The organism is Bowdeniella nasicola (genome assembly GCF_001907295.1).
Lineage (GTDB): Bacteria > Actinomycetota > Actinomycetes > Actinomycetales > Actinomycetaceae > Bowdeniella > Bowdeniella nasicola.
On sequence record NZ_MQVR01000001.1, the window covers coordinates 1 to 86,256 of the forward strand.

83 protein-coding genes are annotated in these 86,256 nt (G+C 66.8%); 55 read left to right on the forward strand and 28 right to left on the reverse strand.

The window, feature by feature from the left end:
* Positions 1-400 precede the first annotated feature (400 nt).
* The 4 genes from BSZ39_RS00010 to BSZ39_RS00030 all read left to right on the forward strand — a co-directional run bounded on the left by BSZ39_RS00010 (position 401) and on the right by BSZ39_RS00030 (position 4,369).
* Complete coding sequence (locus tag BSZ39_RS00010; RefSeq protein ID WP_073715353.1) at positions 401-1,213, forward strand: restriction endonuclease; 813 nt, start codon at positions 401-403, stop codon at positions 1,211-1,213.
* Between the two features lie 353 nt (positions 1,214-1,566).
* Positions 1,567-2,214, forward strand: coding sequence for an ATP-binding protein (locus tag BSZ39_RS00020; protein WP_083602799.1), 648 nt, complete (start codon positions 1,567-1,569; stop codon positions 2,212-2,214).
* Positions 2,198-3,418 carry a DNA-processing protein DprA gene (dprA, locus tag BSZ39_RS00025; protein WP_073715355.1) on the forward strand — a complete coding sequence of 407 codons (1,221 nt, stop codon included), beginning with the start codon at positions 2,198-2,200 and terminating at the stop codon, positions 3,416-3,418. The genes BSZ39_RS00020 and dprA overlap by 17 nt, the downstream gene beginning before the upstream one ends.
* A 24-nt stretch (positions 3,419-3,442) precedes the next feature.
* Positions 3,443-4,369: a tyrosine recombinase XerC gene (locus tag BSZ39_RS00030; protein WP_073715356.1), complete on the forward strand. Its 927-nt coding sequence runs from the start codon at positions 3,443-3,445 to the stop codon at positions 4,367-4,369.
* A gap of 6 nt (positions 4,370-4,375) precedes the next feature.
* Here BSZ39_RS00030 and BSZ39_RS14420 read toward each other — a convergent pair whose 3' ends face one another.
* Positions 4,376-5,023 carry a M23 family metallopeptidase gene (locus tag BSZ39_RS14420; protein WP_245792379.1) on the reverse strand — a complete coding sequence of 216 codons (648 nt, stop codon included), beginning with the start codon at positions 5,021-5,023 and terminating at the stop codon, positions 4,376-4,378.
* Between the two features lie 348 nt (positions 5,024-5,371).
* Here BSZ39_RS14420 and rpsB point away from each other — a divergent pair, with 348 nt between their 5' ends.
* The 11 genes from rpsB to BSZ39_RS00090 all read left to right on the forward strand — a co-directional run bounded on the left by rpsB (position 5,372) and on the right by BSZ39_RS00090 (position 15,914).
* Positions 5,372-6,316, forward strand: a complete 945-nt coding sequence (gene rpsB, locus BSZ39_RS00040) for a 30S ribosomal protein S2 (protein ID WP_073715357.1) — start codon at positions 5,372-5,374, stop codon at positions 6,314-6,316.
* Positions 6,317-6,328: 12 nt separating this feature from the next.
* Positions 6,329-7,153, forward strand: coding sequence for a translation elongation factor Ts (tsf, locus tag BSZ39_RS00045; protein WP_073715358.1), 825 nt, complete (start codon positions 6,329-6,331; stop codon positions 7,151-7,153).
* 86 nt (positions 7,154-7,239) lie between these two features.
* Positions 7,240-7,968, forward strand: a complete 729-nt coding sequence (gene pyrH, locus BSZ39_RS00050) for a UMP kinase (RefSeq protein WP_073715359.1) — start codon at positions 7,240-7,242, stop codon at positions 7,966-7,968.
* Positions 7,969-7,994: 26 nt separating this feature from the next.
* Positions 7,995-8,552 carry a ribosome recycling factor gene (frr, locus tag BSZ39_RS00055; protein WP_073715360.1) on the forward strand — a complete coding sequence of 186 codons (558 nt, stop codon included), beginning with the start codon at positions 7,995-7,997 and terminating at the stop codon, positions 8,550-8,552.
* Positions 8,553-9,482, forward strand: coding sequence for a phosphatidate cytidylyltransferase (locus BSZ39_RS00060; protein ID WP_245792380.1), 930 nt, complete (start codon positions 8,553-8,555; stop codon positions 9,480-9,482).
* On the forward strand, positions 9,479-10,645 hold the full coding sequence (gene rlmN / locus BSZ39_RS00065) for a dual-specificity RNA methyltransferase RlmN (RefSeq protein WP_073715361.1): 1,167 nt from the start codon (positions 9,479-9,481) through the stop codon (positions 10,643-10,645). Before BSZ39_RS00060 ends, rlmN begins: the two co-directional genes overlap by 4 nt.
* Positions 10,642-11,193: a DivIVA domain-containing protein gene (locus BSZ39_RS00070; protein ID WP_073715362.1), complete on the forward strand. Its 552-nt coding sequence runs from the start codon at positions 10,642-10,644 to the stop codon at positions 11,191-11,193. Before rlmN ends, BSZ39_RS00070 begins: the two co-directional genes overlap by 4 nt.
* Complete coding sequence (dxr, locus tag BSZ39_RS00075) at positions 11,193-12,410, forward strand: 1-deoxy-D-xylulose-5-phosphate reductoisomerase (RefSeq protein ID WP_425425659.1); 1,218 nt, start codon at positions 11,193-11,195, stop codon at positions 12,408-12,410. Before BSZ39_RS00070 ends, dxr begins: the two co-directional genes overlap by 1 nt.
* A complete protein-coding gene (locus BSZ39_RS00080) occupies positions 12,398-13,795 on the forward strand; it encodes a M50 family metallopeptidase (RefSeq protein ID WP_073715364.1) in 1,398 nt (465 codons plus the stop codon). Before dxr ends, BSZ39_RS00080 begins: the two co-directional genes overlap by 13 nt.
* Before the next feature lie 79 nt (positions 13,796-13,874).
* Entirely contained in the window at positions 13,875-15,017 is a 1,143-nt protein-coding gene (gene ispG, locus BSZ39_RS00085) for a flavodoxin-dependent (E)-4-hydroxy-3-methylbut-2-enyl-diphosphate synthase (RefSeq protein ID WP_073715365.1), read from the forward strand.
* A complete protein-coding gene (locus tag BSZ39_RS00090) occupies positions 15,018-15,914 on the forward strand; it encodes a GNAT family N-acetyltransferase (RefSeq protein ID WP_073715366.1) in 897 nt (298 codons plus the stop codon). It begins immediately after the preceding gene.
* 101 nt (positions 15,915-16,015) lie between these two features.
* On the opposite strand, the gene BSZ39_RS00095 is transcribed toward BSZ39_RS00090, so the two are convergent.
* A complete protein-coding gene (locus BSZ39_RS00095) occupies positions 16,016-19,672 on the reverse strand; it encodes a S8 family serine peptidase (protein ID WP_073715367.1) in 3,657 nt (1,218 codons plus the stop codon).
* Positions 19,673-19,924: 252 nt separating this feature from the next.
* Here BSZ39_RS00095 and BSZ39_RS00100 point away from each other — a divergent pair, with 252 nt between their 5' ends.
* Complete coding sequence (locus BSZ39_RS00100) at positions 19,925-20,431, forward strand: hypothetical protein (protein ID WP_073715368.1); 507 nt, start codon at positions 19,925-19,927, stop codon at positions 20,429-20,431.
* A 26-nt stretch (positions 20,432-20,457) separates the two neighbouring features.
* A complete protein-coding gene (locus tag BSZ39_RS00105) occupies positions 20,458-22,254 on the forward strand; it encodes a proline--tRNA ligase (RefSeq protein ID WP_073715369.1) in 1,797 nt (598 codons plus the stop codon).
* Positions 22,255-22,289: 35 nt separating this feature from the next.
* On the opposite strand, the gene BSZ39_RS00110 is transcribed toward BSZ39_RS00105, so the two are convergent.
* Entirely contained in the window at positions 22,290-23,147 is an 858-nt protein-coding gene (locus tag BSZ39_RS00110; protein WP_143180293.1) for a serine/threonine-protein kinase, read from the reverse strand.
* A gap of 99 nt (positions 23,148-23,246) precedes the next feature.
* On the opposite strand from BSZ39_RS00110, the gene BSZ39_RS13315 reads away from it, so the two are divergent.
* The 17 genes from BSZ39_RS13315 (at position 23,247) to dapB (ending at position 41,184) form a co-directional block, all read left to right on the forward strand.
* Positions 23,247-23,705 (forward strand): ribosome maturation factor RimP, encoded by a 459-nt coding sequence (locus BSZ39_RS13315; RefSeq protein WP_073715371.1) that lies wholly within the window; start codon positions 23,247-23,249, stop codon positions 23,703-23,705.
* A gap of 85 nt (positions 23,706-23,790) precedes the next feature.
* Positions 23,791-24,765, forward strand: a complete 975-nt coding sequence (nusA, locus tag BSZ39_RS00120) for a transcription termination factor NusA (RefSeq protein WP_073715372.1) — start codon at positions 23,791-23,793, stop codon at positions 24,763-24,765.
* Positions 24,766-24,800: 35 nt separating this feature from the next.
* Positions 24,801-25,085: a YlxR family protein gene (locus BSZ39_RS00125; protein WP_083602803.1), complete on the forward strand. Its 285-nt coding sequence runs from the start codon at positions 24,801-24,803 to the stop codon at positions 25,083-25,085.
* Between the two features lie 136 nt (positions 25,086-25,221).
* Complete coding sequence (gene infB / locus BSZ39_RS00130) at positions 25,222-28,044, forward strand: translation initiation factor IF-2 (RefSeq protein WP_073715374.1); 2,823 nt, start codon at positions 25,222-25,224, stop codon at positions 28,042-28,044.
* A 157-nt stretch (positions 28,045-28,201) separates the two neighbouring features.
* Positions 28,202-28,777: a hypothetical protein gene (locus tag BSZ39_RS00135; protein ID WP_073715375.1), complete on the forward strand. Its 576-nt coding sequence runs from the start codon at positions 28,202-28,204 to the stop codon at positions 28,775-28,777.
* A 24-nt stretch (positions 28,778-28,801) separates the two neighbouring features.
* A complete protein-coding gene (locus tag BSZ39_RS00140) occupies positions 28,802-29,152 on the forward strand; it encodes a hypothetical protein (protein ID WP_073715376.1) in 351 nt (116 codons plus the stop codon).
* Between the two features lie 195 nt (positions 29,153-29,347).
* Positions 29,348-29,578: a hypothetical protein gene (locus tag BSZ39_RS00145; protein ID WP_143180294.1), complete on the forward strand. Its 231-nt coding sequence runs from the start codon at positions 29,348-29,350 to the stop codon at positions 29,576-29,578.
* A 194-nt stretch (positions 29,579-29,772) separates the two neighbouring features.
* Positions 29,773-31,188 carry an SLC13 family permease gene (locus tag BSZ39_RS00150; RefSeq protein WP_073715378.1) on the forward strand — a complete coding sequence of 472 codons (1,416 nt, stop codon included), beginning with the start codon at positions 29,773-29,775 and terminating at the stop codon, positions 31,186-31,188.
* Positions 31,185-33,089: a sensor histidine kinase gene (locus tag BSZ39_RS00155; RefSeq protein WP_073715379.1), complete on the forward strand. Its 1,905-nt coding sequence runs from the start codon at positions 31,185-31,187 to the stop codon at positions 33,087-33,089. The genes BSZ39_RS00150 and BSZ39_RS00155 overlap by 4 nt, the downstream gene beginning before the upstream one ends.
* A 3-nt stretch (positions 33,090-33,092) precedes the next feature.
* Positions 33,093-33,572: a response regulator gene (locus BSZ39_RS00160; protein WP_073715380.1), complete on the forward strand. Its 480-nt coding sequence runs from the start codon at positions 33,093-33,095 to the stop codon at positions 33,570-33,572.
* Between the two features lie 10 nt (positions 33,573-33,582).
* Positions 33,583-34,011 carry a 30S ribosome-binding factor RbfA gene (rbfA, locus tag BSZ39_RS00165; protein ID WP_073715381.1) on the forward strand — a complete coding sequence of 143 codons (429 nt, stop codon included), beginning with the start codon at positions 33,583-33,585 and terminating at the stop codon, positions 34,009-34,011.
* The gene (truB, locus tag BSZ39_RS00170) at positions 34,004-34,888 is read left to right on the forward strand and encodes a tRNA pseudouridine(55) synthase TruB (protein ID WP_073715382.1); all 885 of its coding nucleotides are present in this window, start codon (positions 34,004-34,006) and stop codon (positions 34,886-34,888) included. The genes rbfA and truB overlap by 8 nt, the downstream gene beginning before the upstream one ends.
* Positions 34,885-35,832, forward strand: coding sequence for a bifunctional riboflavin kinase/FAD synthetase (locus BSZ39_RS00175; protein ID WP_073715383.1), 948 nt, complete (start codon positions 34,885-34,887; stop codon positions 35,830-35,832). Before truB ends, BSZ39_RS00175 begins: the two co-directional genes overlap by 4 nt.
* Before the next feature lie 79 nt (positions 35,833-35,911).
* Complete coding sequence (locus tag BSZ39_RS00180; protein ID WP_073715384.1) at positions 35,912-37,387, forward strand: basic amino acid/polyamine antiporter; 1,476 nt, start codon at positions 35,912-35,914, stop codon at positions 37,385-37,387.
* Positions 37,388-37,543: 156 nt separating this feature from the next.
* A complete protein-coding gene (gene rpsO / locus BSZ39_RS00185; protein WP_073715385.1) occupies positions 37,544-37,813 on the forward strand; it encodes a 30S ribosomal protein S15 in 270 nt (89 codons plus the stop codon).
* Between the two features lie 185 nt (positions 37,814-37,998).
* A complete protein-coding gene (locus tag BSZ39_RS00190) occupies positions 37,999-40,332 on the forward strand; it encodes a polyribonucleotide nucleotidyltransferase (protein WP_073715386.1) in 2,334 nt (777 codons plus the stop codon).
* Positions 40,333-40,434: 102 nt separating this feature from the next.
* Positions 40,435-41,184, forward strand: coding sequence for a 4-hydroxy-tetrahydrodipicolinate reductase (gene dapB, locus BSZ39_RS00195; RefSeq protein WP_073715387.1), 750 nt, complete (start codon positions 40,435-40,437; stop codon positions 41,182-41,184).
* Positions 41,185-41,218: 34 nt separating this feature from the next.
* On the opposite strand, the gene BSZ39_RS14425 is transcribed toward dapB, so the two are convergent.
* Together BSZ39_RS14425 and BSZ39_RS14430 are read right to left on the reverse strand one after the other, a co-directional pair.
* Complete coding sequence (locus BSZ39_RS14425; protein ID WP_245792381.1) at positions 41,219-41,641, reverse strand: MFS transporter; 423 nt, start codon at positions 41,639-41,641, stop codon at positions 41,219-41,221.
* Positions 41,593-42,111, reverse strand: coding sequence for a hypothetical protein (locus tag BSZ39_RS14430; RefSeq protein WP_245792382.1), 519 nt, complete (start codon positions 42,109-42,111; stop codon positions 41,593-41,595). Before BSZ39_RS14430 ends, BSZ39_RS14425 begins: the two co-directional genes overlap by 49 nt.
* Positions 42,112-42,169: 58 nt before the next feature.
* Here BSZ39_RS14430 and BSZ39_RS00205 point away from each other — a divergent pair, with 58 nt between their 5' ends.
* A complete protein-coding gene (locus BSZ39_RS00205; RefSeq protein WP_083602804.1) occupies positions 42,170-42,709 on the forward strand; it encodes a DUF4232 domain-containing protein in 540 nt (179 codons plus the stop codon).
* An 18-nt stretch (positions 42,710-42,727) separates the two neighbouring features.
* Here the strand turns inward: BSZ39_RS00205 and BSZ39_RS00210 are convergent, their stop codons facing one another.
* The 7 genes from BSZ39_RS00210 to BSZ39_RS00240 form a co-directional block, all read right to left on the reverse strand.
* A complete protein-coding gene (locus BSZ39_RS00210) occupies positions 42,728-43,294 on the reverse strand; it encodes a GNAT family N-acetyltransferase (protein WP_073715389.1) in 567 nt (188 codons plus the stop codon).
* Positions 43,295-43,361: 67 nt separating this feature from the next.
* Complete coding sequence (locus tag BSZ39_RS00215; RefSeq protein WP_073715390.1) at positions 43,362-44,510, reverse strand: ABC transporter ATP-binding protein; 1,149 nt, start codon at positions 44,508-44,510, stop codon at positions 43,362-43,364.
* Position 44,511: 1 nt separating this feature from the next.
* Entirely contained in the window at positions 44,512-46,266 is a 1,755-nt protein-coding gene (locus tag BSZ39_RS00220) for an ABC transporter permease (protein ID WP_073715391.1), read from the reverse strand.
* Positions 46,267-46,284: 18 nt separating this feature from the next.
* On the reverse strand, positions 46,285-47,298 hold the full coding sequence (locus BSZ39_RS00225; protein ID WP_245792383.1) for an ABC transporter substrate-binding protein: 1,014 nt from the start codon (positions 47,296-47,298) through the stop codon (positions 46,285-46,287).
* Positions 47,299-47,405: 107 nt separating this feature from the next.
* Positions 47,406-48,101, reverse strand: coding sequence for a response regulator transcription factor (locus BSZ39_RS00230; RefSeq protein ID WP_073715393.1), 696 nt, complete (start codon positions 48,099-48,101; stop codon positions 47,406-47,408).
* Positions 48,094-48,930: a sensor histidine kinase gene (locus BSZ39_RS00235; protein WP_073715394.1), complete on the reverse strand. Its 837-nt coding sequence runs from the start codon at positions 48,928-48,930 to the stop codon at positions 48,094-48,096. Before BSZ39_RS00235 ends, BSZ39_RS00230 begins: the two co-directional genes overlap by 8 nt.
* The gene (locus tag BSZ39_RS00240; RefSeq protein ID WP_073715395.1) at positions 48,927-49,601 is read right to left on the reverse strand and encodes a glycerophosphodiester phosphodiesterase; all 675 of its coding nucleotides are present in this window, start codon (positions 49,599-49,601) and stop codon (positions 48,927-48,929) included. Before BSZ39_RS00240 ends, BSZ39_RS00235 begins: the two co-directional genes overlap by 4 nt.
* A 66-nt stretch (positions 49,602-49,667) precedes the next feature.
* On the opposite strand from BSZ39_RS00240, the gene dapA reads away from it, so the two are divergent.
* Positions 49,668-50,567, forward strand: a complete 900-nt coding sequence (dapA, locus tag BSZ39_RS00245; protein WP_073715396.1) for a 4-hydroxy-tetrahydrodipicolinate synthase — start codon at positions 49,668-49,670, stop codon at positions 50,565-50,567.
* A gap of 179 nt (positions 50,568-50,746) precedes the next feature.
* Here the strand turns inward: dapA and BSZ39_RS00250 are convergent, their stop codons facing one another.
* Together BSZ39_RS00250 and BSZ39_RS13320 are read right to left on the reverse strand one after the other, a co-directional pair.
* Positions 50,747-51,055, reverse strand: coding sequence for a thioester domain-containing protein (locus tag BSZ39_RS00250; RefSeq protein ID WP_281247105.1), 309 nt, complete (start codon positions 51,053-51,055; stop codon positions 50,747-50,749).
* A 9-nt stretch (positions 51,056-51,064) separates the two neighbouring features.
* Positions 51,065-51,310, reverse strand: a complete 246-nt coding sequence (locus tag BSZ39_RS13320; protein ID WP_143180295.1) for a hypothetical protein — start codon at positions 51,308-51,310, stop codon at positions 51,065-51,067.
* 288 nt (positions 51,311-51,598) lie between these two features.
* Between BSZ39_RS13320 and BSZ39_RS00255 the strand changes: the two genes are divergently transcribed.
* The 9 genes from BSZ39_RS00255 (at position 51,599) to BSZ39_RS00295 (ending at position 60,357) form a co-directional block, all read left to right on the forward strand.
* A complete protein-coding gene (locus BSZ39_RS00255) occupies positions 51,599-53,281 on the forward strand; it encodes a ribonuclease J (RefSeq protein ID WP_073715398.1) in 1,683 nt (560 codons plus the stop codon).
* 6 nt (positions 53,282-53,287) lie between these two features.
* Positions 53,288-54,214: a PfkB family carbohydrate kinase gene (locus BSZ39_RS00260; protein WP_073715399.1), complete on the forward strand. Its 927-nt coding sequence runs from the start codon at positions 53,288-53,290 to the stop codon at positions 54,212-54,214.
* A gap of 76 nt (positions 54,215-54,290) precedes the next feature.
* Positions 54,291-56,756 carry an FtsK/SpoIIIE family DNA translocase gene (locus BSZ39_RS00265; RefSeq protein ID WP_073715400.1) on the forward strand — a complete coding sequence of 822 codons (2,466 nt, stop codon included), beginning with the start codon at positions 54,291-54,293 and terminating at the stop codon, positions 56,754-56,756.
* Complete coding sequence (pgsA, locus tag BSZ39_RS00270; RefSeq protein WP_073715401.1) at positions 56,729-57,325, forward strand: CDP-diacylglycerol--glycerol-3-phosphate 3-phosphatidyltransferase; 597 nt, start codon at positions 56,729-56,731, stop codon at positions 57,323-57,325. The genes BSZ39_RS00265 and pgsA overlap by 28 nt, the downstream gene beginning before the upstream one ends.
* Positions 57,322-57,819 carry a CinA family protein gene (locus BSZ39_RS00275; RefSeq protein ID WP_073715428.1) on the forward strand — a complete coding sequence of 166 codons (498 nt, stop codon included), beginning with the start codon at positions 57,322-57,324 and terminating at the stop codon, positions 57,817-57,819. The genes pgsA and BSZ39_RS00275 overlap by 4 nt, the downstream gene beginning before the upstream one ends.
* A gap of 11 nt (positions 57,820-57,830) precedes the next feature.
* Positions 57,831-58,232, forward strand: a complete 402-nt coding sequence (locus tag BSZ39_RS00280; RefSeq protein WP_073715429.1) for a helix-turn-helix domain-containing protein — start codon at positions 57,831-57,833, stop codon at positions 58,230-58,232.
* A complete protein-coding gene (locus tag BSZ39_RS00285) occupies positions 58,213-58,473 on the forward strand; it encodes a DUF3046 domain-containing protein (RefSeq protein ID WP_083602805.1) in 261 nt (86 codons plus the stop codon). Before BSZ39_RS00280 ends, BSZ39_RS00285 begins: the two co-directional genes overlap by 20 nt.
* A 228-nt stretch (positions 58,474-58,701) precedes the next feature.
* Entirely contained in the window at positions 58,702-59,754 is a 1,053-nt protein-coding gene (gene recA / locus BSZ39_RS00290) for a recombinase RecA (RefSeq protein ID WP_073715403.1), read from the forward strand.
* 3 nt (positions 59,755-59,757) lie between these two features.
* Positions 59,758-60,357, forward strand: coding sequence for a regulatory protein RecX (locus BSZ39_RS00295; RefSeq protein ID WP_083602806.1), 600 nt, complete (start codon positions 59,758-59,760; stop codon positions 60,355-60,357).
* Positions 60,358-60,365: 8 nt separating this feature from the next.
* Here the strand turns inward: BSZ39_RS00295 and BSZ39_RS00300 are convergent, their stop codons facing one another.
* The 6 genes from BSZ39_RS00300 to BSZ39_RS00325 all read right to left on the reverse strand — a co-directional run bounded on the left by BSZ39_RS00300 (position 60,366) and on the right by BSZ39_RS00325 (position 64,427).
* Complete coding sequence (locus BSZ39_RS00300) at positions 60,366-60,764, reverse strand: hypothetical protein (RefSeq protein ID WP_143180296.1); 399 nt, start codon at positions 60,762-60,764, stop codon at positions 60,366-60,368.
* 191 nt (positions 60,765-60,955) lie between these two features.
* The gene (locus BSZ39_RS00305) at positions 60,956-61,150 is read right to left on the reverse strand and encodes a hypothetical protein (protein WP_143180297.1); all 195 of its coding nucleotides are present in this window, start codon (positions 61,148-61,150) and stop codon (positions 60,956-60,958) included.
* A 41-nt stretch (positions 61,151-61,191) separates the two neighbouring features.
* A complete protein-coding gene (locus BSZ39_RS00310; RefSeq protein ID WP_073715406.1) occupies positions 61,192-62,091 on the reverse strand; it encodes an amino acid ABC transporter permease in 900 nt (299 codons plus the stop codon).
* Positions 62,088-62,753: an amino acid ABC transporter permease gene (locus tag BSZ39_RS00315; protein WP_073715407.1), complete on the reverse strand. Its 666-nt coding sequence runs from the start codon at positions 62,751-62,753 to the stop codon at positions 62,088-62,090. Before BSZ39_RS00315 ends, BSZ39_RS00310 begins: the two co-directional genes overlap by 4 nt.
* 71 nt (positions 62,754-62,824) lie before the next feature.
* Positions 62,825-63,667: a glutamate ABC transporter substrate-binding protein gene (locus tag BSZ39_RS00320; RefSeq protein WP_073715408.1), complete on the reverse strand. Its 843-nt coding sequence runs from the start codon at positions 63,665-63,667 to the stop codon at positions 62,825-62,827.
* A 10-nt stretch (positions 63,668-63,677) separates the two neighbouring features.
* Positions 63,678-64,427, reverse strand: coding sequence for an amino acid ABC transporter ATP-binding protein (locus BSZ39_RS00325; RefSeq protein WP_143180298.1), 750 nt, complete (start codon positions 64,425-64,427; stop codon positions 63,678-63,680).
* A gap of 139 nt (positions 64,428-64,566) precedes the next feature.
* Between BSZ39_RS00325 and BSZ39_RS00330 the strand changes: the two genes are divergently transcribed.
* Positions 64,567-66,267: a formate--tetrahydrofolate ligase gene (locus BSZ39_RS00330; RefSeq protein WP_073715410.1), complete on the forward strand. Its 1,701-nt coding sequence runs from the start codon at positions 64,567-64,569 to the stop codon at positions 66,265-66,267.
* On the opposite strand, the gene BSZ39_RS00335 is transcribed toward BSZ39_RS00330, so the two are convergent.
* On the reverse strand, positions 66,264-66,530 hold the full coding sequence (locus BSZ39_RS00335) for a hypothetical protein (protein WP_073715411.1): 267 nt from the start codon (positions 66,528-66,530) through the stop codon (positions 66,264-66,266). The genes BSZ39_RS00330 and BSZ39_RS00335 overlap by 4 nt on opposite strands.
* Positions 66,531-66,617: 87 nt before the next feature.
* Positions 66,618-68,501 carry a hypothetical protein gene (locus tag BSZ39_RS00340; protein ID WP_073715412.1) on the reverse strand — a complete coding sequence of 628 codons (1,884 nt, stop codon included), beginning with the start codon at positions 68,499-68,501 and terminating at the stop codon, positions 66,618-66,620.
* Positions 68,502-68,597: 96 nt separating this feature from the next.
* Here BSZ39_RS00340 and miaB point away from each other — a divergent pair, with 96 nt between their 5' ends.
* The 3 genes from miaB to BSZ39_RS00355 are packed head-to-tail and all read left to right on the forward strand — an operon-like array spanning position 68,598 to position 71,817.
* Positions 68,598-70,100: a tRNA (N6-isopentenyl adenosine(37)-C2)-methylthiotransferase MiaB gene (gene miaB, locus BSZ39_RS00345; RefSeq protein ID WP_083602808.1), complete on the forward strand. Its 1,503-nt coding sequence runs from the start codon at positions 68,598-68,600 to the stop codon at positions 70,098-70,100.
* 2 nt (positions 70,101-70,102) lie between these two features.
* Entirely contained in the window at positions 70,103-71,008 is a 906-nt protein-coding gene (gene miaA / locus BSZ39_RS00350) for a tRNA (adenosine(37)-N6)-dimethylallyltransferase MiaA (protein WP_073715414.1), read from the forward strand.
* Positions 71,005-71,817: a diaminopimelate epimerase gene (locus BSZ39_RS00355; protein WP_073715415.1), complete on the forward strand. Its 813-nt coding sequence runs from the start codon at positions 71,005-71,007 to the stop codon at positions 71,815-71,817. The genes miaA and BSZ39_RS00355 overlap by 4 nt, the downstream gene beginning before the upstream one ends.
* Here the strand turns inward: BSZ39_RS00355 and BSZ39_RS00360 are convergent.
* Entirely contained in the window at positions 71,814-72,419 is a 606-nt protein-coding gene (locus tag BSZ39_RS00360) for a class I SAM-dependent methyltransferase (protein ID WP_073715416.1), read from the reverse strand. The genes BSZ39_RS00355 and BSZ39_RS00360 overlap by 4 nt on opposite strands.
* A 94-nt stretch (positions 72,420-72,513) precedes the next feature.
* On the opposite strand from BSZ39_RS00360, the gene hflX reads away from it, so the two are divergent.
* On the forward strand, positions 72,514-73,977 hold the full coding sequence (hflX, locus tag BSZ39_RS00365) for a GTPase HflX (protein WP_245792384.1): 1,464 nt from the start codon (positions 72,514-72,516) through the stop codon (positions 73,975-73,977).
* The gene (locus BSZ39_RS00370) at positions 73,974-75,932 is read left to right on the forward strand and encodes an ATP-dependent DNA helicase (protein WP_073715418.1); all 1,959 of its coding nucleotides are present in this window, start codon (positions 73,974-73,976) and stop codon (positions 75,930-75,932) included. The genes hflX and BSZ39_RS00370 overlap by 4 nt, the downstream gene beginning before the upstream one ends.
* Here the strand turns inward: BSZ39_RS00370 and lexA are convergent.
* Positions 75,929-76,642, reverse strand: a complete 714-nt coding sequence (gene lexA, locus BSZ39_RS00375) for a transcriptional repressor LexA (RefSeq protein ID WP_073715419.1) — start codon at positions 76,640-76,642, stop codon at positions 75,929-75,931. The two genes, BSZ39_RS00370 and lexA, sit on opposite strands and share 4 nt — an antisense overlap.
* 173 nt (positions 76,643-76,815) lie before the next feature.
* Here lexA and BSZ39_RS00380 point away from each other — a divergent pair, with 173 nt between their 5' ends.
* Together BSZ39_RS00380 and nrdR are read left to right on the forward strand one after the other, a co-directional pair.
* Positions 76,816-77,265 carry a LysM peptidoglycan-binding domain-containing protein gene (locus BSZ39_RS00380; RefSeq protein ID WP_073715420.1) on the forward strand — a complete coding sequence of 150 codons (450 nt, stop codon included), beginning with the start codon at positions 76,816-76,818 and terminating at the stop codon, positions 77,263-77,265.
* Between the two features lie 74 nt (positions 77,266-77,339).
* Positions 77,340-77,795 (forward strand): transcriptional regulator NrdR, encoded by a 456-nt coding sequence (gene nrdR / locus BSZ39_RS00385; RefSeq protein ID WP_073715421.1) that lies wholly within the window; start codon positions 77,340-77,342, stop codon positions 77,793-77,795.
* On the opposite strand, the gene BSZ39_RS00390 is transcribed toward nrdR, so the two are convergent.
* The 3 genes from BSZ39_RS00390 to BSZ39_RS00400 form a co-directional block, all read right to left on the reverse strand.
* Positions 77,792-79,555 carry an AMP-binding protein gene (locus BSZ39_RS00390; protein ID WP_073715422.1) on the reverse strand — a complete coding sequence of 588 codons (1,764 nt, stop codon included), beginning with the start codon at positions 79,553-79,555 and terminating at the stop codon, positions 77,792-77,794. The two genes, nrdR and BSZ39_RS00390, sit on opposite strands and share 4 nt — an antisense overlap.
* A gap of 34 nt (positions 79,556-79,589) precedes the next feature.
* Positions 79,590-80,834, reverse strand: a complete 1,245-nt coding sequence (gene serA / locus BSZ39_RS00395; RefSeq protein WP_073715423.1) for a phosphoglycerate dehydrogenase — start codon at positions 80,832-80,834, stop codon at positions 79,590-79,592.
* Between the two features lie 61 nt (positions 80,835-80,895).
* The gene (locus BSZ39_RS00400; RefSeq protein WP_073715431.1) at positions 80,896-83,097 is read right to left on the reverse strand and encodes a HelD family protein; all 2,202 of its coding nucleotides are present in this window, start codon (positions 83,095-83,097) and stop codon (positions 80,896-80,898) included.
* 151 nt (positions 83,098-83,248) lie between these two features.
* On the opposite strand from BSZ39_RS00400, the gene BSZ39_RS00405 reads away from it, so the two are divergent.
* Positions 83,249-84,247 (forward strand): proteasome assembly chaperone family protein, encoded by a 999-nt coding sequence (locus BSZ39_RS00405; protein ID WP_083602809.1) that lies wholly within the window; start codon positions 83,249-83,251, stop codon positions 84,245-84,247.
* Between the two features lie 24 nt (positions 84,248-84,271).
* A complete protein-coding gene (locus BSZ39_RS00410) occupies positions 84,272-85,414 on the forward strand; it encodes an MFS transporter (protein WP_083602810.1) in 1,143 nt (380 codons plus the stop codon).
* Here the strand turns inward: BSZ39_RS00410 and BSZ39_RS00415 are convergent.
* Complete coding sequence (locus tag BSZ39_RS00415) at positions 85,411-86,223, reverse strand: spermidine synthase (protein WP_073715425.1); 813 nt, start codon at positions 86,221-86,223, stop codon at positions 85,411-85,413. The genes BSZ39_RS00410 and BSZ39_RS00415 overlap by 4 nt on opposite strands.
* Positions 86,224-86,256: the final 33 nt, after the last annotated feature.

The following is an 86,256-nucleotide window of genomic DNA, read 5'->3' on the forward strand; positions in this document are numbered from 1 at the left end:
GTGAGTTGTAGAAGATGAACTCGAGGATCACGCGGTGACCGCCCTGCTGTCCAGCACGACCACCCCGCTACACCACTATGAGGGACTCAACTCGCCCCACGCGCCGACTCCGGGTCTTTCCGGGCGTCCATTGCCATCCGCGTGGCCCGCTGCTGGAGCTCAGTGCTGTGCTTCCTCGGTGCTGCCACGACTCTCATCATCCTTCCCGGGGCTGAGAGCCTCCATCAAACCCGCGGCGATTCACCTCGCCGATGCCACTGGCCTACCGCTCGTCGTCGGAATCTCGGCTGTGAACGCTCATGACTCGGTCCGTTGACCAGCGGTATCCCGACCGTCCGAACCCGTCGCGGCATCAAAAATAACCATGGGTCGGGAGAGCAACGTCTGGCAGGATGAGGTCATGTTCGACAGTTCAACGCCGGGTCGCGGTTTCGAGGACTACATCCGCTATGTGTATCAAGCCATCCTCAACTGCGAGAGTCAGGACATTGAAGTTCTCAGGGGAGCACGCGTCCCCAACGCTCGAGGTGATGTGTTCTTCGAGATTGATGTGTACTACGAGTTCGACCTGGCTGGTGTGCGGCATCGAGTCGCGATGGAGTGCAAGGACACGCGCCGTCCCGTCGAGAGGAACGATGTGCTCGCTTTCTCCCAGAAGCTCCAGGAGATGCCGAGCACGATCGGCATCTTCATCTCTAGGAATGGTTTCCAGTCAGGCGCAGCAAGGTTCCTGGAGGAGAAGGGGATCCTCCACTTCGACTCCACGACAGCACCTTCGATGACGGACGCGGTCGTCGCGATCCTGGTTGCCGCTGCCTTGCCGTCCGAGGCGAGTATTGGCCAGCCGTTCTGGGGACTGATGGAGGAGCGGGACGGTAAGGGTACTGGCTCGTGGATTATGCTCCCTCCTGGAGGGGTAGGGAAGAATAGTTCCGCCCTGTTTCCGTTGTTCTTCTCTAGGCCTGATGCGTCGCTGTTCCAACGTCTTTCACGTCCGTACTCGGAGCAGACCTGCATTCGGGGTATCCCGCAGGCCACGCTGAGGTCGATCCTGCTGATGTCGCAACGTCTGATGCCAACTCAGTTCGCTGTTATGCGGCCATTTGAAAATCGAGACCGGACGCTGTTCGAGGCAGAGGAAACGTCGCCGCTGAAACTCGCGGAGCAGTACCTGCCGGAAGGGGCAGCACGATTCATACCTACGTCAGAGTAGGCCACTTGCTATGCCACTTCCGGGTCGATAAAGCATCCTGGTTCCTTGCAGTGATCATCAATCCCACGGCGGTGCACGCGGGACCGCTGCACGTTCAGGTGACAGGTGGAGTAGGCGTTGCGGGTCATGACAGCGTCTCCGAGGCGCAGAAGATCGGAGTCTTGACCCGGGGGAGCTGCAGCGCGACCTGTATTAGGCTGTTGGGCTTTCTGTCGCGACGCAACCACTCCTTGATCGAGGCTCGTGCGACCTCGTGCCAAGCTGGCCGCGGTGGCGGAACGCGTCGGCGATGCAGCGCTCGGGCGAGTAGAGCCCGATCGGCTGGTGGTGTTGGCCTATTCGGATAAACTTGTGTGACCACCGGGGTGTGCTTTCTATCTGGCGACGAAGCCCCCGAGTTCGGCTCGGCGCGCCTGCAACTGCTGCGCCAGCCGCTCGAGTCCGGCTCGATCGCGATCCATCGCTCGCATTCGGTGGCGACGTATCCCGCGCGTTTCCAGCTGATCCTCGCTGCAAACCCGTGCCCGTGCGGCTACGGCTACGACAAGGGCACCCGCTGCACGTGCACTCCGCTGCAAAAGCGCCGTTACCTCGAGGCGCTCTCCGGGCCGCTGCTGGACCGGATGGATATCCGCAGCGTCGTCACCACGCCCTCGACGTCGAAGCCCGAGCCGGGAGTCGGAACGAGCGCCGAGATCGCCGCCCGGGTCGCCGCAGCCCGCGCCCGGCAGGCCGAACGCTGGCAGGGGGAGGCCTTCAGCCTCAACGCGCACGTCCCGGCAAACATCCTGCGCGGCCCGGCCTCGCCCATACCGGCAGACGTCCGCACGAGCCTCGATAAGCACCTCGCGCGCGGGCAGATCACGCTGCGCGGCCTCGACCGTATTTTGCGCCTCGCGCTCACCCTCGCCGACCTGCGCGGCGATGCCACCCCCGCCCACGACGACGTCGCGGCCGCCCTGTTGCTGCGAACTGGAGACGACTATGCCTGCGTTGCCTAACGACCTCAGCCCGGAGGTTCGGGCGTATGCGACCTGGTCGGCGCTCACTGAAAGCGGCGACGGCGCCGCCCTGCGGCTGATCTCGCGCCACGGCCCGGTCGACGCACTCGACCGCGTCGCCCACGCCCTGCGCACCTGGGCGGACGTCGCACCCGCAAACCGACGTGCCGATAGCGCCTGTCTTGCGACCGCCACCGCCGCCGCCCCCGACGCGACCGCCATCGCCGCAATCGACTCCGCGGCCCTGAAACGCTGGGCGCCGCGCTTTGAGCGCCTCGAGATCGATTCCCTGCTCGCCACGCACGCGTCTTACGGCGGCTACCTCATCACGCCGCACGACGATGCGTGGCCGACGCGCCTAGCCGACCTCGGCGCCCGCATGCCGCTCGCGCTATGGTGCCGCGGCCCGCGCACCGACACCCTCGCCCCGGCCCCCGCCCCGGCCCCGATCGCGATAGTCGGCGCCCGCGCCGCCTCCACCTACGGGCTGCACATGGCACGCGAACTCGCCGCCGAACTCGCGATGTGCGGCCACCCGATCATCTCCGGCGGCGCTTTCGGGATCGACGGCGCCGCCCACCGCGGAGCCCTCGCCGCCGACGGGCCGACGCTCGCGATCCTCGCCGGGGGCGTCGACCGCTTCTACCCTCGCGCCCACCACGACCTCCTTGCCGCTATCGAAGCCGCGGGCCTCATCATCTCCGAACACCCACCCGGCCGCACGCCTTCGCGTTTCCGCTTCCTGGAGCGCAACCGCCTCATCGCCGCGCTGTCGGATGCGACCGTCGTCGTCCAAGCTGCCATTCGCTCCGGCGCCCTGCGCACCGCGCGCGACGCGAGCGAACTCGGCCGCCAGGTCGCCGCCGTGCCCGGCCCCGTTACCGACATGGCGAGTAGTGGCTGCCACGAAGCCATCCGCTCCCAACTCGCAACGCTCGTGACCGACGCCTGTGAAGTCCGCGAGCTCGTCACGCCCATCGGCACGCTCGACGCGACGAAGCTTTCGGACGCGGGCGGCATCCTCGACGACCTCACGCCCGCCCAGGCCCGTGTCCTCGACGTCCTGCCGCCGCGCGGCAGCCTCGACATCTCCGCCATCGCCGACGAAGCGGCTCTCTCCGTCGCCGAGGTCCGCGCCGCACTCGGCATGCTCACGCTCGCAAACAAAGCCACGCAGATCGGACACGCCTTCCGCCGCGCTTAGCCGGTCCGTGCGACGATAGGGCCCATGGCCCCGGTGTTGTCGCGTTATGAAAGGTACCTGCAGCTGCAGCGTGACCTCAGTGCGAATACAGTGCGCGCCTACCTCGGCGATGTACGCTCATTCCTGACCTTCGTAGCGCCCAGCCCCGAGGCGGCCGACGAACTGGCCGAGTCATCGCCGAACACGCTCGACGATTTCGATCTGTCGCTGCCGCAGCTGCGCGGCTGGCTCGCCGATCTTGCGCGCCACGGGGAGGCGCGTGCCTCGCTTGCGCGGCGCACGTCGGCGATCCGGCAGTTCTTCACCTGGGCCAGCAACGAGGGCCTGATCGATACCAACCCCGCGCTGCGCCTGTCGACGCCCAAACGCGACTCGCGGCTGCCGACCGTCCTGCGCGAAGGCGAGATCGAAACGTTGCTCCAGCAGGCTGAACGGGAAGCGGCCGACGGCGAGCCCCTCGCCATCCGCGATCATGCGATCTTCGAACTCATTTACGCCGCGGGCCTGCGCGTCGGCGAAGTCACCGAGCTCACCACGACGAGCCTCGATGCCTCCCGCGCCGTCCTGCGGGTCGTAGGTAAGGGCAATAAAACCCGCATGGTGCCGATCGGGCGCCCCGCGGTTACAGCACTCGAGCGCTGGAGTGCCGTCCGCGGCGAGCTCGCCGCCCCCGGCAGTGATCGCCTCTTCGTCGGCGCTCGCGGGGGCCGCCTCGACCCGCGCACCATCCGCGCCGCCCTGCATCGCCTGTCGGCCCGCGCTGGCGTGCGCGACGTCGCCCCGCACGGGCTGCGGCACTCGGCCGCCACGCACGTGCTCGACGGGGGAGCGGACCTGCGCACGGTCCAAGAGCTGCTCGGTCATTCCTCGCTGTCGACGACGCAGCGTTACACGCACGTGACGCAAGAAAAGCTCCGCGCCGCCTTCAACCAGGCGCACCCGCGCGCCTAACTTCCCTCAACCGTCGTAGGGGACGAGCCGGTAGCGCAGCCGACCAAGCAGCGACAGCGGATCGATGTAGCGCTCGGCGCGCCCCGTCCCATACTTCGCGCCCCAGTGCAGGCACTCCTCGGCCTTGCAATGGCCGGGCAGCAGCGCGCCGATCGGATCGCCGCGCGCGACCACTTGGCCCGCCGCCACGCTCGCCTGAACCGGTTCATACGTCGTGCGCAGCCCCGAGGCATGTTCGATCGCGACGACGCCCTTGCCACCAATGGCACCTGCAAAAGCGACGCGGCCCGCCCCCGCCGCATAGACCTGCGAGCCGACCGGATACGCCAAATCGACGCCGCGATGGCCACGCTCCCAGCGGATCGCGGGCGGCTGAAACGCGCGCAGCACCGGCACCTCACGTCCCGTGGGCCAGTCATAGGCTGACGCGGGATCGCGCCGCGGCACGGTATCGTCGGGTGCCTCGACGGCGGCGTCGATGCGGGTCGACGACTGCCGCGGCAGGAACATGGCACCGATAGCGCTGGTGCCCGCGGCGCTCGTGGGCCATGCCAACGCCAGCAGGGAGACAAACACCAGGAGTGCGGCACCAAGCCAGCCAGCTCGGCGCCCCAGCTGCACCTCGCGTCGGGCGGAAAACATCGTCGGATCCATTCCGCCACCGTGCCGCATCATTTCTCCCTGCATCCACCGAGCTCGCCCCGCCCCAGCACCGCGCCACCCCCGCGCGCATCATGTGGATTGCCACGGCACCCAAGTGTGGGAAAGCTCGCCGCCGCCACATCCGCCTGATCATGGCCCGCGCGCGCCCGATCGGGTAAACTCACGCGTGGCAACGACTGGGCATCCGCCCGATCGTTGACTATCGCGTGCGCGGCTAATCCCCAGGCGGCACCGGTCCCGCAAGGGCGTCGCCTGGTCCGCGCACTAGGACTATCAACCGAAATCAGGGCAGTTAATGCCCGAAAACACGCAGACAACCGTCTGCGGGAAGGATGCGTCATGGCCGTCGTAACCATGCGCCAGCTGCTCGAGTCGGGCGTCCACTTCGGACACCAGACCCGCCGCTGGAACCCCAAGATGAAGCGCTTCATCCTCACCGAGCGCAATGGCATCTACATCATCGACCTGCAGCAGTCGCTGTCGGATATTGACCGCGCCTACGACTTCGTCAAGGAGACCGTCGCTCACGGCGGCACCATCTTGTTCGTCGGCACCAAGAAGCAGGCCCAGGAAGCCGTGGCCGAGCAGGCCCAGCGCGTCGGCATGCCGTTCGTCAACCAGCGTTGGCTCGGCGGTATGCTCACCAACTTCGGCACCGTCCACAAGCGCCTGCAGCGCCTGAAGGAACTCGAGCAGGTCGACTTCGACGACGTCGCCGGCTCGGGCCTAACAAAGAAGGAACTGCTCATGCAGTCCCGCGAGAAGGACAAGCTCTCGCGCACCCTCGGCGGCATCCGCGACATGGCCAAGGTTCCCTCGGCCGTGTGGATCGTCGACACCAACAAGGAACACCTCGCGGTCGCGGAAGCCAAGAAGCTGGGCATCCCGATCGTCGCGATCCTCGACACCAACTGCGACCCGGACGACGTCGACTACGGCATCCCGGGTAACGACGACGCGATCCGTTCCGTCGCCGTCCTTACCCGCGTCGTCGCCGACGCCGCGGCCGAGGGCCTCGTGACCCGCCACGGCGGCCAGACCGGTGAAGCAGGCGACGGCGAAGCCCTCGCCGAGTGGGAGCGCGAGATGCTCGAAGGCGCCGGCGAAGGCGAAACCGCCGAAGCCCCGAAGGCCGACGAGGCCCCCAAGGCCGAGGAAGCGGCCACGGAAGCCCCCGCCGAGCAGGCCACCCCCGAGTCGGCCCCGGCCGGCGAGGTCGACCAGGACAAGACTTCGGAAACCGTCGTCGTCGGCGAAAAGTCCGAGACCACTGACAACGCCTAAGGAGCGAGATTCATGGCAAACTACACCGCCGCTGACATTAAGGCGCTGCGCGAGAAGACCGGCGCCGGCATGCTCGATGTCAAGAAGGCGCTCGACGAGGCCAACGGCGACGCCGAGAAGGCTCACGAGATCATCCGCGTCAAGGGTCTGAAGGGCATCGCCAAGCGCGAGGGCCGCTCGACCTCGGAAGGCATCATCGCGACCGACGTGCGCCCCGGCGACGGCGGCCAGGTCGGCACGATGGTCGAGATCAACTGCGAGACCGACTTCGTCGCGAAGTCCGGCCCGTTCATCGAGATCGCTGACAAGGCCGTGGCCTACGCTGCCGAGCACGGCATCGCCACCCCCGAAGAGCTGCTGAACTCGGAGTTCGGCCAGACCTTCACCGACGCGACCGCGCCGCTCGGCGAGAAGATCGTCATCCGCCGCATCGCGGCCGTGACCGGTGAGAACGTCGAGGTCTACCTGCACCGCACCGCGAAGGACCTGCCGCCGCAGGTTGGCGTCCTCGTGGCCACCGACGCCGCCGGCGCCGAGGTCGCGCACGACGTCGCGATGCACATCGCCGCCTACTCGCCTAAGTTCCTCTCCCGCGACGAGGTCCCCACGGAGACCGTCGAGGACGAGCGTCGCATCGCCGAGGAAACCGCGAAGAACGAAGGAAAGCCGGAAGGCGCGCTGCCGAAGATCGTCGAAGGCCGCATGAACGGCTTCTTCAAGGAGAACTGCCTCCTCGACCAGGGCTTCGCCCGCGACCCGAAGCAGTCCGTCGGCTCGATCGTTGAGGCCTCCGGTGGCAACGTCACCGGCTTCGCCCGCTTCCGCGTCGGCGCCTAGCACCGATTCGGCCCCGCTTCGCGTCCTGCGAGGCGGGGCCGGTTCATAACCACCACACGTTCTCTACCACCCCTGAGCGAGGAAACATGTCCGATCAGCCGCGTCGCGTCTTGCTGAAACTTTCCGGCGAAGTGTTCGGGGGTGGCACCCTCGGTTTGGACATCGATGTCTTGAACCTCATCGCCGCGCAGATCCACGAAGCCGTCGAAGAAGGCGTGCAGGTCGCCTGCGTCGTCGGCGGCGGCAATTTCTTCCGCGGCGCCGAGCTTTCCAGCCGCGGCTTCGATCGCGCCCGCGCCGATTACATGGGCATGCTCGGCACCGTCATCAACGCCCTCGCTCTGCAAGACGCCATCGAACAGGCCGGCACTCGCACCCGCGTCCAGACCGCGATCACCATGGGCCAGGTCGCCGAGCCCTACATCCCACTGCGCGCCATCCGCCACATGGAAAAGGGCCGCGTCGTCGTCTTCGGCGCCGGCGCCGGTATGCCGTACTTCTCCACCGATACCGTCTCCGCGCAGCGCGCACTCGAGACCCGTTGCGATGAGCTCCTCGTCGGCAAATCCGGCGTTGACGGTGTCTACACCGCCGACCCCAAGGCCGACCCGACCGCGACCAAGCTCGACTTCATCACCTTCCAGGACGCCCTCGCCCAGGGCCTGAAGGTCGTCGACGCGACCGCCTTCTCCCTCGCGATGGACAACGGGCTGAACATGCGCGTGTTCGGCATGAGCGAGCCGGGCAATGTCGCACGCGCGCTCAGAGGTGACACAATAGGAACATTGGTAAGCGGCGAGCAGCCGCGCCGGTAGCGACTAGTCACATCTTAGGAGTTCCAGTGATTGACGATATTCTCCTCGAAGCCGAGGAAAACATGGGCAAAGCTGTCGACTACGCCCGCGAGGCGTTCGGCAACATCCGTACCGGCCGCGCCAATGCCGCGATGTTTGAATCGATCCTCGTGGACTACTACGGGGCGCCGACGCCGCTGCAGCAGCTGGCATCGCTCAACATCCCCGAGGCCCGCACCGTCCTCATCAACCCCTACGACCGGAGCGCCACCGAAGGCATCATCCGAGCGTTGCGCGAATCCGATCTCGGCGTGAACCCGACCGACGACGGCAACCACATCCGCGTCGCCCTGCCGGTCCTCACCGAAGAACGTCGCAAGGAATATGTGAAGCTCGCCAGGGCGACCGCCGAGGACGCCCGCATCTCCGTGCGCCATGAGCGCCGCAAGGCCAAGGACGGCCTGGACAAGCTGAAGAAGGACGGCGACGAAGGCGAAGACGCCGTCGAGCGGGGCGAAAAGGAACTCGAGGCCCTCACCAAGAAGTACGTCGATCTCATCGATGAACTGCTCGCCGCCAAGGAAACCGACCTCCTCGAAATCTAAGTGCGCGCCGGCGAGACCTTTGACCCGCAGGCGGCCGTACAGCGGCTGCGCGAGGCTCGACGACGGGCATCCCGCGCGCTCGTCGAGCCCGCACCGCCGACCCCGCAAGACCCGCCCGCCGTCGTCGGCAAGGCCGGTCGCAACCTGACCCAGGCCATCGGCGTCGGGGTGGGCCTCATCGTTGTCCTGCTCGCGTCGCTGTATTTCGACATCCGCATCTTCGTCGCGCTCGTCGCGATCGTCATCGGCGCGGGCATGTGGGAACTCGCACGCGCCGTAACGCTGCGCGGCATCCGCATCCCGCTCATCCCGCTGTGGGTGGGCGGCGCCGGCATGATGGTCTCCGCGTGGGTCGCGGGCCCGTCGGCGCTGCTCATGGCGTTCGCCCTGACGTGCGGCGCCGTGCTCGTGTGGCGCGTCGTCGACGGCGGCGGTCTGGAGGCCGTGCGCGATGCGTCGACCACGATGTTCGTCGCCGCCTATCTGCCGTTCCTCGCCTCGTTCGCGGTGCTCATTGCCCGACGGGACGACGGCCCGTGGGCGGTTCTTGCTTTCGTCGCGATCGTCGTCGCCTCCGATACCGGCGGCTATATCGCGGGCGTCCTGTTCGGCAAACACCCGATGAGCCCGTCGATCTCACCGAAAAAGTCGTGGGAGGGCTTCGCCGGTTCGCAGACCCTCGCGATCATCGTCGGCATCGCCTTCGCCCTGTTCGCACTCGACCTGCCCTTTTGGGTCGGCGCCCTCATGGGGCTGTGCGGCGTCCTCGCGGGTACCATCGGCGATCTTGGCGAATCCCTCATCAAGCGCGACCTCGGCCTGAAAGACATGGGCACCGTCCTGCCCGGCCACGGCGGCATCATGGATCGCCTCGACTCGCTGCTCGCCACCGTGCCCGTGGTCTATCTCGTCTTGGAGCTCCTGTCATGACCGAAAAGCACGCGGCGCCGGTGGAATCGCTCGATCCCGCCCTCCGCCTCCCGCTCACGTTCACCGCGCCGCGGCGCGGCAAACCGCCCAAGCATCTCGCCGATCTCACGCGCGCCGAACGCCGCGAACTCGCCGTCGAGGCCGGACTGCCTGCCTTCCGCGCCGACCAGCTCTCGCACCACTACTTCGCCCGCTTCACCCGCGACGCTGACGACATGACGGACATCCCCGCGGCGCAGCGCGAGGAGCTCACCCGCCTGCTCCTGCCCGAACTCGTCACCAAGGTGACCGACATTAAGGCCGACGGGGGAGCGACGATCAAGTCGCTGTGGCAGCTGTTCGACGGCGTGCGCGTCGAATCCGTCCTCATGGGCTATCAGGATCGCACGACGCTGTGCATCTCCTCGCAGGCCGGCTGCGGAATGGCCTGCCCGTTTTGCGCCACCGGTCAGATGGGCCTGACGCGTAACCTCTCGACGGCCGAAATCATGGAGCAGGTGCGCATCGCCGCCGCGATGAGCGAAGCCGGCGCGCTCACGACGGGCGCAGGGCGCCTGTCCAACATCGTCTTCATGGGCATGGGCGAGCCGCTCGCGAACTATCGCGCCGTCATCGGGGCTGTGAGGCGGCTGACCGACGACGCGCCCGACGGCTTTGGCCTGTCCGCCCGGCACGTCACCGTCTCGACCGTCGGCCTCGTGCCCGCCATCAACAAGCTCGCGGCCGAGGACATCCCGGTGACGCTCGCGGTATCGCTCCATGCGCCCGACGACAAACTGCGCGACAACCTCATCCCCGTGAACTCGCGCTGGAAGGTCGGCGAGCTGCTCGACGCGGCACGCGCGTATTTCCGCGCCACCGGCCGACGCGTCTCGATCGAATACGCGCTCATTAAGGACATCAACGACCAGGCTTTCCGGGCGCAATTGCTAGCCGACGAACTCAACAAACGCGGCAAGGGCTGGGCGCACGTCAACCCCATCCCGCTGAATCCAACGCCCGGCTCGATGTGGACGGAATCGACTAGGCGCGCCACGACAGAGTTCGTCGACACGCTGCGTCGGGCAGGAATTCGCACCAGCGTGCGAGATACTCGAGGCAGCGACATCGATGGCGCCTGTGGGCAGCTGGCGACCGAAGTACTGAAAGGGGCACAGTCATGAGTGAGGACATGTTTCCGCGCGAGGGCAAGTTTTCCGACGGCTACGAGATCGAAGCCGTCGAGGAGTTTTTCACCCGGGCACGTGCCTCCTATGAGGCCGACGCGGGCGAGCGCACCATGACCGACCAGGACGTGCGCAACGTGGCGTTTGAGCAGGTGCGCGGCGGCTACCGGTTCTCCGCCGTCGACGCCGCCCTGGACCGGCTCGAGGTGGCGTTCGTCAAGCGCCGCCGCGCCGATTTCATCGCCGCCAACGGGCAGGACGCCTGGATGGATCACATCGCCGAACTCGCCAAGACGCTCTACCCGCGCCTGCAGCGGCCCGCCGGCGAACGCTTCGCCAACGCGGAGGGTACCGGCTACGCCAAGGCCGACGTCGATCAGCTCATGGAGACGCTCGTGTCGTATTTCGACGACGGTGCCGAGCTGACCTCGCATGACATCCGCCAGGCCGATTTCGCGTCGGCACGCGGCGAGAAGGCCTACAGCGAGAACGTCGTCGACACCTACCTCGACCGCGTCGCCGAAGTGCTGCTGGCGGTCGAATAGTGCCCGCCGTTTACCTCCTGGGGGCGACGGGGTCGATCGGCACCCAGGCTCTCGACGTCTGCCGTGATCAGGGGCTGCGCGTCGCCGCGCTCGCCGCCGGGGGCGCCAATCTCGACCTGCTCGCGACCCAGACCGCCGAATTCCAGCCCGACGTCGTCGCGATCGCCGACGCGACTCGCGAAGACGACCTGCGCGAACGCCTCGCCGCCGCCGGCGCGGGCCGCGACTTTGCGATGCCGGACATCCTCGTCGGCCCCGACGCTCCCGCCGCCACCGCCGCGCGTGCCAACGCCGAAGACACGGTCCTCAACGGCATCACAGGCTCGATCGGCCTCGACTCCACCCTCGCCGCCCTCGCCACCGGCGCTCGCCTCGCGCTCGCGAACAAGGAGTCCCTCGTCGTCGGGGGAGCGCTCGTCACGCGCGCGATGGCACGCCCCGGCCAGATCGTGCCCGTCGATTCCGAACATTCGGCCATGTTCCAGGCGCTTGCCGCCGGCCACCACCGCCGCGGCCTGTGCACCGAGACCGTCGATGGCACCACAGACGTCGCCCGCCTCGTCCTGACCGCCTCCGGCGGGCCGTTCCGCGGCAAGACCCGCGCAGACCTCGATGGCGTCACCGCCGAGCAGGCCCTCGCGCACCCGACCTGGGCCATGGGCCCGGTCGTCACCGTCAATTCGTCGACGCTCATGAACAAGGGCCTGGAACTCATCGAAGCCCAGCTGCTATTCGACATCGACGCCGCCGATATCGACGTCGTCGTGCATCCGCAATCCATCGTCCACTCGATGGTGACCTACCGCGACGGTTCGACGATCGCGCAGGCCTCCCCGCCGGACATGCGCCTGCCCATCGCGCTCGCCCTGACGTGGCCGGAGCGCGCCTACCCGGCGCCCGCCTGCACGTGGGAGCAGGCCGCGACGTGGACGTTCGAGCCCGTCGACACCGCCACCTTCCCAGCCACCGAGCTCGCGCGCGCGGCCGTCGCCGCCTCCCCGACGCATCCCGCGGTGCTGAACGCCGCCAACGAGGTATGCGTCGAGGCGTTCCTCGCCGGGAACATTCCCTACCTCGCGATCGTTGATACCATCAGCGACGTGCTCGCCGCCCACACCTGGGACAAGGCGCGCACACCCAGTCGCACGGACCTGTCCGAGGTCGATTCCTGGGCTCGGACAAGCGCGAAAGAAAGGCTCACCGCGTGGCGTATCTGATCGGCATCGGCCTGCTCATCATCGGGCTGCTCGTCTCGATCGCCCTGCACGAAATCGGCCACATGGCCCCGGCCAAGCGCTTCGGCGTGAAGGTGCCGCAGTATTTCGTCGGTTTTGGGCCGACGCTGTGGTCCACGAAGCGCGGGGAGACCGAATACGGCATCAAGGCGATCCCGCTCGGCGGTTACGTGCGCCTGGCGGGGATGTACCCGCCGGAACGCGCAATCACGAAGGACGACGCCGGCGCCCACAGCCACGACGTCGATGGGCCCACCGACGCATCGACCGCCGCCACCCCCTCGCACGTCGGTTCCCGCCCCGACGCACCTGCCGATGCTGCCCGACGCCGCCCCGAGAGCCGCAGCGCCGAGCGCCGTTCGCTCGCCAGCGAAGCGCGCGCCGAGGCCCTCGCGGACCTCGCCCCCGGTGAAGAACACCGTGCGTTTTACCACCTGAGCGTCCCGAAGAAGATCGTCGTCATGCTTGGCGGCCCGCTCATGAACCTCGTCATCGCGTTCGTGCTCCTATCCGGCATCATCGTCGGCTATGGCCTGCCGACGCTGACCCCGACGGTCTCCGCCGTCGCCGAATGCGCGACCGATGCCGACCCGTGCACCGAACCGGGCGCCGCCTACGCCGCGGGCCTGCGCGCCGGCGACACCATCACGAGCTTCGCCGGCACCCCGATCACGACGTGGCAGGACCTGCCCAAAGCGGTCGAGAAGAACGGCCTACAGCCCACCAACATCACGTTCATCTCCGACGGCGTCGAGCACACCGCGCGCATCACGCCGCAAAAACGCGAGGTGCGCATCGATGCGAACACCGTCCAGGAGCGCGTCGTCATCTCGGTGACGGCCGGCCAGGAACGCCGCCCCGGCACCATCGGCCAAGCCGCGGCGATGACGGGCACCGCGGTGACGGAGACGTTCAAGGTCATCGGCGCGCTGCCGATGCGCCTGTATGACGTGGCGCGCTCCCTCGTGACCGACGAGCCCCGCCAGGACGGCGTCATGTCGATCATCGGCGTCGGCCGGATCGCGGGCGAAGTCGCCTCCTCGCCGTCGGACGCCGGCGGCTCCGGCGGCCTTGCCGGCCCGACGTGGGGCGACCGCATCATGTCGCTGCTCTCGCTCGTCGCGTCGCTCAATATCGCGCTGTTCGCGTTCAACCTCATCCCGCTGCTGCCGCTGGACGGTGGCCACATCGCCGGCGCCCTGTTCGAAGGCGCCCGCCGCCAGATCGCGAAGCTGCGCGGCGCCCCCGATCCTGGCCCAGTGGACATCGCACGCATGCTCCCGCTGACGTATACGGTCTTCATCCTGCTCATCGCGATGACGCTGCTGCTCGGCTACGCCGATATCGTCAAACCGATCACGCTGTAGGCCCCAGGCCGCCCGCTCGTCAGCGTCACGGAAGCGTTGGCGGTAATCTAGTGCCGTGACTACCCCCATTTCGCTTGGCATGCCCTCCGTCAAAGAGGCCCCACCGGTGCTCGCGCCGCGGCGCAAGACCCGCAAGATTAAGGTGGGTTCCGTTGAGGTGGGCGGTGACGCGCACGTCTCCGTCCAGTCGATGACGACGACGAAGACGACCGATATCGGCGCGACGCTGCAGCAGATCGCGGAACTCACCGCGGCCGGCTGCGATATCGTGCGCGTGGCCTGCCCGAGCGCCGACGACGCCGAGGCCCTGCCGATCATCGCGAAGAAGTCGACGATCCCCGTCATCGCAGACATTCACTTCCAGCCGCGCTACGTGTTCGCGGCCATCAAGGGCGGCTGCGCTGCCGTGCGCGTGAACCCGGGTAACATCCGCAAGTTCGACGACCAGGTCAAGGAGATCGCCCAGGCGGCCAAGGACCACGGGACGTCGATCCGCATCGGCGTCAACGCCGGCTCGCTCGACCCGCGCCTGCTGAAAAAATACGGCGCCGCCACGCCCGAGGCGCTCGTCGAGTCCGCCGTGTGGGAAGCGTCGCTGTTTGAAGAACACGATTTTCACGATTTTAAGATCTCCGTCAAGCACCACGACCCCGTCGTCATGGTCAAGGCGTACGAGATGCTGGCCGAGCGTGGCGATTGGCCGCTGCACCTCGGCGTCACCGAGGCCGGCCCCGCCTTCCAGGGCACGATCAAGTCCGCCGTCGCGTTCGGCGCGCTGCTGAGCAAGGGCATCGGCGACACGATCCGCGTCTCGCTGTCGGCCCCGCCCGTCGAAGAGGTCAAGGTCGGCATCCAGATCCTGCAGTCGCTGAACCTGCGGCCGAAGAAGCTCGAGATCGTCTCCTGCCCGTCGTGTGGCCGCGCCCAGGTCGACGTCTATAAGCTCGCCGAAGAGGTCACCGAGGGCCTGAAGGACGTCACCGTGCCGCTGCGCGTGGCCGTCATGGGCTGCGTCGTCAACGGCCCGGGCGAGGCCCGCGAGGCCGACCTCGGCGTCGCCTCCGGCAACGGCAAGGGCCAGATCTTCGTCAAGGGCGAAGTCATCTCGACGGTGCCCGAGTCCGAGATCGTCCCCACCCTCATCGCCGAGGCGCAGCGCATCGCTGAGCGCATGGAGGCCGAAGGGGAAGCATCAGGTGCCCCGTCCGTCACGGTGTCCTAAATGTTTAGCCGGGCGCTGGGCCGGGTCGCTCGGCGCTCCGGTGCGACGGGAATTCGGCGAATTAGCGCCGAAGACGTCTCGCTACGGCGCGCCGTCGTCGACTTGTGCGAGCAGGACCCGATCGTCTCGGTCATGGTGCGGCGGCAGGTCGACGAATTGGGCCGACGCCACGCCGCCTACGGGGAGCTGTACGCCCGCATCATCTCGACGCCCGACGGGCCCGTCGCCGACGCGGCCCTGTGGACTGGGGCGAACCTTATCCCGTTGGGGGCGCCCGACGCCATCGAGGAGTTCGCGGCCCTCGCGGCCAAGCGCGGCAGGCGCTGCTCTTCGATCGTCGGCGAGGTCGATCTCGTGCGCGACCTGTGGGACCGCCTCAAACCGATGTGGACGGCGCAGCGAGATGAGCGCTTCGACCAGCACGTCCTCGTCCAGACCGACACGCCGTCCGTCGCCTCTGAGCCGGGCGTGCGTATCGCGACGGACGCCGACGCCGCACGCATCATCCCCGCCGCGATCGCGATGTACACCGAGGAAGTTGGCTACGATCCGCGCCGGTTTGGCTCCGGCTACGAAAACCACATCCGCTCCCAGATCAGCGCCGGCCGCACCTTTGTCATGACCGAGGGGGAGGGCGAGGACGCCCCCGTGCTGTTCACCGCCGAAGTCGGCGTGCTGGCGGGCGGCGTCGCCCAGATCCACGGCGTGTGGGTCGACCCCGAGCGCCGCGGCCACGGCCTCGGAACGCGCGCCATGGCCCGCGTCTGCGAGCTCACCAAGGAACTGCATGCGCCGACGGTAAGCCTGTACGTCAACGCCTACAACACGCCCGCGATGCGCGTCTATCACAACTGCGGTTTCACGCAGCACTGCACGTTCGCGACGATCCTCTTTTAGTCGCCCCGCCGTATCCGCGCGCAGACAACGAGAAGGGCCGGAACCCGCAGCTGCGAGTTCCGGCCCTCTCCGTGTCAACCGCTAGGTCAGCACGCTAGTGGCTAGGCCATCTTGCGGCGGATGAGCAGTGCGCCTCCGCCAAGCAGGACCGTGGCGAACAGGATCAGACCCGTCACCTCACCACCGGTGATCGGAAGGCCCGGACGGCCCGGATCAGTCGGCTTCGCGGTCGGCTCGCCCGTGGGCTTGCCGGTCGGCTGCTCAGTGGGCTGTTCCGTGGGCTGCTCGGTCGGCTCTTCGGTCGGCTCGCCCGTGGGCTGCTCGGTCGGTTCTTCCGTGGGCTCCTCGGTCGGCTCCTCAGTGGGTTCCTCCGTGGGCTCGCCCGGAGTCGGAAGCGCCAGCAGTTCGGTCTGTTCGCCCACCTTGTTGTGGAAGTGGAAGTACAGGATGTCGAACTTGTCGTCGCCGTTCGCCTGGGTGGCGTTCTGGCCAGCGCCCTGAGCCGTCGTGTTGACGGTGAACGGAATCTTCAGGCCATCGACGCTCAGGTCGAGGCCGGAGACTCCGAGGCTCGAGCCGAAGGAGATGCGCGGCTTGCCAGCGTTGTACTCGAAGTTCACGGCGTCGGTCTCGCCGACGGCGAGGCCTTCGTCCTTCGAGGCCGAGGCGTACCACGAGTGGCCAACGGCGCGAACCTTCAGGTTCAGATCCTTGTCCTTAGCCATGATGTCCTCCTCGGAGAAACCGACGGACTTCAGGCTGAACGGCAGGGTCATCACGGCGCTGTCGAAGGTGTTCGTATCGAGCGCGCCACCGGGGACCTGGTTGACGAAGTTCAGGCCGGTGTTCTTGCCGGACTCATCGAAGACGGCCACGACGGTCACATCGGAGCCGCGCAGACGCATGGCCTCGACGACGAACTTCTTGCCATTCGCCTCAACCTGGAGGGTGAGGTAGCCGGGGGCAGCCGGGGAGACGGGCCAGGCGCCGTAGGTCTCGAGACCAACGGTGACCTGAGCATCTTCGGCCTTGCCGCCGTCGCGGATCGCCGCGATGTTCGAGAGCACACCAACGCGCTTGATGTCCGTGGACTTCAACAGGTCAGCGTATTCTGCGTCTTCATCGGCCACGACCTTTTCGGGCGAGGAGGCCACGAATTCCATCGGCAGCGCGATGGGCAGGAAGTCGTTGACGATGCCCTTGTGCGCCGAGGGGTAGGCGAAGATTTCGCCGTCGGACTTCAGCTCACCGGTGTTGTCCGCATTGAGCGTCGCGGTCGCCTTCAGGTCGGAGACGGGCTTGACGGTGGAGGACACCGGCAGACGCAGTTCGCCGCCCAAGGGAGCGCCCCTATCCTTGGCGACGAGGACGCCGCCCGGGGTGGAGAGGAACTCACGCGGAATCTCCTGGCCACCGAGCTGAGCAGGCTTCTGCTTCAGGCTCATCGTCGGGTCGATGGCCTTCTTGTAGGCCTTCGCGTCGACGTTCATCGAGACCGTGACCTCGACCTGGCCACCGGCCGGCACCTGCACGGAGGCGGGGCTGACCGAGTACTTCACGCCCGGAACCGAGGTGACCTCGTTGTAGTCGAGCTCCAGCGCGGCAAGGTCCTTACCGGTGTTCTGGATGGTGACCTTGCGCTCGGCCTGGTAACCCTTCTGGCCGAACTCGACGACACCGAAGGTGACCGACGCGAGCGACGGGGCCTTGGAGTCGAACATCACGACGCCGTTATCGACGGCAGCCTTGGCATCCACGCGGCCGGCACCGACACGCTGCGGGCCGAAGACGTTCGTGCCGTCGGTGATGTTGTGGAACGCGGTGTTCATGATGCCAGCCTTCAGCTGGGTGGCGTTCCAGTTTTTGTGTGACTCCCGAACGAGCGCCGCGACACCGGCGACGTGCGGGGTCGCCATCGAGGTGCCGGTGAGCGTTGCAGAACCCGTGCCCATACCAACGCCCGCAGAGACGATCTGCGTGCCGGGGGCCGCCACGTCGGGCTTCACGACACCGTAGGTGCCGTGCACGCCGCGCGAGGAGGACGGGTTGAGCTTGTCGGCGTCGGTCTCCGAGAAGACCTTCTCCGAGCCGATGCCATTCTTGTTGAAGGTCACCGAGACCGGGCCTTCGGCAAGCGCGGCAACGACCTTTTCGGTGTTGGTCGCGGTCAGCTGGAAGCCGGGGATGGTCTTGTTACCGGCGATGCCGGCTTCGAACGTGTTAACGGCGGACTTCAGGACGACACCGGTGCCGCCAGCGGCCGCTATGTTGTTGAAGCGTGCGGCGGAGCCACACTTGAGGGCCGGCTTTTCGTTCCAGTCGATGAGGACAGCCTTGCCGGAAACCTTGGCGGCGTCGTCCGCCGACAGGGGCTCACACGCCTCGGAGTTATCGCCGGTGAGGGCGACGATCTCCTGCGGGCCGACGGTGTCGGACTTCCACTCGTACTCGACGGAGTACTGGCCGGTGAACTTCTCGGTCTTGTTGCCCATCGTGAAGTCCGCGGCGTCGAAGTAGGAGATACCGTTGGTGGAGTTCGCGACGGTCAGCGCGGTGACCGCGTTGCCGGGGGAGCCGGCGATGTCATACATATCACCGTCGTTGCCAGCGGCGACGACGGAGACGATGCCGCGCTCCTTGAACAGGACATCGACGATGAGGTTTTCGGGATCACCAGCCGGAGCGTACATGCCGCCAAGGCTCATGTTGACGATGTCGACCTTCGGCCACTTGTAGGAGCCGTCTTCGTTCTTCGCGAGCAGCTCGTCGAGCGCGGCGGGAACGTAACCGGTCGAGCCGGCGCAGCCGAACACCTTGAACGCGAGGATCTCAGCCTTGGGCGCGGAGCCCGGCGGAACCTTGAAGGTGTCCATCTCTTCGCCGGTGAGCTTGGAGTAGTCGCCGGCGAAGGTCTCGCCTTCAGCGGTGACACCCATGCCCGCGGCGGTGCCGGCAACGTGCGTGCCGTGGCCACCGGAGCGACGGATCTGCGGGTCAGCGTTGCAGACCTCGGGAGCGATATCGATCGGGTTTGCATCCGGGACCGCCTTGTTCGATCCCAGGCCACCGGACGGCGAGTACTCTTCCCCAACGAAGTCCCAGCCGCCGATAACATTTCCGATGGGCCACTCGGGGGCCTTGGTGCGAGCTTCCGCGGCGGCGTAGGGCGAGTAGTCGCCAGTACCGCCGAACGTCTTGTGCGTGAAGTCGACGCCGGAGTCGATCACGGCGATCGTGACGCCGTCACCGGTCGCGCCGGAGTACTTCCACGCATCAAGGGCCTTGGTCAGCTGGTTGGTGCCGGAGTTCGAGGGCGTGCGCATCGTGAGGGGGCGGATCGCCACCACATCGTCGCGCTCGGCGAGCTTCGTCAGCGCGTCGGCATCAGCCTGGACGGCGAAACCCGAGATCGCGTTCGTCGTCGTGTACAGCACCTGAGCCTTGGAATCAGTCAGCGCCTTGGCCACTTCATTCGCCTTGGCTTCGACCTTCTTCTTAGCGACGGAGGCCTTCTCGCCCGCATCGGTCGCGTCCACAACAGTACGGGCCGCGACCTGCACGAAGGCATAGACGCGACCCTTGTCGAGGTTGGAGATGATCTTTGACGACGGTCCCGGCTTGATGTTGGCGACCGCGGCCTTCAGCTCAGAGACGTCTGGGCTGGGAGACGGTGCGGCGACAACGGGTGCGGCGAGCGATAGCGCTACGGCGAAGCCAGCGGGAATCGCGACCGCACGACTGGTGTATCTACCTGGCATGGGCAGTCCTAATCATGAGGGGTATAAGACGTGTCGAGCATCACTCGACCTTGGTCATCCTATGCATAAAAAGGTGCCGAGTTGGCAAATCGTTCGGATTTTGGCGGGCATTACTAGGATCTACTCATCATCGTTACAGGGTCTTTTGCCGCTGACGCAGGAGCGAGTTTTGTCGATAATTATCGGGCAAACAGGTGGCTCGGGTCACCCTAACCGGGTGCGAACGCTTGTCGAGATCCGTAAGATTTTTGTATGAATCCTCAAGCCCGACTGACAGCTGCCGAGATCATCGCATTGACCACCGAGGTACTCGGCTCGCTCGATGACCTCGAGCGCGGCGTCGTGCCCAATCGCGTCGCGGCTCTCGTTGCGGCTTCCCCCGCGCTGCGAGAGCGCGTGGACCGTGCCCGAGCGCGGCAGGAGGCACAGGCGACGGATGCACCGGATGCGGTTTCCGGTGCGCCGGACGAGGATCCGGGCGTGTCGCGGCCAGGCGCGCACTACGAACTGCTCGGGGCGCACGTGACCTGGCGCGATGAGATTGCGAGCGTGCGTGGCGAGGTCGAGCATCGGGACGGTGGCGACGCGGCAGGGGAGTACCTCGCGCTGCACATGACCGTGCGCGTCTCGCCGGCAGGTGCGTGCGTCGGGGATGCGGAGTCGCCCGTCGGGGATGGGGATGCGCACGCCCGGCCGGCGTGGCAGGTCGAGACCCTCTCGCTGCGCCCCGCCGCGGGCGCACAGCGTCGTCCCATGTAGGGGCATTATTCGGTAAGGTCTTTTTCGTGATGACTCGACTGACGCAACTCTTCCTTCGCACCCTGCGAGAGACCCCCGCCGACGCCGATGTGGCGAGCCACCAGCTGCTCGTGCGCGCCGGCTACATTCGTCGCGCTGCCCCGGGAATCTACACGTGGCTCCCGCTGGGCCTGAAGGTGCTGCGCAAGGTCGAGGCGATCGTGCGCGAAGAGATGGAAGCCATCGGCGGCCAAGAGGTGCATTTCCCTGCGCTACTGCCGGCCGAGCCCTACCGCGCGACCAACCGGTGGGAGGAATACGGGCCGAACCTGTTCCGCCTGCAGGATCGCCGCGAGAACGACTACCTGCTCGCGCCGACGCACGAGGAGATGTTCACGCTCGCCGTCAAGGACATGTACTCCTCCTACAAGGATCTGCCCGCGACGATCTTCCAGATCCAGACGAAGTACCGCGACGAGGCGCGCCCCCGCGCCGGGCTGATCCGCGGCCGCGAGTTCGTCATGAAGGACTCCTACTCGTTCGATATCGACGACGAGGGACTGGACGCCGCGTATTCGCGCCACCGCGTCGCGTACGAAAAGATGTTCACGCGCCTCGGGCTCGACTACGTCATTTGCGAGGCGATGAGCGGCGCTATGGGCGGCTCGAAATCCGAAGAGTTCCTCTTCCCGACGGCGATCGGTGAGGACACGTTCGTGCGCTCGCCCGGCGGTTACACCGCGAATGCAGAAGCGATTCAGACCCCGACGCCCGAGGACGTCGATTTCTCCGACGTGCCCGCGCCCGCGCAGATTCACACGCCCGGCGCGAAGACGATCGCGACGCTCGTCGACGGACTGAACGCCGAGGCCGCGCGCGAGCAGGGCTGGAGCGCGGCCGACACGCTGAAGCACGTCGTCCTGAAGGTCACGCACCCCACCGAGGGCGAATCGCTGCTCGTCGTCGGCCTGCCCGGCGATCGCGACGTCGATCTGAAGCGCGTGGAGGCGGCGCTCGTCCCCGCCGAGGTCGAGCCCGCGAGCGAGGACGACTTCAAGGCCTACCCCGAGCTGGTCCCCGGCTTCATCGGCACCGGCCACATCGGGCCGCAGGGCCGCAAGGACGAGGACGGCAATTCCGTCATCACCTACCTCATGGACGCGCGCGTCGCACGCGGCTCCGCGTGGGCGACCGGCGGCGACGAGGGCGGCTACCACACGATCAACAACGTGTTCGGCCGCGACTTCGACGTCGACGGCCGCATCGAGGCGGCCGAAATCCGCGAGGGCGACCCGGCCCCCGACGGTTCCGGCCCGCTCGAGCTCGCACGCGGCATCGAGATCGGACACATCTTCCAGCTCGGCCGCAAGTACGCGAAGGCGCTCGGGCTTTCCGTGCTCGACGAAAACGGCAAGGCTCGCGTCGTCACGATGGGTTCCTACGGCGTCGGCATCTCGCGCATCGTCGCGGCGCTGGCCGAGGAATACCACGACGAGCACGGCCTGACCTGGCCGATCCAGGTCGCGCCCGCGCACATCCACATCGTCGCGACCGGCAAGGACCCGGCGATCTTCGAGGCGGCGACCCAGCTCGCCGAGGATCTCGACGATGCCCAGTTCGACGTCATCTACGACGATCGCCCCAAGGTGTCGGCCGGTGTGAAGTTCGCCGACGCGGAACTGCTCGGCGCGCCGAACATCCTTGTTGTCGGGCGCGGTCTTGCCGAGGGCACGGTCGAACTGCGCAACCGCGTGACGGGGGAGAAACGCGAGCTCGACATTGCGGAGGCCTCGCAGCTCATCACCGACGAGCTGACGGCGCAGCTGCTCGACGCCGACGCCTAACTCGCCGCGCGGCGGCGGGTCGTGAGCGCGTCGGGCTAGTTCGCGAGCCAGCTCGCGGGCAGTGTGCCGCCCGCTGTGCGCAGTTGCTGCGACGTCTCGATCAGGTAGCTGAGGGCCGCGAGCCGCTCGGCGACGGGCAGCCGCGGCAGTTCGGCTGCGACGCGGTGCGCGGTGCGCTCCAGAATCTCGGGAAGCGACAATTGCTCTGTGATATGCGTGGCCGGCGGACGTACGTCCGCGGCGCCGGAGACGGCCGGCGCATGGGCAGCCGCCCGGTAGCGGCGGACGAGTTCGCGCAGCTTGGCGTTGTCCTCGGTGCGCGCGGCAAGCGCCTCAATCTGCCAGGCACCCCAATCCAGGGCGCCGATGACCTCGGGCGACGTCGTCCACTTGCCCTCGCCCCAGGCGGGCAGTGCCGCGCCGCTCGACTCGGATTCGCTCGGCGCGGTGACGTCGGCCGGCAGCTCGGCGTGCAGCGCGGGCAGGATTCCGCTCGCGACAATCCCGCCGGGGGAGTCGCACGCGGCGAGCTCACGCAGCGCCGCGACCGCCTCGCGCGCCTGCACCTGTGCGTCGGCCTCACTGGCCACCCGCGGGATCGCCGGCGCCGACGGCAGTGCCGCACACGCCGTTTCCGTCGCGCCCTGCGGACACGCCTGCCACACGCCCCCGAGCAGGTCCGCGCGCTCCTTCGCATGCGCGGCCGACTCGGCGACCGGGCCAAACGTCGCCGCATCCCCATCGGCGAGCGCCTGCAGGGCGATCGCTGCCCGCTGGCGCGCCATCTCCGTCGCCGACGGCGTATCGGGCGTCGGGGGAGCACTATCGATTCGCAGCCCACACCCGGTCAGCAGGAGGGCCGCGGCAAGCAGAGGTATCAGACGTCGCAGCACGCTATTAAGCGTGCCACAGCGAGCCGAATCTGCCAGCGAGCAGCGCCGTCGCCCCTGATACCATGGCGTTCGATACAACTACACACGGAGGGTTCACTCATGACCGGTTCACGAGAAGCCGAGCTGCGAGAGCTCCTGGCGCCCGTCGCCCGGGCCGCCGGATTGATCGTCGAAGACGTGAAAATCGCGCCCGCGGGGAAAAAGAGCCTTCTGCGTGTGACCGTCGATCTGCCCGACGGGCCCGGCTCGGTCGATTCGGATACGCTCACCGACGTCTCCCGCGAAATCTCCGCCCTGATGGACGACAACGATCCGATCAAGGGCGCCTACACGCTCGAGGTCTCGACCGCGGGCATCACGCGTCCGCTCACGACGCCGCGCCACTTCCGTCGCACGCAGGGCCACGAGATCGAGTTCATCCACCACGATAAGAAGTTGGTCGGGCGAGTCGTCGACGCCTCGGATGCCGACGCGAGCGTGACGATCGACGTCGGGGGCGAAACCCAGACGATCCCGCTGGATGAGCTGCGCAAGGCGCGCGTACGCATCAGCATGTAAATTGGGCGCGCTTCGCCCCACAAGACCGTAAGATGAGGCAACACACCGGGCTTTTCGTGCCCGGCGCGTAGGTAAGGAGTTAGCCGTGGATATCGATATGAGTGCACTCAAGGTCGTCGAGAGCGACCTTGAGATCTCGCTGGATGTGCTCATCTCGGCGATCGAGGAGGCGCTGCTGACGGCCTACCTCCATCTGCCGGACTCGGTCCGCGGGGCCCGCATTGAAATCGACCGGCGCACCGGCAAGGTCGCGGTGTGGGCACCCGAGTACGACGATGAGGGCACGATCATCGGCGAATTCGAGCACACGCCGGAGGGCTTCGGGCGCATCGCCGCGCAGACGGCGCGCTCCGTCATCGTGCAGCGGCTGCGCGACGCGGAAGACTCCCAGGTGCTCGGCGTCTACAAGGACCGCGCGGGCACGCTCGTCTCGGGCGTCGTCCAGCACGACCATCGCACGCGCCATATCTCGATCGACCTGGGCGACGTCGAGGCGATCCTGCCCGAGCACGAGCAGGTGCCGGGGGAGACCTACGAGCACGGTGAGCGGCTGCGCGCCTATGTCGTCGAGGTGGGGCGCGGCCGCAAGGGCCCGCAGATCATCGTCTCGCGCACGCACCCGGAGTTCGTCCGCCAGCTGTTCGCGCATGAATGCCCCGAGGTCGCCAAGGGCGATGTGCAGATCACGTCGATCGCGCGCGAGGCCGGGCGTCGTTCCAAGATCGCGGTCCGCTCGAACGTGCCGGGCCTGAACGCCAAGGGTGCCTGCATCGGCCCGATGGGACAGCGGGCGCGCGCGGTCATGAGCGAGCTGCGCAACGAAAAGATCGACATCGTCGACTACTCCGACGATCCCGCCGAGTTCGTCAAGGCCGCGCTGTCGCCGGCGAAGGTCTTAGAGGTGCGGATCGACGAGGAGGGCCATCGCGCGATCGCGATCGTGCCGGACTATCAGCTGTCGCTCGCGATCGGCAAGGAAGGGCAAAACGCTCGCCTGGCCCATCGCCTCACCGGCTGGAAACTCGATATCCGCTCCGATAACGAGCCCCAGCAGGGGTGAGTCCGCTCACGCATCCGGGGCCGAATGCCACCTGAATGCGGCATCGCGTAGCCAAAGGCGTTAAGGTAGTCCCGGTGAGTGATGTCGTCCATGTGCCCGAACGCACCTGCGTCGGATGCAGGACGCGCGCTCCACGTGATCAACTGATCCGGTTCGTGCTCCGCGAGGGCAGAGCTTGTTATGACCCCCAAGCAGCGGCCTCAGGCCGCGGGGCGTGGCTGCATCCGGATGAGACATGTCGGCAAGCAGCACTCCGAAACCGTGGCATGAGCCGCGCATTTCGGACCCAGGTGCTCGCGATCGACGAGATCACCCAGTAAAGAAACGGCCTGACAAGGCCTCAGACCAGGAAAGCGGGTTGGAAGCCGATGGGCACCCGATGAGTACCCAGCGATGAGCTGCCAGCACAACTAGCGGTCTGTTTCCTGTGCGGGAACGGACCCGGACAGGAGAAATGTGGCAAAGTTGCGTGTCCACGAGCTCGCTAAAGAGCTCGGTGTCGACAGCAAGACCGTGCTCGCGAAGCTAAGCGAGCTCGGTGAATTTGTGAAAACCGCATCGTCGACGGTGGAGCCCCCCGTGGCCAAGCGCGTGCGCGATGCGTTCCCGAAGCAAGAATCAAAGCCCGAGGGTGAGGGCAAGCCGAAGGCTGCCGCCAAGCCCAAGGGCGGGGCGAAGCCCGGACCGGCGAAGCCGGCCGCGCCGAGCCCGGCCGCCAAGTCGTCGGATGCCAAGGCGGATAAGGCTGCGGCGCCAGCCAAGCCTACGCCCAAGGCCGATTCGGCGAAGCCGGCGGCAAAGCCGGGGGCTGCGAAGCCCGCAGCGCCGAGCCCGGCCGATCTTTCGCAGGCCCCGACGCCCGCCGACGCGGCGGGCGAGTCCAAGGGCGATGACGTCCAGTTCAAGGCGCCGAAGCCCGGCGCCCGCGCACCGCGCTCCCAGGCTCCCAAGCCCGGTGGACCGCGCCCCGGCAACAACCCGTACAGCCAGTCGCAAGGCATGGCGCGTCCGGGTCAGCGTGGCGGCGGCCAGCAGCGCTCGGGCGGTCCGCGCCCCGGCAACAATCCGTTCAGCTCCTCGCAGGGCATGCCGCGCCCCGGTGGTAGCGGCGGCCCGCGTCCGGGCGGCGGCTCCCAGCAGCGCTCGGGTGGTCCGCGCCCGACTCCCGGCCCCCGTCCGAACCCGGGCATGATGCCCGACCGGTCGGCGGTCTCGCGCCCCGGTGCCTCCGGTAAGCCCGGCGGCGGCGGTCGTGGTGGCCGCGGTCGCGGTGGCGGCCCGGGTGGCGGTCCCGGCTGCGGTGGCGGCTTCGGCGGTTCCCGCGGTGGTCGCGGTGGTCGCGGCTCGACGCAGGGTGCGTTCGGACGCGGCGGCGGTCGCGTCCGCGGCCGGAAGTCGAAGCGGGCCAAGCGCCAAGAGTTCGAGCAGCAGTCCGCGCCGTCGATCGGCGGCGTCCAGGTTCCGCGCGGCGACGGCACGACCGAGATTCGGATCCGCGCCGGCGCATCGCTCACGGACTTCGCTGACAAGATCAACGTCAACCCGGCCTCGCTCGTCACGGTCATGTTCCACCTCGGTGAGATGGTGACCGCGACGCAGTCCGTCGACGAGGACACCTTCCAGGCCCTCGGCGCCGAACTCGGCTATGTCGTGAAGGTCGTCTCCCCGGAGGACGAGGACCGCGAGCTGCTGGAAGCCTTCGATATTGACCTCGACACGGAAGCGGCCGAGGAAGAGGGCGAAGAGCTGCCGCCGCGTCCGCCGGTCGTCACGGTCATGGGCCACGTCGACCACGGTAAGACGAAGCTGCTCGATGCGATCCGCCAGACGAACGTCGTCGAAGGCGAAGCCGGTGGCATCACGCAGCACATCGGCGCCTACCAGGTGCGCGTCAACCACGAGGGCGACGACAAGATGATCACCTTCATCGACACACCCGGTCACGAGGCGTTCACCGCCATGCGTGCCCGCGGTGCCGAGGTCACGGACATCGCGATCCTCGTGGTCGCGGCCGATGACGGCGTCATGCCGCAGACCGTCGAAGCGATCAACCACGCGCAGGCCGCCGGTGTTCCCATCGTCGTCGCGATCAACAAGATCGACCGCGACGAGGCGAACCCGGACAAGATCAAGGGCCAGCTCACCGAGTACGGCCTCGTACCGGAAGAGTACGGCGGCGACACGATGTGCATCGAGGTTTCTGCCAAGCAGCGCCTGCACATTGATGACCTGCTGGAGGCCGTCCTGCTGACCGCGGATGCGGCCCTCGAGCTCACCGCGAACCCGGATAAGGACGCCCGCGGCGTCGCCATCGAAGCGAACCTTGATAAGGGACGCGGTTCGGTCGCGACGGTGCTCGTCCAGTCCGGTACGCTCACCGTCGGCGATTCCATCGTCGCCGGTAGTGCGTTCGGTCGCGTGCGTGCGATGTTCGACGAATACGGCGAAAACGTCGCCGAAGCGGGCCCGTCGCGCCCCGTGCAGGTCCTTGGCCTCACGAGCGTGCCGAGCGCCGGTGACTCGTTCATCGTCGCCCCCGATGATCGCACTGCCCGCCAGATCGCGGACAAGCGTGCGGCCGCCGAGCGTGCCGCCCTGCTGGCCAAGCGCCGCAAGCGGATCTCGCTGGAGGACTTCGACGCCGCCCTGAAGGAAGGCAAGGTCGAGACTCTCAACCTCATCCTCAAGGGCGACGTGTCCGGTGCCGTCGAGGCGCTGGAGGACTCGCTGCTCAAGATCGATGTCGGCGAGGAAGTCCAGCTGCGGATCATCCACCGCGGCGTCGGTGCGATTACGCAAAACGACGTCAACCTTGCGACCGTCGACAACGCGGTCATCGTCGGCTTCAACGTTCGTCCCGCCGAGCGCGTGGGCGAACTGGCCGATGCCGAGGGCGTGGAGATCAAGTACTACTCGGTCATCTACGCGGCGATCGAGGACATCGAAAACGCGATGAAGGGCATGCTCAAGCCGATTTACGAAGAGGCGCAGCTGGGAACGGCGGAAATCCGCCAGATCTTCCGCTCCTCCAAGTTCGGCAACATTGCGGGTTCGATCGTGCGCTCCGGCACCATCAAGCGCGGCACCCATGCCCGCTTGCTGCGGGACGGCATCGTCATCGCCGATAACCTCAAGATTGAGTCGCTGCGTCGTGAAAAGGACGACGTCACCGAAGTCCGCGAGGGCTACGAGTGCGGTATCGGCCTGGGCGCGATCAAGGACATCGCCGAGGGCGACGTCATCGAGACGTGGGAGATGCGCGAAAAGAAGCGCGACTAACCACCGTCGAGATCGACTCGACACGATAGACGGCAGCGGGCCGGTATTCCCGTTGACGGAATACCGGCCCTTTCCCTATCCGGGTCTGTTCGCTACGAAAGGCCTGTTGCCATGGAACTTGTCTCTACTTCCGTCGCCATCCCGAGGATCCGTACCAGTGCGCGACGATGACCGGCTGCGCTCGCGCGTCGATGCCATGGCGGCGATCACGACCGTCGAGCTGCTGACCGATACGCCCGCGCTCCGGCATCCGTCGGTTGGCGCGTCCTACGTCGTGCTGCCCGACGTTGGGGCGCAGCCGTATGACGAGGCCGTCGTCGTCGATGTGCCGCGCATTCCTGCGCCGAGCGAAAACCGCGGTTGGGTGCCAGTCGATCTGGGAACGGAGTATGAGCCGGCACGCGAGTTCATGATCGTCATTCAGGACGAGGCTGGGCTGCGCTGGTGCGTCGCCGCGCACCGGGAGGATATCGGTGAGGAAGGCGAATCGGCGCCGACGTATGCACTGCATGTCGTGAGCGACCGGGGCGCGTGTTTTACCGGGTACATCGGTCGGGAGAACGACGGCAGCTGGCATCCCGAGGCGTCGGCGTTTTGCCGGTGGTCGCCGGTGATTCCGCCGATGCTTCGCGGGGCCGACGAGGCGGCGGCGCGGATCTTCGTACTCCGGTGTCGCGTGCGGTTTGGCCTGGCCGGGCGTGGCCCGCGGGGTGGCGGTGCCGGGCGCGGCTGACGTGTCTGGTGCGGGAGTTGGCACGTGCGCGTCGGGCTCGATTTCGAGTGGCAGTTCGTCGTGCGAGAGCTCACCGTGTGGAAGTTTCGGGTGCGGGCCGACGTTGCGGGTGGGAGCGACGGGGCCGGAATTAGGGCCGCTGTCCGGAGTGGGGCCCGCGTCGGGCGGCGGGTTCGGGTTCGTGCGGCGAGCGATCGCCACCAGCGCGTCGAGGTTGCGCGTCGCCTCACCCGGCACGGCTTCACCACGTCGGCGTTTCATTCGCCAAATCTTCGTCGCTTCCCGCTCAATCGCCTCCAGCAGCGGCGCCGACTGGCTGCCCGGCAGGTGGCCGCGGATCGAATAACCGCGCACGTCGTCGCCCTCAAAGACTAAGAAGCGCTTCGCGTCCGACAGCTGTTTGATCTTTTCGTCCTGCTGCGCGCGGGTGCGGGCGCCCTGCAGGTCAATCTCGTCGAGGAACGGCCAGCATTCGTCGGCGGTGTGGCAGATCGTTTTCGCGTTGGCCTCGGAGATGTAGCCGATTGCGAGTGTGTGAACGACGTCGGGAAAGCGGGCAAGGCGGCTCGCGTGCTTGACGAAGCGGTCGGCTTCCTTGGTCGGCAGCTGGCAGATTTCGCTGATGATCTGCGACGTCGAGGTGCCGCGTTGGCCGCTGCGTTCGTTCTCGACGTGGGCGACGAGGGAGGTCAGTGCGACGGTCGTGTGGCGGTGGGCGACTTCGAGTTCGTGCCGGGTGCGAGATCCGTCGGTGCGGGGTGCGGCGAGGTGGGGGCGGGGGAGGAGCTCAGGGCTTCCTAGTAGAGCGTGGCCGACGCGATCGCGCTAAGGGGGTACATCCCGCCTGTGGATAACTTGCTTGGACGTGGATGCGCAGCCGCCGGGTCAAAGGGCCCGGATTTGGTGCGTCGGGCAGCCTAAAATAGTGACGTGGCAGACGTGTAGCGTCGGCCAGCCGAACAAGGAAGCCCGGCCAGACCGCTAACGGAGACCTGATGCCCACATCGGTACAAACCCGCCCCGTCGTTCGGCTCGAACGACCCACAACGCTCCAGCTCGTCGGCCTTATCGTCGGCGCCCTCGCGTTTTTCCTCCCCTTCTTCATCCCGATCCCCGGGCTTAGCCCCGAGGCGCAGCGGATGCTTTCGATCTTCCTGCTTGCGATCGTCTTTTGGGTGACCGAGGCGATCCCGCTCGTCGCGACCGCGGGGCTCGTCATCCTGCTCGAGGTGCTCACCGTGTCGTCGACGGGCCTGTTCCCCGTCGGGGAGGGGGCGCTCGGCGCGAAGGCGTATTTCGCGGCGCTCGCCGATCCTGTCATCATCTTGTTCCTCGGCGGGTTTTTGCTCGCTGACGGAGCGGCGAAGTTCGGGCTCGATAAGAACCTCGCGGCGGTCATGCTCAAACCGTTCCAGGGCTCGGGGCGGATGACGGTACTCGGGCTCATGTCGATCACCGCGGTGCTGTCGATGTTCATGTCCAATACCGCGACGACCGCGACGATGTTTGCCGTCGTCATCCCCATTCTTGCGGTGATGACCGATGCGAAGGCGCGGGCTGGGATTGCGCTGTCGATCCCGGTCGCGGCGAATATTGGCGGCATGGGTACGCCCGTCGGGACGCCGCCGAATGCGATCGCGCTCGGTGCGCTCGCCGCCAACGGCATCCAAATTTCGTTCCTCAAGTGGATGATGCTCGCCGTGCCGCTCATGCTCGTCGTGCTCGCGATCGGGTGGTTCGTGCTCGTCACGTTCTTCATCCCGAAGGGGACGAATATTGAGCTTGCGCTGCGTTCGGATTTCGACCGGAGCGCGGCCGCGCGGATCTACTACGTCGTCGCGGGGCTGACCGTTGCCCTGTGGATGACCGAGCCGCTGCACGGGATCAACTCGAACGTCGTCGGTTTCATCCCCGTCGCGGTGCTGCTCGCGACGCAGGTGATGACCGGCGATGACCTGAAAATGCTGCAATGGCCCGTGCTGTGGCTCGTCTCCGGCGGTATCGCACTCGGCGTCGGCGTCGGCGCGACGGGGCTCGATAAGTGGCTTCTCGGGTCGGTGAACTGGACCGCGATGAGCGTGACGGCGCTCGTCGTCGTGCTTGCGGGGCTCGGGCTGGGCATGTCGAACGTCATCTCGCACTCGGCGGCGGCGAACCTGCTTATTCCGCTCGCGCTCGGGCTGGGCACGTCGATCTCGCTCGATATCGTGCAGGTCGGCGTCATCATTGCGCTCGCGTGCTCGCTTGGCATGTCGTTGCCGATCTCGACGCCGCCGAACGCGATCGCCTACGCGACCGGCGAGGTGTCGACCAAGTACATGGCGCTCGTCGGCGTCATCGTCGGCGTCGCCGGTGCCGTCCTGCTCGCCTTCGTCATGCCCTGGTTCTGGACGACGCTGGGCGTGCTATGACCGGTGCGCTGCGCCCGCTGCGGGTCGTCGTCGTCGGGGGAGGAGAGCTCGCCGATCAGGTGCGCGGTGAGCTCGCTCGCGTCGTCGATGAGGGGACGGAGATTTCGCTCTTCGACGGGGTTGGAGCGGTTGAGAAGCAGCTGCCGAATGACCTCGAGGTGCCGCTCGTCGTCGTCCTGCCGGGGCCCGGCCCCATCGATCAACGCATCGATGCGCTCGCGGCGATCGGGCGGCTGCGCGGGGCACGCGTGCTGCTGCTGATTTCCTCGGGCGAGCATGCGGATGTCGCGCGGGCGGTCGATGAGGGGCGGATCGACGCGTTTGTTGCCCTGCCGATGACGCAGGGGTTCCTCGGCCAGCATGCGTCCTCCCAGATCGCGCGCTGGCTGCGGCTGCATCACCCGGGGGCGCTGCCGGTGCTCGATGCTGATGCCGCCTCGCCGACGGCCGATGCGCCGCGTTCGGAACTGCTGCGCGATATGGAGGCATCCTCGCACGTCGTGGAAGGCGAGCTCGTCGCCGCGATCGAGCGGGCGCTCGGGCCGCGGCCGCGCCTGCACCTGCCGGCGGGGGTGCGACTGACCCGCCAGGGGCGCAGCGTCGACGGGGTTTTCGTCGTCCTATCCGGGCGCGTCGCCCTCACCCGGCACACCGAGGCCGAGGACCTGCTGCTGCATCATGCGTCGACGGGGCCCGTCGTAGGGCTGCTCAGCCTGTCGCGTTCGCAAAAGGCGTTTTTCACGTCGACGACCACGACGGACGTCGTCGTCATTCACCTGTCGATCGAGCAGCTCGACCGGGCGCTCGCGCTCGACCCGGAGGTGGGCGCGGCGCTCGCGGCCGTCGCAATTCGCGGGTTTGCGGCGCGGTTGCTGCGCAGCGAACAGCTGCAGGTGGAGCGCAATGATCTGAACATCGAGCTGGAAAAGGAGCGGGCCTCGCTCGCGCGGGCGCTGAAGGATTTGGAGGCCGCGCGCCTGGAGCTCATCGCGCAGGCGCGGTTTGCCACGCTCGGCGAGCTCGCCGCCGGGCTCGCGCACGAGCTCAACAATCCGGTCGCGGCGCTCACCCGTTCGGCCGATCACCTCGCTGGGGATCTCACCGAGTTGCTCGGCTCGCACCCCGAAGCGGCGTTCCTCACCGAGATGATGGAATCGGCTCGCACGCGCTCCCCGCGCTCGACGGCCGAGGAGCGACGCCTGCGGCGGGAGCTGGAGGCGATCACCGATCAAGCAACCGCGTGGCGGCTCGTCGCCGCCGGAATCACGGGCCCCGCGCAGGCACGCGCGGTCCTTGCGCAAGGGGAGGCCGGCGTCGACCGCTTCGAACTCGCCAGCCGCATCGGCGCCCAACTGCGCGGCATCTCGGTTGCCACGCGCCGCATCACGACGCTCGTCACGTCGCTGCGCTCCTACGCCCGGCCCGATGACGAGATCGTCGCTGACATCGACGTCGCCGAGACCCTCGACGACACGCTCCACCTCGTCTCCCACCGCCTGCGCGACGTCGAGATCGACCGCGATTACCGCGCGACGCGCCGCATCGCCGGGCACCCCTCGCAGCTCGGCCAGGTCTGGACGAACGTCCTCGTCAACGCCGCCGAGGCACTCGCCGATCACCCGCCGGCCGGCGGCGCCCGCGTCACCATCGCCGCCTTCGACCACGGCGAGGACCACGTGCGCGTCACCATCGCCGACAACGGCCCCGGCATCCCAGCCTCGGTCCTCCCGCAAGTCTTCCAACCCCATTTCACGACGAAGCACGGCACGGTCCGCTTCGGCCTCGGGCTGGGGCTCGGTCTCGCCGCCCACATCGTGCACGAGCACGACGGCGAGATCGATATCGAGTCCGCCCCTGGCGGCACCATCGTCATCGTCGATCTACCCGCAACCAAGGAGTAAGCCATGCGTTTAGCCATCATCGTGCTGGAAGACGAAGCGGAGGTGCGCGCCGCCCTCGGGCGGGATCTGGCGTCCGTCGCGAAGGTCGCGCGCGTCGAATTTGCCGAAGATGTGCCCGACGCGTGGGAGGTCGTCGGCGAGATCGACGCCGACGGCGATGTGCTCGCCCTCGTGCTCGCCGATCACCGCCTGCCCGGCACGAGCGGCGTCGATTTCCTCGTTCAGATGCAGTCCGATCCGCGCACGGGGCCCGCGCGCACCGTGCTGGTGACCGGCCAGGCCGATCAGGGTGACACGATCAAGGCCGTGAACCAGGCGGGGCTCGACCACTACATCGCGAAACCGTGGAAGCCCGACGACCTGCTCGCCGTCGTGCGTGAGCAGCTGACCGACTTCGTCATCGCGTCCAAGCTCGACCCGCTGCCGCACCTCACAATCCTCGACGCGGTTCGCGCAATGGACTCGCTTCGCGCCCGCTACTAACCTTGAGACCATGTCTGATCCACAACGCGCCCGTCGGCTTGCCGAACGCATCAAAGTCATCGTCGCGAAGCTCCTCGATACCCGCATCAAGGACCCGCGGCTCGGTTTCGTCACCGTGACCGATGTGCGGATGACCGGCGATCTGCAGCACGCGTCGATCTTCTACACCGTTTTTGGCGACGAGGAGCAGCAGGCCGGAACGCGGGCCGCGCTCGAATCCGCCAAGGGCCTCATCCGCTCCGAGGTCGGCAAGGGCACCGGCGTGCGGCTGACCCCGACGATCGAGTTCATCGCCGACGCGCTGCCGGAATCGGCCGCCGCGATCGACGATGCGATCAAGCGCGCCGCGGCCGCCGATGCCGAGATCGCCCAGCAGGCGAGCGGCAAAACGTATGCGGGGGACCCCGATCCCTACCGCAAGCCGCGCGTCGATGAGTAACGGCCCCAGCGGGTTTGTTCTCGTGAACAAGCCCGCCGGTCCCACCTCCCACGGCGTCGTCGCGGCGCTGCGGCGCTCGCTTGCTACCCGCAAGGTCGGGCATGCGGGCACGCTCGATCCCATGGCGACGGGGTTGCTCATCGCCGGGGTGGGGCGCGCCACGAGGCTGCTGACGTACCTCGTCGGGCTCGATAAGGCGTATACCGCGACGATCCGCCTGGGGGAGGCGACGACGACGGACGACGCCGAGGGCGAACTCATGGCCGCGACGGACGCGTTCCGCGTGACCGATGCGCAGATCCTGGCGGCGCTTCAGGCGTTTCGCGGCGAGATCATGCAGCGGCCGACGCGCGTGTCGGCGATCAAGGTCGACGGCAAACGCGCCTACGACCGCGTGCGTGCGGGCGAGGACGTCGAGATCGCCGCGCGCCCCGTGACGATCCACGAGCTCGAGGTGCTCTCCGGTCCGACGCCGGCGACGGGCGCGGGCGGCGGTGGCGTCGTCGATCTCGACGTGCGCGTGCGGGTCTCGTCGGGCACCTATATTCGCGCGATCGCGCGCGACCTGGGCGAAGCGCTCGGCGTCGGCGGACACCTGACGCGCCTTGAGCGCACGTCCGTCGGGCCGTTCACGCTCGCCGACGCGAGCGAGCTCGAGGCGCCCGAACTGCTCGAACCGCTTGGCGTCATGGGCCGCGTCCTGCCGGTGTGCGAGGTCGATGATGGCGAGGCGAAGGATCTCGCCCAGGGGCGGTTTATCGCGCCGCGCGACTTCGCCGGCGAGTTCGCGCTGGCCGCCCATGCAGGATCGCTCATCGCCGTCGTCACCGTGCGCGAGGGGCGCACCCGGCCCGTGCTCGTCATGGAGGCGCAATGAGCAGCGTCGTCACGATTGGCATGTATGACGGCGTGCACCGCGGCCACCAGGCGGTGCTCGCCGCCGCGCGCGCCGAGGCGGATGCGCGTGGCATCCCGCTTATCGTCATGACGTTTGACCCCCATCCGGTCAAGGTCCATCGGCCGGACGCGTACCTCACGGAGGTCACGACGCTCGAGCACCGCATCGACCTGTTGCGCGATCTCGGCGTCGATGAGGTCGACGTCGTGCCCTATTCGCTCGGTTTTGCCGCGCAGTCCCCGCGCGAATTCGTCCAGACGTATCTGCTTGAGCGGCTTGCCGCGTCCTGCGTCGTCGAGGGCGAAGACGTGCGTTTCGGGGCGGGCAACGCGGGGGATGCGCAGTGCCTGGCCTCGCTCGGCGCCGATCTCGGGTTCGATGTGCGGATCGTGAGCGACCTGCACGATCCGAAGACCGGGCGACGCTGGTCCTCCACGTGGGTGCGCGAGGCGCTGCTCGCCGGGGACGTGCGCGAGGCCGCCTACGTGCTGGGCCGGCCGCATCGCGTGCGCGGCGAGGTCGAGCACGGCCTGAAGCGCGGTCGCGAACTCGGCTTCCCGACGGCGAACGTCCACGCCAAGGGCGTCGGCGTCGTGCCCGCCGACGGCGTGTATGCCGGGTGGCTCGTGCTGTGCGATAACGGCGTGGTGCGCCCACTGCCCGCCGCGATCTCAGTCGGCACGAACCCGCATTTCGACGGGGAGCGCCGCACCGTCGAGGCGCACGTGCTCGGGCGCAGCGACCTCAATATTTATGGGCAGACGGTGCAGGTTGAGTTCACCGAGCGGATCCGTGCGATGGCGAGCTTTGACTCGCTCGACGCGCTGCTGGCCGAGATGGACCGCGATCTTGCCACGACGGCGCGCATCCTTGGCGTGCCGAGTGCCAGCCGCGTCGATCCGGCAAGCGTAACCGCGAAATAGTTTTCGTCTCCGCGACCGAATAACGCAGCGCCGACGGTATTGGCCGCGGCGAGCGGGCCTCGCGCGATAGTATGGCCTCATGACACGCGAGCAGGGGGAGACGCAACGGCTGAAGGGGCTGGCGCTGCCCGCGCTGACGGCGCTCGTCGTCGGCTCGATGATCGGCGGTGGCATCTTCGGGTTGCCCTCGCAGATGGCGCGGGCCGCGGCCCCCGGCCCGCTGCTCATCGGCTGGGCGATCACAGGGTTCGGGATGCTCATGCTCGCGCTGTCCTTCCAGTCACTCGCGATGCGCCTGCCACGGCTCGACGGCGGCGTCTACGGCTATGCGCGCGCCGGGTTCGGTAATTACGTCGGGTTCTGTGCCGCGATGGGGTACTGGATCGGCGTGTGGATCGGCAATGTCGGCTTCCTCGTACTGCTGATGAGCTCGATCGGCACGTTCGTCCCCGCGTTCGAGGGCGGCAATACGCCGATCGCAATCGCCTGTGCTTCCGCGCTGCTGTGGGTCGTGCACTACCTCGTGCTGCGGGGCGTGGAGACCGCGGCGATTGTCAACGTCATCGTGACGATCGCGAAGGTCGTCCCGCTCATCGTCTTCATCGTCGTCAGCTTCTTCTCGTTCAAGATCGGCTTTTTGACCCGCGATTTTTGGGGCGAGGGTACGGTCGTCTCGACCGATGATTTCGCGTCGACGACGCAGCTCGGCAGCCCGATGGCGCAGATCGTCGGGATGATGCTCATTACGGTGTGGGTGTTCTCGGGCGTCGAGGGCGCGTCGATCTTCTCCCGTCGTGCGCGCCAGCGCCGTGATGTCGGGCGCGCGACGGTCCTCGGGTTCCTGTTCGTGCTCGCGCTGCTCATCGCGGTGAACCTGCTGTCCTACGGCGTCATGAGCCAGACCGAACTATCCGCCGTGCGCGACCCGTCGCTCGCGGGCGTCTTCGCCCACGTCGTCGGGCCGTGGGGAGCGAAATTCATCGCCGCGGGTCTCACGATCTCGCTGCTTGGCGTGCTGCTGTCGTGGATTTTGCTCGCGACCGAAATCCTGCGCATCCCCGCGGCCGACAACGTCATTCCCACCCGCATCGGTGCGCTCAACTCGCACGGCACGCCCCGCATTGCGCTGTGGCTGTCGGATATCTGCGTCCAGATCGTTTTGCTGTGGACGGCGTTTAGCGAAAAAACCTACGAGTTCCTCATCCTGCTCGCCTCGGGCGTCTTCCTCATTCCCTACACCCTCGTCGCGCTGTTCCAGTTGACGTCCTCGCTGAAGGAATCGGAGGCCGATGCGCAGCAGGTGCGCAAGCGCGACGTCGTCATCGGTGTGCTCGCCACGATTTACGGCCTGTGGCTGATCTATGCCGGGGGACTGGCCTACTTCCTCGGCTCGATCACCGCCTACCTCGTCCTCACGCCGCTGTACGTGCTTGCGCGTCGTGAAGCGCAGCACCGAAAAGTTTTTAAGCCCTTCGAATGGGCCGTGCTCGCCGTCCTTATTGTCGGTACCGCACTGTTTGTCTGGATGCTCGCGATGGGACGCGCCAGCTTCTAGGTGTCCCATCGCACACGCGTAGCGCTCCGCTTCGCTTCCCAGGAGGCGGCAGGCGCGTGGTAACCTGGCGTTTGCCGTAATCTTCGGCCACGGATGCGTCGTGCCCGGGAGAACATGCCCCGGAGCTCTGTGCAACGAAATCATAAGGAGAAGCCTGTGCCGCTGAGCAAGGACGTCAAAGAACAGATCATCGCCGAGTACGCCACCCATGAGGGCGACACCGGCTCCCCGGAGGTCCAGGTTGCGCTGCTGACCAAGCGCATCAAGGATCTCACCGAACACTTCAAGACCCACAAGCATGACCACCACTCCCGTCGTGGCCTCATGCTGCTGGTCGGTCAGCGTCGTCGCCTGCTTGATTACCTCAAGAAGATCGACATCGAGCGCTACCGCTCCCTAATCGAACGTCTCGGCATTCGCCGCTAGACGAAATCGGCCCGGGCTAAGCCCGGGCCGTCTTAGCGCCCGCCGTAAAATAGCGGCGGGGCAGGAACAAACTGAAGAGTGCCACGCTGCCTGCCCGGTCCTCGGTGGTGGCTTCCGGAACGAGAGACTTCCGTGAGCTTCGATCGATGACCGTCGGGTAAGTGGCCATGACACAGGAAGGTGCCATGGAAGGCCCAGAAATCACATTCGCCGAAGCCGTCATCGACAACGGCTCGTTCGGAACGCGCACCGTGCGCTTCGAAACCGGGCGGCTCGCCCGCCAGGCCGCCGGAAGCGCGGTCGTCTACCTCGATGAGGACACGATGGTCCTGTCGGCCACCGCGGCCGGCAAGAACCCGAAGGACCAGTTCGACTTCTTCCCGCTGACCGTCGACGTCGAAGAGCGCCAGTATGCCGCGGGCAAGATCCCCGGCTCGTTCTTCCGTCGCGAAGGCCGCCCGACGACCGACGCGATCCTCGCGTGCCGCCTCATCGACCGCCCGCTGCGCCCCGCCTTCGTCAAGGGCCTGCGCAACGAGGTTCAGATCGTCGAAACCATCCTAGCCATCCACCCGGATGACGCCTACGACGTCGTCGCGATCAACGCCGCCTCGATGTCCACGCAGATCGCTGGCCTGCCGTTCTCCGGCCCGATCGGTGGCGTGCGTATCGCCCTGATCGACAACCAGTGGGTCGCATTCCCACGCTACAGCGAGCTCGAGCGCGCCGTGTTCTCGATGGTCGTGGCCGGCCGCATCGTCGGTGACGACGTCGCCGTCATGATGGTCGAGGCCGAGGCCACCGACAACGCCTGGGATCTCGTGAAGAACCAGGGCGCGACCGCGCCGACTGAAGAGGTCGTCGCCGAGGGCCTGGAGGCCGCGAAGCCGTTCATCAAGGCGCTATGCGAAGCCCAGCTCGTCGTCGCGGAAAAGACCGCGAAGCCGACCGCTGACTTCCCGCTGTTCCTCGACTACCAGGACGATGCCTTCGCCGCCGTCGAGAAGCACTCGACGGACTACCTGAAGAAGGCCATCACGATCTCCGGCAAGCTCGAGCGCGAAGCCGAGATCGACGCCGGCCGCGACGAGATGCTCGAAGCCCTCGGCGAAGAGTTCGAAGGCCGCGAAAAGGAACTGTCGGCCGCCTACCGCCAGCTGACGAAGAACCTCGTGCGTCACCGCACCCTCACCGAGGGCGTCCGCATGGACGGCCGCGGCCTGAAGGACATCCGGACGCTGTCCGCCGAGGTCGAGGTCCTGCCGCGCGTGCACGGCTCCGCGATCTTCGAGCGCGGCGAGACGCAGATCCTGGGCGTTACCACCCTCAACATGCTGCGCATGGAACAGCAGATCGACTCCCTGAGCCCGATCACCTCCAAGCGCTACATGCACAACTACAACTTCCCGCCGTACTCGACCGGTGAGACCGGCCGCGTCGGCTCCCCGAAGCGCCGCGAAATCGGCCACGGTGCGCTCGCCGAGCGCGCGCTCGTGCCGGTGCTGCCGAGCCGCGAGGAATTCCCCTACGCGATCCGCCAGGTCTCCGAGGCGCTCGGATCCAACGGCTCGACCTCGATGGGGTCCGTCTGCGCCTCGACGCTGTCACTGCTGCAGGCCGGTGTGCCGCTGCGCGCGCCCGTCGCCGGTATCGCCATGGGCCTCATGAGCGATGAGGTCGACGGCGAGACCCGCTACGCCGCGCTGACCGATATCCTCGGCGCCGAAGATGCCTTCGGCGACATGGACTTCAAGGTCGCCGGTACCCGCGAGTTCGTCACCGCGATCCAGCTCGACACCAAGCTCGACGGCATCCCGTCCGATGAGCTGGCCAAGGCCCTGTCGCAGGCCCGCGACGCCCGCCTGCACATCCTGGACGTCATGAACGAAGCAATCGACGCGCCCGACGAGATGGCCGCCACCGCGCCGCGCATCATCGCCGTGAAGATCCCCGTCGACAAGATCGGTGAGGTCATCGGCCCCAAGGGCAAGATGATCAACCAGATCCAGGAAGACACCGGCGCCGAGCTCACGATTGAGGACGACGGCACCGTCTACATCGGCGCCTCTGACGGTGCGGCCGCGGATGCCGCCCGCGACGCCGTCAACGCCATTGCGAACCCGCAGATGCCGGAAATCGGCGAGCGCTTCGTCGGCACGGTCGTCAAGACCACGACGTTCGGCGCGTTCGTCTCCCTGTCCCCGGGCAAGGACGGTCTGCTGCACGTCTCGCAGATCCGTCGCCTCGTCGGCGGCAAGCGCGTCGAAAACGTCGACGACGTCCTGCCCGTCGGCTCTAAGGTCCAGGTCGAACTGGCCGAGATCGATGACCGCGGCAAGCTCTCGCTGCACGCCGTCGTCGAGGGCGAAGAAAACGACGGCTCCGATGAGGGCGAATCGGGCGAGGACTCGGGCCGCGAAGAGCGCTCCGAGCGTCGCCGCGGCAACGGCGATGACCGTCGACGCGAGCGTCGTCCGCGCCAGCGCACCCGTCGCCGCCGCGATGATGACTCCGAGTAGCCACTAGCTCAATTCGGCCGGCTACCCCGCTTTGGGGTGGTCGGACGTTTTGTCTCCTGGACCGCCTGGGGGACACCTGCGGGGCGCTGTTACGTTAAAGCCATGACGAACGTAGCCGTACTGGGAGCCCGCGGGCGCATGGGAAAAACCGTGTGCCAGGCCGTGACCGATGCCGACGACCTGCAGCTCGTTGCCGAGCTCGACGCGGGCGATGAGGTCACACGCGAGACGGTCGCGGGCGCGGACGCCGTCGTCGACTTCACCGTTCCCGATGCGACGAAGGGCAACGTGCTTGCAGCCCTGGCAGCCGGTTGCCACGTCGTCGTCGGCACGACCGGGTGGACCGATGCGGGGCTCGCGGAAGTCGAGGCGGCGGCTGGGGCGGCCGGCCGGAACGTCATCATTGCACCGAACTTCGCGCTCTCGTCCGTGCTCGCGATGCATTTTGCGGCGCTGGCGGCGCCGTATTTTGAGTCCGCGGAGGTGATCGAGCTGCATCACCCGAAGAAGCTCGATGCGCCCAGCGGCACCGCGGCCGCGACGGCGAAAAAGATTGCGGCGGCGCGCGCGGCGTCGGGTTCGGCGGCGATGCCGGATGCGACGGCGGCCGATCCGGACGGGACGCGTGGCGGGCTCATCGACGGCGTGCGCGTGCATGCGCTACGCGTTAGCGGCCTGACCGCCCACGAGGAAATCCTGCTCGGCAACCCCGGCGAGCTGCTGACGATTCGGACGGACTCCTTCGATCGGCAGTCCTTCATGCCTGGAGTTTTGCTCGCGGTGCGCAAGGTGGGTGGGCTGCCGGGACTTACCGTCGGCCTCGATCACGTGATGGACCTGCCCGGGCGCTAGGTTTCAGCCGGGGCGCTAGCCGCTTTCTGCGGCGCTAGGCGTTTTGCACGGCGCGCGGCTCTTTCCACAGCGCGGTCGCGGCGAGGAATGCGATCGCTCCGATCGCGGCGAGGATGCCCGCGGTCGTGGCGAGCCCGAGGCGCGCGCCCAGCGTGCCGGCGATCGGGTAGGTGAGCAGGAAGCAGGCGTGCGAGAGCGAGAACTGCGCCGCGAAGACGGCCGGGCGGGTTTCTTCGGTCGAGGCGCGGCGCAACAGGCGCGCCGACGGCGTGAGCACGAGTGCGTTGGCGGCTCCGGGAACGGTCCATAGCGCGAGCAGCAGCGGCCAGGACACGTCGGTCCCAAACGCCGCGAGCACGGCCGCGATCGCCGCGAGTGCCGCGGGCAGGGCGAGGTCTCCGGCGAGCATCACGGGCCGGTCGGGCACTGAATCGAGGACGCGCGGCAGGACGAGCACGACCGTGTTGACGATGACGAACGCCGCGCACGCCGCGGGTCAGCCGCTGCAGGAACGGTGCGGGCGCGTCTGGTCGGTGGGGTGGCAGCGCGGTCGCCCCTACGAGCAGGGCGCTGCCGACAAATCCGATGACGGTGCCGAGGAAGAGGTTGCTGTAGGACAGGAATGTGAGCAGCGCCGCGGCGAGCATGGGGGGAGAGGACCGATTCGAGGTCGTAGGCGAGGCGCGAGAGTGACAGCGCCGCGGTGTAGTCGCGCTCGTCGGGCAAAATTTCGGGGATGATGGCCTGGAACGTCGGCGTAAACGTCGCCGATGCGGCCTGCAGGACGAAGATGAGGACGTAAATCTGCCAGGCTTCGCTCACCCAGGGCAGGCCGAGCGCGACGGTGAGCAGGCCGGTGCCGATGAGGGTGATGACCTGCGCGCTGAAGAGTTTTGCGTAGGAGGGGTTACGCAGCACGTGGAGCATGGGATGAGTATTCCACCGCGGCGCATGGGGAGGAAATCAAGCGGAGTACGCTGAGAATATGAGATGCGTGCGAGTAATGCTGCTGGGGGCAGCGCTGGCGCTGAGTGCGTGCGGCGGCAGCGTTCCCGAGGCAACGCCGAGCAGCACGTCGGCGGCGAATCCGTCGCGATCCTGTCTCGCATCGGAGCTCATTTACGACCTCACCGTGCCCGAGGCGGGCCGCGGCGAGGGCTACGTCGTCATCAATATCCGCGCGGCCGGTGGCGGCACGTGCCAGCTCGAGGGGTATCCGAAGGTGGCGTTCGCGAATCAGGCGGGGACGTCGGAGAGCGGGCTGCCCGCGCAGCAGCAGCCGGGGGAGAATGCGCGGTATGAAGTGCGGCCGGGGACGGTGGTTCCGCTCGTGGTCCAGCTGCGGACGCAGGATGCGGTCGGGAGCCCGTGCGAATTGCAGCACGCGAACGGCATCATCGTGACGCCGCCGGGCGGCGAGGTCGGCACGTTCCTGGAATACCCGACGGACGTCTGCTCGGATATGGACCAGCCAATGCTGAAGGTGTGGCCGCTCGGCGTGACGTTCGATCAGGCCTACGGCTAGGTCGAGCCGCGGCTGGTGTTAGGAGGAGCGCTCGGGCAGCAGCGTGTACCAGCCGACCTGGCTGAGGCGCTCGCCCGCGACGTCGAGGTCGCGCTTCATCCCGAGCGGCGCGAAGCCGGCGGAGGTGAGGAAGCGCGTGCGGCTTTCTTCGCCCGCCACCGCCCACGTGACAATGCCGGGCAGTGCGAACGTATCCGCATAGTCCATGAGGGCCGCGAGCAGGCGCGAGCCGTGGCCCGCGCGCTGGTCCGCGCCGCGCACGTCGAGGCCGGAGATTTCCGCGTGGATCACGCCGTGCCCGTCGGGCGTTGCCACGGGTTCGGGCAGCGCGACGAGGCTCCCGTATCCGACGACGCGGTCCGCGCGCAGCGCGACGACGACCGCGGACTTGGCTGGCAGCGAGGCGATCGTTCGGCGCCACACGTCGGCGCCAACCATCGCGTCGATCTGCGCGCGCGCCGCCTCGGGCACCGCGCCGCCGAAAGCTGCGGCGATGTCCTCGATCAGCGCGTGGCGTTGGATCTCCCAAATCCGTGGCGCATCGTCGAGCACGGCGGGGCGGACAGAGACATCGGGAAGAGGCATGGCTCCACCCTACGCGACGATGCGCCGACCCCCACTCGGGGCGCCGGCGCATCGCGTCGAGGTGCGGCTAGTCGCGGTTCGGCAGCAGCCAGGAGCGCTCCGAGTTGAAGTCGATTCGGACCTCGCTGCCTTCGGCGTGGATGGTTTCGGGATCGGGGTCTGCTTCGATCACGACGATCGTGCCGTGCTCGGTTTCGACCTCATATTCGACGTTTTCGCCGTAGAACACCGCGGCGAGGATCTGGCCGTGGTCGCCGACGACGTCATGTGCCTGCTCGCTGGAGTCGACCTTCTCGAGTCGCACGGACTCGGGACGGACGAGGACGAGCGCGTCCGATCCGGCCCCGATATCCGGGTGTGCCGGGATCGTGAACTCACGTTCCAGGACGCGCACCCGCGCGTTTCCGTCGGCGACCTCGAGGACATCGACGGCAAGGAAGTTCGCGCGGCCGATGAAGTCGGCGACGAAGACCGATGCCGGTCGACGATAGATCTCGTCGGGGCTGGCAGCCTGCTCGATCTTGCCGGCATTCATCACGACGATGCGGTCGGACAGGGTCATCGCCTCGGACTGATCGTGGGTGACGTACAGGCTCGTGATGCCGAGCCGGTGCTGCAGGCGGCGGATTTCCTGACGCATGCGCACACGCAGCTTCGCATCGAGGTTCGACAGCGGCTCGTCGAACAGCAGCACCTTGGGACGCATGACCATCGCGCGCGCGAGCGCCACGCGTTGCTGCTGGCCGCCCGAGAGCTGGTTCGGCGCACGGTCGGCAAGCGCGTTGAGGTTCATCGACGTCAGCGCTACGTCGACCTGCTCCCTAATCTCCGCGGCCGGGAGCTTCTTCAGCTTCAGGCCGTAGGCGATGTTTTCGCGCACGCTCAAGTGCGGGAAGAGGGCGTAGGACTGGAACACCATCGCCATCGGCCGCTTATTGGGCGGCTGGTCGACGAGGTTGGTGCCATCGAGCTCGACGCGTCCGCTCGTCGCGTCCTCAAACCCCGCAACCATGCGTAGCGTCGTCGTTTTGCCGCAGCCCGAGGGGCCAAGGAGCGTGACGAACTCGCCGGGCGGGATGTCGAGGGTGATGCCATCGACGGCGTTGACTGCGGTGGCGCCGGACCCGAAGGTCTTCACGAGGTTGTCGAGCTTGAGGCGCCCAACCTCGGGATCAGTGGGTTCCAGCACTTCGGGCTGGGTATTCGTCGTAGTCATATCAGGCTCCTGCGGGGGTAATGGGGGCCTTGACCGCGGGATTGCCGCGGACAGCCAGGTTGATAATGCCGAGCACGCTCATGACGATGACGATGAGGATCGTGCAGAAGGCGAATGCGTTGCCGAAGCGACCCGCGTCGACCTCCGAAAGGATCTGGGACGTCATGATTCGGGTGTGCGGCGTCGTGATGAAGATGATCGGCGACAGCGTCGTCATCGAGCGCGCGAACGCGTAGGAAAGGCCGGTGAGGAACGCTGGCCGGATGAGCGGCAGTGTCACCGTCCTAAACGTGGTCAGTCCGGAGGCGCCAAGGGAGATCGCGGCTTCGTCGATCGCTGGGTCGATCTGCTGCAGGGATGCGATGCCGGAGCGTTGACCGGCGGGCATCGAGCGCGCGATGAACACCATGACGATCGCGATCGCACCACCGAGGATTGCGCCACCGCCAGCGACGGCCGGCAACACCGTGACGCCACCAATCTTCAGCGGCGTGTTGAACGTGATCGCGTAGCCGATACCGATGACCGTGCCGGGGACGGCAAGACCGAGCATGCCGAAGAAGTCGAGCAGGTCGCGCCCACGCTTCAAGCGGCGGACGACGAGCCACGCGATGAGCATGCCGAGCACGCCCGCGATCGGCGTAGCGATCAGAGCGAGCAGCGTCGTATCGATGATGGCGTCGTTACCGATGCCCGAGAGCAGGTACTTGAAGTTGTCGAGCGTGAACGTATTGTTGACGCCCAGAATCTTCACGAACGCGCCGACGAACACCGCAGCGTAAATGATGATGACGACGGCGGTGACGAGCCCGATAACGCTCAGCAGCGAAACGCGCGCCTTCCACGACGTGATGAGACGACCCTGCCCTGCGGGCTTGCCCGTCACCGTCACGGTTGAGGCGCGGCCGGTCCAGTACCGCTGGACGATAAAGACCAGTAGCGCCGGGATGAGCAGCACCAGTGAGTAGGCCGAGCCCGCTGCGGTGTTGTATTCGCCCGTGATTGCGATGTAGGCGCGCGATGCTAAGACGGTGTAGTCGCCGCCAATGACGAGCGGATTCGCCAGGTCGGCGATCGCCTCGACGAATAGCAACAGGAACGACGCGGCGAAACCGGGGACGAGCAATGGGAGCGTCACGGTGCGGAAAATCTTCCACTTCGACGCGCCAAGGGACGCCGCGGCTTCTTCCATCGCGGGATCAAGCGAGCGCAGCATGCCGAGCAGGTTCATGTAGGCCACGGGGAAGAACGACAGCGACAGCACGAGTGTGAGTCCGTCGAGGCCGTAAATGTTCCACGGCATGCCGAGCAGCTGGTTCGAGATCATGCCGTTGCGGCCGAAGAGCGTGATGGCCGCCGTCGCCACAGCAAACGGCGGGGAGACGATCGGCAGGAGCACAATGAGGTGCAAAAACTTTTTGCCTTTGAAGTCCAAGCGAGCCTGCGCATAAGCGAACAGGAAACCGAGAAGGGTTCCGATCGCGCCGACGAGGACGCCAAGGACGACGGTGTTGCGGATAATCCGCAGATTCACTGGGGATGTGAAGATCCGGCCGAGGGCAGCAAGGCCCTCTTCGCCGAAGGCTTTCGACAGGATCTGGATCAGGGGCAACCCGATAAGGATCGTCAAAATGATGAGAACCGCGACGATCAGGCTGATCGTGATGGGATCCTGCCGTACCCGAGTGCGGGCAGAGCCCGCCGCCGCGGGGGCCGCGGCGGCGGGGTCAGCAGCGAGCTGAGCCGTTGTGCTCATGAGGAGTCCTGCTCGACGCTAGTCACGCGGCGCTGCCGCGATCTCTTCGTCGAACCGGGCGGTCAGGCCGGGCTTCGACTCGGAGGCCTTCGCGAAGTCGTAGTCGATGAGATTCACATCATCGAGCTTGACCATACGCTCATCGACCTTCGCTTCCGGGTGAGTGAGCACCTGGTAGGAGCCGACGGTCTGGCCGATGTTCTGGGCTTCCGCCGAGATCGCGAAGTCGATGTACTTCTTCGCCGCATCGGCGTTCTTCGCGCCCGCGATCATCGCGACGCCGCCCACCTCATAACCGGTGCCTTCCTTCGGGAAGCTCACCTTGAGGTCGCTCATGCCTTCTTCCTGGTACTTCACGCAGTCGTGGGAGAAGACGAGACCGACGCCCACTTCGCCACGACCCGCGACCTGGCCGGGAGCGGTGCCCGACTTGGTGTACTGCAGGACGTTGGGATGCATCTTCTTCATAAAGTCGAGGCCGCCGTCTTCACCGCCGTTGAGCACTACCTGCGTCCACAGCGTCGTGAACGCGGTGCCCGAGGTCGACGGATGTGCCGTCGAGACCTGCTGCTTCAGCTTCGGATCGAGCAGGTCATCCCAGCTGTCGGGAAGCTCAACGCCGAGCTTGTCCAGGACGGCCTGGTTGGAGCAGAACCCGAGGACGCCGACGTACACGCCCGTCCACATGTGGTTCGGATCCTTGTACTTGTCCGGGATTTTGGCCGCTTCGGGCGAGTCATATTCCTGAAGGAGCCCCTGCTTGACCGCAGCGCCATAGCCGTCGACCGGGCCACCATGCCACACGTCGAACTCGGGGCTGTCCTTCGCGGATGCGAGACGGGCGACCGTTTCACCCGAGGACAGGCGCACGAAGTTGGCCTTGATGCCCGTCTTTGCCGTGAACGCTTCGGTCCACTTCTGGCACAGGTCTTCCATCGCGCCGCACGCCACCGTGATGCTGCCGCCGGAACCGTCGCCATCGCCGCCGGATTCGTCGGAGCCGCAGGCCGTAAGGGAGAGAGCAAGCGCCATAGCGCTCGCGGTAACTGTCATTTTCCGAAACTGCATGGTTTCCTCCTCATTGAGTGGTGACACTCAAAGAATCCCAGGAATTCCGGAGTTTTTGGACCCTAGAAAGGTCACGAATGGTCACGGCTGTGTGACCGAAGGAGGTAGCCCGCTCCGCGCTGGTTCACGACGAGGCTTGCCGCATCGCCGAGTTCCTGACGCAGCCGGTACATAGCAGTCTTGACCATCTCCTTGCCGCCGTGGCGTGCGGAGGTTTGCCAGACCTCATTGAGCAGGTCGTTGATGGCGACGGCTTCGCCCGGGGTGCGGGCAAGGGCGCGCAAGAGCGCGTGTGAGGTCGCGGTGAGGCGGATCTGGCGATCTCGGTATTGCGCGCGGGGAGAGTCGACCTCGATGCTGAGATCCCCGACGACGATGTCGGGACGCCTGGTCGCTCGGGACCGGGCGAGCAGGACTCGCACCCGCAGAGCGAGCTCTCGCGGGGAAAAGGGTTTTGCGAGGTAGTCATCGGCCCCGGCCTCGAGCCCGCGGATGCGTTCTGTCTCCGAGCCGAGCGCGGAGAGGAAGATGATGGGCACGTCGCTCACGGCGCGGATGCGTTCGCACAGTTGGATCCCGGTGATGTCGGGGAGCATCACGTCGAGGACGATGGCATCGATCTGGTGGTTTCTGAGGGCGTGCCAGCCGGCTTCGCCCGTCGGGGCGAGGAGCGGAGCGAAATCATGTTTGGCGAGGACGAACTCGATGATGTCTGCCATCTGGGGTTCGTCTTCGACCACGAGAATCCGGCCAGTGTCCTCACTCATGGCTGGCGTCTAACGTCGTCGGGATCGTGAAGTACATGGTCGTGCCACTCCTCGCGGTGGTATCTACGAGGATAGTTCCGCCGTGCAGTTCCACAATCGCTTTGGTGATCGTGAGGCCGAGGCCGGTGCCCTTCTCGGAGGTGGTGTGGAAGGGCTGGAACATGGCCTCGCGAATTTCGGAGTCGACGCCGCGGCCCTCGTTTGATACGGCGAGGACCGCTTGGCCTTCGCCCTCGGTCACGTGGAAATTGATCGGTGTGCCTTCGCGAGCGTGCCGGATTGCGTTGTTTGCGAGGTTCCACAGAGCCTCACGCAACAGCCGGGTGTCGGCGAGGACCGGGATCGGCCGGCCGCGGTTATCGAGTTGGAGGGGAGCGTCGTGCAACGCCCGAAGTTCGCGGACCGTGTCGCGCACAAGTGCGCGCAAGTCGAGTTTTTCCAGATGCAGATCGAACAGCGTGGCTTCGAGCCGGGCGTAACTCAGCAGGTCTTCGGTGAGCGAGATGACGTGTGAGGTGTTGTCCATGATCGTGGTCATGAAGCGTTCCTGCTCAGCGGTGAGCGGTCCGGCGGAGCCATCTTCGAGCAGTTCCCCGGCGCCGCGGATGAGGGCGAGTGGGGTGCGCACCTCGTGGGACAACATCGCGATGCGCTGGGCACGATCCTTGGCGAGTCCCCGCAGTCGTTCCGCTTCGGCCCGCGTGGCCTGGTGAGCGCGGGCAGCTGAGCGGATTCGTACGAACCCTGCGATGGCCGCCGCGCACGCCAGGAGGAACGCGATCACGAGGGCGAGGATCGCGGCGGGTGGCCAGGACGCAAAGAGACTCATGACAACAGATCGAGCGCGAGCTTCACTTCGTCGGTCATCACCGCGTCGACGCCGAGCGCCGCCATCGCGCGTAAATCTTTTTCCCGGTTCGGCGTCCAGCACGAGACGCCCAGCCCGAACTCCTGTGCGGATCGGACCAGGCCGAGGGATACGCCGTGGTATTCGGGGTTGATCGCGCTCGGGCGTAGCTGCGCGAGGATGCGGATGTCGGGAGTGACGAGGCCTTCGTCGTTCAAGTAGACCTCCGTCCTCGTGCTGTGGCGACGTACCTCGAGCAGGCCGGGCAGTTCGCCGCAGAACGCGACCTTGCCCTCGAGACCTTCGTGGATGAGCAGCGCGAGGGCGGCGAGCGCTACCTCGGGCGTCTTTTGGTCGAGGATGACCGGGATGTCATAGGTGCGCGAGAGCTCGAGGACTTCGTTCAGCGTCGGGATCCGGTCATCGCCCTGTCCGAGCGCAGCCAAGGACTCCGCGCTGTGCGCGGACACCGGGCGCGGATCGCCCCACAGGCGAGCCGTCGTCGCGTCGTGGATGACCACGACCGAGCCGTCGCCTGCCAGCTGCAAATCGACTTCGACGCCGGCCACGCCAAGCTTCATGGCGGCCTCGATCGCGGGCAGGGTGTTCTCCAGGTGGTGGGCGTGATAGCCACGGTGCGCAATGATTCGCATAGCGCTATCGTCCCAGTCTTTGGGCGAAATCTTGGCTAGCTTGGCCCGTGGGTCTACCCTTCGAACATGAATAGGCAACGTGCTCGCGAGGTTTTCGGTTCCGTCATTCCTGCGATGGTTACGCCCTTTAAGGCCGACGGCTCGCTCGATCTAGATGCGGCGCAAACGCTCGCCGACCATCTCGTTGCCAAGGGCTGCGACGGCATCTTGCTGTCGGGTACGACGGGGGAGTCGCCGACGACGCACACCCCGGAGAAGAACGATCTCATCCGCGTCGTGAAGGACGCCGTCGGGGATCGCGCCAAGATCATGGCCGGCGCGGGCTCGAACGATACCAAGCATGCGGCGCGCATCGGTGCGCAGGCCGTCGAGGCGGGCGCGGACTCGCTGCTCATCGTCTCGCCGTATTACAACAAGCCGAGCCAGGCGGGGATTGCGGCGCATATCGTCGAGATCGCCAAGGCCGGCGACGTGCCCGTCATGGTCTATGACATCCCCGGGCGCACGGGAGTGAAAATCGGCCCCGAGGCGAACGAGATCATCGTCGCGGATCCGCGCATCATTGCGGTCAAGGACGCCACCGGTGACGTCGTCGGCGGTATCGCGCGCGGCCGGGAGCACGATCTCGCGATCTACTCCGGCGATGACGCGCTGAACTTCTCCTTCGGCGCGCTCGGTGGTGCGGGATTCGTCTCCGTCGTCGCGCATGCGGCGCCCGACCGCTACCGCGCCATGGCGGATGCGCTCGAGGCAGACGATGTGAAGAAGGCGGCCCAGCTGCACCACGAACTGCTGCCGCTCGTCGACGCCGTTATGGGCGAGGGGCTCGGTGCCGTCATGGCCAAGACCGCGGTCGCGCTGCAGGGCATCATTCCGTCGGCGACGTTCCGGCTCCCGCTGCTGCCGGCGACCGATGAGCAGGTCGCGAAGCTGCGTAGCGCCATGGAGACGCTGAACTATCTCTAACACGAGCTGGTCACGCGGTTAGCTGTTCGGTTGTGTGAGTTTATAGCGAGATTATGAATGCTAAAAAGGCATTCTGGTATGTCGCTCACACGGATCGTTGTTCGATTCTTATCGGTAATAGCAATCTGGCGGGAACAGTGTGATATCTGTTCCCGCCAGAATGGGTATTACGTGCGCTATTAGCTCATCTTGCGAAAGCGTTGGCCGGCGGGGATGCGTGCCGCGAAGTCCGTGACGACCAGGTCGTCGGTGAAGTGCCAGATCGCGGCCTGGGTGGCGGTGATGGCCTCGCGCTCGGTCAGCCCGGCGAGGTCGGGGGCGGCCTTCGCGACGTGGGCGACCGGGACCTGCGGGTAGCTGTTGTTGATGATCCAGTGGACCTTCTCGCGCACGTCCTTGCTCGTCTTGAACTTGTTATCGCCCGGGAAGGTGTGCCATGCGTCGGCGGCGCCGTCGGCGTCCATCGCCGCGTCGATGGTGTACTCGATGCAGTAGGATCACACGTCGATCGTGCCATCGACGTTCGTGTCGACGGGGAAGAGGACGGTCTGCGAAACATTAGACGTGCTACCGGGAACAAAACCTCGAATCGCGGCGCCCACCTGGCGCTGCTCTACTGACCCGATCCGCACCTGTGACGCGTGATCGGTATCGGCATAAGCGCCGGTCGTCATCGTATAGACCAGGGCAAGAGGCGCTGCGGCAGCGAGTAATCGGCGAGCCGCCGATCGGAATGAAATCATGGAATAGACCTTCGGCGATTGAAGAATTGGCTTCGAAAGATTACGAAGAGCGTGCACTGATCGCCAAATTCGTCGTGCGTGGGTAATGTTATAATTCTTGCGTGAGGCAATGTTGCCAAGTTTCGGTCGAGTTTACGGGCTTTACTGGTCGCAATTTATCGCCCGAATAGCGGTGTCGATTAATGACGGGTGCCCGTGAGCCAGGCCGCGGCCGAGTCGGTGGTGTAGGCGTGGTCGTGGGGGCGCATCATCGCCGCCGGCCATCAAACCTCGTAGACTTGGCACGTGATGGAACCCTTTACTGAGCTTTCTGCCCCTCCCGCCCTCCAAGACGACACCCTGCGGATCGTCCCGCTCGGCGGACTCGGCGAAGTCGGCCGCAACATGACCGTCTTCGAGATCGATGGCCGACTGCTCATCGTGGACTGCGGTGTCCTCTTCCCCGAGGACGACCAGCCGGGCGTCGACCTCATCCTGCCGGATTTTTCCTATATCGAAGACCGACTCGACGACGTCATCGCGATCGTGCTCACCCACGGCCACGAGGACCACATCGGCGCGGTCCCGTACCTGCTGAAGCTCAAGCCGGACATCCCGCTCGTCGGGTCGTCCTTCACGCTCGCGCTCACCGAGGCGAAGCTCCAGGAGCACCGAATCACGCCGCTCACGCTGACGGTCACCGAGGGTGATATCGAAGAGTTCGGCCCGTTCGAATGCGAGTTCGTCGCGGTCAATCACTCGATCCCGGACTCGCTCGCGCTGTTCATCCGCACCAAGCCGGGCAACGTGCTGCATACGGGCGACTTCAAGATGGACCAGCTGCCGCTCGATAACCGCCTCACCGACCTGCGCTCGTTCGCCCGCTTTGGCGATGAGGGCGTCGACCTGTTCATGGTCGACTCCACGAACGCGGAAGTGCCCGGCTTTACGACGCATGAACGCGAGATCGGCCCGGTCATCGACTCGGTGTTCGCCGATGCGCCCGGCAAGATCGTCGTCGCGTCCTTCGCCTCGCACGTCCACCGCATCCAGCAGGTGCTCAACGCCGCCGCGCATCACGGCCGCAAGGTTGCCTTCGTCGGACGCTCCATGGTGCGCAATATGGGGATCGCGGAAAAGATGGGCTTCCTCGAAGTGCCCGCCGGCGTCGTCGTCGACGTGAAGAAGCTGCAGGATCTACCCGACGATAAGACGGTCCTCGTCGCGACGGGCTCGCAGGGCGAGCCGATGGCCGCCCTCGCGCGCATGGCGAACCACAGCCACCAGATCTCCGTCGGCGTGGGTGATACGATCCTGTTCGCCTCGTCGATGATTCCGGGCAACGAAACCTCGATCTCGCGCGTGATCAACGGACTGACGCGCCTCGGCGCGAAGGTCATCCACCAGGGGATCGCGCGCGTGCACGTCTCGGGCCACGCGCCCGCGGGCGAGTTGCTCTACTGCTACAACATCGTCGGCCCCGAAAATGCTATGCCCATCCACGGCGAGGTCCGCCACCTCGTCGCGAACGCGAACCTCGCGATCTCGACCGGCGTGCCGCGCGAGAACGTCATGCTGGGCGAGTCGGGCGTCGTCGTCGATGTGAAGGACGGCAAAGCCGAGGTCGTCGGCCAGGTGCCGTGTGGCCTCGTCTTCGTCGACGGGTCCTCCATCGGCGAGATCACGGAATCCGAGCTGAAGGACCGCATGATCCTCGCGCAGGAGGGCTTCGTCTCCGCGTTCGCCGTGATCGAGGCGAAGACGCGCGAGATCGTCGCCGGTCCGACCGTGTCCGCCAAGGGCGTGGCCGAAGGTGATGACGTGTTCACCGCGCTCGAACCGAAGGTCGCCGAGGCGCTCGAGAAGGTCCTCGCCGATGGCGTGACCGACGAGCACCAGCTCAGCCAGGCGATGCGGCGCGTGCTCGGACAGTTCGCGTCCAAGCGGCTGCATCGCCGCCCCATGATCATTCCCTCCGTCGTCGTGAAGTAGCTAGCCATGCCGCGTTTTATCTCCACCGGGTCGTGCGTCCTCGACCTGCCCATGAACCTGCCGCATTTCCCGACGCGCGGCGGCGACGTCATTGCCAAGAGCGCAGGTGCGGTCGTCGGCGGCGGGTTTAACGTCGTCTCCGCGGTCGCGCGCCAGGGCATCGAGACGCTGCTCGCGTCCCCGCTCGGGACGGGCGCGAACTCTGCGCAGGTGCGCCTCGCGCTTGAGGCCGAGGGCATCGAGCATGTGGGGGAGACGCTCGTCGGCGATACCGGGCTGTGCCTGACGCTGCGCGAACCCGACGGCGAGCGCACGTTTATCACGACGCTCGGTGTCGAGGCCGAGCCGAGCCACGACGAATTCGACAACCTCGAGGTGCGCGACGGCGACGTCTTGTACGTCTCCGGCTATGACCTCGCCTATCCGACGAGCGCGCCCGTCGTCTCGCGGTTCGCGGCGAACCTGCCCGACGGCGTCAAGCTCATCGTCGACACGGGACCGATCGTCAACGAGATCGCGCCCGAACACCTCAATTCGGTCCTCGCGCGCTGCGACCTCATCTCGCTGAACCGGCGCGAGGCGGGCCTCATCGTCGAGATGACGGGCGTCTCGGAACGCTTCGCCGCGATCCGCACCCTCGTACGTCCCGAATGCCACGCGCTCGTGCGCGCCGGGTCGGAAGGCTGCTGGGTCCAGGCCCGCGCCGGGGCCGTCCCCGAGCGGGTCTGCGCCTATAACTTCACCGTCGTCGACACGACGGGATCCGGCGATGCCCACTGCGGTGTCGTCGCCGCCTCGCTCATGGAGGGCCTCGATCTCATCACCGCGATCCAGCGCGCGAACGTCGCCGCCGGAATGTCGGTCGAGCAGGTCGGCCCGGCCCGCTGCCCCGACCGGCAGGCGATCGATGAGTACCTCGCCACCCAATCCTGAGGCATATCGAACACCCGCCCCGCCCCGGGGTGGCGCGCCGCGCCCACGACACACTTCACGGTAACGTCTGAATATCATGTCCAAACGCACCCCTGCCGCAGCCGCAAAGGATGCCACGCCGACTCGTCGACGTGATGGCCTCGCGGTTGCCCTCATCGCACTCGCGATCGTCGTAGCGATCCGCGAGTGGTTCAACCTGTCCGGCTCCGCCGGCTCGATCCTGCACCACGCGTCCGCGGGCTCCGTCGGCATCCTCGCGATTCTGCTGCCCATCATCTTCGTCGTGCTCGCGGTGCGGCTCATCGCCCACCCGGAAAACGTCGCCGCCAACGGGCGCGTCACCGTCGCGCTATCGATCCTCGTCGCCTGTATCGCCGGGCTCATCCATATCTTTCGCGGCCGCCCGCCGCTGATCGACGATTTCCCCTCGATCGAAAGGGCCGGCGGCATCGTCGGCTGGGTCTTCGGCGAGCCGCTGTCGATCCTGTTTACGCACTATGCGGCGGTGCCGATCCTGCTGCTGCTCATCGGCGTGTCGATCATGAGCATTACCGCGACGCCGCTGTCGGCGATCCCGGACTTCTTCCGCAATTCGACGATGTACCTCGCCTCGCGCGGCGGGGATGACGAGGCCGAGGACTTTGACGGTTCGGCCGGCGAGCAGGCACTCGCCAAGCGCGCGCGTCGCCGCAAGAAGACGGTGACGCCCGACGAAACCTACGACGGCGACGAGCCGTTCAAGCAGGCCGCCGAACTCGATGCGGCCGGAAAGCCCGTCAAGCCCCGCAAGTCGCGATCCAAAGCGACCGAGGTCTTCGACGCGCAGGCCAGCGACGATAAGACGACGGTCATGGCCGCCTCCGATGGCGAGGCCGAGCTCAGCGCGCCGCCGGTGACGCCGCTGCCGGAGCGCACTGAGCAGCTCACCCTCGGCTCGGACGTGATGTACGAGCTGCCGACCGACGACATGCTGATCAAGGGCGCGCCGCACAAGGTGCGCTCGGCCGTCAACGACCGCGTCGTCGAACGCCTCACCCGCGTCTTCGAGGAGTTCTCGATCGACGCGCAGGTCACGGGCTTTTCCCGCGGCCCGACGGTCACGCGCTACGAGGTCGAGCTCGGCACGGGCACGAAGGTCGACCGCGTCACGCGGATGGCCAAGGACATCGCCTACGCCGTCGCCTCCGCCGACGTGCGTATCCTGTCGCCGATCCCCGGCAAGTCCGCGATCGGTATCGAAATCCCGAACGACGACCGCGAAACTGTGGCGCTCGGCGACGTGCTGCGTTCCTCGATCGCGCGGCGCAGCCCGCATCCGCTCGTCGTCGGCGTCGGAAAGGACGTCGAGGGCGGCTACGTCGTCGCGAACCTCGCGAAGATGCCGCACCTGCTCGTCGCGGGTGCCACCGGCTCCGGTAAGTCCTCGTTCGTCAACTCGATGATCACGTCGATCATGATGCGCTCCACCCCCGAAGAGGTCCGCATGGTCCTCGTCGACCCGAAGCGCGTCGAGCTCACGATCTACCAGGGTATCCCGCACCTCATCACGCCGATCATCACGAACCCGAAGAAGGCCGCCGAGGCCCTCGAGTGGGTCGTGCGCGAGATGGACATGCGCTACGAGGACCTCGCGCAGTTCGGGTACAAGCACATCGATGAGTTCAACGCCGCGGTGAAGAAGGGCAAGGTCAAGCCGCTGCCGGGCTCGGAGCGCAAGATCGCGCCCTACCCGTACCTCCTCGTGATCGTCGACGAGCTCGCCGACCTCATGATGGTCGCCGCCCGCGACGTCGAAGCCTCGATCCAGCGCATCACCCAGCTCGCGCGCGCCGCCGGCATCCACCTCGTGCTCGCGACGCAGCGCCCGTCGGTCGACGTCGTCACCGGCCTCATCAAGGCCAACGTGCCCTCGCGTCTCGCGTTTGCGACGTCCTCGCTCGCGGACTCGCGCGTCATCCTCGACTCGCCGGGCGCCGAAAAGCTCATCGGCCAGGGCGACGCCCTGTTCCATCCGTCGGGCAAGGCGAAGCCAATGCGCGTGCAGGGCGCGTGGGTAACCGAGTCCGAGATCCGCGCTGTCGTTGACCACGTCAAGGCCCAGATGACGCCCGTCTACCGCGACGACGTCATGGAAACCGCGACGAAGAAGAAGATCGACGAGGATATCGGTGACGATCTGGAAGATCTGCTCGCCGCGGCCGAGCTCGTCGTCACGTCCAACTTCGGCTCCACCTCGATGCTGCAGCGCAAACTGCGCGTCGGCTTCGCGAAGGCCGGCCGCCTGATGGACCTGCTCGAGTCGCGTGATATCGTCGGCCCCTCCGAAGGCTCGAAGGCCCGCGACGTGCTCGTGCCGCCGGAGGAACTGCCGAACGTTCTCGCGATGCTGCGCGGGGAGGAAGTTGCGCCGCAGGCGGCAGACGAGGACGATGAGAAGAGCGAGGAATCGGCGACGATGATCCATCCGGCCGACTCGCATCTCGAAGTTGTCGAGGCCGACGGTGAGGAGGACACGTGGGAGCTGACAAACCGGGAGCGGTAGCACCCGCCCCGCTGCTCAACATCGCGAATGTCTTGACGATCATTCGCATCCTCCTCGTACCCGTCTTCGTGTGGCTCTTCCTGCGCGGCGATACCACCTCGCAGCTCATCGCGACGTTCGTCTTCATGGCGGCCGCCGCCACCGATCAGCTCGACGGGCACCTCGCACGCAGCCGCGGCCTCATCACCGACTTCGGCAAGATCGCCGACCCGATCGCCGACAAGGCGCTCGTCATCTCCGCGCTCCTGTTGCTTTCGGCGACTGGGCTCGTGCCCTGGTGGGTGACGATCGTCATTATCGTGCGCGAACTCGGGATCACGCTGCTCCGGTTCGTCATGATCCGCCGCTCGGTCATGGCGGCCTCGCGCGGCGGCAAGATCAAGACCGTCCTGCAATTGCTGTTCATCACCCTCATGCTCGTGCCGTGGCTCGGCCTCGGTCTTGGGGGGGTCGGCGAGACGATGGTCCTCATCGCGACCGTCGTCATGTATGCCGCCGTCGCGGTCACCGTCGTGACGGGTCTCGAATACTGCTTCTCGGCGTGGCGGATCGCTCGGTCGCAACCATGAGTGCGGTCGAGCTTGCCGCGAAGGCCGAGCACGTCGCCACCGTCTTGCATGGACGGACCCTCGGCTGCGCGGAATCGCTAACGGCCGGGCTGATTTCGTCGACGCTCGCGACCGTCCCCGGGATTTCCGAGATCCTACGCGGCGGCATCGTCAGCTACGCGACCGACATCAAACGCGATGTGCTCGGCGTCGACGCCGACCTGCTCGCCCGGTATGGCCCCGTCCACCCGAAGGTCGCGGCCCAGATGGCTCGCGGCGCCGCCCGCGTCCTTGGTGCCGATTTCGGGGTCTCGACGACGGGAGTGGCCGGTCCCGGTCCGTCGTATGGAAAAGCTGCCGGAACCGTCCTTGTCGCCGCGTGTTTCGACCACCATCTGCTCGTGCGCGAACTCGCGATCGAGGGGGACCGCCAGCACGTGCGAGACGTCGCCGCCGCGGCCGCTTTGGATCTGCTGTCAACACTCGGGGAACAAATTACGCCCCCGGTGTGTTAAGGATAGTGATGATGAAAAATATGACCCACCCCGGCGCCGGCACCCGACCGGCTGCCCGCTCAAACCCCCGCGCTATCATGCGGCAGTTGGCGGCTCCCGCCCCCGCTGAACCGATCGTGTTGCGCGAGGTTATTGGTGCTGTCCTGCGCGAGATCCGTCTCGATCAGGGACGGACATTGCGGGAGGTCTCTTCAGCGGCCCAGGTTTCGCTCGGATACCTCTCCGAAGTTGAGCGCGGCCAAAAGGAAGCCTCCAGCGAACTGTTGGCCGCCATCTGTCAGGCTCTCGATTACCGCCTGTCGCACTTCTTAAAGGACGTCGCGCTGCGCGTGAACGCCGCAGAGCAGGCCGCCAAGGTCGTCGTACCGGATACGGTCCCGGCGAATCTCGAACATGTCCTCCCGCACGTCTAGCGTGCGTCGCTCCGAACTCTTCGAGGCACTCCGTCATATCTACGGCGAGGCCCTCGGAACCTCCCTGGCCGCCGATCTGAGCCTGCTTCAGCTCGGCGGCCGGACCATTGATCAGGCCCTCGCCGACGAGGTTCCCGTACCGAAGGTGTGGGCCGCGTTCTGCGAGGAAATGGGCGCCGGCGACGAGGTTCGCTTCTACCATCGATCCATCGCGCGCGAAAAGCGTGCCGGCCGCGCCTGAAAAAACTTTTCGACACGCCCACGCCCAAGTCGCTTCGAACACGTGTTCGGCATATGCTGGCTCATGGAATGCACAGGCGCGGAGTTTTCCCCAGCGGACGGTTCCCCGCCCACCGCGTGTCACAGGTCGGGCATACGGTGATTCCAGGTCGCCCCCGGAGAGGGGAGCACCTTCAGATACGACCTGAAGGATTCGGCGGCGGAGAGCCGCCACGATGGAAGGACAACCATGGCCGCACCAAAGGCTGATCGCAGCAAGGCACTCGAAGCCGCGCTGTCGCAGATTGACAAGAACTTCGGCAAGGGCTCCGTGATGCGCCTGGGCGATGACTCTCGCCCGCCCGTCTCCGTGATCCCCACCGGCTCCGTCGCCCTCGACGTGGCCCTCGGAATCGGTGGTCTGCCGCGCGGTCGCGTGGTCGAGATCTACGGCCCGGAATCCTCCGGTAAGACGACCGTTGCCCTCCATGCCGTGGCGAGTGCTCAAAAGGCTGGCGGCGTCGCCGCCTTCATCGATGCCGAGCACGCGCTGGATCCCGAATACGCGAAGAAGCTCGGCGTCGACACCGACGCCCTGCTCGTCTCCCAGCCGGACACCGGCGAACAGGCCCTTGAGATCGCCGACATGCTGATCCGTTCCGGCGCCCTCGACATCATTGTCGTCGACTCCGTTGCCGCGCTCGTGCCCAAGGCCGAAATCGAAGGCGAGATGGGCGATAGCCACGTCGGCCTGCAGGCCCGCCTCATGAGCCAGGCACTGCGCAAGATCACCGGCGCCCTGTCGGCCTCCGGCACCACCGCGATCTTCATCAACCAGCTGCGCGAAAAGATCGGCGTCTTCTTCGGCTCCCCGGAGACGACCACGGGCGGTAAGGCGCTGAAGTTCTACTCCTCGGTGCGCCTCGACGTGCGCCGCATTGAAACCTTGAAGGAAGGCAGCGAGCCCGTCGGCAACCGCACCCGCGTCAAGGTCGTGAAGAACAAGATGGCCCCGCCCTTCAAGCAGGCTGAGTTCGACATCCTGTACGGCCAGGGCATCTCGCGCGAAGGCAGCCTCATCGACCTCGGTGTCGACAATGGCATCGTGCGCAAGTCCGGCTCGTGGTTCACCTACGACGGTGACCAGCTCGGCCAGGGAAAGGAAAACGCCCGCCGCTTCCTCAAAGACAACCCGGAGCTGGCAGCTGAAATCGAGCACAAGATTCTCTCGGCGCTCGGCATCATCGTCGCCGGCACCGAGCAGGTCGAAGACGCTGCCAATGAGGTCCCCGCGGGACTCTAAGCGATGGATTCGTCCACGTCTCCCTGGATTGAACCGGGGGAGGAGTGCGCGCCCGTCCGTCGTGGGCGGGCTCGCTCCCATTGGCAGCGTGAACCCGACAATGGTGGCGAGCCGCCCGAGCCGGTAAGCGATGAGAAGGCCGAAGAGATCGCGCGCACGATCATCTTGAACCGTCTCGACCGGTCCTCCGCCTCTCGCGCCCAACTCGCCGAGCTGTGCGCGAAGAAACTCGTGCCCGACCATATCGCCGACCGGGTTCTCGACCGTTTCGAGGAGGTCGGCCTCATCGACGATGCCGCCTACGCGGCCATGCTCGTGAGCACCCGCCACAATGAGCGGCAGCTCGCCGGAAAGGCGCTGCGCGTCGAACTCGCGAAGAAGGGCATCACGGGCGAGGCTGCCCAGGCCGCGCTCGAGCAGGTCGATGCCGATGATGAGCTCGAGGCCGCGCGCGCGATCGTCGCAAAACGCATGAAGCAGGCCTCGATGCAAAAGGCGCCGCGCGATGTGCAAAAGCGGCGGCTGTTCGGGGCGCTCGGCCGCAAGGGCCACAGCTCATCGGTGGCCTACCGCGTCATCGATGAGGCCCTCGGCCGGGACTAATCCGCCGCCTACTGGTAGGGCAGGCGAGAGGCCGCATCGTGCAGTTCCTCGATCATGTCGACGGGGTAGTGTGCCTCGTTGTACTCGGTGTTCCAGCGGTAAAACGCGTCCATCCCGCCAATGACCGACGGGAGGAAGCTTATCGGCTCGATCTCGGTGCTGAGAGAATCCACCGTGAAGATCGCGGTCTGTCCGGTCCGGCGCAGCGCGAGCTTGAGTGGCAGCCATGTCAGCTCGTCGAAGGCCTCACCGACATCCATGAAGTCCTGGAAGAGCAGGTCGATGGCATCCCAGAATTCGTCCGTGTTAAACCACGCGTCGGTTGGCACGAGCTCCTGGTCGTTGACGCGGATGGAGACCCAGCCATCGCCGATGTACTTCTTCTGACCGGTCGGGTACGTTTCCATGTGGACCGCCGCGCGCCAGGCATCGGCCGCTTCCTGGGGATGTTTGCTGATCGAGACCAAATCTAGATTAGGCGAGATCGCTATCGGGGCATCGGCGCGGCGTTCGGCAGAGCGAAGCGGCGACGAAGATAAGCCGTCACACCCGCTTCGACGGCGTGCGCGAGGAGGACCACCGCGACGAGGGTGGCGAGTCAGCCCCAGATGCCAAAGCGCGGATAGAAGCTGAAGACCAGCAGCGAGATCGACCCGATGGATAGCACAAGGAGTTGGATGTACGCCCACTGGCGATCGCGGACATATAGCGACGTCGCAACGCTCGCGCCTACGAATACCACGATGAACCCGAGGATGGACATCGCAATCCAGAACACTTCTGCCCCCTGCATTTCTCGCCGGTAAGGACGAGAACAATGTTATGCCCGCAGGGCTAGTCGCCTTCCACCATGACCGAGGGATCGACGTCGGTGACCATCTCGGCATCGGCGGCCATGGCGCCGCCAGCGGTGCGCGAGGAGAGCTTGCGCTGCAGCCAGTTCGCGGTCGCGCCGAGGATCGTGTTGACGATGATGAAGATCAGCGCCGCGACGATGAGAGCGGGAAGCAGGTTCGAATACGTCGTGCCGACGAGCTTCGCCTGCCGCAGCAATTCGGGGTAGACGACGATATAGCCGAGCGCGGTGTCTTTGAGGATCACGACGAGCTGGGAGACCATCGCGGGCATCATCGCGACGAGCGCCTGCGGCAGCTCGATTGAGCGCAGCAGCTGGCCATGTCGCAGCCCGATCGCCTTACCGGCCTCACGCTGGCCTTTCGGCAGGTTGCGCACCCCCGAGCGCACGAGCTCGGCGATGACGGAACCGTTGTAGAGCGTCAGGCCGAGGACGACACCGAGGAACGGCGCATCATCGGAGCTGAACAGCGTCGTCGAGTTCGCGAGCAGCGAGAGCGTGAAGTAGAAGAAGATCATCATCACGAGCACGGGCACGGCCCGGAAGAACTCGACGATGACGCCGGCAAGCCAGCGGATTAGGGCGATGGAGCTGAGGCGCCCGATGCCGAGCAGCAGCCCGACGATATTCGAAGCGACGATCGCGATGACCGCGGCCTTGAGCGTGGCGATGAGACCGGGGACCAGGTATTCAACCCAGACGTCGGCGGTAAAGAACGGCTTCCACGCGGCTGGGGCAAGCTGCCCCTTGTTCACGAGGATGACGATGATCGCGGCGAGGATGCCAAGGACGAAGACCAGCCCGAGCGTGTTGAGGATCGCGAGGTTGCGCCGGCCCTTGGGGCCGGGGACGTCGAAAAGATTCTGGATCTGGCTCATCGGGCCACTGCCAATCGCGTAGACATCCACGTAAACAGGAGGCCCATGGGGAAGACAATGACGACGAAGCCGAGCGCGATCACCATAAAGATCGCAAGGCCCTGCTGCGGGGAGAATTCAATCATTTGCTGCATGACGGTTGAGGCCTGAAGCACCGAGGCGGCCGCGGCGACCGTCGAGTTCTTGGTGAGCGCGATCAGGGTGTTGCCGAGCGGCGCGATGGCGCCGCGGAAGGCCTGGGGCAGGACGACGAGGTTGACGGTTTGGGTGAAGCCGAGTCCGATCGAGCGCGCGGCTTCGGCCTGGCCGACGGGGACCGTGTTGAAGCCGGAGCGGAGCGACTCACAGACGAAGGCGGCGGTGTAGACGCTCAGGCCGATGACGGCCATCCAGAAGTTGTTCTTTTGCAGATCCGCTGACACGTTGACGCCCAGCTGACCCCACAGCACGAGCCAGCAGCCCAAGATGATGAGCGTGAGGGGAGTGTTACGCACGACGTTGACGTACGTCGCGCCTGCCCACCTCAGTGAGGCAGACGGGGAGATGCGCATGACCGCGAGGATGGTGCCGATGATGAGGGCACCGATGGCGGAAAAGAAGGTCAATTGGATATTGACCCAAAATGCGCCGAGCACATCGTATTGGGACAGCAGTTCACCCATGGGTGGTTAAGACTTTCGTGTCGGGGTAGGGGGTGCTCCCGGCCGAAAGCCAGCCGGGAGCACCGAAGGGGTTAGCCGCAGTTGCCGCCGGGCTTCGGCGGGTTCATGGCGTCGTTGGGCTTGTAATCGGCGCCCATGTTGTCCTTGAGGAACTTCTCCCAGGACCCGTCGTCAATCATCTTCTTGAGGGCCTCGTTGACCTTCTCGCACTTATCGGAGCCCTTCTGGACGCCGACGCCGTAGTTCTCCTCGGAGAACGGCTTACCGGCGAGCTTGAGCTTGCCCTGGTACTGGTCCTGGGCGGCGAAGCCCGCGAGGATGATGTCATCGGTGGTCACCGCATCGACGGTGCCGGAGGAGAGCAGTTCGACGCATTCGGAGTAGCCCTGGGCTTCCTGCAACTGCACGCCCTGGGAGTACTCTTCCTTGATGCGCTGGGCCGGGGTAGAGCCCGCGACCGAGCAGAGCTTTTTACCGTCGAGGCTGTCCGGGCCGGTGATGTCCGAGTTGGAGTTCTGCACGAGCAGGCCCTGGCCAGCGACGAAGTACGGGCCCGCGAAAGAGACCTTCTCCTTGCGGCCATCGGTGATGGAGTAGGTGGCAACGATGAGGTCGACCTGGCCGTTGGCGAGCATGTTCTCGCGCTGGGCCGAGACGGACTCCTTGAACTCGATCTGGTCTTCGCTGTAGCCGAGTTCCTTCGCGACATACTTCGCGACGTCGACGTCGAAGCCCTTGTAGTTTGAGCCTTCCTTTAGGCCGAGGCCGGGCTGATCGAACTTGATGCCGATCGTGATCTTGCCCTTGTCGCCGTCGCCGCCGCCTTCCTTGCCGCCGTCGCCGTTGGACGAACACCCGGCAAGGGTGAGGGCCGCTGCGGCGAAGGCCGCCGCAATCTTTGCTGAGGTCCGCATGGGGTCTCCTTTAGTGGGTGATGAGCTTGGACAGGAAGTCCTTCGCCCTACTAGACGTGGGATTGGTGAAGAAGGTGTCGGGTTCGGCTTCCTCGACGATCGCGCCGTCGGCCATGAAGACCACCCGGTCGGCGGCTTTGCGAGCAAAGCCCATTTCGTGGGTAACGACGATCATCGTCATGCCGCCCTTGGCGAGGTCGGTCATGACGTCGAGGACTTCGTTGATCATTTCGGGATCGAGTGCGGAGGTCGGCTCATCGAAGAGCATGACCTTCGGGTCCATTGCGAGGGCGCGCGCGATCGCTACACGCTGCTGCTGACCGCCGGAGAGCTGGGCCGGGTATTTTTGCGCCTGGTTGCCAACCCCGACGCGCTTGAGCAGCTCCATCGCCCGGTTCTTAGCCTCGGGCTTTTTGATCCCGCGAACTTTCATCGGGCCGAGCATGACGTTGTCGATCACCGTGCGGTGAGCGAACAGGTTGAAGGACTGAAAAACCATGCCCACCTTCGCGCGAAGCTGGGCGAGTTCCTTGCCTTCCTTGGGCAGCTCGACGCCCTCGATCTGGATCGAACCAGAATCGATTGTCTCCAGACGGTTGATCGTGCGGCACAAGGTAGATTTGCCCGACCCGGAGGGTCCAATGACGACCACGACTTCACCTTGGTCGATCTCCAGGTTGATGTCTTTCAACACGTGGAGGTCGCCGAAATGCTTGTTGACATCGCGCAGCGCGACCAACGGTGTGGCAGAAGTAGTCATGACGGTGAAGCTACCGGACTTAGTGAGCTGTGTCATGTTTGCTGGGTCACGGTTTGGTGACAATAAGTTTTTCGCCCGGGGTCTATCCTGGGAAGGAATCGTGCTCTGCACCACAAACAACGACGTGAAAGGTACCTGTGTGACACTGCCATCCGACCTGGACATCGCCCGCGCGGCAACGCTCAAACCCCTCACCGAGATCGCGACGGAGGCCGGTTTGGTCCCCGACGCGATCATTCCCTATGGCCATCACGTCGCGAAGGTGCCCGATGCGTCGCTGAGCGAGGAAGCGAAGAAGACGCGCGGCAAATACGTCGTCGTCACCGCCGTCACGCCGACCCCGCTCGGGGAGGGCAAGACGACGACGGCCGTCGGGCTCGCGCAGGGCCTGCAAAAGATTGGGACGCGCGCGACGCTCGCGCTGCGCCAACCGTCGATGGGGCCGACGTTCGGGATCAAGGGCGGGGCCGCCGGTGGCGGTTACAGCCAGGTCGTGCCGATGGAGGACCTCAATCTGCACCTGACCGGCGACTTCCATGCCGTGACGGCCGCGCACAACCTGCTCGCGGCGATGATCGACAACCACCTGCACCACGGCAACGAGCTCGGGATCGACCCGCGGGCGATCTCCTGGCCGCGCGTGCTCGACATCAACGACCGTTCGCTGCGCAACGTCGTCATCGGGCTGGGGGCGCGCGGCGATGGCGTGACGCGCCAGTCCTCCTTCGACATCACGTCGGCCTCCGAGGTCATGGTGATCCTGTCGCTCGCCTCCGACCTGAAGGACCTGCGCGAACGCCTCGGGCGGATCGTCATCGGCTACACCTACGACGGCAAGCCCGTGACGGCCGAGGACCTCAAGGCCGCCGGCTCGATGGCAGTGATCTTGCGGCAGGCGATCGATCCGAACCTGTTGCAGACGACCGAGAACACGCCCGTGCTCATCCACGCGGGGCCGTTCGGCAATATCGCGACCGGTAACTCGTCCGTCGTCGCCGACCGGATCGGCATCCACATGGGCGAGGTGCTGCTGACCGAGGCCGGGTTCGGTGCGGACATGGGCGCGGAGCGTTTCTTCAACGTCAAATGCCGCGCGTCGGGCCTGGCTCCTGATGCCGCGGTCCTGGTCGTGACCGTGCGGGCGCTGAAGACCCACTCGGGGCGCTTCAAGGTCGTCCCCGGCAAGCCGCTGCCCGAAGAGATGCTCGCCGAGAACGTAGATGACGTGCGCGCGGGCGCCGCGAACCTCATCAAACACATCGAGATCGTGCGGTCCTTCGGCGTCGCGCCCGTCGTCGCGCTCAACGTCTTCCCGACGGATCACGACGCGGAACTCGCCGAGATCGAGAGAATCGCCCGCGAGGCCGGGGCCGAGGTCGCGCGCTCCACGCACGTCGCCCAGGGCGGCGAAGGCGCGGTCGAACTCGCCAAGGCGCTCATGAGCGCGCTGGAGAACTTCGAGGTGGACTTCACGCCGCTGTACGGCGACGACGAGCCGCTGGAGACGAAGATCGAGAAGATCGCAACCGAGGTCTACGGCGCCGACGGCGTCGATTTCGCGCCGGCGGCCAAGCGCGAGCTGGCGAAGTTCACTGGACTCGGCTACGGCAAGCTGCCGATCGTCATGGCGAAGACGCACCTGTCGCTGTCGGCGGACCCGAAGCTGCTCGGCGCGCCGACCGGTTGGCGCTTGCCCGTGCGCCAGGTGCGGCTCGCCGCGGGCGCGGGGTACATCTATGCGATCTGCGGCGATATGCGCACGATGCCGGGCCTGTCCTCGCATCCGGCGGCCGAGCGGATCGACCTCGATAGCAACGGCGAGATCGTCGGCCTGAGCTAGATGCGCATGTCGTCGTGCAAAACGACGCGCGCGAACTCGTAGGTCTCGCCGGCCTTCCAGTAGTGGAGCCGGCGGGCCGACGGGCTGTTGCGTTCGATCGCTACGCGATAGGCCTTCGCGCCGTCGGCGCGCTCGCGGTACGGGTCGTCCCCGCCGGGGCCGGTGCGCAGCCGGTGCAGGGCACGCGAGTCGAGTTCGGCGGCGCGGCCCGTGAGCACATCGACGACGACCTCGACGATCTTTTGCTGGTCGATGCCGTGCAATTGCTTGATCGAGGTAAAGAAGTCCGGCCCGATCTCGTAATCCGGTAGGGCCGCCTCGGCGCGCTCTTGGCGCGAGAGTTTTTGCCGTCAGGTGCGAAAGACCGCGAAGCGGAACATCTCGGCGGTCGGCACGTCGTCGCCGAGCCACCCGGCGACGCGCTTGGCGGACAGCTGCCGCTTGGTCGAGCGCAGCTCGGTGCGTAGCGTGCGGGTTTCGGCCTCGAGTTCGTCGATGCGCTGGCGCAGTTTGCCGGCGCGTTCGCGCACGGCGACGTTTTGGCGGTCGGCGTCGCGCAGGCGCTGGGAGAGGTCATCGAGCTGGGCCTGCATGCCCGGGCTGACGGTCTCCGGCGTCGGCGGGCCCGGCAGCGGGACGGCGGGCGCGGGTTCGGGCTCTTCGGCTTTCTCCCAGGACACGAGCGTGTCCCAGTCGACCGCGGAGCCGGTCTCCTCCTCGCTGCCCTCGTCGTCCTCATCGCCCGCGAGCGTGAGCCACGGCGGGCCGCCGCGGGTGAGCGCGGGCGCGGGCACGGGGACCTCATCGTCGTCGACATCATCGAGGCGGAGGGCCATCTTCCCGTCCTCATCGATGCCGAGACGGGCCGCGACGATCTCGTCGACGGAAAACAGCGACGTGAGCGAGTCGCGCGGGTTGGAGGTCACGAGTTCGCGCGGGACCGCGATCTCGGTATCGGGAAGCAGCGAAAGGGTGACGCGCGAGGAGCGGACGTCGCGCACGAGGGCCAGGACGACATCGCCGGGCCGGTAGCTAAGCGTCGGCGAGATCAGCATCTCGGAGATGTCGAGTCGGCCGCTTGCTTCATCGAGGATGCCCTCGACGTGCTGGCCGGGCGCGAGCAGGGAGCCGACGGGCGTGCGCGTGTGGATGAGGTCGGACCACACGGAGCAGTAGCTGCCGTCGGCGAGTTCGACGATCGCGCGCGAATTGCCGAACAGGCCGGAGACGTGGCCGCTCGCGTGGCGGCGCCCGTTCGTGGATGAGCGCAGGCGCGCGACGCGCATCGCGTCGGCGAAGAGCACCTCGGTCGCAGCGGCCTGGTCGGACGGGCCGTAGGAAAAGCGCAACGGGGCGCGGTGCAGGGCCTGCATCCAGTCGGTGCCGGGCGGGTAGACGCGGGCGGCGCCGCCGTAGACGCCCGCGCCGTCGGGCAGCATCTCGGTCAGGCGCCACGAGGACGCGTCCGTTGGGAGCAGGACGATCTCGCACAGGCCCGCGAGGTCGTCTTCGAGTTGGTCGACGTCGATCGAGGGCGCGAGTTGGCCCGTCGGGATCGAAATGACGAGGACGGGGAAGTCGCGCTCGGGATGCATGAGGCGCGTAGCGAGGCGTTCGGCTTCGCGCACGCTGCAGATGCAGTAGCTCGCTTTCGCCATCGCGAGGGCGGGCTCGGGGCCGTTGGGGCGGGCGGCGAGCTCGCGGGCGCGTTCCTCGCGTTCCAGGTTGCGTCGGCGGATCGCGGCCCCCTTGATCTGGTAGGCGAGGTCCTTGCGCAGGAGCGTCGTGAGCGCCTCCGCCTCGCGCGGGCCCTTCGACAGTCGCAGGCGGGACTTGTGAGGCGTTTCGTGCCAGTCCGTCCCCGTCGGGTAGACGCGTCCCGCGCCACCGAACACGTGCGCGCCTTCGGGCATTTGATCTTCGAATGCGCGCGAGGCATCGCCGGTGTGCAAGATGACTACATCGGCGGCGCCGTCACTTGCTTCGAGCAGTGCGTCGGCGTCGGCGATCGTCGCTCCCGTACGGATATCTGTCGTGACGACGGCGAGCGGGACAGGCCGCGCGGGATCGGTCACGTAGGCGGCGAGATTGCGTGCGGTACGCACGTCGTCGACATGCTGGATTTCGCCCGCATAGGGGCGTTCGGCGCTGGGTTCGATCTGGGGAGTCGTTGCTGCCTTGGCAGCGGCAGGGGGCCGGGCGGCGCGTTCGCGGGAACGCTTTCGCTTCGGCATAGATGCGATCTCCTTGATCCGATTGGGTGAACTTCTATTGTGCCAGCACTCACGCTCGTATGCGCCTTCAGCGGGCGCAGGGCTAGAATCGCTTCGATGACTCCCACGACTTTTTCCGTGCGCACCCTTGGGTGCCAGATGAACGTGCACGACTCGGAACGGATGGCTGGCCTGCTGCTTGATGCCGGTTACGTTCCGGTCGCCGACGTGCCCGAAGCCGCCGCCCGCGCGACCGAGGCGGGGGACCAGGGTGCGGACATCGTCGTCGTCAACACGTGTTCGGTGCGGGAAAACGCTGCCACCCGCCTGTTTGGCAACCTCGGCCAGCTCGCCGCGGTCAAGCGCGAGCGGCCCGGCATGCAGATCGCGGTCGGCGGGTGTCTCGCCCAGCAGATGCGCGAGGATATCGTCGCGAAGGCGCCGTGGGTCGACGTTGTGTTCGGTACGCACAACATCGACGTGCTGCCGGTCCTGCTCGAGCGGGCGCGGCACAATAATGCGGCCGCCGTCGAAATCGAGGAGTCGCTCAAAGTTTTTCCGTCGACGCTTCCCACGAAGCGCGATAACCCGTACGCCGCGTGGGTGTCGATCTCGGTCGGCTGCAACAACACGTGCACGTTCTGCATCGTGCCCTCGCTGCGCGGCAAGGAGCGCGACCGTCGGCCCGGCGAGATCCTCGCCGAGATTCAGGCCGTCGTCGACGCGGGCGCGATCGAGGTGACGCTGCTCGGACAGAACGTCAACTCCTACGGCGTCGGCTTCGGTGATCGCCAGGCGTTCGCGAAGCTGCTGCGCGCGTGCGGTGAGATCAAGGGCCTGGAGCGGGTGCGCTTCACGTCGCCCCATCCGGCCGCGTTTTCCGATGACGTCATCGACGCGATGGCCGAGACTGACAACGTCATGCCGAGCCTGCACATGCCGCTGCAGTCGGGCTCCGATGAGATCTTGCGTCAGATGCGCCGGTCGTACCGGTCGAAAAAGTTTTTGGGGATCCTTGAGCGAGTGCGTGCTAAGATGCCCGATGCCGCGATCACGACCGACATCATCGTCGGTTTTCCGGGCGAGACGGAAGAAGACTTCCAAGCAACGCTCGATGTCGTCGAAGCCTCGCGTTTTTCCTCGGCGTTCACGTTCCAGTATTCGCCGCGCCCCGGCACGCCCGCGGCCGACCGGACCGATCAGGTCCCGCCCGAGGTCGTCACCGAGCGCTACCAGCGCCTGATCGCGCTGCAGGATCGGATCTCGACGGAGGAAAACGAGGCCCTCGAAGGCACCGACGCCGAGGTGCTGGTGACGAGCACGGCGGGCCGCAAGGACGGCAGCAACGACCGGATCTCCGGGCGCGCCCGCGATAACCGACTCGTGCACGTCACGGTGCCCGAAGGTGGCGACGTGCCGCGCCCTGGCGATTTCGTCACCGCGACGGTCACGCACGGTGCCCCGCACTATCTCGTCGCCGATTCGGGCCTGACCGGTGGAACGTTCAGCGTGCGCCGCACCCGCGCCGGGGACGCCTACGAGGCCGAGCAGCGCGCGAAGGAAGCCGAGCGCGCCCGCCCGAACGCCGTCGGCCTCGGCATGCCGAGGATTCGCCGCTAGTCATGATCATCGCGATCGTCGGGCCTACCGCCACCGGCAAGACGGCCGCCTCCCTTGAGCTTGCGCGCGCGGTGCGCGCCGGGAAGTTGCCCGGCTACCGCGACGCCGAGATCATCAACGCCGACGCGATGCAGCTGTACCGCGGCATGGACATCGGCACCGCGAAGGTCGGCCCGGAGATCCGCGCCGAGGTCACCCACCACCAGCTCGACGTCCTCGACGTGAGCGAGGATGCGTCGGTCGCGGCCTATCAGCGCTACGCCCGTGCCGATATCGCCGCGATTAAGGCCCGCGGCAATCTGCCGATCGTCGTCGGGGGATCGGGCCTGTATGTGCGCGCGCTGCTCGACGTCATCGAATTCCCGGGCACCGATCCCGAGCTGCGCGCAGCCCTGCAGGCCGAGGCCGAGCGCGTCGGGGCCGAGGTTATGCATGCGCGCCTGGCTGCCGTCGATCCGGAATCCGCCGCGCGGCTGGAAGCGGCCAACACTCGCCGCGTGATCCGCGCGCTCGAGGTTTTCGAGCTCACCGGACGCCCGTTCTCAGCCACGATGCCGCGTCGGGAATACGTCGCACCCGCCCGCCAATTCGGCCTCATCGACGAGACCGAGCCCCTCGCCGAACGCATCGCCGCGCGCACCGAACAGATGTGGCGCGATGGCATCGTCGGCGAGACCCGCCGCCTCATCGCCGCCGACTGGGGCAAGACGGCCTCCAAAGCGACCGGCTACCCACAGTGCGAGGCCTACCTGCGCGGCGAACTGAGCGCCGACGAGGCCAAAGCCGCGATCACCCTCGCGACGAGCCAGCTCGCCCGCAAACAGCGCAGTTGGTTCCGCGCCGACCCGCGCATCACCTGGCTCTCACCGAGCCGCGGCGGCGAGATCGTCTCTATGCTGGGGGCATGAGCGCCCTGCTGAAAGCCCACTGCGCCCAGCGCGACTACCTCATCGACCTGTCGGGCGGCGAGGTGCCGCCCGCCGAACGCGTCGCGGCGCTGTGCCACCGACAATCGGGCATCGGAGCCGAGGGCTACCTCCACGTTGCGACAAGCGCGACCGACCTGCACGTCACGTGCCTGAGCGATCGCGGCGTAGCGGCGTGCCCGTCCGGCAATGACCAGCTGGCGCTCGCGGCCTGCCTCGATGCCGACGCGCCGCGCACCGCGCACACCGTCGCGGGCCCGGTGACGTTCGGGCCCGATGCGCGCGGCTATCGACTCGCGCTCGGGCGCGCGATCCTGCCCGCCGGCGAGATCGCCCAGCGCGACGGTTTCGACTGCGCCGTGACGATCACGGGGCTCGCGCATCAGCGGCCCGCCCTGTCGGTGACGGTCGCGAGCCCGCACGTCGTCATCGCGCTACCCGACGACACGGACCTCGCGGCCCTGCCGTGGCTGGGCTCGGGCGATATCGAGATCGATCCGGCCCCGCGCGAGGGCGCCACGAGCTGCCTCGTCATCCCGTCGGCGGGTGCCTCGGGCATGCTCGGTGCGGGGGAGCTGCGCGTCATCGATCGGGAGCGTGGCGAGGTCCCGAGCAGCGTGTTCGCGGCCGGCGCGGCCGCCCATGCGCTGCGCACGTGGGCCGGTGGCGCGGGCCCCACGTTGTGGCAGATGCGCGCCTACGGCGGCGACGTGTGGGTCGAGTTCGACGGGGACGCCATCGACGTTATCGCCGCGGCGCAGGTGATCGCTGAGGTGAGCCCGCGCGGCTAGCGGCGCGTGGCGGCGAGGATGCGGAAGCCCTTGCGCGAGGACTGCTTCTCGCAGCTCATGCCGAGCTCTTTTTCGATCCAGGCCGCGAGCGAGTCCGCGCCGAGATTCTTCGCGACGACGAGCTCCGCCAGCCCGTCGGGCGCGAGCCGCGGCAACCACGCCACGAGCAGTTCATGCAGCGCCTTCTTCCCGATGCGAATCGGCGGATTGGACCGCAGCACGTCTATCCGTTTCAGGTGGTCATCGGCGAGCGCCTGCTCCGAGGGCAGCGGGTGCACGTTCGAAAGGCCGAGCTTCTCGGCATTCGCGGCCGTGAGCTCTAAGGCGCGTTCGTTGATGTCGACGGCGAAAACCCGCGCGGCGGGCCGGCGCAGTGCCATATCGAGCGCGATCGGTCCCCAGCCGCAGCCGAGGTCAACAAAGATGCCCTTTTCGGGTAGATCGCTCGCGGCGCGCAGCAACTGCCGCGTCCCGAGATCGATATGACCGGGGGAGAACACCCCGGACGCGGTCTCGACGCTCACCTCACGGTCGGCGAGCGTCACCCGCAGAGTTTTTCGCCTCGCATCGGATGCGGGGGACTCGTCAAAATAGTGCGCCACGCCTTCATGGTCACACCCTCCTACGCCGAGCGCAAAAAGAAGGCGACGAGCGCGGTAAAAGATGGGAAACTTGGCTGAGATACGGAAGGACACTATGGCCCACCACGATGATCGCACGGAGGACGTCGTCGCCCGAGTCCTCGCCCGCGCGGCCGCATCTTTGCAGACCGAGGACACCGACGAGACCGAACTTGCCGGTGACACCCTCGCGCAGGATGAGCGCTCCGCGTTGCGACGAGTGGCAGGGCTGTCGACCGAACTCCAAGACGTTACCGAAGTCGAATACCGCCAGCTGCGCCTCGAGCAGGTCGTGCTCGTCGGGATTTATGAGTCGAACGCGAAAGAGGCCGAGGTCTCCCTTGCCGAGCTCGCGGCGCTCGCCGAGACCGCCGGTTCCACCGTGCTCGACGGGCTGCTGCAGCGCCGCGCGATGCCGGATCCGGCGACGTTCCTCGGCTCCGGCAAGGCCAAGGAACTCGCAGATCTCGTCGCCCAGCTCGGCGCCGATACCGTCATCGTCGATACCGAACTCGCCCCGTCCCAGCGCCGTGGCCTGGAAGACGTCGTCAAGGTCAAGGTCGTCGACCGCACGGCGCTGATCCTCGACATTTTCGCCCAGCACGCGAAGTCCAAAGAGGGCAAGGCCCAGGTCGAGCTCGCCCAGCTGGAATACCTCCTGCCGCGCCTGCGTGGCTGGGGTGAGTCGATGTCCCGCCAGGCCGGCGGCCGCGCCGCCTCCGGTGAAGGCATTGGCTCGCGCGGTCCCGGTGAAACGAAGATCGAACTTGACCGCCGCCGCATCCGCACCCGCATGGCAAAGCTGCGCCGCGATATCGCGAACATGGCGCCCGCACGCGAGACGAAGCGCTCCTCGCGCCGCCGCGGCCACGTGCCGTCGGTCGCGATCGCGGGCTACACGAACGCCGGAAAGTCGGCGCTGCTCAACCGCCTGACGGGCGCGGGCGTGCTCGTCCAAAACCAGCTGTTCGCGACGCTCGACCCGACGGTGCGCCGCGCCGAGACCCCCGACGGCCGCACCTACACGATCGCCGACACGGTCGGCTTCGTGCGCAACCTGCCGCACCAGCTCGTCGAGGCGTTCCGTTCCACACTCGAAGAGGTCGGCCTCGCCGACGTCATCGTCCACGTCTTCGACGCCGCCCACCCCGACCCGCTCGCGCAGGTCCAGGCTGTCAACGACGTGATCCGCGAGATCGAGGGCGCGAGCGATATCCCGACGATCATCGTCGGCAACAAGATCGACCTCCTCGATGCGACGACCCAGCTGACGTTGCGCTCCGCCTTCCCCGGCATTGTCCTCGTCTCCGCCCGCACCGGCGAGGGGCTCGACGAACTGCGCGAGGCGATCGCGGCCAAGCTGCCGTTCCCCGACGTCGACATCGACGTCACCGTGCCCTACACGCGCGGCGACCTCGTCTCCCAGATGCACGCCGATGGCGAGATCGACACGCTCGAGCACACCGACGCGGGCACCCACATCGTGGGACGCGCCCACCAGGAACTCGCGCACGCACTTAACGACGTCGCCGTTCGATGACGGGCGCGGACTCACGCGCGCAGCGCTCCCTTAACCGCGCGGTCGAATCGCTCGGCGGGGTGCCCCGCGAGGGCCAGATCCAGATGGTCGAGCGCGTCAGGCAGACGCTCGCCGAAGGCGATCTCGCGCTCATTCAGGCGGGCACCGGCACGGGTAAGTCGCTCGGCTACCTCATCCCGGCGCTCACCGCTCTCGCCAGCGGTGACGTGAACCGCGTCGTCGTCTCGACGGCAACGCTTGCCCTGCAGCGCCAGATCCTCATCAAGGACGCCCCGACCGCCCTCGCAGCCGTCGCCGCGCAGACCGATACACGGTTGAAGGTCGCGCTGCTCAAGGGCTGGCACCACTACCTGTGCAAGAACAAGCTCGCGGGCGGCTACCCAGACGAGGGCGAGACCCTCTTCGAGGCCTCCGATACCGCCGCCGCGCTCGGCACCCTCGGCGAGCAGGTCATGCGCCTGCGCGAATTCGCCGACGAGACCGACACGGGCGACCGCGACGACGTCAGCCCCGGCGTGCACGACCGCGCCTGGCGGCAGGTCTCCGTCACCCGCAACGAGTGCCTCGGCGCGCGCTGCCAGTTTGCCGAAGACTGCTTCGCCTTCGCCGCCCGCGCCCGCGCGGGCGAATCAGACCTCCTCGTCACGAACCACACGCTGCTCGGCATCCAGGCCGCGAGCGAGGTCCCGGTCCTGCCCGACTTCGATGCCCTCATCGTCGACGAGGCCCACGATCTCGCCGACCGCGTCACCGCCGCGGGCGCACTGCAACTCTCCGGCGGCATGCTCACCCGGCTGCTGCGCGTCGTGAGCCGCGAATTCCCCTCCGTCGACCTCGACGAGGCCGTAGCCGCGTTATCGGAAGCGCTGGAGGAGGCCCCGACGGGCCGCATTACCGCACTGACGGCCGCACTGCAGGACGCCTTCATCCTGCTCGGCAACGCGGCGAGCGCGGCCGTGGAGGCGAACAAGAACGCCAAGGGGAAGGACACCGACGCGGGCTCGCGCGCCCAAGCGAAGGCCGCCCTGCTCGAGCTACAGGGCGCGGCCGTGCGCCTGCTATCGGGCACGATCCCGACGGGCGAGGACGTCGCATGGATCGACCGTGGCCGCGACGGAACCGAGCCGCCGATCCTCAAGGTCGCCCCGCTCGACGTCGCCCCGCTCATCGCGAACGAGCTCCTCGCCGAACGCGCCGCCGTCCTCACCTCCGCCACGCTCGCGCTCGGCGGCAGTTTCGCCGCATCCAAGGCGAAGGTCGGCGCGCACCTGCTGGCCGATACGACCGTCAACGAGATCGACGTCGGCTCCCCGTTCACCTACGCGAAGCAGGGGATCCTCTATATCGCCTCCGACATGCCCGAACCCAGCCGCGACGGCATCGCCGAAGAAGCCCTCGACACGTTCGCCGAGCTAGTCATGGCCGCCGGCGGGCGCACGCTTGGCCTGTTCTCCTCGCGCCGCGGCGCCGAGCGCACCGCCGAGCGGCTGCGCGTGAGCGTCGATACGCCGGTCTACGTCCAGGGCGAGGATCAGCTGTCCCAGCTCGTCGACGATTTCCTCGCCGACGAGTCCGCGACGCTGCTCGGCACGCTCACGCTGTGGCAGGGCGTCGACGCCCCGGGCGATACCTGCCGCCTCGTCGTCATCGACCGGATCCCGTTCCCGCGGCCAACCGACCCGATGACCGAGGCTCGAAATGAGCTCGCGACGAAGCGGCGCCAAAACTCGTTCATGGAGGTCTCGGCGAATCACGCGGCGCTGCTGCTGGCGCAGGGCGCGGGTCGGCTCATTCGTTCGAGCACGGATCGCGGCGTCGTCGCGGTTCTTGACCCGCGGCTGCGCACGAAGCGCTACGGCACCTACCTGCTGCGCTCGATGCCGCCGATGTGGCCGACGGAGGAGAAGAAGGTCGCGATCGACGCGCTGACGCGCCTGCGCGACGCGAATACCTAGAGGGCACGCAGGACGGAGACGACCTTGCCGATGATCGTCGCCTCATCGCCCCAGATCGGCGTATAGGCGGAGTTCGCGGGCATGAGCCACTGGTGGCCGTCCTTGCGTCGCAACGTCTTGACCGTGGCCTCGCCGTCGATCATCGCGGCGACGATCTGGCCGTTCTCCGCATCGTCCTGCTGCCGCACGACGACCCAGTCGCCATCGCAGATCGCGGCATCGATCATCGAATCGCCCTTGACCTCGAGCATGAACAGCTCGCCGGTGCCGACGAGCTGCGTCGGCAGGGTAAAGACGTCTTCGACCATCTGATCTGCGAGGATCGGGCCGCCCGCGGCGATGCGCCCCACGAGCGGGACGGGCGTCGTCTCGATGCTCGCCTCGCCAAGGAAATCGATCGCGGCCTGCTGTGCGCGATACTGAGCGCGTGCCTGCGTGATCGGCGTGGGCTCGGCCGGCGCCTCATGCGTGATCCCGAGGACCTCATAGGTGGACTCATCGATGACGATCGCGCGCGGCGACTTCGGGTCGCGGCGGATATAGCCCTTGGATTCGAGCACCTCGAGCTGATGCTTGACCGACGATGGGGACGCGAGGCCAACGCCGCTCGCGATCTCGCGCATCGTGGGAGAGTAGCCGCGCTCGGCGACCGACGTCGCGATCGTGCGCAGGATCTGAGCCTGCCGATCCGTCAGCTTGCTCTCGCTCATGTTCGAATCCTTTGTTCGCCGTGTCGTACCTGCCCGATTAACTGTCTTCAGCGTAGAGCTACGCGAGGCGAATCTCAAACATTCGTTCGAGCGTGTCTCGACATTGACCGCACACTCGTTCTACAATAAGAACAGATGTTCGACGAACGCCCGTTCGTGAAAGGAATGCTGACATGACTGCTCTTCCCCTCGCAGCTCTTGACGAACTCCGCGATACCCGCGTGTTTCGCATTGTCGGTGGCACCGATGTAGAAGGCGGGCGTCCGGCTCGCCGTACTCCCGTCGTGCCAGCTTCCGCGACGGTTATCCCGCTGCCGGTCGCGGCACCGGCCGCCGCTAGCTCGGTCTCGACGAAGGCTGTGCGCGCCGTGGTGGGCTGGGCGTTCGCCGCGGCCCTCGTTATCGGCGGCGCCGCCGGTGTCGCCTCGGCCCTCAACCCCGCGCCCGCGGCCTCCGACGCCGTCGTCACGGTGGCGGCAGGGGACTCCCTGTGGTCGATCGCCGAGACCCACGGCGCTGGCACGAACACCCGCGATTACGTGGCGGCCCTCATCGCGGTGAACGGACTGTCATCTGCGACCATTCACGAAGGTCAGGCGCTGACCCTTCCGAAGTTGCCTTAATCTCCGCTTCCCTCTACCGTGTCAGCACCACTATTTTGCTGAAGTGACCGCCTCGGGCGGTGGAGGGAAGCGCAATGATCTGCCCCTTTTGTCGTCACGAGGACTCCAAAGTCGTGGACTCCCGGACGGCTGACGACGGCTCATCAATCCGCCGCCGGCGTGAATGTCTCGCCTGCCAGCGTCGCTTCACCACCATGGAGACCACGAGCCTGCTGATCTCCAAGCGCTCCGGAGTGACCGAACCCTTCTCCCGTGACAAGGTCATGTCCGGCGTACGCAAGGCCTGCCAGGGCCGGCCCGTGACAGGCGATCAGCTCGCACTGCTCGCCGAAAAGGTCGAAGACCAGGTCCGCTCGCTCGGCCAGGGCGTCGTCCCCGCCTTCGAGGTGGGACGCGCAATCCTCGCGCCGCTGCGCGAACTCGACGAAGTCGCCTACCTGCGCTTCGCTTCCGTCTACCTCGGCTTCAACTCGCTCGAAGACTTCGAGCGCGCGATCGCCGAACTGCGTCAGGACCGCGCCGAGCGCTAGCGCTCTTTTGGCTCTTCTTCGTCTTCCGTCTCGCCGCGCGAGCGCAGCCGATCGGAGGCATCCCGCATCGATTCCGAGGCGGAAATGATCTGCTCACGCACCTTGCGTCGCAGCGTCTTGCCGAGTTGAGACTTCGGCAGTTCCTGCAGGACCTCGATCTGCCGCGGGATCGCGTAGTGGCTGAGCTTCTCATCGCACCAGGCCCGCACCGACTCGAGGTCGACGCGCGCGCCGGCCTCCAGCACGAGGGCGGCCACGACCTTCTCGCCAACCGCGCCCGAGGGCACGCCGACGACCGCGACGTCGACGACGCCCGGCATCTTGCGCACGGCGTCTTCCACCTGCGAGGGATAGATGTTGAACCCGCCGGAGATGATGAGTTCCTTGCGGCGGTCGGCCAGCGTGATGAAGCCATCGTCTTCCACGACGACATCGCCGGTGCGCAGCCAACCGTCTTCGGTGAAGACCTCGGCGTTTTCTTCCGGAGCGTTGAGGTAGCCGCCGAAGATCTGCGGGCCGCGAGCGATGAGCTCACCCTTTTCGCCCTGCTCGACATCGCGCGATGGATCCTCCTGGTCGACGATGCGGATATCGGTCGACGGGAACGCGACCCCGAGCGTGCCGGGGCGGCGGTCGATGGAGGTCGGGTTACCGACGATGACGGGGGAGGCCTCGGTCATGCCATAGCCCTCGATGATGAGTCCCCCCGTGGCTTTCTCCCAGCGTTTGGCAACCTGGCCATCGAGGCTCATGGCGCCGGCGAGCGCAATGCGGATGGAGGACAGGGACCGGCCCTTCGCGCGCGCTTCCTTCTCCACGCGGTCGAAGATCGGCGGGACGCCGGGCAGGAACGTGAACGGTCGGCGCCGCTGCGCCGAGAGCACCATGTCGACATCGAATCGGGGGAAGACGACCTGGGTTGCGCCCATGTGGACGGCGAATAGCAGGGACAGTGTGAGGCCGAAGGCGTGGAAATAGGGCAGCACCGCGCCGACGGTTTCGGTGCCGCGCTCCATCTGGGGCAGCCATTCGCGGCCCATCTCGACCATCGCGACGAGGTTGCGGTGCGTCAGCGGCACGGTCTTCGGTGAGCCCGTCGTGCCGCCGGTGTGCAGATAGAATGCGACATCCTCCGGGCTGGGGCCGGGCACGTCGGCGGAGATGGGCTTCGCGCGCTTGAGGAAGTGGACGAAGCTGCCAACGCCTGCGGGGATCGGGGAGCGCATTGTCTCCTTCAGCGCCTTGGTCTTCGCGAGCGGCAGCGAGAGCAGGCGGCGCGTGACATGCGGCAGGTCCCGGGTGAGGTCCATGGCGAGGACGACGCGGCCCTTGAGATCCCCGCTCGGGCAGACGGCGTCGAGCGACTTTTCCCAGGCCACGACGACCTTGCCGCCGTGGCGCTCGAGCTGGCCCTGGATCTCGTCGCTCGGGGCGAGCGGGTTGTGCTCGGCAACGATCGCGCCGATCCGCAGCGCGGCGAAGACGGCGATTGCGTGCTGTGCGCAGTTCGGCATGACAAGCGCGACGACATCGCCGCGGCGTACCCCGAGGTTATGGAAAAGGCTCGCCGCGCGGTCGACGCGGTCGGCGAACTTGGCATAGCTCGTCTTGCGGCCAAGGAAGTCGATCGCGAGGTGATCGGGGAAATCGGCCACCGCTTTAGCGAGCAGATCCGGCAGGGTCAGATCTGGGACCGAAATCTCCGCGGGGACGGAGGCGGGGTAATGGGTGCGCGATCGGGAGGTGACGTCGGAGACCATGGGTCCATTCTACCTACGCCACCGTAGGTTCGACCTACCGATAGCCCTGCCCAGAATGCGCCGCGAGCGTCACACCCTTGCGGTCAATGATGCGCAGCCGGATCGTGTCGGGTAGCTCAGTGATGCCCGCGATGAACGAGTCGGGAATATCGGAGGCGATATCGGTGATGACGTAGCCGATCTCCGCGGCCGTGCCGAGGATCTGGCCGGTGATGTTCACGCCGTGCTCGGCGAGCGCCTGGTTGATAAGCGCGAGGACACCCGGGGTGTTGCGGTGCACGTAGGTGAGGCGGAACTTCGTGTCCTGGCTCGGGTCGAGCGCGAGGCGCGGCAGGTTCACCGACATGCTCGTCGTGCCGTCCATGACGTAACGGGAGATACGGGTGCCGACGAACTGCGCGATCGAGACCTGCGCTTCCAGCGTCGAGCCACCGATATGGGGCGTGAGGATGACGTTCGGCAGGCCGCGCAAAACGCAGTCGAACGGCTCGCCGTTGGCGTTGGGCTCGCTCGGGAAGACGTCGACGGCGGCGCCCGCGATATGGCCCTCGAGGATGTGGTCGCGCAGGGCATACGTGTCGACGACGAAGCCGCGCGAGAGGTTTAAAAAGATCGAGCCCGACTTCATCTTCGCGAACTGTTCGGCGCCGAACATCGACGCGTTCGAGGTCACGCCATCGACGTGCAGCGAGATGATATCGGACACGCGCAGCAGCTCGTCGAGGCTGCGCATGCGCTGGGCGTTGCCGAGCGCGAGTTTTTCGGCCTTGTCGTAAAACACCACGGTCATGCCGAGGGCTTCGGCGACGACGGATAGCTGGGCGCCGATATTGCCGTAGCCGATGATGCCGAGCGTCTTGCCGCGCACCTCGTGGGCGCCGGCCGCGGATTTTTCCCACCGGCCCTCGTGCAGGGCACGGTCGCGCTGGGTCAGGCGCCGCATGAGCGCGATGATCTCGCCGATCGCGAGTTCGACGACCGAGCGCGTATTAGAAAACGGCGCGTTGAAGACGGCGACGCCCTTGGCGGTCGCGGCCGCCACGTCGATCTGATTCGTGCCGATACAAAAGGCCCCGATACAGCGCAGCGACGGGCAGCGCTTGAGCACCTCGGCCGTGACATTCGTCTTCGACCGGATACCGAGCACGGTCACCCCCTGCAGGGCTTCGATCAGTTCATCGCCCTGCAGCGCGCCCGGGTGGCGGGTGACGGCGAGACCAGCCGAGGTAAGAAAGGGATCTGCATCGGTATGAGGGTTTTCGAGCATGAGGGCCTTCATAAACCGAGCATGCCGCACTTCTTTCGCTTTGACAGACGGGTTCCGCCACGTGGAAAGGCCGCTAGTCGAACCAGCCCGCCGGCAGCCCCTGGTGCACGGCATGCAGCCGCCGCGTCGGACGCGTCATCGCGACGTAGATATCGCCCGCGGCCTCCTCGGCGATCCGGCGCGGATCGACGAGGACAACGACGTCGAACTCCAGGCCCTTGATCTCGGTCGGGTCCATGACGACGAGCGGGGAGCGCAGCCGGCCCCCGTGCGGGTTCGTCATTGACGCGCCGAGCTGGGGCGCGAGGAGCTCATAGGCCTCGTCTCGCACGTCGTGCGGGGTGATGACCGCGAGGCGGCCCGGCCCCATCGCGCGCAGCTCGGTGGTGACGACGTCGATGAGGATCTCGCGCCACGGGCCGTAGGTTTCTTCCAGCGCGTTGTCGGTTTCGCGCGCGGCCGTGACCGGGATGTAGTCACCCGGCGCGTAGGCGAGCAGCACTCGCATCGCGGCGTCGAGGATCGTCTTTGGCGTGCGGTAGGAGACCGTGAGCGAGGCCTGGCGGACGTGTTCGCGCCCGGCCTTGCCCATCGTCGCGCGCCAGGAGGCCGCGGGCGCGGCCGTCGATCGCTGCGCGAGATCGCCGACCGCCGTGATCGAGCGCGACGGGCAGCGGCGCAGCAGCGAACGCCATGCCATCGGGGATAGTTCCTGGGCTTCGTCGACGACGATATGGCCGTAGGCCCACGTGCGGTCCGCGCGGGCGCGTTCGGCCAGGGTGCGCGAGGGTCCGCGCTCGGTGAAGCGCGAGGCGAGGGTTTCGGCCGAGACCATGCCGGCGCCGAGGTTTTGGGAGGCGATCGCATCGGAGGCGAACTCGATCTCCTGCTGGGCGGCGCGGGCGCGGGCCAGGCGCTCGCGGCGGACCTCGGCGCCCTCGTGCTCGCCGAGCAGTTCGGCGAGCTCGTCGAGCATCGGCACGTCCTCGATCGTCCAGGGCATGCCGGGGGAGCGGTAGAGCAGTTCGCGCTCACGCGAGTCGAACTCGTCGGCGTATTCGGCGAGCACCTCGCGGTTGGCATAGAGGCGCTCGAGCAGCCCGGTCGGGGTCGTCGGCATCCACGCGAGGTTCAGGGCGACGCGCACATCGCGCGCCTGCCGGACGTCTTCATAGAGGAACGCGTAGTTCTCCTTCTCGTCCATCCCGCGCGCCTTCGCGTACTGCGAGGTGAGTTCGCGCAGCAGCGGCAGGACGAACGCGACGCGGGCCTCGTTATGCGGCGTGCCGGCCCGTCGGGCGCGCTCCATCGCGGCGGCCACCTGGTCGCGCCTCAGCGTGATCTCGACGCCCTCGACGGAAAGGCGCTGGTCCTCTTCGGGCAGGCGCTGCAGGCCGCGCACCGCCCGCTTGGCGAGGCGCGACATGAACAGGTTGCCCTTGACGTCGGCGACGTCGGCCTCGTCGTGCTCGGTCGCGCGGACCCCGGGCAGCAGGCTGCCCATCGTCGCCGCGACGACGTTCGTCTCGCCGAGGGAGGGCAGGACCTGGTCGATGTAATCGAGGAACAGCGAGGACGGCCCGATGAGCAGGACGCCCGCGCGCTCCATGCGCTCGCGGTGCGCGTACAGCAGGTAGGCGGCGCGGTGCAGGGCGACCGCCGTCTTGCCGGTGCCCGGCCCGCCCTGGACGACGAGGATGCCGTCGGGGCTATCGCGGATGATCGCGTCCTGTTCCGCCTGGATCGTCGCGACGATATCGGTCATGCGGCCATCGCGTGCCTGCGACATCGAGGCAAACAGCGCGCCCTCGCCGGTGAGGGTCGCGGCCATCTCGGAGCCGGCCGCCTCGACGTTCAGCAGGTCGTCTTCCAGGTCGACGACGGTGCGCTCGCGGGTCGTGATGTGTCGGCGTCGCACGACATCGCCCGGATGGGCCGCGGTTGCCTGATAGAACGGGCGGGCGTTCGGCGCGCGCCAGTCGATCAACAGCGGTTTGCGATCCTCATCACTAATCCCGACGCGCCCGACGTAGCGCGTCGTGTCATCGGTGAGGTCGAGTCGGCCAAAGACGAGCCGGTTTTCTACCGCGTCGAGGCGCGCGAGCGTGTCCTCATAGTGCGTGGCGAAGGCATCGCGCTCCGAGAGCGCCTGCGCGCTGCCAGTGCGTTCTTGCCGCCGAACTTTGGCGAGTTGATGGCGGTAGTGTGAACGCAGGGCATCGAGTCGGGCATAGATCCTCGAGACGACACGCTGTTCATGTTCAATCTCCCTCATGGCGCGCGAGTTGTTCTGCACGGAGGCTGGCCTTTCGACAAAGGGGAAAATGGCGGCCTTCCATTATCCGCCACGCAGCATGGGAATGCCAAGGGGAAGCGAGACGTTATCCTCAATATGACGCGACGAGACACAGACCTGGAGGTGGAACATGAGTGAGCATGGCCGACGCGCCAAATCTGACTACCCGCGCAATGACGGTGCCGTGATCCGCCACCGCGAGGTGCCCCACGCGCCAATCTTCATTCACGCGATGGGCTCACGAAGCGAACCGGGCGAGACCAATTACCTGCTGGCCCAAAACCTCGTGGGGTCGCTGCACACCGAGCGGGTCTTCACGTTCGATTCGGACCAGTTCATCAACTACTCGTCCCAGCGGCCGATCATCACGATGGAGCGCAACCGCTTCGTCGACTATCAGCCCGTCGAGATCGCGGTCGACCTGCTGCGCGACGATGAGGGTCGCGAGCTCGCGCTCCTGCACGGTCCCGAGCCCTCCCTCGGCTGGGAAGCCTTCGCCGAACACGTGGTCCAGATCGTGAAGGAACTCGGCTCTGACCTCGCCATCGGCGTGCACGCCGTGCCGATGACGGTGCCGCACACCCGGCCCGTCCAGGTCGTCAAGCACGCGAACCGCGACGGGCTCGGCGCCGACGATGACATCGTCGACGGGAGCGTCCAGTGGGCGGCTTCGATGGCCTCTACGCTCGAGTACAAGTTCGGCCAGGCGGGGATTGACGCCATCGGTTTCGGTGCCGGGATCCCGTTCTATATCGCGCAAAGCTCGTACCCGCAGGCGGCCGCGGAGCTCATCCGCCGCATTTCGGAGGTCTCGGGCCTGGCCCTGCCGCTCGGTGACCTGGAAGCGGCCTCGCTGCAGGTCTCGGCCGCGATCGACACCGAGCTGGAAGGCGACCAGCGCATGGAGCAGATGCTGGCGTGGATGGAAAAGTCCTACGACGACCGCATCGAAGACGGTGGCCAGCCGAACCATTCGGAGCTGACCGACGTGCCGAGCGCCGAGGAGATCGGTGCCGCGGCCGAGGCCTTCCTCGCCGATTTCGTCACCCAGCAGCGCGCGGCAGAAGAGGGCAACCGCGGCGAACTTCCCGAGTCACGCCGCGACGATGAACCGGAGGATCACTCCTAACAGCGTGCGTGGCACGATAGGTGCGTGCCGTTCACGTTTGAGGGTCGTCCCGCCGCCGCCATGCGCGTGTGGCTCGCCGCCGTCGCGATCTACATCATCGCGATCGCCGGCCGTACCTCCTTCGGGGTGGTCGGCGTCGCGGCGGCCCCGACCTATCCGATCGCCATCGGCGCGCGCGTCCTCGTCGGGCTCGGCGATGCCACGGCATTCGTCTCGGTCATCCGGCTCATCCCGGCCTGGTTCCCGACTCGGCGCATCCCGCTCATGACCCAGCTGACGGCGATCCTCGGTCAGCTCGGCCCCATCGTCTCGGCCGTGCCGTTTCTCGCGATCCTCGGCCGGTTCGGCTGGGTCGCCGCCTTCGCCTCGCTCGCCGCGACCGGGATCCTCACCGCGCTGCTCGGTTATCTCGCGATCGTCGATACCCCGGATGAGCACCAACAGAGCGTCCACCACGACCGCGTCGGCGCGATCCTGTCATCGGTGACGCGGCATCCGGGCACGTGGCTGGGGTTCTTCACGCATTTCGCGCTGCTGTTCAGCCCGAACGTCTTCCTCATCTTGTGGGGGATGCCGCTGCTGACCGTCGGGCAGGGATATTCCGCCGCGACTGCAGCGGCGCTGATCTCCGTCAACTCGATCGCGGGGATCGCCGCCGGCCCGGCCGTGGCGGCGATGCTCGTGCGCCACCCCTGGCAGCGCGCCCTCGTCGTCCTCGGGATCATCGTCGCGCTCATCATCGCGTGGAGCGCCGTGCTCGCCGTCGACGGCCAGCGGCCCGTGTGGCTGTGGACGCTGCTCGTCATCGTGCTCGCGATCGGCGGCGCCGGGTCCTCGATCGGCTTCGACTTCGCCCGCACCTCGCTGCCGCCCCACCACTACGGGACCGCGAGCGGGCTCGTGAACATGGGCGGGTTCATCTCCTCGATCACGGCGATCATGTTGGTCGGGGTGATCCTCGATGCGCTCGCGCCCGATAAAAACTTTTCTGCCACCGATTTTCGGATCGCGCTGCTCGTCATGGTCCCGATCATGGCGATCGGCGTGACTGGCATCCTCATCTCCCGGCACAAGCTGCGTGCGCGCCTGGCAACGGAAGGCATTCTTCCGCTGTCGGTGCCGCAGATCGTGCGCCGCGTCATGCGTTCGTGGCGCGAGGGGAGCTAATTCAGCTCGTCGTGCAGTACGGGCATCGTGCCTGCGAACTCCGCGAGCTTACTTCCGACAAGGACCGTCACGGGCAGTGGCAGGGCGCGGCAGGCGCGCGCGAGGGCGGCCTCATCGAAGGGGACCTTCGAGGCGATGATCAGGGCATTGCCGTAGCGCCGACCGCGCAGGATCGACGGGTCGATCGCGACGGCCACGTGCTCGAAGATCGACGAGATGGTCGCGACCTCGCTGCGGGCCATCGCGAGCGGCGGCCGGTCGGTGAGGTTCACGAGGTAAAGGCCCGCTTCGCTTAGCGCGTGGTGGGCGCTAAGGCCGACTTCGTAGGTGCGCATGTGGGCGGGGACGGCGCCGCCGGCGAAGGTGTCGCGCACGATGACGTCCCAGCGGCCCTCGGGAAAGCCCTGTAGCGCGGCGCGCGCCTCGGCGACGCGGATGCGCACGTCGGGGGAGCGGGGGATATCGCAGTACTCGCGCGCGAGCTCGGCGAGGACCGCGTCCCATTCGACGACGAGCTGGCGCGAACCCGGCCGCGTGTGCGCCCACGCCCGGGCGAGCGCGCAGCCCGCGCCACCAAGGTGCAGTGCGCGTACGGGGCCTGGGTGGCGCACGACGGACAGGGCAGCGTCCATCTGCTGCATGTATTCGAATTCGAGGTGGCCCGGATCGTCGAGATCGATGAAGGAGGATTCCATTCCGTCCAGCACGAGGAGCGCGGAGCGCGGGGAGGTGGTTTCGAACGTGAGCGTCCAGTTGAGTCCCTCATAGTGGTGTAGCGGGGTGGTCGTGCTGGACAGCAGGGCGGTCACCGCGTGATCCTCGAGTTCATCTTCTACAACTCA

Bases quoted from the DNA above. Each gene is read 5' to 3' on its own strand.
- BSZ39_RS00010 (WP_073715353.1), top strand. From the start codon at position 401: ATGTTCGACAGTTCAACGCCGGGTCGCGGTTTCGAGGACTACATCCGC.
- dprA (WP_073715355.1), top strand. From the start codon at position 2,198: ATGCCTGCGTTGCCTAACGACCTCAGCCCGGAGGTTCGGGCGTATGCG.
- BSZ39_RS00030 (WP_073715356.1), top strand. From the start codon at position 3,443: ATGGCCCCGGTGTTGTCGCGTTATGAAAGGTACCTGCAGCTGCAGCGT.
- BSZ39_RS14420 (WP_245792379.1), bottom strand. From the start codon at position 5,023: ATGGATCCGACGATGTTTTCCGCCCGACGCGAGGTGCAGCTGGGGCGC.
- rpsB (WP_073715357.1), top strand. From the start codon at position 5,372: ATGGCCGTCGTAACCATGCGCCAGCTGCTCGAGTCGGGCGTCCACTTC.
- tsf (WP_073715358.1), top strand. From the start codon at position 6,329: ATGGCAAACTACACCGCCGCTGACATTAAGGCGCTGCGCGAGAAGACC.
- pyrH (WP_073715359.1), top strand. From the start codon at position 7,240: ATGTCCGATCAGCCGCGTCGCGTCTTGCTGAAACTTTCCGGCGAAGTG.
- rlmN (WP_073715361.1), top strand. From the start codon at position 9,479: ATGACCGAAAAGCACGCGGCGCCGGTGGAATCGCTCGATCCCGCCCTC.
- BSZ39_RS00070 (WP_073715362.1), top strand. From the start codon at position 10,642: ATGAGTGAGGACATGTTTCCGCGCGAGGGCAAGTTTTCCGACGGCTAC.
- ispG (WP_073715365.1), top strand. From the start codon at position 13,875: ATGCCCTCCGTCAAAGAGGCCCCACCGGTGCTCGCGCCGCGGCGCAAG.
- BSZ39_RS00090 (WP_073715366.1), top strand. From the start codon at position 15,018: ATGTTTAGCCGGGCGCTGGGCCGGGTCGCTCGGCGCTCCGGTGCGACG.
- BSZ39_RS00095 (WP_073715367.1), bottom strand. From the start codon at position 19,672: ATGCCAGGTAGATACACCAGTCGTGCGGTCGCGATTCCCGCTGGCTTC.
- BSZ39_RS00100 (WP_073715368.1), top strand. From the start codon at position 19,925: ATGAATCCTCAAGCCCGACTGACAGCTGCCGAGATCATCGCATTGACC.
- BSZ39_RS13315 (WP_073715371.1), top strand. From the start codon at position 23,247: ATGACCGGTTCACGAGAAGCCGAGCTGCGAGAGCTCCTGGCGCCCGTC.
- BSZ39_RS00125 (WP_083602803.1), top strand. From the start codon at position 24,801: ATGCGGCATCGCGTAGCCAAAGGCGTTAAGGTAGTCCCGGTGAGTGAT.
- BSZ39_RS00150 (WP_073715378.1), top strand. From the start codon at position 29,773: ATGCCCACATCGGTACAAACCCGCCCCGTCGTTCGGCTCGAACGACCC.
- BSZ39_RS00155 (WP_073715379.1), top strand. From the start codon at position 31,185: ATGACCGGTGCGCTGCGCCCGCTGCGGGTCGTCGTCGTCGGGGGAGGA.
- BSZ39_RS00160 (WP_073715380.1), top strand. From the start codon at position 33,093: ATGCGTTTAGCCATCATCGTGCTGGAAGACGAAGCGGAGGTGCGCGCC.
- rbfA (WP_073715381.1), top strand. From the start codon at position 33,583: ATGTCTGATCCACAACGCGCCCGTCGGCTTGCCGAACGCATCAAAGTC.
- truB (WP_073715382.1), top strand. From the start codon at position 34,004: ATGAGTAACGGCCCCAGCGGGTTTGTTCTCGTGAACAAGCCCGCCGGT.
- BSZ39_RS00175 (WP_073715383.1), top strand. From the start codon at position 34,885: ATGAGCAGCGTCGTCACGATTGGCATGTATGACGGCGTGCACCGCGGC.
- BSZ39_RS00180 (WP_073715384.1), top strand. From the start codon at position 35,912: ATGACACGCGAGCAGGGGGAGACGCAACGGCTGAAGGGGCTGGCGCTG.
- BSZ39_RS00190 (WP_073715386.1), top strand. From the start codon at position 37,999: ATGGAAGGCCCAGAAATCACATTCGCCGAAGCCGTCATCGACAACGGC.
- dapB (WP_073715387.1), top strand. From the start codon at position 40,435: ATGACGAACGTAGCCGTACTGGGAGCCCGCGGGCGCATGGGAAAAACC.
- BSZ39_RS14430 (WP_245792382.1), bottom strand. From the start codon at position 42,111: ATGCTCCACGTGCTGCGTAACCCCTCCTACGCAAAACTCTTCAGCGCG.
- BSZ39_RS00205 (WP_083602804.1), top strand. From the start codon at position 42,170: ATGAGATGCGTGCGAGTAATGCTGCTGGGGGCAGCGCTGGCGCTGAGT.
- BSZ39_RS00210 (WP_073715389.1), bottom strand. From the start codon at position 43,294: ATGCCTCTTCCCGATGTCTCTGTCCGCCCCGCCGTGCTCGACGATGCG.
- BSZ39_RS00215 (WP_073715390.1), bottom strand. From the start codon at position 44,510: ATGACTACGACGAATACCCAGCCCGAAGTGCTGGAACCCACTGATCCC.
- BSZ39_RS00220 (WP_073715391.1), bottom strand. From the start codon at position 46,266: ATGAGCACAACGGCTCAGCTCGCTGCTGACCCCGCCGCCGCGGCCCCC.
- BSZ39_RS00225 (WP_245792383.1), bottom strand. From the start codon at position 47,298: ATGGCGCTTGCTCTCTCCCTTACGGCCTGCGGCTCCGACGAATCCGGC.
- BSZ39_RS00230 (WP_073715393.1), bottom strand. From the start codon at position 48,101: ATGAGTGAGGACACTGGCCGGATTCTCGTGGTCGAAGACGAACCCCAG.
- BSZ39_RS00235 (WP_073715394.1), bottom strand. From the start codon at position 48,930: ATGAGTCTCTTTGCGTCCTGGCCACCCGCCGCGATCCTCGCCCTCGTG.
- BSZ39_RS00240 (WP_073715395.1), bottom strand. From the start codon at position 49,601: ATGCGAATCATTGCGCACCGTGGCTATCACGCCCACCACCTGGAGAAC.
- dapA (WP_073715396.1), top strand. From the start codon at position 49,668: ATGAATAGGCAACGTGCTCGCGAGGTTTTCGGTTCCGTCATTCCTGCG.
- BSZ39_RS13320 (WP_143180295.1), bottom strand. From the start codon at position 51,310: ATGATTTCATTCCGATCGGCGGCTCGCCGATTACTCGCTGCCGCAGCG.
- BSZ39_RS00255 (WP_073715398.1), top strand. From the start codon at position 51,599: ATGGAACCCTTTACTGAGCTTTCTGCCCCTCCCGCCCTCCAAGACGAC.
- BSZ39_RS00260 (WP_073715399.1), top strand. From the start codon at position 53,288: ATGCCGCGTTTTATCTCCACCGGGTCGTGCGTCCTCGACCTGCCCATG.
- BSZ39_RS00265 (WP_073715400.1), top strand. From the start codon at position 54,291: ATGTCCAAACGCACCCCTGCCGCAGCCGCAAAGGATGCCACGCCGACT.
- BSZ39_RS00275 (WP_073715428.1), top strand. From the start codon at position 57,322: ATGAGTGCGGTCGAGCTTGCCGCGAAGGCCGAGCACGTCGCCACCGTC.
- BSZ39_RS00280 (WP_073715429.1), top strand. From the start codon at position 57,831: ATGAAAAATATGACCCACCCCGGCGCCGGCACCCGACCGGCTGCCCGC.
- BSZ39_RS00285 (WP_083602805.1), top strand. From the start codon at position 58,213: ATGTCCTCCCGCACGTCTAGCGTGCGTCGCTCCGAACTCTTCGAGGCA.
- recA (WP_073715403.1), top strand. From the start codon at position 58,702: ATGGCCGCACCAAAGGCTGATCGCAGCAAGGCACTCGAAGCCGCGCTG.
- BSZ39_RS00295 (WP_083602806.1), top strand. From the start codon at position 59,758: ATGGATTCGTCCACGTCTCCCTGGATTGAACCGGGGGAGGAGTGCGCG.
- BSZ39_RS00300 (WP_143180296.1), bottom strand. From the start codon at position 60,764: ATGGAAACGTACCCGACCGGTCAGAAGAAGTACATCGGCGATGGCTGG.
- BSZ39_RS00305 (WP_143180297.1), bottom strand. From the start codon at position 61,150: ATGCAGGGGGCAGAAGTGTTCTGGATTGCGATGTCCATCCTCGGGTTC.
- BSZ39_RS00310 (WP_073715406.1), bottom strand. From the start codon at position 62,091: ATGAGCCAGATCCAGAATCTTTTCGACGTCCCCGGCCCCAAGGGCCGG.
- BSZ39_RS00315 (WP_073715407.1), bottom strand. From the start codon at position 62,753: ATGGGTGAACTGCTGTCCCAATACGATGTGCTCGGCGCATTTTGGGTC.
- BSZ39_RS00320 (WP_073715408.1), bottom strand. From the start codon at position 63,667: ATGCGGACCTCAGCAAAGATTGCGGCGGCCTTCGCCGCAGCGGCCCTC.
- BSZ39_RS00325 (WP_143180298.1), bottom strand. From the start codon at position 64,427: ATGACTACTTCTGCCACACCGTTGGTCGCGCTGCGCGATGTCAACAAG.
- BSZ39_RS00340 (WP_073715412.1), bottom strand. From the start codon at position 68,501: ATGCCGAAGCGAAAGCGTTCCCGCGAACGCGCCGCCCGGCCCCCTGCC.
- miaB (WP_083602808.1), top strand. From the start codon at position 68,598: ATGACTCCCACGACTTTTTCCGTGCGCACCCTTGGGTGCCAGATGAAC.
- miaA (WP_073715414.1), top strand. From the start codon at position 70,103: ATGATCATCGCGATCGTCGGGCCTACCGCCACCGGCAAGACGGCCGCC.
- BSZ39_RS00355 (WP_073715415.1), top strand. From the start codon at position 71,005: ATGAGCGCCCTGCTGAAAGCCCACTGCGCCCAGCGCGACTACCTCATC.
- hflX (WP_245792384.1), top strand. From the start codon at position 72,514: ATGGCCCACCACGATGATCGCACGGAGGACGTCGTCGCCCGAGTCCTC.
- BSZ39_RS00370 (WP_073715418.1), top strand. From the start codon at position 73,974: ATGACGGGCGCGGACTCACGCGCGCAGCGCTCCCTTAACCGCGCGGTC.
- lexA (WP_073715419.1), bottom strand. From the start codon at position 76,642: ATGAGCGAGAGCAAGCTGACGGATCGGCAGGCTCAGATCCTGCGCACG.
- BSZ39_RS00380 (WP_073715420.1), top strand. From the start codon at position 76,816: ATGACTGCTCTTCCCCTCGCAGCTCTTGACGAACTCCGCGATACCCGC.
- nrdR (WP_073715421.1), top strand. From the start codon at position 77,340: ATGATCTGCCCCTTTTGTCGTCACGAGGACTCCAAAGTCGTGGACTCC.
- BSZ39_RS00390 (WP_073715422.1), bottom strand. From the start codon at position 79,555: ATGGTCTCCGACGTCACCTCCCGATCGCGCACCCATTACCCCGCCTCC.
- serA (WP_073715423.1), bottom strand. From the start codon at position 80,834: ATGAAGGCCCTCATGCTCGAAAACCCTCATACCGATGCAGATCCCTTT.
- BSZ39_RS00400 (WP_073715431.1), bottom strand. From the start codon at position 83,097: ATGAGGGAGATTGAACATGAACAGCGTGTCGTCTCGAGGATCTATGCC.
- BSZ39_RS00405 (WP_083602809.1), top strand. From the start codon at position 83,249: ATGAGTGAGCATGGCCGACGCGCCAAATCTGACTACCCGCGCAATGAC.